Source organism: Acinetobacter sp. 789_lipA (assembly GCF_058242845.1).
This window is the reverse complement of sequence record NZ_JBZAYS010000001.1, coordinates 1210887-1326229: the sequence shown is the minus strand read 5'-3', so window position 1 is coordinate 1326229 and position 115343 is coordinate 1210887. Positions and strand designations below refer to the sequence as shown.

The following is a 115343-nucleotide window of genomic DNA, read 5'->3' as shown; positions in this document are numbered from 1 at the left end:
AAACCCATAGGTATCTACACAATTTCCGAGCTTTGCGTTAAATTGAAGAGCATGCTCTTCAATTTAACATCTCTGGTCTGGATCAGCGTCTTGTCAAACGTTATAACAGCCTTGTAAAACTCAATATGAATCCTCTTGCTTCACTTGCTCCCGCAATCAAAGACCTGGCCTCTACCCAAAAGTCGAGTTTCTCAACTACACAGGCTGTTTGGCGATTCCTGAATAATAATAAAATCTCTTTTAGTCAATTAAACCAGCCGATTAAGCTTCTTGCATGCGAACAGATCAAGACATCACCGCATCAGTATGCATTAATCGTTCATGACTGGTCTCAACTGCAGTATGTGAAGCACAGTCATAAGGTTCGGCGTCTTCAAAGAACAGAGGCGAATTCAGGCTATGAATTGCAAAGCAGTTTACTTGTCGATGCGTCATCAGGGCTCCCAATTGCGCCATTAGCTCAGACGCTAACAGATGCATCCGGCTGTTATTCCACATTCAGTGAACAATACAGCGAGCGCAAGTCCCATTTGGACTCACTCGCAGAACAAATCAAAACGATTGAACAGTATCCGATTGAGAAAACAAAAGTCCATATCATTGACCGTGAAGGAGACTCGATTGCCCACTTGAGGGAAATCAGCAGCCATGGTTTCAAATGGTTGATTCGGGCCAAAGAAAGCCATCGGATTGAGCATCAAGGGGAAACCTACAAAGTTGCAGAAGTCGCAGAAAAAGTAGTAACTCAGCAAGTTAAGCCGATTGCTTATAAAGGAAACAGGCATATGCTGCATGTTGGAGAAACCGATATTCGGATAACGCGTGCAGCAAAACCGAAGAGAAAAGATGATTTAGGCCAACGGGTTGCTCCCCAGCCAGGCAAGGCAGTTACAGCCAGATTAATTGTTGCTGTGGTGAAAGATGCTCAAGGTAAAACAGTCGCGAGATGGTCGCTGATCAGCAATGTTTCTTCAGAGATTGATGCGGTAGAATTAACCACCTGGTATTACTGGCGCTGGACAATTGAGTGCTATTTCAAGCTTCTGAAGCAGGCAGGCCATGACGTTGAATCATGGCTTCAGACCACACCTGCAGCGATTTTAAGACGGCTCCTGATCAGCAGTATGGCGTGTGTACTGACTTGGCGAATACAGCGTTCTGAAGATGAACAAAATCAGAAAATTCGTATATTTCTGGCCCGTCTTTCAGGCCGACAGCAGAAGAGAGGTAAGTTGGAAAGTGCACCTGCAATATTGGCAGGACTTTCGATTTTACTGAACACTCTTCAACTGCTCTCAGAATATTCAATAGATGAACTGAATGAAATCGCAACAATTGCATTAGGTACATCAAGATGTGTAGATACCTATGGGCTAAACCCCGAGGTTTTACGCTCCAATGGATAAAATAAAAAAGCCCAAAAATCACTTTGGGCTTTTCAGCATCAAAAACTTAATGCCAGATTAGCGCTTGAATTTCTTCTCAGCTTTCTTAAACTTCTGAACATAACGACGCTTACGCGCTGCTGTACGTTCATCCACCTGTGACTTACGTCCTTCAAATGGGTTTTCAGAGGTTTTAAACTCAATACGTACTGGCGTACCTTCAAGTTTGTACACTTTACGGAATACGTTTTCTAAATAACGACGATAATCCGCAGGCGTTTTATCAACTTTGTTACCATGCACCACAATCGTAGGTGGATTTTGTCCGCCCATATGGGCATAACGCATTTTAATACGGCGACCACCGACCATTGGTGGTTGGTGCGCATCTGTAGCATCACTTAAAATTTGTGTGATTTTTGCAGGTGAAACTTTCAAATGTGACGAATCATAAGCACGGTGAATCGATGGATATAGATCCCCCACCCCCGTACCATGCAATGCAGAAATTAAATGTACTTTTGCCCAAGGAATAAAGTCAAAGCGACGATCGACATCCAATTTACATTGTTTGCGATCATACTCAGACATGTTGTCCCATTTATTAATCGCAATCACCATCGCTCGGCCCGCTTCAAGCGCATAACCAATCAAATGTAAATCTTGCTCAACCACACCTTCACGTGCATCAAGTACAACCACAATGACATGGGCATCTTTAATGGCCTGTAGCGTTTTCACAATTGAGAACTTCTCAATCATTTCATCGACTTTACCTTTACGACGCACACCTGCAGTATCGATTAAGGTGTACTGACGGCCATCACGTTCATACGGGATATAGATCGAGTCGCGGGTTGTACCCGGTTGGTCAAATGCAACTACACGCTCTTCACCCAATAAACGGTTCACTAGCGTCGATTTACCGACGTTTGGACGACCAATAATCGCTAAACGTAAGCCTGTGTTCTTATCGTGCTCATCTGCATCTTCATCTTCAGGCACACTTGAAAGCACATCTTCAAGCATTTGCTGTACACCGCGACCATGGCTCGCAGCCACTTGCATAGGTTCGCCCATACCCAACTTGTAAAATTCAACAAGTGCAGCTTCGGCATGTACACCATCAACTTTATTCGCCACAAGGTAAACTTTCTTACCGAGTGTACGTAGCTCACGCGCAATTTGCTCATCCGATGCGAGCAGGCCTGCGCGTGCATCAACTACGAATACAATAATATCGGCTTCATTGATGGCAGTTTTAGACTGTTCTGCCATGTAAGAGTCGATACCACCTTCATTTTCGCCAATACCACCAGTATCAACCACAATGAAAGACTTATTTTGAAATACAGCATCACCATATTTACGGTCACGAGTCAGACCGGCAAAGTCAGCAACAAGCGCGTCTCGGCTTTTGGTGATCTGGTTAAATAGCGTTGATTTTCCGACGTTCGGACGACCAATGAGCGCAATTACGGGTTTCATAGATTAACCTTTATTCAAGATCAGCCAGTGAGACTGGTCTGAACATCAGAAACTGGAAGAAAATTAGGTGAAAAACCTGAATAAAAACTCGGGGTTTTGACTAAGCAAACACCCCGAGGAATTTAAAAAAATACGAATTTCGACTAGTTTAACATAAGTCGAACAGAATTAACGATTCTGCCAAATGCTTAATGCACCCTTTCGTGTTGCAACATAGAGTTGATCATCAATCACACGTAAAGTACGCACTTCACCAGACGTCTTCGCACGACCGATCAATTCACCTGTCGCAGGGTTCAGCATGTGCAAAACGCCATCTAGATCACCAACAATTAGGTCTTGGCCCAACATCACAGGATTACTCAATTGGCGGTTCAGCAGGCTGTCATTTTCCCAAAGCTTTTGACCCGTGCTAATTTCATAAGCCACCAACTTGCCGTCAGTTTGCGCTACAAATACACCATTACCCACCACTTCAGGGCGCTGCGTACTGCTTGAGTCTTCACTCCACACCACCTGCTGTGAAGCCAAATCTGTCATAGTCACTTGACCTTGATAGCTGGTCGTAATCAAGTACTGACCTGCCACTACAGGATCACCATCAACATCATTCAAACGTTGAATATCCGAACGACCATCCGACACAGCCACACGGCGCTGCATACGTGGCACACCTGTGAGCACATCTAAAGCATAAACATAGGCATTAGCTGAAGAAATCAGCACTGTACGTGCATCGACAGGAACAGGCGCTGCGTTGCCACGCAAGCTAAGTTGCACATTCGGTAAGTTATAGGTCCACACTTGCTGGCCTGTTGCCAAATCATGCGCAAAAACAGTACCATCATTACTTACAGAAATAACACGACCAGCTTGAATCAACGATGGCGCAAGAAGTGCACCCGTTAATTGTGCTGTCCATTTTTGCTCGCCAGTTGCTTGATCTAAAGCAAACAACTGACCTTTGGCGTTACCTACAATGACATGACCATCTGCAGCTTCGACGCCTGAACTCAAACCGGCTTTAGATACTTCTTTCTGCCATAGTTTTTGTTTGCCTTGATATGCCGTCACTACACCTTTAGGATCAAGTGCAAAAACTACACCGTTGTCTGCATCTAGGCGTAAACGTAAAGGATCAGCAGTCGAAGTTGAAGACACACTTTGAGAAAATACAGGAGTCAGAGTTTTCGCCTGAGTCAATTTTGGAAGTGGGTTCGGCTTAACTTCTTCTACTTTTCCACTACTTGCACAACCCGCAAGCGCTAAAGTTAATACGGTTAATGCGCACGAAATTTTGTATTTTCTATTCATTCAGTTTCTTCCGCTGCTGTTTCTATAAGTGGACGTTCGATTTCAGGATCATCAACTAAAATACCAACACTTTCGAGTTTAATTTGTAAAATTTGGCGTTCTTGTTTACGTTCAACCAACTGATCCCATGCACTTTGGTAGGCTTTTTTCGCATTTTCGATGTCGTTTTTAGCCACATAGACATCACCCAAAGCTTCATCGGCTGTCGCTTTAAAAGCAGGATCTTTTACCAATGCGAGGTTTTTAATCGCATCATCAAACTTCTTTTGAGCCAGTTGTGCATACGCTAAACGCAATTTCACAATTTGCACTAAGCCGTCGTCATCCACTTTAGAGTTTTCAACTTTCTTCAACGCTTTTTCAGCACTAGCATAATCCGCTTTGTCATAGGCCAATTTTGCCATCAACAATTGCGTTTGAATGGCTTGCGCCGAATCTGGTGCTTCTTTCACAATTTTGTCCGCAGTTGCAGACAAGGCTGTAAATGCATCGCCTTGCGTTGCACGTGCTTCATCCATCAATTGCTGAACTTTAGCCGTGTTCATTTGGTTCTCGGCCAAAGTTTTCTTCTGCCAGTATTGCCATCCAAAAAAGGCAATCAGCGCAATTAAAATCCCACTAATAATGGCTGAACCATATTTCTTAGTGAAAGACTTTAAACTATCAAGTTGTTCTTCATCACTTAATGCGCTCATGTGACTACCCTTTCCTTATATTTTGGCTTATTTTGAAGAAAATTTTTCAATCATAAATGGCACGATGTCATCCACCGCAACCAAAGTTTGTTCAGCTGTTGCCAACTCTTTTACGGCAAACTGTGCAGCTTCCACCTCGCGCTCACCCAAAATGAGGGCAAACAGTGCGCCAGACTGATCCGCTTTTTTCATTTGCGACTTCATTGAACCATGTGAACCAACTTTCAAACGAAGCGTGCTTGATGCAGCATCTAACTGGTTACGAATTTGTTCTGCAAGCACCAAAGCTTTGCCTTGAGAAGCGGGATCTGCCAATAAAAACATTTCGCAGTCACGTATAGGTGTAGCGTCTTCGACTTGCTCAAGCAACAACAACAGACGCTCCATGCCCATCGCAAAGCCAACTGCAGGTACAGACTGATCCGCCTTGCCTTTAAGCTGACCCACTAAGCCATCGTAACGACCGCCCGCACAGACTGTGCCTTGTGAACCCAAATGCGTGGTGGTCCATTCAAATACAGTTTTATTGTAATAATCTAAGCCACGCACCAGTTTTTGGTTAATCACGAAGCTCACACCTGCATCGGTTAAATACTCCTGCAAAGTGGCAAAGTGCTGTAGAGTCTCTTCCCCCATAAAGTCATGCAACTTCGGCGCATTTTCTAAAATGGCTTGAGTTTTGGCATCTTTAGAGTCAAGAATACGTAGTGGGTTGGTGGTTAAACGACGCTGTGAATCTTCATCCAAATCATTTTTATGTGATTCTAAGAACTCCACCAATGCCGCACGATAAGCTGCACGCTCATCAGACTCACCTAAAGTATTCAACTCAAGTTGAACTTTATCTGCCACACCCATGCGTTTCCACAGACGTGCCGTCATCAAAATCAGCTCAGCATCCATATCTGGGGTTGCAACACCAAAGGTTTCCACGCCGAACTGGTGGAACTGACGGTAACGACCCTTTTGCGGCTTTTCATAACGGAACATCGGCCCGATATACCAAACACGAGGCGTCGCACCGCGAAGCAAGTTATGCTCCAGCATGGCACGTACACAGCCTGCTGTTCCTTCAGGACGCAAAGTCAAAGACTCAGGCGGATTACCTTTGTCCAAGAAGGTGTACATTTCTTTTTCAACGATATCCGTTGCATCACCAATTGAACGTTTGAACAAATTGGTTTGTTCAACAATAGGCAAACGAATTTGCTGGTAGCCATACGCATCCATCAATGATGCGAGATGCTGTTCAAGACGTCTCCACGCTGGTGTTTGCGTAGGAAGAATGTCATTAAAACCTTTGATTGCGACAATTGAACTCATGATGAACTACGGATGATCTCTTTAGATTTAGCTTCTTCAAGCTCTGAAACACGCTGACGAACCATCGTTTCGATTTCGTCAACCAACTGATTTGTGTCAATTAAATGGCTCTTTTCACCATTACGATACACCAGTGAGCGTGGACTTGCACCAACTACACCAATATCGGCTTCTTTGGCTTCACCCGGACCATTCACTTTACACCCAATCACCGACACATCCATTGGGGTACGAATATCTTCTAAACGCTCTTCTAAGGCTTGCATCACTGAAATCACGTTAAACTCTTGACGTGAACAGCTTGGACAAGCAATGAAGTTAATGCCATTTGAGCGAAGACTTAGTGATTTTAAAATATCAAAACCAATCTTAATCTCTTCTTCAGGTTCCGCTGCCAAGGAAATACGCATGGTGTCACCAATGCCATCCAACAACAAACCGCCCAATGCAATCGCAGACTTCACTGAACCTGTACGGTAAATCCCAGCTTCTGTCACACCCAGATGTAACGGATTATCAATTTGCTGTGAAAGTAGGCGATAAGCATCCATGGTTAAAAACACATTGGATGCTTTCACTGAGACTTTGAATTCGTGGAAATCTAAACGGTCTAGAATATCAATATGGCGCATCGCCGACTCAAGCAATGCCTGACCAGTTGGCTCACCATATTTCTTTTGAATATCTTTTTCCAGTGAACCTGCATTCACCCCAATACGCATAGAAATATCGTTATGACGCGCTGCAGCCACCACTTCACGAATTTTTGCTTCAGAGCCAATATTTCCGGGATTAATCCGTAAACAGTCCGCCCCCAAGTCCGCAACACGCAGTGCAATCTTGTAATCAAAATGAATATCTGCAACCAACGGCACTGATGAACGCTTACGAATTTCACCAAAAGCCTCTGCAGCTTCCATCGTCGGTACAGAAACACGCATGATGTCCGCACCTACATCTGCACAGCGCTGAATTTGCGCTAGCGTTGCTTCCACATCACAAGTTTCAGTATTGGTCATACTTTGAATGCTGATTGGTGCATCACCACCGACATAGACTGAACCTACACGAATCTTGCGAGTAGGCTTGCGTTTAATTGGATTTACAATCATTGCTTTTCCTTGATCCCATTAACGTGACAAGCGGAAATCTGCTTTTCCACCGACGGTATATGGTGACAATGAAATACTTTCATTATTTAAGCTGAGTGACACAGCAGCAGCATCATCGATACGAATTTGAAAAGGAGTCTCACCCGCAAGCTCAAGCGTAGAAGCTTGACGCCCTGTTGCCAGTACTTTCCCCGTTGAATCGACAATATGTACAGACGTAGGACGATTGAACTCAAGTTTCAACTGATCCCCTGTGGTTGCAGCAGCCCCATTCATATTGATGATTTGTACATCAGATTCTGTCTGCGGAGTCGCAGCTTCATCTGTACTACCTGACCAATTCTGAATCATGCCGAACAACGCTGCCAAAATCGCAATTACAACAATCGCAATCAGTCCACGTTTCAACCATTTACGGTTACGGTCACGGTTAGAACCGGGTAATTTACCCATGATTTTAATCGGTGAATTATTCAGTGCGTGATTCGGCAATAGCCCCGTATCATTGGCATAGATATCATCAAAACGCTGAATAATCGTAGTAGCATCCACTTTTAAGAACTTCGCATAAGTACGATAGTAACCTTTAATGAAGGTTGCTTCTGGAAGCGCTGTATATTCGTCCTGCTCAAGTGCAGTTAAAGTCTTGAGTGGAATATTCAACTCTTTGGCAACGTCGCTTAATTCACGTTTTTGTGTAATACGAATTTGACGAAGATAATCACCCGGACGTTGGATATTTCCTAAAGCATTGCTAGAACCATTCGATTGTGGTGAATTAGGATTTACTTCCATACGGCCTCAGTAGTGTACTGTAATTGCAAATAACGTTTGTATTCTTGACTATCTGGATACAATGCACGTAACTGGTTGACCAGTACTTGCGAACCCATCGTGTCATGATTTGCTCGCGCAATTCGGATCCCAATCCAAAGCGCACGCGCATCTAAGTTTTTCTCGCCCACCGCTCGCACAAACTGTTCATAGTACTGCGTAGCTTCAGCATTTTGCTGACGTAAATATGAAATTTCCGCCATTTCGATCATGGCTAGATAGGCACCTGAGTTTACCTGTAGAGCTTGTTTAAAAGCAGCTTCTGCTTCCGCCACTCGACCTACTTGTAGATACGCACGACCTAAATTCTCCAATGCTCGATAACGTTGATCATACCCTAAAGTTGAACCTGCAACTTGAAGTTGATCAATCGCGTCATTATAACGCCCAATTTGATATAAATACGTACCGTAGTTGTTACGAGCCTGTGCATTTTTTGGCTCAGCCGCAATTGCATGCTTAAAATAACGCTCTGCCTTTTCCACATTTTGTGGACTGCCTTCACGCTGTAACAAAACGCCCATCATCATATTTGCAGATGCATCACGAGAGTCGATGTCTAATGCTTGATCCAATGTGCGTTTCGCAGCATCGTAATCATTCGACTTAATATATTCAGCCGCCAATTGCGTTCTAACTTGTACTGCTTTACTTGGGTCACCTTTCGTATTCACGGTTTGGCAACCCACCAAGTACCACACTGACACACCCAGTGTCAGCGCAAGGTAAAGTTTAGAAACGGGTTTTTTCAATTGGCATCCCCTTATATTATCCTTGTGAACGTAGAATCTCGTTTTTCTCTGCTACTTTCTTTTTCCACTGCTCAGCACGACGTGTTCGATCGGCCACTTGACCAACCAATTGTCCGCAGGCAGCATCAATATCATCACCACGCGTTTGACGAATCGTACACACAAATCCGGCGTCAGACAAAGTTTTTTGGAAAGAAATAATGCGGTTGCGACTTGAACGACCATAAGGCGCATGTGGAAATGGATTAAACGGAATTAAATTAATTTTACTTGGTAAATTCTTCAACAGTTTAATCATCTGCTGTGCATGCTCAGGATGATCATTCACCCCATCCAACATCACATATTCAATCGTGACATGCTTACGCGCACTTTCATTACCGTCTTTAGCGATATAACGCTGACATGCTGCAATCAATTGTGCCAATGGATATTTTTTATTGATTGGAACCAATTCATTCCGCAATTCATCATTTGGCGCGTGTAGGGAGATTGCCAATGCAACATCAATATCTTGTGCCAATTGATCAATTTTCGGCACTACACCTGAAGTCGACAAGGTCACACGGCGCTTAGACATACCATAAGCAAAATCGTCTAGCATAATACGCATTGAGCTCAATACGGCATCATAGTTGAGTAATGGCTCGCCCATCCCCATCATTACGACGTTGGTCACCGAGCGCTCACGCTCAGCTACAGGCACATCTTCCATATAAGAATAGTTTGCGACCCATAGCTGACCAATAATTTCATCTGGGTTTAAGTCGCGCTGAAAACCTTGTTTACCGGTTGAACAGAATGAACAATCCAGTGCACAGCCTACTTGAGATGAAATACATAAAGTACGGCGTAAACCACTGCGATGTTCAGCAGGAATCAATACGGTTTCAACCAAAGAACCTTCGCCCTCACCGACACGAAAGACCCACTTACGCGTACCATCTTTAGAATAGTTTTTATGCACCACTTCTGGCGCTTTAATTTCACAGAGCTTTTCAAGTTTTTCACGCAATTTACCTGAGATATTGGTCATCTCAGCAAAATCAGTCACAAAAAACTGGTGAATCCATTTCATCACCTGTCCTGCACGAAACTTTTTTTCTCCCATATCTTCGAAGAATTTTTCAAGCTGCGGACGTGACATGCCAAGTAAGTTCACTTTCGCAACAGAGTTTTGCTGTGCAGGAGCGGATGGAGATTGTTGCTGTTCAGCCGAAACTGTAGAGACAGCGACCACTTCAGTACTCATGTGTATTACCTAAACCATGTCTAACGATGAAAGGAGAAGCTCAATAAACGAGCAGAAATTTATTCAGGGAATAAAAAAACCAGATAAGTATAATAACACTTATCTGGTTTGAATACTTCGAATTAACGAGTACGTGGAGCAATCTCAGTTTGAGCGAAGAAGTAGTTAACTTCACGATCAGCAGATGCTACAGAGTCAGAACCGTGAGCAGCATTTTCGTCGATGCTTACAGCGAAGTCAGCGCGGATAGTGCCTGGAGCAGCTTCTTTAGGGTTAGTTGCGCCAAGAATTTCGCGGTGAGCAAGAACTGCGTTTTCGCCTTCAAGAACTGAAACAACAACTGGACCAGAAGTCATGAACGCAACTAGGTCAGCAAAGAAACCACGTTCTTTGTGCTCTGCGTAGAAACCTTCAGCTTCAGTTTGAGTCAAGTGTTTCATTTTAGTTGCAACGATTTGAAGACCAGCTTTTTCAAAACGAGCAAAAATGTCACCGATGTGGTTTTTAGCAACTGCGTCTGGTTTTACGATAGATAAAGTACGTTCAATAGCCATGATTGGCTCCTTAAGTCAATGTAGACATGAAAATTTTGGCGCATTATACCGACATAATGCACAATTTTCTGCTTTTACTCTGTAAAAAGTTGCTTTTTTCGATACAAGGATTATCGCGCTTCGTCAATCCATGCCATTTGAATTGCTTCAAGCAAACCTTCAGTCGACTTGGTCGGATCATCACTAAAGTCTGGTAAGGCACACACCCAAGCATGTAAGTCTGTAAAGCGAATCCACTGCGGATCGACATCTGGATGAGCTTCATACAACTCAATAGCAATATCAATAGTGTCTGACCAACGTAAGCCCATGGTGGAGTCTCATCACAATGTAGAAGATGCTGTACTGTAGCAAACTCTGAAATTTAAGCGCTAGTTTGTTTGAGATAAAATTGGGCTTTTTTACAACACAATATTTAAAAATGGTGCACTACAAATTAAAGCGACGGCTACGACTGCACCTATAGCCGCTCCGACCAACACATCACTTGGATAATGCAGCCCTAAAATCATGCGTGATGCAGCAACCAGAACAGTAAAAGGCAACATAAGCACCAATAAAATTGGCTGTACGAAGCCCAATAACGTACTGACCATCACCGCATGTAAAGTATGACCTGAAGGAAAACTAAAATGGTCAAGCGGTCGCTCACCCATTCGAATCACCTGATGCACTTGATAGGGTCTTGGGCGAATGGTTTTAATTTTTAGGACTTTATAAATTAAAGTCCCGCACAATGAACCAAGCACCAAATACACGATTTGCAAACTGTAGACCAATCCTTGCAACAACCAAGTTAAAGCCAACATGGTGTACCAAAAGATGCCATCCCCCAATCGACTGATCCGCTTAAAAAAATTGGCTACAGCATGCGAATGGGAAAAATGATTGAGATAGACACAACCTTTTAAATCTAAATCTAATATTCTTATTTTTGCAGTTTTAAGATTCATACCACTTCTCCTTAACAACAATGTTGAAAGTTCAGCTGGAAAATCATTGTTATATGACGATTTAATTCATCAAAATCGCTTCTCGTTAAGCTCATATTAAAGGGTGTTTTTGACAGTTTGATGATTTAAGTTAAAACCCATCAAAATTACCCAACTCGTCTTTATCACTAACGCTTTTAATACAGCTATTGGTTAAGGTGCTGCCTTAATATTGGCCACGTGATATAAGGCTTGCTCAAACTGTTTCACAGGATACTGCCAGCCCACACTTTCAATGTCTTGACGCGCTTGTGTTCCCATACATCTAAGCACCTTTTGTTCTGGCAACTGAATAATAGTTTGCATAAAGTGTGCCACTTGTCCAAAAGGACTCAACCACCCTGTTATACCTTGCTTGATATAACGCTGCGGACTGGCATAGTTATAGGCCACCACAGGTAAGCCACTGGCCATGGCTTCGAGTACCACATTACCAAAAGTCTCTATTTGACTAGCAAAAACAAAAGCATCTGCACTGGCGTAGACTTGAGCGAGTGACTGCCCTGTTAAGCTTCCCGTAAAAATAACATCTGAGCCATTTGCCATCTCCGTTAAACGCTTACGATCTGGCCCATCCCCCACAATCACCATTTTAAATTTGCGTGATGACTGCTTCTTGATATTCAAATAGCTTTGAATGAGCACATCCACCTCTTTTTCAGGAGATAAACGCCCTACATATAAAAGCACAGTGGTATTTGCATCTGCCTCCCAACGCTGACGCAGTTGTTCTGAGCGATGCTCAGGATGGAAGCGAGCTGTATCTACTCCTCGTCCAACCTCAACCAAAGGGCAAGTCACACCAAAGGCCTTAAGCTGATTTAACGTAGTTTGACTCGGCACACAGGTGAGTAGCGTATGGTTATGAAACCAGCGAAGATAACTTTCGATCGGTTTGACCAGTAAAGCCAAATCAAAGAAGCGACTAAAGTCATGAAAAGTTGAATGAAAGCCACTCGACACTGGAATTTGATGTGCTTGAGCAGCATACAGTGCCGTCAACCCCAACGGTCCTTCCGTCACAATATGGACCACATCTGGTGCGAAGCGTTCAATCGCTTTGCTGACTTTAACATACTGTGGCATACCAAATTGCATGTCGGCATATTTAGGAATGCTTTTTGCCCAGACCAAACACTCCTGTTCTGCCTGAAAGTCAGTACACATCGTTTTTTGTATTGGGCGGATGAGCTGAATACGATGCCCCAGTTTTTGTAAACCTTTGCACAGCTGTAATAAAGAGTTCGCAACACCATTGATTTCTGGTGACCATGTTTCCGTCACAATGGTTATTTTTAACTTGGGCTTGAGTGTTTCTTGAAGGAGAGAGAGTTCTTGCTGAAAATTATGCAGATGTTGTTGCTTGAGATAAAACCGCTGTGGTTCTGGGAAATTGTGCTGTTTGAATAATTTTGTTGTCATTGAACCGATCATGTTATTCCAAACTTTTCTTATTTTCCTCCAAGTTTAGTTAAACTATTTGACAGTTTGATGATAATGAATGCAATCAAATAAAAAGATACCTATGATTAGTAGGTATCTTTTTACATATTAATAGTTTAAAGACCTAAAATTTAAAACATCAAATTAATATACAAGCTATCTTTATACACACCTGCTGGGGTTAAGGCAGTTGGGCGCTCCATCAATTGCACCATGACTACAAACTTATTTTGCTCAGTTGCTGGTTGAGCAATAGGGCTATTCCAACGTGATGCACTTGCTCCTGAAATATTCATTTGAGTTCTCAATTTATAGTTTTTCTCATTGACTAAATAACTACTCCCTGTTGCATTAGTTAAATTACGCGAATTGAATTTAATCGCGTAATTACTATCACAAGCCACTGAGAAAGAAGTTGCAGCTTGACTAAGATACGATGAACTTAGATTCAACTGGCTTGAAGTTAAACGCTCAATTTGACACTGTTTTGCATAAGCTATTGGGGTAGCCGCCACACAAAACAGCAGTATAATAATGTTCAGTTTCATGGCTCTACTCCATTTATTTACACTGAAGATCCAGTACTGATGAGTTGTCATCATTCTTAGTATCTGTAATTGTAAGTTCTGCCGAACAACTGCGTGCTTCTTTAGTTTTAATTTGTATCTTATATGTTCCCGGAATCAAACCATAAAGCGTTACGCTACCATCAGTAGAAATCGGATAAACCTCTCCTTCACCATTATTATCAATATAAAGCTCTGAACCAGCAGCAAAAGACCGATTGTTACTGTCTACTGGTTTAACAGTGACTTGTTTCGCATGGAATACTGGGAAATTGATGATATAACCGCGTTGATTTAAAGCTGTTAATTGTTTGCTTGAATACTGTATTTTATCTTCGATAGGTAGTTGATTTTGATCAAATGCAATGTCGTATTTAACATAAGGAATAACATCATGAATAAAGGCATACCCCTTTTTATTGGTTTTATCAACATAGGTCAGCGATCTTAAAATATCAATATCTTGATAATCGCCTACTTTGACTAGAGTAAATGCGTTATCAACCATTTTAGTAAAACTGATTTTATTACCCAACCAAACAACTGCTCCTCGATAATTTAACTGTGATTCACGATCTTCACGACCTTGCACATGATAGAAATCTAAATCTCCTACATCTGTTTTAACAACACCATTAAAGTTAAACATCGTATCTTCACTACGACGGTTTACTCCAAGAGAATAATCGAAACCGACTTGATTGGAATCATATTTCACCAACTGGAGATTTGTATTTTGGTCAGCTGATTGACTAAAGTAAACGGACTTATTATCAAAACTGTAGCTAAGTGAAAGAATGCCGCCTGAGTCTTTCCTGTCACCAAAAGAGTTGAAATAGCTTAAACCAAATGAAATTCGACGACCAAAATTCCGATTAAACCCAACATTTATTACCTTTTGGTTACTATTAGGAATCTCAGGATTTTCATAATATTTTTGTTCTGCATAGTTAATATTTAGATTATGTAAATAGGGCACATTACTCATACCAAAATATGCAAGATTTTCAAATTTCGGATAGTTAGAATTGGCACCTAACTCATCTCCTAAAAATTTAAAATCTTTTTCTGTATATTTTGAACTCGCCCCCATTGAAAATCGACCAAAGTCTTTACTTGCGGATAACCCATAGGAATAATTAAATTGGTTTTCATCATCATGAGAAGCAAGAACAACACTATCGAGAACAAAAATATTACTAATCGCTTGTGTCCACATGAACCCTATATTTTGTATATCTTTACTGTAAGATAAATTGCTTCCTAACGTAGTTGAGTTTGACATACCTCTGCGAAAATAAGTATTCACAAAGAAGTCCCTATAATCACTGCTATCCAAATTATAGTTGTAACGAAGTTTACCTGCTGCAACACTATATTCATTCAAACCAGATCGTAATAGTCTATTGGTCACCATAATAGGAAAGCTTTGTACACTTCGATTCCCGAGTACATCCTCAACTACAATTTGCGCATTACCTGCTTGTTGGATTTGTGCCCCCATCAGTAAGTTATAATCACCAGGGCTCACCTTTTGATTATAAATATTTACGCCATTTATATATAAATCAACAGTAGAAGGAACGCGTGCACTCCCTTGTAAACTTGGCATATTCCAGTACACAAAATTTGGTCTTTCAGTGTAATTCGTCCCCCAATTTAAACCTGCAAAACGTAAAGAATTAATCAAAGGGTTATATGTAGTTGTAGTATCCCCTATCGTTAAGCGGGTCATATGTTTAGGAAATTCAAAATCGACACTACTACTCAGGCGAACCACCCGCTCATCAGTGGGGGTATTCTGATACAACATAGAGTTTTTCATGATCCAATAATCTTTGAAAACCCCTAGCTCCATAAGTCCACTATATGAGTTATTAGAATTACTAGTTGCATAAAGAAAATCATAATTTATGAAACCACCAAAACTGGCTTTTTCTGGAATAACACTTCCATTTAAGTTATTAAAATCAGATTCAAAAGAGTCTGTAGGAATAGTCAATTTAATGGATTGTGATGTGTCATCAAACGCTGACTGAATTACTCCTGATGACACTGAACAAAACTCTGGCCGAGAGGAGAGCGTTTTTAATTGGCTTGTTGTAATTTGACGTTCTGCCAGTATATTACATTCAATATAGTATTGATCGCCTTCTTTTAATAAGGCAACATCCGTATGATGATCTAAATCATTAATCCATAAATTTGCAATATTTTCTTCCAGCACAGCTTCACTGGCATTCACATTTAGTGCAAAAAAAATATGAATAACGATAAGTATTCTTATTTTCGTATTCATCGTAAACTCCCCACCTCAGACTAATCCGAGAATTTGAGTTCCACCATTTTATCGTTCTTATCAGTAAACAATTGAACATAATAATTTTTAGGATTTGATATTCGTGTATTGTTTAAATCATAAGACGTGCTTTTATTTGCAAGCAAATAACTCATAGTCTCCGTTTTAAAAACTTCTTTTTTATTAGCATCGACAATCTTCAAATTTGCAATTTGAATATGGGAATTCGCGTTATTTTTAACAACGAGTTTATTATTTTCTACATTAAATTTGAGCTTAACATCTTCTTGCTTTCCAACAAAGAGTGGTAAGTTAAAACTTACAAGAAAATTCACAGATGACTCTTTCACTGCCTGCGGAATCTCATCAACCATCACACGCCATGTACCTTCTTGCTGTCCACTTAAAATAGACTCAATGGGACGGTTAAAGCCCACACGAATAGTCTGTTTACCATTCGGCTGCAAAATAAAGTTTTTAGGATTAATAATTAAGGAGTTATCAGGCTCCAGTACGTTTTCGCCATTTTCTTTTTGCGTCCACTTAAATGCTTTTACTTCAAAAATTCTCTTCTCAGTTTCATCTTTAGATTCTAAGGTAAGTGTTGTGGTTCTTTGTTTTATTGGATTTTGAATATACATTTGGACTGGATCAACTGAAACACCAGCATTTGATACCGACATATAAAACATCGAAGACACCAAAATCGCTATTATTTTTTTCATGTTACACCGCCTTATTATAATTTATAAAAAAACCTAACCTGATGCTGTGATCAAGTTAGGTTTAGTAAAAAATTAGTAATAGACTTTGATACGATAAGTATCAGTATATGTACCCGCACGTTGGAATGCACCAACTGCTGCATTAGTTACCGAAACAGAATATTGATCGTCAGCTAGACCATTATGATTTGAATTACCGAATGGAATTACACCGCCACCTGTTTTATTTGTAACAATTGTTGTTGGTACACGAACACTGCCATCGTCCTCATGTTTAACATAAGTACTTGCACTTGTACCTGTGTTGGCTGTTTGAATGTTAAGTGTATAGTGCGTATTACTACGTACAGTGTAATTTGAACTTTGTGTTCCACCATTTTTATTCAGCGTAATGGCACTACCGCCAAGCACTTCACATTTTTTAGGGATTTCTAATTTAATAGGAATATCTTTTTCACAACCTAGAGAAGTACAGTTCCCCCAGTTATAACTCATAGGTATCTACACATCTTTAGGTACTTAATGCAATTGTTGCGATTTCATTCAGTTCATCTATTGAATATTCTGAGAGCAGTTGAAGAGTGTTCAGTAAAATCGAAAGTCCTGCTAATATCGCAGGTGCACTTTCCAACCTACCTCTCTTCTGCTGTCGGCCTGAAAGACGGGTCAGAAATATACGAATTTTTTGATTTTGTTCATCTTCAGAACGCTGTATTCGCCAAGTCAGCACACACGCCATACTGCTGATCAGGAGCCGTCTTAAAATCGCTGCAGGTGTGGTTTGAAGCCATGATTCAACGTCATGGCCTGCCTGCTTGATAAGCTTGAAATAGCACTCAATTGTCCAGCGCCAGTAATACCAGGTGGTTAATTCAACCGCATCAATCTCTGAAGAAACATTGCTGATCAGCGACCATCTCGCGACTGTTTTACCTTGAGCATCTTTCACCACAGCAACAATTAATCTGGCTGTAACTGCCTTGCCTGGCTGGGGAGCAACCCGTTGGCCTAAATCATCTTTTCTCTTCGGTTTTGCTGCACGCGTTATCCGAATATCGGTTTCTCCAACATGCAGCATATGCCTGTTTCCTTTATAAGCAATCGGCTTAACTTGCTGAGTTACTACTTTTTCTGCGACTTCTGCAACTTTGTAGGTTTCCCCTTGATGCTCAATCCGATGGCTTTCTTTGGCCCGAATCAACCATTTGAAACCATGGCTGCTGATTTCCCTCAAGTGGGCAATCGAGTCTCCTTCACGGTCAATGATATGGACTTTTGTTTTCTCAATCGGATACTGTTCAATCGTTTTGATTTGTTCTGCGAGTGAGTCCAAATGGGACTTGCGCTCGCTGTATTGTTCACTGAATGTGGAATAACAGCCGGATGCATCTGTTAGCGTCTGAGCTAATGGCGCAATTGGGAGCCCTGATGACGCATCGACAAGTAAACTGCTTTGCAATTCATAGCCTGAATTCGCCTCTGTTCTTTGAAGACGCCGAACCTTATGACTGTGCTTCACATACTGCAGTTGAGACCAGTCATGAACGATTAATGCATACTGATGCGGTGATGTCTTGATCTGTTCGCATGCAAGAAGCTTAATCGGCTGGTTTAATTGACTAAAAGAGATTTTATTATTATTCAGGAATCGCCAAACAGCCTGTGTAGTTGAGAAACTCGACTTTTGGGTAGAGGCCAGGTCTTTGATTGCGGGAGCAAGTGAAGCAAGAGGATTCATATTGAGTTTTACAAGGCTGTTATAACGTTTGACAAGACGCTGATCCAGACCAGAGATGTTAAATTGAAGAGCATGCTCTTCAATTTAACGCAAAGCTCGGAAATTGTGTAGATACCTATGGTTATAACTAGGGCGTGATGCTGTATCATCCTCTGCATAAAGGGCTGTAGAACCTGCACTCATTAGCGTTGCAACTAGCGATGCTTGTAGTAATTTATTCATAGCGACTCTCCGAGATTTTTCTTTTAAAACTGATTAATTGTTATGATCACCCTTAATTAAACTGGACCTTGTTTGGCTACCAAGCTTTTCTTAAGCGTGTTTTTATTCTAGTTGTTCTGTATAAAAAACCATCTATGCAGCCTTTTTCACTCAAATAGAGACCCAACTTTAAAATCTCAACAAAGTAAAATTAATATATTGTTTTTATTGTCATTTTATTTATTAATTAATTTAATAAATCCCTGAAAATAGTTACACCACTTTCAGTGATGCACAATTTTAGTGTTTTTTTATATTTTAAGTAGATCTCTGTTTTATCTTAGAAATTTTTAACATTTCAAATTTACATTTAATTACATATTTGGGTGAATAATTTCTTAACCCGCTAAAAAATCCATTTTTCATCTTTTTTTTACTTTACATTTCTACTAATTATTCAATTTAGGTCGATCATCTCGCTAAAATTCAAAGTTTATTCACATGCTATTTACCCAATTTCAGTTATTGAACAACATGACTAAAATCACATAATCAAACCTTAAATTTACATGACCTACTATTTTAGAAATCTAAATCTCACACTAAAAACCCAAACGTAAGCATAAGTACACTTTTTGAGAGTTGCATTTATTGCAATAAAGCTCATAGATACGTTATTAATCCAATAGTTTTTTGACAATATATGCTGCCCATATATCTAGCACTGAAATGGAATTCTTGTTGATTCCATATAACGATTTTGAACACGGGTAAGATCAACTTATAGCTGTGTACCGATAGCCATATCATGGCCCTATTTATACTCACAACTTTTTAATTAATAACTTTGCCCTACATAAAAAATGATAGTAGATCAATAAAAAAACCCTGCCGAGGCAGGGTTTTAGTACTTAAAATCAGCTAGATTAGAAACTTAGTTCTTTTCTTTATCTACAATCTTGTTTGCTTGAATCCAAGGTACGAAAAAAAGGAAAGCATTGCTTTCCCTTTTTTAAAGGCACGTAACGTAACCTTAGTTCTTCTCTTTATCGACGATCTTGTTTGCTTGAATCCAAGGCATCATCGCGCGTAACTTACCACCTGTTACTTCAATACCATGCGCTGCGTTTTGACGACGACGAGCAGTCATTGATGGGTAGTTCAACGCACCTTCGTTAATGAACATCTTCGCGTATTCACCAGATTGGATACGTTTAAGTGCATTGCGCATCGCTTCACGAGACTGTTCGTTGATTACTTCAACGCCAGTTACATATTCGCCATATTCAGCGTTGTTAGACACTGAATAGTTCATGTCCGCGATACCGCCTTCAAACATCAAGTCAACGATTAACTTAAGTTCGTGTAAGCATTCGAAGTAAGCCATTTCAGGTGCATAACCTGCTTCTACCAAAGTTTCGAAGCCCATTTTCACAAGTTCTACTGCACCACCACAAAGAACTGCTTGCTCACCAAATAAGTCAGTTTCAGTTTCTTCACGGAATGAAGTCTCGATAATACCTGTACGACCACCACCTACACCAGAAGCATAAGAAAGTGCTAGGTTACGTGCATTACCAGACGCATCTTGATGAATCGCGATTAAGTCAGGAACACCCGAACCACGTTGGTATTCAGAACGTACTGTATGACCTGGTGCTTTTGGTGCAACCATGATTACGTCAAGATCAGCACGTGGAACAACTTGGTTATAAAGAACAGAGAAACCATGAGCAAATGCTAATGTTGCACCTTCTTTGATGTTTGGCTCAATCACGTCACGATAAAGTTGTGATTGGAACTCATCTGGAGTCAAGATCATGACAACGTCAGCTTGAGCAACTGCAGCAGGAACTTCAGCAACTTTAAGACCTGAATTTTCAGCTTTTTTCCAAGAAGTAGAACCAGCACGTAGACCTACAGTTACGTCTACACCAGAATCTTTAAGGTTAAGCGCGTGTGCGTGACCTTGTGAACCGTAACCAATGATCGCTACTTTCTTAGATTGGATGATAGATAAGTCGCAGTCTTTATCGTAAAAAATTTGCATTGCTGTCTCCGCTAAAATGCTTGGTATTCTGTAATTCCATCAAGGGGTTTATTGTTTGATGAAATCCTCCTTTTTCTCAAAAGGAGGTTGAATCGTGTTAAATAATTAAATGGTTAAAACTTTTTCGCCGCGCGCGATGCCTGAAACACCAGAGCGTACAACTTCAAGAATGGTGTTCTCTGCTAATGCATCAATAAAACCATCAATTTTTTCAGTCGTACCTGCGATTTGAATGGTATAGGTCGTTGGAGTGACATCAACAATTTGCGCACGGAAAATGTCCGCAGTTCGTTTGATTTCAGCACGTGCCGAACCAAGTGATTTGACTTTAATCAACATCAACTCACGTTCAATGTGCGCACCTTCAGACAAATCAACCACTTTCACCACTTCAACCAATTTGTTGAGCTGTTTGGTGATTTGTTCAATTTTATGGTCATCGCCATAAGTCGTTAATGTCAAACGAGATAAAGTCGGATCTTCGGTTGGCGCAACGTTTAAAGTCTCAATGTTATAACCACGTTGAGAGAATAAACCCACCAAACGAGAAAGCGCACCAGCTTCGTTTTCTACAAGTACAGAGATAATGTGTCTCATGACGTGCGCTCCCCTTTACCTAACCACATATCTTGCATTGACTGACCTGCGATAAGCATTGGATAAACATGCTCTGTACGGTCAACCATCACATTAATAAATACACATTTATCATTGATCGCCATTGCTTCAGCAAGCTTCGACTCTAGCTCATCCGCATGGTCAATTTGGATGCCAACATGACCATATGCTTCCATTAATTTAGGGAAGTCAGGCAATGAATCGATATAAGAACTTGAATGACGTCCTTCATAGTTCATATCTTGCCACTGCTTCACCATCCCTAAAGCTTGGTTATTCAAGCAGAGGATTTTTACGTTTAGACCATATTGCTTACACGTCGAAAGCTCTTGGATACACATCTGAATCGATGCTTCACCTGTGATACACACTACTTGTTGGTCAGGGAAAGCCAATTTCGCCGCCATCGCATAGGGTAAACCAACACCCATGGTACCTAGGCCACCTGAGTTAATCCATTGGCGTGGACGTTTATACTTATAATAGTTCGCACCAAACATTTGATGCTGACCTACGTCAGAAGTAATGATCGCATCACCATTGGTGATTTTATCCAACGCTTCCACCACTTGTTGTGGTTTCATTACCCCATTTGCACCTGACTCATAACGCATGCCATGAACTTTACGCCATTCATTGATTTGCGCCCACCAAGCAGCCATGTCTTCAGGATTTGGTTTAGACACATTCATTTGTTTCAACTGTGTCAACATTTCTTGAAGGACAGGTTCTACCGCACCCACGATCGGGATATGCGCCATGATGGTTTTTGAAATCGTCGCAGGGTCGATATCAATATGAATCACTTTGGCATTTGGACAGAATTTTGCTGGATTATTGGTTACACGGTCATCGAAACGCGCACCGATACACAAAATAACATCAGCATTGTGCATAGTCATATTGGCTTCATAGGTACCATGCATACCCAACATGCCAATAAACTGCGGATCATTGCCAGGAAAGGCACCAAGCCCCATCAAGGTATTGGTGACTGGGAAGCCCAAAATATGTGCCAGTTCAGTTAACTGAGCAGAAGCATTACCTTGAACCACGCCACCGCCAGTATAAATCACAGGACGTTTAGCGTGAATCAGCTCTTCAATCGCTTTACGAATTTGACCTGAGTGACCACGATGCGGCGGTTGATACGAACGCATCTTCACTTTTTCTGGGTATTCGTAAGCAAATTTCTCAGCAGGATTGGTTGCATCTTTTGGAATATCGACCACAACTGGACCTGGACGACCAGAGGCTGCAATATAAAATGCCTTCTTAATAATCGAAGGAATTTCGCTGGCATGGCGCACTTGGAAACTATGTTTTACGATCGGACGAGAAATACCGACCATATCTGTTTCTTGGAATGCATCTTCACCAATTAAATGTGACGCAACCTGACCAGACAAAATCACCATTGGGATTGAGTCCATATAAGCCGTTGCAATTGGAGTCACAGTATTGGTTGCACCCGGACCTGAAGTCACGAGGACCACACCCGTCTTACCTGTTACGCGTGAGTAAGCATCTGCCATATGACCAGCAGCTTGTTCATGGCGCACGAGGTAATGATTGATTTTGTCTTGTTGAAAGAACGCGTCGTAGATATGTAAAACTGCGCCGCCTGGATATCCAAATACATGTTCAACGCCTTCGTCCGCCAATGCGCGAACGAGCATTTCACCACCAGATAAAAGTTCCAACGTGATTCACCCTAATCTTTATCACTGCAATGGTGGAAGGCACCAGCAGTGTTTCATTCATTGATTGTCTGCACTGTTATAGCACACATATTTCTTAGTTTTCATAGCAATAGGAAAAAATTCTGATCTGTATGCTGTTTGAGCAATATGAGATCTAAAACGTGTTGGGATAAACACATTTTTTTACTTTGTTCACGGTCTCGGCTAGAAAGCGTGTCCATTGCATGAAATGACACTTTATCGAAGGGTGATCGAGTAAAGGCATATAAAACTAAAGACAGCATTTTTAGGAGTTTCGTGACTAAAGTCAAGTTTAAAAATTAGCTTTTTTTTGTTTATTTACAGAGCGTTTGTTTTTTATTCATCGCGAACAAAGAAAACTGAGTCGCTTTTTCTCGGTTTTTTAGTGCAAAAACAAATAGATTTCTATTTCACTGAATTTATTAATAAAAAAACATAATAAAACCTATAAATAAGTTTAATAAGATATTCACTTAAATTTAAATCCAACATCTATCTCAGATTTTTTCAGTTTTAAATATAGATCAGCATTTGTTCATCAGGTTTTAGCATAACCTTCTTATTTTCATACTGTGCCATAACGCATATTTCACGCATTAAACTGAGGATTTGACCTGCAAAATATTTCAAAAACACAGATGAAAAAATGCATCAAACACTGCTTATTGCTCTAAAATTGGCATAAAATAACGACAACGATAAACCCGATAAAATCCAATGATTACGGATATAAAAAGGACAATGGTAGATGAGTATTCAGTTTGCAAGAATGACAGCATGTTTGGTGGGGATGGGGCTTGCAATGGGAAGTACACAAAGCTTTGCCAAGACGTATTATAAGTGGGTTGATAGCCAAGGCTCGACACATTACACCACGACACCTCCACCCAAAACAGCAAAGAAAAAAGGCAAAGTCGATACCTATGGTTGGAAAAATTCGCCACAAGCTGCGTCATCGGAAGCACCTCCACCTGCCAATATGCCGAATACCGTACCAGCTCCCCTCAATGCTGTACCGAGTGCTGCGCCAGCAGCACCAGCAGTTGATTTAGAAAATCAACGACGTGAAGCGAATGAAGCACTTGAACAAGGCCAACAAGTCCGCCCTGCGGTTTAATCATTCCGTACGGTTCCAGATTTATTTTCAGCTTGTTTAATTTCCTGCACAAAACATAGCGCAAAATTCACTTTTAGGTGCATTTTGCGCTATGCTGTGCAACAAACTTTTTAACCATTGTTCTACATACGTATATGACTACTCACATTGACCCTGAATATCAAGCGAGCGCGATTGAACCTACCGTCCAACAAGACTGGGAAGCTCGTAAAGCCTTTAAAGTTGCCGACTCTGTAGAAGGTCCACGTCGTTATATCCTCTCGATGTTCCCTTATCCAAGTGGCAAACTGCATATGGGTCATGTGCGTAACTACACCATTGGTGATGTCATCAGCCGTTTCCACCGCCTTAAAGGGGAAACTGTCCTGCAACCTATGGGTTGGGATGCTTTTGGTTTACCTGCTGAAAATGCTGCAATTGCACACCAAGTTGCACCTGCAAAATGGACCTTTGAAAACATCGCATATATGCGTGACCAATTAAAAAAATTAGGTCTATCAGTCGATTGGGATCGTGAATTTGCAACGTGTACCCCTGAATACTACCGCTGGGAACAGTGGTTGTTCGTGCAACTTTATAAAAAAGGCCTTATTTATCGTAAGTTATCTACCGTAAATTGGGATCCTGTGGATCAGACTGTACTTGCCAATGAACAAGTTGAAAATGGTCGTGGCTGGCGTTCAGGTGCGTTGGTTGAAAAACGTGATATTCCAATGTATTACTTCCGCATTACCGACTATGCACAAGAATTATTAGACGATTTAGATACCTTAAAAGACGGTTGGCCACAACAAGTCTTGACCATGCAACGTAACTGGATTGGTCGCTCACAAGGAATGGATATCACCTTCCCTTCAGCGAATCCTGAAATTTACGCAGACGGCCTTACTGTATTCACCACACGTGCTGACACCTTAATGGGTGTGACTTATGTTGCAGTTGCAGCAGAACATCCAATGGCGCTGAAAGCTGCGGAAAATAATGCTGAACTTAAAGCATTTATTGAAGAATGCCGTATGGGTTCTGTGGCTGAAGCTGACCTTGCCACTGCTGAAAAGAAAGGCATGGCAACAGGTCTGTCTGTGAAGCATCCTGTCACTGGTGAAGACATTCCTGTTTGGATTGCCAACTATGTGTTGATGTCTTATGGCTCTGGCGCAGTGATGGCTGTACCTGCACACGACGAACGTGATTTTGAATTTGCCAATAAATATGGCTTAACCATTAAACAAGTGATTGATGCTCAAGGTGCAGACTTTGATGCTGCACAATGGCAAGAATGGTACGGCTCTAAAGAAGGTAAATTGGTCAATTCAGCAGAATTTGACGGTTTAGACTTCCAAGCTGCTTATGATGCGTTCCTTGAAAAATTAGAACCAACAACTCTTGCAAATACGAAAGTTCAGTTCCGTTTACGTGACTGGGGTGTATCGCGTCAACGTTATTGGGGTTGCCCAATTCCAATGATCAACTGTGAAAAATGTGGTCAGGTTCCTGTACCTGAAGAGCAACTTCCAGTGGTCTTACCGACTGATGTCGTACCTGATGGCTCGGGTAACCCATTGAACAAGATGCCTGAATTCTACGAAACCAAATGCCCAAGTTGTGGTGGCGATGCACGTCGTGAAACCGATACCTTGGACACCTTTGTAGAATCATCTTGGTACTATGCACGTTATGCATCTCCTGATTTTACTGATGGTTTAGTTAAGCCTGAAGCTGCTCAAACATGGCTTCCTGTAAACCAATACATCGGTGGTGTTGAACATGCGATTCTGCACTTACTTTATGCACGCTTCTTCCACAAGTTAATGCGTGATGAAGGTGTAGTACAAGGCAATGAACCATTTACCAACCTGTTAACTCAAGGTATGGTTTTGGCAGACACTTATTACCGTGAAGCTGAATCAGGCAAGAAAACTTGGTTTAACCCTGCGGATATCGACCTCGAACGTGATGAAAAAGGTCGTATTCTGTCTGCGAAATACCAAGGTGATGGTCAAGACGTGATTGTTGGCGGACAAGAGAAAATGTCGAAATCGAAAAATAACGGTATCGACCCGCAAGCTATTATTGATCAGTACGGTGCAGATACGGCACGTGTGTTCATGATGTTTGCTGCTCCACCAGATCAATCTCTTGAATGGTCTGATGCGGGTGTGGAAGGCGCAAACCGTTTCTTGAAACGTGTATGGCGTTTGGTTGCCAGCTTCCTTGAAAAAGGTAATGTAGGCTCTGCAATTGATACTGCTCAACTGTCTACAGAAGCACAAGACTTACGTCGTAAAACGCATGAAACCATTCAAAAAGTGGGTGATGACATCGAACGCCGCCATGCCTTTAACACGGCTATTGCAGCGATGATGGAACTATTAAATGCGAACAACAAATTTGAAGCGAAAAATGATAACGATGTTGCGGTTGCTCGTGAATCGATTACAACGCTTTTAACTTTACTTGCGCCATTTGCACCACATTTAAGCCAGACTTTATTGGCTGAATTCGGACTAGACTTAACCAGCGTATTGTTCCCGACTTTAGACGAATCTGCACTCACACGTAATACGCAAACGATTGTGGTTCAAGTGAATGGTAAACTGCGTGGCAAATTAGAAGTGTCTGTCGATACATCGAAAGATGAATTGCTTGCATTGGCTAAAGCCTTGCCAGAAGTTCAACAATTCTTGACAGGTCCAACCAAGAAAGAAATTGTGGTGCCAAATAAATTAGTGAATTTGGTGGTTTAACTTAATCTCCCTGACTCCCTCTTTATTAAAGAGGGGAACTCCTCCCTTTTCAAAGGGAGGTCGGGAGGGATTTCTAAACAAAACCCAAACAAAGCCCGTTGCCAGTCAACGGGCTTTGCACATACAATCACGACATATTATTTTTCTTTTATCAAAAAGAGCAAACAGAGGACAACACATGCATTTAGGCAAACGTTTGGCAGCTATTGTTTTAACTTGTGGCCTAAGTGCTGGCTTGGTCGGGTGTGGCTTTCATTTAAAAGGCACCAATCCAAGCGCAACGCCGATTGCTTATTCAAAAATGAATTTGGTGCTTCCGAAGAACACCGATGAATTACATGAAAAATTGGCCATTTATTTGGTTGCGTCTGGTGTACAGCTGAGCAGTGGTTCAGATGCCTATGTGCTTCGCGTGCTAGACTATAAACCGCAGCGTTTAGAGCTGAACGGTAAACTGATTGAAGTATTACTACGCCTCAATGTCACCTTCCGTATTGAAGATGCACAAGGCCGTCCAATCACTGAACCACGCACCGTAGTCGCATCACGTAGTTATCAATACAACGTTGAAACGGTCAATACCGATGACCAAGAGAAAAACTATCTGAATCAAGTCATCGTGGATGATGTCGCGCAGCAAATTGTGCGTCAAATTTCATCGAACCGTCTACCACCTGCACAGCAGTAAGGTTTATTAACAATGAAACTTGACTATTTGCAAGCCTTAAAACGTGTCGATGAAGCTCGTGGCGCGTGGATTATGCAAGGTCAAGAGCCATTGCTTGAACAAAACTTACTGGATGCATTTCGAGCAAGTTGGCAAAAGCAAGAGATTGAACGACAACGGCATGACATCAGTAATGTCAATGACTGGAAAAATGTCTTTAATGCGCTCAACAGCTTGTCCTTGTTTTCAAGCCAGCTTGCCATTGAAGTTCATGGCAATATTAAACCCGATGCTAACGCTTTAAAGTTGCTAAAAAGCTATATCCAAAGCAATGAACAGAACTTGCTTTTGGTGGTGATGCCAAAACAGGACAGCGCCAGCCTAAAAACGGGCTTTTTCCAAACGGTTGAAGCCAATGGAGTGCATGTTGCCCTGACCGCGAATTATCCGCGTGATCGTCAGCAGATTTTAAGCATTGAAGCAGATAAGCTTGGGGTTAAACTGAGTCAGGATGCATGGCAGTGGCTAGAACAACACCATGAACACAACTTACTTGCAGCTAAAAATAGCTTAATGCGTGTCAGCGACACCTTTGCCGAGGTCGAGCTGATTCAGATTGATCATTTACATGCCTGCTTACAAGATCAGTCCCGCTATAGTACTTTCGATTTGAGTGATGCTCTGCTCGAAGGCAATCTGGCGCAATCGATTAAAATTTACCAATACCTGATTGCCTCAGGTGAACCCCTCAGTCTGATTTTGTGGAGCATAAGCAAAGAAATGCGTTTACTCATGCAACTGTTTGAGCAACCGCAAAATGCACTACAACTAGGGATTTGGAAGAATAAAGTCAGCGTCTATCAACAAGCATTACGTCGACTGAATCCGCAGTGCTTTTTAACGTGGCCCAGTCTCCTGCTTCGCATTGATGCTTCGATCAAAGGTTTGGGGCATGAAAATGCTGAACATGTCGTGATGCAAGCCATTGCAACGCTGTGTGGAAAATCACTCTTTCCCGCTTAAATTACCGCAACGAGTCTTTTAAAAATAATAATCATTTCTATTTGTTCAAAAAATTCACGATTTATCCGTATTTCGCTTTTATACTATCTGCAATTCTGTTTACTCCCTGATTCCAATGCAAAAAATAAAAGCTGTCAAAATGGTTATCGCAGTACTGTGTGTTGCCGTACTTGCTTATGTCGCGTGGACATATTTCAAACCAAAACAAGAACAACCACAATATATTAGCGAATCTGTCACTCGTGGTGATCTTGAAAATACGGTATTGGCGACAGGTACTTTAGATGCAACCAAACTGGTGAGTGTAGGCGCACAGGTCTCAGGTCAAGTACAGAAAATGTATGTGCAACTGGGTGATGAAGTTAAACAAGGTCAATTGATTGCGCAGATTGATTCAACCACTCAAGAAAACAGCTTCAAAACAGCAGAAGCCAATATTAAAAATTTGCAAGCGCAGCGTCTACAACAAGAAGCCAGTCTTAATGAGGCGCAACTGGCATATAAACGTCAACAACAAATGTATGCACAAGATGCTACATCAAAAGCAGAATTAGAATCGGCTGAGGCCAGCTATAAAACAGCACAAGCACAAATTAAAGCCATTGATGCACAGATTGAATCTGCAAAAGTAACCAAGTCGACTGCACAAACCAATATCGGTTATACCCGCATTGTGGCACCGACTGACGGTACCGTGGTGGCGATCGTGACTGAGGAAGGTCAAACTGTAAATGCCAATCAAAGTGCGCCAACTATTGTTAAAATTGCAAAATTGCAAAACATGACCATTAAGGCGCAGGTCAGTGAAGCGGACATCATGAAAGTTGAAAAAGGCCAACAGGTGTATTTCACCACTTTAGGTGATGACAGCAAGCGTTATGCTAGCCTACGTCAAGTTGAGCCCGCGCCAGACTCGATTACCGATGAAAGTACCACCAGCACATCAACCAGCACCGCAATTTACTACAATGCTCTATTTGATGTACCCAACCATGATGGCAAGCTACGTATTGATATGACTGCACAAGTCTACATCGTGCTCGATTCTGCAAAAAATGCGTTATTAGTCCCTTCTTCTGCAATTTCCAATCGTCCTGCAAATGCAAAACGTAACAGTGGTTCAAATACGCAAGCAGCGTCATCTACACAAACCAAATCGGACTCAGACCGTCCACAAGGTCCACGTCTTGAACGTCTAAATTTAAATGCAGCACAACAACAATTGGTTAAAGAAGGTAAAGCTACGCTGAGCGTAGTTCGTGTCTTACAAGCGGACGGCTCAGCTCAACCCAAACAAATTTTGGTGGGGATCAATAACCGTGTCAATGCACAGGTGCTTGCAGGCTTAAAAGAAGGTGATCAAGTGGTGATTGCAGACAGTTCAGAGAACTCTGCGGCTTCTGCCAATAGCAGCAACCGCCGTCGTAACAGTCCACCGATGGGAATGTAAGCATGACCAAAAAAGCCTTGCTTGAAGTCAGCAATTTGGTGCGAGAGTTTCCAGCTGGCGAAAGTACTGTCCAAATTCTCAAAGGCATTGATCTGACCATTTACGAAGGTGAATTGGTTGCCATTGTCGGCCAGTCGGGTTCAGGTAAATCGACCCTGATGAATATTTTGGGCTGTCTCGACCGTCCAACCTCAGGAAGTTATCAGGTCAATGGCCGCGAAACAGGTAAACTCGAACCGGACCAATTGGCTGAATTACGTCGTGAGTATTTTGGTTTTATTTTCCAGCGTTACCATCTTCTTGGCGACTTAACCGCAGAAGGTAATGTTGAAGTACCTGCCGTTTATGCAGGTGCAACACCGTATGCGCGTAAACAACGTGCCACTGCTTTACTGACAGAATTAGGACTGGGTAATAAAACTCAAAACCGTCCGAGTCAACTTTCTGGGGGGCAGCAACAACGTGTCTCGATTGCACGTGCCTTGATGAATGGCGGTGATGTCATTCTCGCCGATGAACCGACAGGTGCCCTAGACTCGCATAGCGGCGTGGAAGTGATGAGGATTTTGCGTGAGTTAAATGCCGCAGGCCATACCATTATTTTGGTCACCCACGATATGCAAGTGGCGAAAAATGCCTCGCGGATTATCGAGATCAGTGATGGGCAAATCATTGCAGACCGTGTCAATCAACCTGAGCACGACACTGAACTGCATAGCGATCCTGATGCAGAAACTGCGATTTCTGCCCAACAAGAAAAAAATAAAAGTGTCTCTGCATGGCGTTCCCTGCTCGACCGTTTAGGTGAAGCCTTCCGTATGGCACTTTTGTCCATGAATGCACACCGCATGCGAACCTTTTTGACCATGCTCGGCATTATTATCGGGATTGCCTCTGTTGTAACGGTGGTGGCTTTAGGAAATGGGTCACAACAGCAGATTTTAAGTAACATCAGTAGTTTAGGAACTAACACCATTACGGTGTTCCAAGGGCGCGGTTTTGGTGACAACTCCAAAACGGCCAACTTTAAAACCCTTGTTCCTGCCGATGCTGAAGCGCTCGCCACCCAACCGTATGTGAGTGCGGTCAGTCCAATGGTGAGTTCATCTAAAACCATTCGCTATCAACAAAGTGAAGCCAATGCCACCATTAATGGTGTCGGTGGCGATTATTTTACAGTGAAAGGCCTAACCTTCAAAAATGGACAAACCTTTGACCAACGAAGTGTCCGTGACCGTACCCAAGACGTAGTCATTGATACTAACACACAAAAACAGTTTTTTAGTGATGGTAGCAATCCGATTGGGCAAGTCGTACTTTTGGGCAGTGTTCCTGCACGAATTATTGGTGTCGTTGAGCCGCAAACCAGTGCTATGGGTTCCGATGATACGTTGAATGTATATATGCCCTACACCACTGTCATGAGTCGTATGCTCGGTCAGAGTAATGTGCGCAATATCGTGGTGCAAATCAATGATAAGTACTCCACCAGCGCGGCTGAAAACGCAATTGTGAACTTACTCACCTTGCGTCATGGTCAACAAGATGTGTTCACCATGAACAGTGACAGTATTCGCCAAACCATTGAAAAGACCACCAGTACCATGACCCTATTGGTCTCTGCAATTGCCGTTATTTCTTTGGTGGTGGGCGGTATAGGGGTAATGAATATTATGTTGGTCTCGGTCACCGAACGCACGCAAGAAATTGGGGTTCGGATGGCAGTTGGTGCGCGTCAAAGTGATATTTTGCAGCAGTTCCTGATTGAAGCCATTTTAGTCTGCCTGATTGGTGGGGTGTTAGGGGTATTGCTCTCGCTGGGTCTAGGACAAATCATTCAAAAATTTGCTGGGGGTAATTTTGGGGTTGCCTACTCAACCACGTCTATTATCGCCGCATTTGTATGCTCGACTTTAATTGGTGTGGTGTTTGGTTTCTTGCCTGCAAAAAATGCAGCCAAACTCGACCCTGTTGCAGCACTTGCCAGAGAATAAGGAAAAAATATGCCTTTTTTATTAACGCGCCTTTGTACCGCGATGCTGCTTGGCAGCACTTTGGTTGGCTGTGCAGCTGTGGTTAAAACACCTTATCAAGCGCCAGCGGTACAGACGCCATCTCAGTTTCAATACGACAAAGTAACATCGCAACAACGCCAACAAGCCCTGTATGCCGATCAATGGTGGACGTTATTTGGTGATGTACAGCTCAATCAACTGGTCGATGCTGTGCTCGCAAAGAATGCCGATTTGGCCGTTGCAGGGATGACCTTAAAACAAGCACGCTTACAAGCAGAACTGGCCGAGAATCAGCAAAAGCCACGAGTGAATTCTACGGTGTCTACAGGTCATCAGTTTGACTTGAACTCAGGCAATGACAGCTCAAGTGGTCTGTCTTTGGGTGCTGGCTTAAGTTATGAAGTCGATTTATTTGGTAAATTAGCCCGTCAAACTGAAGCAAAGAGATGGGAAGCACTGGCGACTGAGCAAGATTTACAAGCCACTGCTCAAAGCTTAATTGGCACCACGGCGAAGCTATATTGGCAGTTGGCCTATTATAATGAAAGCCGTACAACTGCCGAGCAAAGCCTTGCAACCTCACAAAAACTGTATGACTTAGTTAAAGTTCAGTATCAAGCTGGGGCTGTATCAGGACTGGACTTAACTCAAGCTGAACAGTCAGTACAAAGTCAAAAAGCCAGTCTGAGTCAAATTCAACAAAGCTTTGTCGAGACCCGTACCTCAATTGCCGTGTTACTGCATATGCCTGTACAGCAGTTGAGTATTGATGAACCACAGCGTTTACCACGCTTAGCTTTGCCTAGTATTGCTGCGGGTTTACCTGCCGACATCTTGTCGCGCCGTCCAGACTTAAAAGCGGCTGAGCTACGTTTACGTGAGAGTTTAGCGACCAAAGATGCCACCACGGCGAGCTATTATCCTTCGATCAGTTTGACTGGGAATCTTGGTTCAAGCAGTACCTCACTAACGCAATTGCTCAAGAACCCAGCCCTAACCTTAGGCGCAAGTTTAAGTCTGCCGTTCTTGCAATATAACGACATGAAACGCGACCTTGCGATTAGTCAATTGGACTATGAAAAAGCCATCGTGCAATATCGTCAGACTTTGTACCAAGCTTTTGCCGATGTTGAAAATGCCCTGTCTGCGCGAACTGAGTTGAGTCAACAAGTGCAATTGCAACAGCGTAATTTAGAACTTGCTGAGAAAGTGGAACGGTTGACCCAAGTACGTTATCGCTATGGTGCCGTGGCTTTAAAAACCTTGTTGGATCAACAGGAAACCACACGCACTGCGCGCTTAACGTTGGTCAATACCAAACAGAGTCAATACAACGCCTATGTGACGTTGATGCAAGCCTTGGGTGGAAGTCCTGTAAAAGAACTAACAAAACAATAGTCCTAGCGCTATTGTTTTGTTCTTCTAAAGTTTTTGGCTCATTTTTAATGGGCCGATAATTTTTGATTCTATCCTATTAATCCAACACAACGTCTTAAGACAATTATTTGTTATTAAAATAAACTTATGTGGGCGAATTAATGATATGACTAACAACTAAATTAAGTATTACAACGAAAATATCATGAAATCGTATTTCACGCCGTTTGTAGCTTGACGTAAATATAACTTTCTTAAATATTGGTCGATTTTCTAAAAAGGCGGATTCAAGCGGCAAGTGCAACAGTATAAAAACCAGCCATAACTTCACTCGGTGTATACCAACCTAGTGTTTTTCTAGGACGATGGTTGAGTGCAAATTCTATCTGCTCTATTTGTTCGTTTGACACGCCATCAAACGATGATGATTTTGGCAGATATTGACGGATTAAACCATTCGTATTTTCATTTCTAGCTCGCTGAATAGACTTGTAAGGATCAGCAAAATACGTCTCTATGCCAGCATCAGTAATTCTTTTGTGTTCGGAAAATTCTTTGCCATTATCAAATGTCACACTATAAGCATGGCTCATTTGTAAACGATCTAATGCACAAGTAATCGTTTGAGAGGATGCTCTTGTTGGCCCTAAATGAACAATATGTACATACAGGCTCTTTCGATCAACGAGAGTCAATAAAGCACCTTTATGATGTTTACCAATCACCGTGTCACCTTCGAAATCTCCTAAACGTTGTCGTTGATCAATGACCTGGTCTCGGCAATGAATACTTGTTTTATCAATGATTTGACCCCTACGATCCGTGTTTTTGTAACCGCGTTTTCGATATTTCTTCTGATGCCTTAAATGTAGATGAAGTTTACCGCCTTTTGATTTATCTTGATAAATGTACTGGTAAATCCACTCATGTGAAGGTACATCCAGCCAACCGCGTTGTGTTAAAGCACCTGAAATTTGTTCGGGTGACCAGTCCAAACCAATCAAATAATCAATATAAGCGAAGGCAAATGCTGTCATTGATGATGAAGGACGGTACCGTCTTTGACTTGCAAATTTAGCTGCCTGTTGAGCTCTATATCCACGTTGCCCAGTATTTCTTTTTAATTCACGGTAGATGGTTGATCGTGAACGTCCTAATTCCCGAGCAAGGGTAGCGATTGAACTTTTACTTTTCAAAGTAGCATAAATTTCGTATCTTTCATCTTGAGAAAGTTGGGTGTATTTCTTCATTGTGTGCTTTCCAATTGCGAGTTGAAAAAGTCCAATGATTCTACGAATACACCTAACTTTTTCAACTAACTACAAATGTGTCGCACTTGGGATTTGAATCTGCGTATTAAAAGTATTTGATGCTCGTAAAGTTGAGGAAGACTGCTCATTTTATATGATGCAAGCGGCAAATGACGGGGATCTATTCAGCTTCCAAGAACGCTACCATCTCTCACTTGACCTTAACTATAAGTTACTTTGTCAACTGCTTTCTGGCTTGACTGCAATGCACTGCCAAGAAAAAAACTAGTACACAGGGATTTAAAACCTGAGAATCTTTTGGTCCACGATGACAAGCTCGTTATTGCAGATTTTGGTTCTGTTCGCCGTATCGATGATGCCACTGGTAAAGCTCCTGCATCAAAGCATAGTATTCTCTATAGACCACCAGAAGCATTTGGTGATAATGCTTTTTTGACTTCTCTTCGGATGTGTATCAAGCAGGAATTATTGGCTACCTCCTTTTTGGGGGGAAACTAAGTAATAACCTTTTAGAACAGCTAAATAAAATAGAATTAAAGAAGCTTGAAAGAATCAAAGAAACAGGAGGTGATTATGAGATATCCAAATACATCGACTCTTGTATTGAAAAAAGAATAAATATGGGGAAACTACTCGACTGGCGAAGTATTCCGTTTTACGTTCCCAAAAAAGTTGTCAAGGTATTAAAGAAAGCTGTTCAAGATAAACATAATAGGTATTCTAATGTCAGTGAGTTTCTTGCAGAGCTTGCAAAGGTTAGAGCTGGACTCCCTGATTGGATTGCAGATAAGGAAGGATATACTCTTAGTGATTGGAAAGGAAATGACTACTTCCTTATGGAATTTGCTGGGCAGATAATTTTGAAAAAGAGGAAGCATGGTTCGAAAACGTTTCGAGTAGACAACAGCGTAAAAGCTAAAAACTATGCCCTTGCTTACAATCAATTGAAAGATAAAGTTGGACTACCTTAGCAGTTAATAATGCATTATATTCTTTAGAATCTGGCTCTATTATAAAAAAACAAAGCCGCTATAAAAGCGGCTTTATCAAATAATTTGAATCAATCTAATTAGTCATCGAGCATCAAGTCTGGGCTCATCCCCACAGTGTTGAAACCTGCATCGACATACATGATTTCACCCGTAATACCATTTGCCCAAGGTGAGCAAAGGAATAATGCGGCATTACCGACATCTTCAATGGTCACATTACGTTTAAGTGGTGAAATTTTTTCGTTTACATCTAACATTTTGCGGAACGACTTAATACCAGATGCCGCCAAAGTACGGATTGGGCCTGCTGAAATCGCATTCACACGGATCCCTTCTGCACCCAAGCTTGAAGCCAAATAACGTACGCCCGCTTCTAGCGATGCCTTCGCCATACCCATCACGTTATAGTTTGGCATCACACGCTCAGAACCTTGGTAAGTCAAGGTCAATAAGCAACCTTGACGAACTAAAAGTAATGGCTTCGCAGCACGCGCCATAGCAATGAAACTATATGCACTGATGTCATGTGCCACTTTAAAACCATCACGATCCGTTACATCGGTAAAGTCACCATCCAAAGTATGCGCAGGCGCAAAACCAATCGAATGCACCACACCGTCTAAACCATCCCAATGTTTTGCCAATTCAACAAAAGTCTGTTCAATTTCAGCATCGACAGCCACATCACATGGTAGAACAATCGTTGAACCAAATTGTGCTGCAAATTCATCTACACGTTTTTTCAGTTTTTCATTTGGATAGGTAAACGCAAGTTCCGCGCCTTCACGGTGAAGTGCTTGAGCAATACCAAATGCAATTGATAATTTACTTGCAATACCCGCTACTAAAAAACGCTTTCCAGCCAATAGTCCTTGTGCCATGTGACTCTCACTCAAAATAATTTATCTGCATAATGCCAAGTTTAAGTTGAAACCGAAATTGCATAATGCGCCTTTTTTCAATTCATCAACATTCAATAACAAATACGCCCCAATGAAGGGGCGTATTTGTTAAAACTAACGAGATTAGTCGTCGCCACGCAACATGCTGAGTAGGCGTAGAAATGAATAGTACATCCACACCAAAGTTGCTAGTAGCGCAATACCACACAGCCATTCCATCGCTTTCGGAGCGTGTTGAGCCGCAGCACTTTCAATCAAATCAAAATCTAGAATTAAGTTCAGTGATGCAATCACTGCAACAAAAGCGGCAAAACCTAGACCTAATAAGTTGTTTTCAAATAAAAATGGAATACTTGAACCAAAAGCCAAACGCATGACCATTTGCACCACAAACACAATCGCGATGGCAATTGATGCTGACATCACTACAGATTTGAATTTTTCAGTGGCACGAATAATTTGAAAACGATACAAACCAAACATCACTAAAGTGGTGACAAAAGTTGCCAACAGCGCTTGTAAAGGTACACCCGGATATTTCAATTGGAAAATGACCGACACCCCACCTAAAAAAGCACCTTCAAACAAGGCATATGGAATGGCAAGGGTACGTGCGGTATTTGGTTTAAAAGTTGCAATCAGGCCTAAAATTAGACCACCAATCGCACCGACTAAGGTTGCAGCATAGGCTAGCGAAATATTTAAGGTCATGAAACAGTAGAAAAACAGTGCCATACCGACCACAGCTGCAATCACTGTAAGTAATACAGACTTCTGAATAGCACCTTGAACAGTCATTGGTTGACTATAGTCCGCATGTGTTTCCACGCGGTTCAAAATAGGGTTATTACTTTGCATAACTCAACTCTTTGTTATAATTTAATTAATTTACTTTATCATAAAGCTTGTTTTAAACTTGTATAGCAAAAAAGTGTTTCTTTTTTCTACACCAACACCCTCAGCTCTATTCTATTCGATTTCAATAAAAAAGAGGCTAGCGCCTCTTTCTTTACTACTTATTTATTCATAATAAAAAAGTATTCACGATAATACTTCAGTTCCGCAATCGAATCACGAATGTCATCCATCGCTAAGTGTGAAGCATTCTTTTTCAAGCCACTCATAATTTCTGGACGCCAGCGTTTAGCCAACTCTTTTACCGAAGACACATCTAAATTACGATAATGGAAATATTGTTCCATTTCAGGCATTAAACGGTGTAAAAAACGGCGGTCTTGGCAAATTGAATTGCCACACATTGGTGAGCTTTTTGGATTGACCCATTTTTTTAGAAATTCTAAAGTTTGCTGCTCCGCATCTTGCGCAGTCAATTTACTGCGACGTACACGTTCAATTAAGCCTGATTGACCATGTTGGCGAGTGTTCCACTCATCCATTGCATTCAGCACGCGGTCTGGCTGATGTACAGCAAGCACAGGCCCTTCAGCTAAAATATTTAAGTTATCATCCGTCACAATTGTAGCAACTTCAATAATTTGGTCATTATCAGTATCGAGACCTGTCATTTCAAGGTCAATCCAAATCAAACGCGTATCAGCGGTGCTGCTCATAAATGTGCAATCTTATTCGGCTTAAAAACGATGATAGTAGCAAATTAATTGCTTCGATGCTGTAACTGATACCCTGCTTCGTGCTATTTTTGCCATCTTGAATTCATGGTTTTTTAGGATATGAATGGCTTTAATTCGTAAACGTCGTTTAACTGAACAGCAACAACGTCGCATTCAGAAACAACAGCAAACACGTCAAGAAGATATCGACACTTCAAATGATTTAGAAGGCTTGGTGGTACAACACTACGGCCGTCAGCTTGAAGTGCAAGCCCTTACGACTCCAGACCCACATCCCATCAAACCAACGGTACAAGCAGGCGAACCTGAACCGTTTTGGAAACCGATTGAACTCGGCAGTATTTGGCGCTGTCATACACGCACCAACCTCGAACTACTGGTCACAGGTGATCGTGTCAAATGGCAAGCCGACCCAAATACGGGGCTCGGGATCATCAATGCCATACAGCCACGTCAGTCGCTACTGACTCGTCCAGACCGTTACCATAAAGTAAAACCTGTCGCTGCCAATATCAGCCTGATTGTGATTGTGTTTGCGCCACTGCCTGAGCCTGCACCAGGTCTGATTGACCGTTATTTGGTGGCCTGTGCCGATGCCAACATTCCAGCACTTTTGGTACTGAACAAAACCGATTTGCTCAAAGACAATGACCCGATTTTAGCGTTGATTGCGGAATATCAAACCTTAGGCTATGAAGTGATGCAAACCCAAGCCGATGGTGATTTAACCGCACTGACCCAGCGTTTAAAAAATGAAACCGTGGCTTTAGTTGGCCAGTCTGGGGTAGGTAAAAGCACACTGATTAATGCCATCGTGCCAGACGCTGCACAGAAAACCAATGTGATTTCTGAAAACTCAGCCTTAGGGCAGCACACCACGACCTCTACCCGTTTGATTGGTTTTGGCGAAGGCGCCTCGCTGATTGACTCACCGGGAATTCGTGAGTTTGGTTTATGGCATTTAGATACCGACAAAGTGCAACGTGGCTTTCCTGAAATTGAAAACTTATTGGGCTACTGTCAGTTCCGTAACTGTACCCATAAACATGAAAAACAATGCGCTTTACGCTTAGCTGCGGCAAATGGTGAAATTTTAACGCGCCGTTTAGACAGCTATTTACGTCTGATTGATGAAATTGCTGAAGCTCAGCAAAAAAATTAATTTTTATTCAACCTTAGCCCTTGAAGCGGTGATTTTGATCACCATATTTTATGAGCTATACTCTCTAGCAATTTTTGAATTGTAATTTAGGTGACTTGTGGAACGTTGGTTCGAGTTTATGGGGAATCACCCCTTCTTATTTGGAACACTTGCGGTACTGGTTGTTTTGTTTTTCGTACTTGAAGGACAACGCAATGGTCGCAAAATTTCACCACAATCTTTAGGTATTTTAGTGAAAGCTAAAAATGCCATGTTGATTGACTTACGTGATGCCAAAGATTTCCGTGAAGGTCATATTAGTGGAAGTCGCAACATTCCCTACAGCCAAATTACAAAACATGCTGAAGAGTTAAAAGCTGCAGATCGTCCACTCGTGTTCATCTGTAACTTAGGCCAAGTGGCAGGTACTGCTTTACAACAAGTTGCACATACTGACAGCTATCGTTTAGATGGCGGGATTAGCAACTGGAAGGCTCAAGGCTTACCACTGGTTAAAGCTAAATAATTCGCACAAGGAGAAACTCATGGCTCAAGTCACTATTTACTCAACGACTGTATGTCCATATTGCGTTCGCGCAAAGCAGCTCCTTGAGCGTAAAGGCGTTGAATATAAAGAAATTAATTTATCTAAAGAAGCGCCAGAAGTCCGCATTGAATTGATGCAACGCACCAATCACCGTACGGTTCCACAAATTTTTATTGATGACCAATTTATTGGTGGTTTTGATCAGCTTTATGCTTTAGAGCGTGAAGGCAAACTCGACCAACTATTGGCATAATTAGCTCAGCATATTAAGGATTAGAAAATGAGTGAAGCTCAACCACAACTTGCTTTAGAACGTATTTACACAAAAGATATTTCTTTTGAAGTTCCTGGGGCGCAAGTTTTTACCAAAGAATGGCAACCAGAGTTAAACATTAACTTGTCATCTTCTGCTGAAAAAGTTGATCCAACTCACTACGAAGTTTCACTTAAAGTGGTTGTACAAGCAAACAATGCAGGTGACACGGCGTTTATTGTCGATGTTACTCAAGCAGGTATTTTCCTTGTAGATGGTGTTGAAGAAGAACGTCTTCCGTACATCTTAGGTGCATATTGCCCGAACATCTTGTTCCCGTTCCTTCGTGAAGCGGTGAATGATATGGTGACTAAAGGCAGTTTCCCACAATTGTTACTTACACCAATTAACTTTGATGCTGAGTTCGAAGCAAATATGCAGCGTGCTCAAGCAGCAGCTGTTGAAGGTCAAGCTTAAAACTTTAAGCCCTTCAAACATAAAAAAGACCGCTTTTGCGGTCTTTTTTATCCATTGGAGCGTAAAACCTCGGGGGTTTAGCCCGAGGATATAAGCGAGTGGCGTAAGCCATTAATGCGGTGTTTGCTGTTGTTGAATATATTGTTTAACAATTCCAATTGGCGCACCGCCACATGAAGCAGCGAAGTAACTATAGTCAAACTACTTTATTATTCATACAAGATTCGAAAAAAACTCGAAATAACTCATCGACTGAGTCGATCAACCATTCTTTACGCTTACGTTTAACCCATGCCCACATCTGTTCTATAGGATTTAAATCAGGGCTGTATGCAGGAAGCCAAAGAATTTTATGCCCTTGTTGTTCCAATAACTCCTGAATATCTGCTCTTTTATGAAATGCTGCATTATCCATAACCACTACACTATTTTCTGGTAATGCTGGTATGAGGAATTGCTCAATCCAAAAATGAAAAACATCTGAATTGATTTTGCAGTCAAATAAACCGACTGAAAATAACTTACCCTCATGGATTGCTCCAATGGCATTGGTCTGATTCTTTAATTGCCAATTATATTGCCCTAAACAGGGTACTCCTTTTCGTGAGTAGCCATGAGGTCTATAATCATGTGACTTAAAACCACTTTCATCCAGATAAATAATCGGATGGTTTTTTTCTAATTCATTCACTTGCAGAATAAATTTATCCCTAAGCTTTGTATCTGCTTTAGGATGGCTTAACGTCTTTTTTTAACTGTAATATTTAAGCGCTTTAATGCAGCACCAATAGATGAAACACCACAATTAAAACGTGCAGCACGTTCATATTGATAAGCATCAGGATACTTTTCAACATCTTCACGTAAAGCATCATCGTTAATTTTAGAAGGTTTACGTACACGAGTTTTTTTAATCTCTATACGTTTCTTCCATTCAACAATGGTATTTTTATTAATTTCAAATTGTGCAGCTACCGCTCGAATAGAATAACCTTCCTCAAGCTTAGCTAAAATTTTACGTCTAAAATGTTCTGAATAACTCATTGCACCATTGTATTGGTTTTATAATGATTTGACTATAGGCGACCACAAAGCACTGCCCCATAGCTTGTTTTTAATTTCAGGGTGTTTGGTTCTTACAATGCGACTTGAAGCACCCTTTAAACTATTCACTAAGCTAGAAATTGCTATTTTAGGTGGATAATTCACAAGCAAATGAACATGATCGTGTTCACCATCAAACTCTACCAACTCGGCTTCAAAGTCTAAGCAGATACGCTCAAACACTTCACGCATTGTTTCAAGCATTGCTTTGGTAAAAACATCTCTACGGTATTTAGCCACAAAGACTAAATGTACATGCATATTAAAAACACAGTGGCGACCTGTTCTAATCTCTTGACTATTGCTCATAGACCAAATATATTTTAATCATGAAAACACTTAAATTACGCATAAAAGACAAACATTACAAGGTACTAGACCAACTCGCATTGGAAGTAAATTTTGTTTGGAATTATGTGAATGATTTAGGATTTAAACATCTAAAAAGAAAAGGTGAATTTCTTTCAGCTTACGATATTGCTAAATACACGAAAGGCACATCTAAAGAATGCAATCTGCATAGTCAAACTGTTCAAGCGATAACAGAAGAATTGGTTACTCGAAGAAAGCAGTTTAAAAAAGCAAAGCTAAAATGGCGGGTGAGTAATAAGAAGTCTGCAAGACGTTCTTTGGGTTGGATACCCTTCAAAAAGGTTGCAATCAAATATGCTGATGGCTACGTGCAGTATGGCAAGCATCAATTCAAGCTATGGGATAGCTATGGACTATCAAAATACAACGTCAAAACAGGCTCATTTGTAGAAGACAGTCGTGGACGTTGGTATGTTTGTTTAGTTGTTGATAAGACAAAACAAGTTAAATCAAAGGGTAATACCTCAATCGGTATAGATTTGGGCTTAAAAGACCTTGCAACCTGTTCAGATGGCGTAAAGCTCAAAGCCCCTCAAATCTATCGGCAATACGAACAAAAACTTGGCATTGCTCAACGTGCTAGAAATAAAAAGCGTGTTAAAGCGATTCATGCCAAGATTAGAAACATACGTCAAAATACGCTACATCAATTCAGTCATAAATTGGTGAATAAACATGCAGCCATCTTCGTTGGTAATGTGAATGCAAAGGCATTAGCACGGACTAAACTAGCGAAGTCTGTATTAGATGCAAGTTGGACAACACTTAGAACCATGCTCAAGTATAAATGCGAGAACGCAAGTGTATGGTATAAAGAAGTCAATGAAGCCTATACCACCCAAACTTGTTCGAGCTGTGGCTCACGCTGTAGTAGTCCGAAAGGTAGAACGGGACTTGGAATAAGAGAATGGCAGTGTATGGAATGCGGTACATTCCATGATAGGGATATAAATTCCGCACTGAATATTCTTGCGCTCGGACATGAGCGTCTAGCAGTAGGAATCCCCGTCCTTTAGGTCGCGGAGGATGTCAATGTACTGAATTATTTAAATGCTTTATGGCCTTGCTGCTTAATGGCCTCAAACTTGGCTGAACTTTGTTTAGCTTCCGCAAGTTTCCCAGCATGTACCAAATGCTGAGCATGTTCAATTTCTTGGGTTAATGCATCAAACTTTTGTTCATATTGTTTCAATTTAACACTGTCTTTTGGTTGTTTCACCAAAGTGTCAGGTTTGTTTTGCTTAGCAGTTTCCGCAGCTTTTTGCATTTCAGTTAATGCGGTATTCGCCTCTGCGGCAGTCTTGGCTTGAGCAAAAGCTTTTGAGTTTTTCGCCAAAGATTTCATCGCACTTTCTAGCACTTCCGACGCTTGTGCAAGTCCTGCCAAACATAAACCACTGCTCAACAGCACAACCTTTAATAATGTTTTCATTCTTATTCCTGTGAGTTTGCAAAAAAATGCAGCCTAAGGCTGCATTGAATATCGCAAAATTGAAGACCGATGTAAATTAAAAATCATCATCACTTTCAGGGTCTCGATGTAAAGCATCGTGAATCGCTTCAACCAACTGTAAAGCAATTTCTTGTTTCGACGCTTTTTCCAAATCGCGCTTTTCCATTTTATAGCTTTCTGCAAAAAAGACCGTCATCGCATTTTCATCAGAAGCAAAACCAATATCAGGACGTGACACATCATTACAGGCAATCATATCGAGCTTTTTCGCGACCAATTTACCTGCGGCATATTCCTCGACATTACGTGTTTCTGCTGCGAAACCCACCATGAACGGGCGTTTATCTTGCTGTGCAATAGTCGCCACAATATCAGGGTTTTTAATTAAAGAAACATTGAGCTCGTCCCCTGCTTTCTTAATCTTATGCTCTGCGACTTCTGCAACACGATAGTCCGCAACAGCCGCCGTCGCAATAAACACATCACAGCCTTCATCTAACATTTGCATGCTGGTATCCAGCATTTTCATGGCAGATGAAACATTGATTCGGCGTACACCATTCGGTGTGTCTAAGCTGACAGGACCTGCAATTAAAGTCACTTTGGCTCCTGCCGCATAACATGCAGCTGCAATGGCAAAGCCCATTTTCCCTGTACTGTGATTGGAAATATAACGCACAGGATCAATCGCTTCACGCGTTGGCCCAGCAGTAATGGTGACTTTTTTACCCGCCAGCATCCCAAATTTTTCAGCCATGGCACGCTGCGCTTTATGGAAGTATTCTGTCACTTGATGTGCCAAATCCTCAGGCTCAGGCATACGGCCTAACCCGACATCACCACAAGCTTGCGCACCTGCATCTGGCATGATTACATGCATGCCATCTTCTACCAAAGTCGCTAAATTACGCTGCGTCGCTTTTGCTGCCCACATTTGTTGGTTCATGGCTGGTGCGACCCATACAGGGGCTTTGGTGGCTAAATATAAAGTAGAAAGCAAGTCATCGGCTAAACCCGCAGCAAACTTTGCAATGGTGTTGCAACTGGCAGGCGCAACCAAAAGCAGGTCTGCCCAACGTGCCAGCTCAATATGCCCCATGCCCGCTTCGGCTTCAGGGTCGAGAAGTTCTGTATGGACGGGGTTGCCCGACAAAGCTTGAAAAGTTAGCGGCGTAATAAAAGCCTGTGCACCTTCGGTCATCACCACACGGACTTGAAAACCCGCATCTTTTAAACGGCGAACCAAAATGGCACTTTTATAGGCAGCAATACCACCCGTAACAGCTAAAAGGATATTTTTATTTGGAATTACACTGAGATCAAAGCTCACGAACAGGCTACCTTTCTGTTGCAGTGGCGCTCACAATAGCATTAAATAGTCCCGTACCCAATCATCGATTGAGCCCTGTTTCTCAAATTAAGAATAAAAAAACCTGAGTTCGATGAAATCCACTTAACCTTTTAGCATATTTTGGAAAGTTGGCTTATTGGGGTTCAAACAATAAGCCACTACAGCAGCCATGATATTCACCATGAAGTTATTTACCGAACGATGACGTGAATGTTCAAGTTGATGTAAATTTTTTAATTGATCATTCACTGTTTCGATCAATCCTCTTCTGCAAAGTAATTGTTTTTCTTCTTCAGTTTGGATGGGTTTATTTTTCATATTCCGACGTGATGGGGTCAATATTTTCAGTCCTCTTGCTGCTAAAGCTTCGGCTTTTGCTTTGCTCAAATAGCCTTTGTCTCCGAGTAGGATCCCTTTTAATTCTTGAGTTAAAGATTCTAATATAGCAACATCATGAACATTTCCCGATGTCAGCTTGAGATTAATAATTTCACCTAAATTATTGATAACGAGATGTAATTTAAAACCATAAAACCAACCCGTACTACTTTTTCCACGACCGGCCAAGCCTTTAAATACACGATGCCTTTTAATCCGAAGATTATGGCAAACTACCAATTTAGTGGAGTCAATGATACTGATTCCCGTATCTTTTCCTTTCACCTGATGGAAGAAACTACTCAGAGCTTGCAAACAACGGGGCATGATTTCAATAAATCGGTTGTAGCTAAGCAGTTTAGGAAAAGCAGATTTCCAGTATGGAACGATCATTTGGCAATAAAAATATTTGAAGAATCTAAAGCCGGATTGATGAAATAAAATGACAATGGTCATTGCTTCAGACAAGCTTAAAGCTGACTTTTTCAACCTGGTTTTTTGATTAGAAATTAAAGCTTTCTCTAAAGATTCATTAAATATTTTCTCTGTACACGACAAATTTCACAGAACCCTTATCCTATCAGGATTCTGCCTTCTTAAAATTGCCAAAATTTCCTTAAACTCTTCTTTTTTCCCAAAACCAATTAAACGCTGAATCGCCATTTGAACATAGTCTAAACCATAGCGAAATAAACTCATTGAGAGTCGTCCATGCTTCTTTATTTTTATCGCTTTTTTTTGATCATGTTGCCATTCACCCGTTAAGTAACACCAACAGAAGCTTATAGCTAACACCGCAATCAATTTTTTCACTCGTCTAGGGTCTGTCAAGCGCGTATTTTCAAGATTAAACCCGCGTCCTTTGAGACAACTGAATAAGGTTTCAATTTCCCAGCGTAATGCATAATCCTGAATAGCATTGGCATTAAACTGAGGAGAAACGACGAGTAAAAGCTCTCCATTTTCTAACTGTAGTGCACTTATATATAGTTTCACCCGACCAACCAAAATCCGTCGTTTACGACATTCAATTTGACCAACTTTAAGATGGCGAAATAAATCACTAATTTTATGATTCTTTCCTAAATGATTGGTGACAATGAAGTTTTTTTAACACGAATGCAGAAGTTGATGTCTTGTTCAATTAACCATGTAAACCACTGCTCACCGATAAACTCTCTGTCTGCGAACACATTCACAATACGGTCTTTACCAAAAATGGATATAAAGCGTTGAATCAAAGCAATACGCTCTCTCGTATCTGAATTTCCACGTTTATTAAGCAATCTGCAAACGATAGGTATCGCTATTCCACGATAAACGATCGCAAGCATCAGGATATTAATATTTCGTTTTCCCCATTTCCAATTGGTTCTATCTAAAGTCAGTTGCACTTTGTCGAATGAAAACATATTGAAAATCAACTGAGAAATTTGACGATAATCAAAATACTGACCTGCAAAGAAGCGCTGCATACGTCGATAAAATGATTGTGGTAAGCACTTGATGGGCAAGGCTTTAGATGCAGAAGAAAGATTGCATGTTTGCTTTAAAATGATCGCAAGCATGATGAGCGCAAAGCACTTTAAATGTGAGTTGTTCCATTTTAAAGATTTGTTTAAAATAAGATATAACTCATTGGGATGCGTCATAGTATTGGTCGTTAGAAAACAATTATTGTGACCATTATTTCAATGAGTTATCTATTTTTGTCGTGTACAAAGAAATATTTTGCAGAAATCATCCAAAATACAAAATAATTCGGTAATATGATCCATTGAGAAGCCTTGTTTTATAACATTTTGTCTTGAGAACCAATATGTTACAAAAACAGGGCTTTTTTTCTACTCTTTTTTTATATCGAACTCAGGTTAAAAAAGTACTCTGTACACGACAAATTTCATAGAGCCCTTGTCCTATCAGGCTTTTTCTTTCTTAAAATTGCTAGCACTTTCTTAAATTCTTCTTTTTTTCCAAAACCAATCAAACGTAGAATAGCCATTTGAACATAGTCCAAACCGTAGCGAAATAAACTTACTGAAAGTCGTCCATGCTTCTTTATTTTTATCGCTTTTTTTCGATCATGTTGCCATTCACCTGTTAAATAGCACCAACAGAAACCGATAGCTAGCACTGCTATCAATTTCTTGACTCGTCTAGGGTCTGTTAAACGAGTATTTTCAAGATTGAATCCACGTCCTTTGAGACAACTAAATAAGGTTTCGATTTCCCAGCGTAATGCATAATCACGAATAGCAGAAGCATTAAACATAGGAGAAACAACAAGTAAAAGTTCTCCATCTTCTAATCGTAGCGCACTAATATACAGTTTTACTCGACCAACCCAAATACGTCGTTTACGACATTCAGTTTGACCAACTTGAAGATGACGAAATAAATCACTAATTTTATGATTCTTGGCTAAGTGATTGGTCACAATAAAGTTTTTTTAACACGTATACAGAAGTTAATGTCATTTTCAATTAACCATGTAAACCATTTCTCACCGATAAATTCTCTGTCTGCGAACACATTCACAATACGGTCTTTACCAAAAATAGAGATAAAGCGTTGAATCAAAGCAATACGCTCTTTTGTATCTGAGTTTCCCCGTTTATTGAGCAATATCCAAACTATAGGTATGGCTATTCCACGATAGACGATGGCTAACATCAAGATATTGATATCTCGTTTCCCCCATTTCCAGTTGGTTCTATCCAAAGTTAATTGGACTTTATCGAATAAAAATATATTGAAAATTAACTGAGAAATTTGACGATAATCGAAATACTGACCTGCAAAGAAGCGTTGTATACGTCGATAAAATGATTGTGGTAAGCACTTGATGGGTAAGGCTTTAGATGCAGAAGAAAGATTACATGTCTGTTTTACAATTAATGCAAGCATAATCAGTGTAAAACATTTTACATGTGACTTGTTCCACTTTAGATATTTGTTTAAGATGAGATATAGCTCATTGAAATGTGCCATCATATTCGTCGTCAGAAAACAAGTATTATGCCATTATTTTAATGAGTTATATTTTTTTTCGTGTACAAAGAAAAAAGTATAAAATAATGCACTTATCCATAAAAAAATGGCCTGAACAAGAACGGCCACGTGAACGCTTATTACAACAAGGGCCAGCCAGCCTCTCCGATGCAGAACTGTTGGCCATTTTCATCCGTTCGGGTTCAACGCAACATTCTGCGGTCGAATTGGCACGTCTTTTGTTGCAACATTTTGGTAGTCTGAATGCGGTTTTCGACGCTGAACTGCCCGAGCTCAGCCAATTTCACGGCATTGGCCCGACCAAGTATTCACAATTAATGGCCGTCAAAGAACTGGGGCGACGCTACAGTAGCCAGCAGCTCAAGCAACACAAGTTGGAGCTCAATCATTCAGCTCAACTGCTCAATTTTTTACAGTATGAGTTTTCAGGCGAAAACCAAGAGGTCTTTGCAGTGCTTTGCTTGGATGCACATTTAAGAAAAATAAACTTTAAAAAATTGTTCTTTGGTGCAGTCAATTCTTGTGAAATATCGATCAATCTATTGCTCCGTTACTGTATTGCTCAACACGCCACTTTCATGGTGATTGCCCATAACCATCCACTTGGGAAAGCTCATCCCTCCGCGGCGGACATCGAACTGACAGAGCGTATTCTTCAAGCCAGTCAGCTCGTGGATATTCAACTGATTGATCATTTCATCTTATCGCCCGAAGGTGCTTTTTCTTTTGCTGAACACGGCCTGATCCAATCCGTTTAAATATGCAGACAAATGATTGACAAATACCGCGACAAATATGAAGATCAAGCAAAATTTTAAAAGAATTCTAATCACATGATTGTGCGTGATCAGCCCAGTATTTTTAAGGTGCTTTTTTCATGGCGTGGCACCATTCTTCCCAAAGTTTTACCCCCTTTGGGTGTGGTCATGTTGGTCTCTGCCATTATTGGCATTTTGTCCTATGTCGGCTATTTCCACTTCCCTGAACTGCCCTTGGTCGGCTTCACCCTCATTGGGGTGGTACTTTCTATTTTCCTCGGCTTTAAAAATAGTGCCTGCTATGACCGTTGGTGGGAAGCGCGGAAGTTATGGGGCATTTTAATTGCCAACTCGCGTCACTTTGACCGTGACTGTCGTATCTTAACCCAAGGTCGTCGTGAACGTGTAATTCAACATGTCATTGTATTTGCCAATGTCTTACGCGACCGTTTACGCCATCAAACGGCCAATCCAACAGAACTGGTAGAAACCAGTGGCTTAAGTCAAAATGCACTGACTCAGCTGTATCAACAAGCCAATGCCCCGCAGTATACGCTCAGTCTGATTCAGTGGGAGTTGATGCAGGCATTAAAAGAAGGTGAAATTAGTGATATTGTCTATGCGCAGCTGAATCAGCACGTTGCTGACTTGAGTGTAGTGCAAACCGGTTGTGACCGTATTGCGACAACACCACTACCTTTTGCCTACTCGGTATTACTCAATCGTACAGTGTATTTTTTCTGTCTCATTTTACCGTTTAGCTTGGGTTCAACCTTGGGTATTTTCACCCCACTATTGGTTGGTGTATTGGCCTATACTTTCTTAGGACTCGATGCTTTGAGTTCGGAAATTGAAGAGCCTTTCGGAACGCAAAGTAATGACTTGCCGCTGGACTCGATGGTGCGTACCATCGAAATTGAACTGCTTGGGACTTTAGGTAAACCGACCCCACCACCCATTCAAGCACAAGACAATAATCTACTCTAATCGAACTCACGCTGACCTTCTCTTAGGCTAGATAGCTCTTGGAGAAGGTGGGAATGGTCAAAAATCTTTAGACAAAACTTTCCCAAATTCCCACTTGCCCGTCTTTAACTCTGGGAATATTGCCCAACTTAATCCACGGCATATTGTCACCATGAAAGTCACTCCCGACCGATACTTTTAAACCATGCTCGGCAATCATCCGGTCCACCATTTGACGGGTAGATGTTGGTTCAACATTGGGCGGCAATTCAACCGCATCCCCACCAAACTGCGCAAATATTTCAATCAGATAACGAATGTTCGTAGCAGATAAGTCATACCGTGTCGGATGCGCCAATACGGCAAAACCACCACTGGCATGAATCACTTGAATGGTTTCTTCTAAGCCCAGCCCATCAAATTTCACGTAGGCTTTCTTACCTTCCTTAATATATTTATCAAACGCTTGTTGCGCACGACTCACATACTTTTTTTCAACCAAAGTCTTGGCAATATGCGTTCGAGTCACACGGTCAGGCATCTGTTCAACTTTCGCTAAAACATCGAGATAAATATCTTCACCAATCAATGGAATCAACAAATCACAGATTTGCTTAGCACGTCGCGCACGGATTTGTTTTTGCTGTTCAAGGCATTTTTGCAGTGGTTCTAAGTCTTGCATATTCAATGCAACCACATGCACACCATAGTTTTTCTGGGTTGAGGGTCTCGACCACTGGCTCGAAATTTCTACACCCGAAATAATACGCATCGCATGCGACTTTGCAGCCAACTCTGCCAGCGCAAGACCATCCATGGTGTCATGGTCTGTCAAAGCCAAGGTGTGGATGCCTTTTTCCGCGGCAGCATCAACCAATTGCTTCGGTGTGAAAGTACCATCAGAAATATTGCTGTGAGTATGTAAATCTACGCCTTCCATCACTTATACTAGCTATTTATTTGAACAGATTTAGATACTCTAACATGAAAGCACTTTTAGACTTTGTGCCGCTGATAATTTTCTTTTATTTATATAAAACTGTAGACCCTAAAAATACTGATCACCCATTGCTCCAATTGATTGGTTCTGCTGGGGGTGTCGATAATAATAATATTCTTGTAGCGACCACAGGTTTGATTATTTCGATGCTGGTGGTTTACGGCGCACTGTTCTTCATGCAAAAGTTCCGTTTAGACAAACAACAATGGATTGTGTTGTTTATGACGGTTATTTTCGGCGGTGTCACCTTAATGCTGTCGGATGACTTTTACATCAAACTCAAAGCAGCCTTACTGAACATTATTTTCTCAGGTGCTTTCTTACTTTCTCCTTATTTTGGCAAAGAACGTAAACCGCTGATCAAACGCTTGTTCGGCCCAATCTTCAATTTAACCGACGCAGGTTGGATAAATTTAAACTTTGCATGGGCTGCTATGTTTGCCCTCATGTCTTTTTTACACGTATTTTTCGCATTTTTATTTATGGACGGAAAATATTGGGGAGAATTCACAGCTTTTGGTGACATGATCGTGATGTTTTCCTTTATCATTATTCAGTTTATTGTATTGCGTAAATACTTTAAATCTTCTGAAGAGTAATTTAGCCAGAACATACATCGAGAACTCTTATGCCGCTATTCGTCGTCACATGTACCGATCAAGAAGGTACAGTCGAAAAACGTCTTGCTACACGTCCAGAACATCTTGCTCGTTTACAAAAGCTCAATGATGAAGGTCGTTTAATTGTTGCAGGAGCGATGCCGAAAGATCCAAGCAATCCGCAAGCAGGTTTTTACGGTAGTACAATCATTGTTGACTTTGAATCACGTGAAGCACTCGATGTCTGGTTACAGGAAGAGCCATTCTTAAAAGCAGGGGTTTATCGTCAGATTGATGTTAAACCATTTAATAAAGCATTCCCTCAAGGATAAGGTCATGCGCGTTGTTGTCACAAGCTTATTGGGCTTATCTCTTCTTTCTTCTATGGCGTGGGCCGTTGAAACTGCTCCTGCCCCGAGTGTAGCCTCTGCTGTACCAGCAACGACTGCCGCACCTGTTCAAGTGCAAGGTAGTACAACTCAACCGAAAATCATTCCTGCGGTGGCCACAGTTAGCCCAACAGGTCAACCGCAAGAAGCCAAACCACTCACCGCTGAACAACTGGCTAAGAACAAAGCATTGCAAGATGCCAAGGTCAAAGCATTAGTCAAAGACCAAGCTTCACGTCTTGCACAATTGGAAAAAGCCAATCTCGATGCTTTGGCGCAAAACCAAGAGCTACAACTTAAAAATGATAGCCTCGGTGTACAAGTTCAAGTCTTACAAAGCGAACGCAGTGCGCAAATGTTCCTCTACGGCGCAGCAACCATCGCTGTTGGTGTATTACTGGGCTTCTTAATTGCCAGTTACGTTTATACCAAACGTCGTCGTCAGTGGTAAGCTAAGCCCTATTGAAAACAATAGGGTGCTGTGGTTGTGTCGCGTGCAATTCAAACTGCCGATTTAGAATGGCAACAGATTGATGGCATAGATGTGCCAGTCTCAAAACAATTTGGCGATGTCTATTTTTCCAAGGACAATGGTCTACTCGAAACTCGCCATGTGTTTTTAAATGGTAATGATTTATCTGAGCGTCTGTCCAATCTTCAGCCCTTTGAATATTTTAGTGTTGGTGAAACAGGTTTTGGCACAGGGCTCAACATCTTGGCGCTTTGGCAACTTTGGCAACAGGTTCGCCCAAATAACCACAGCCACCTTCATGCCATTTCAGTTGAAAAATTTCCGCTGTCTAAAACTGATCTGATACGTGCACTCAATGTCTGGCCTGAACTCAAACCGATCGCCGATCAACTGATCGCACAGTACCCGCACCCGATTGCAGGTTGTCATCGCCTGAGCTTCCCTGAGGAACGTTTCAGCCTTGACCTTTGGTTAGGCGATGCTCACGATGTTTTCCCCAGTATGGCAAAAACCAGTCGCGTTAACGCATGGTTCCTCGATGGTTTCGCGCCTGCCTGTAACCCAGACATATGGGAAGAGCAAGTACTGAATCACATCGTTCGCCTATCTGGTATTGGAACTACATTTTCTTCATTTAGTGTCGCAGGCGTGCTCAAACGTGGTTTAACACAGCATGGTATTTCTATTTCACGTCCGCGTGGCTATAAGCATAAACGCGAAATGCTCAAAGCCATCTGGTTAGCTGCTGAGCCTGAAAACACATCAGACGCTGTAGATACCCAATCAGTATTGAATCAAAATCAACCTGATCAAGTACTACACGCTTTTAAACAACGCCAAATTGCTATCATTGGCGCAGGGATTGCAGGTTTAAGTAGTGCATGGGCCTTTGCTGAGCGCGGGCATGAAGTCACGCTCTACGACCAATCTGAGCCACTTGCAGGAGGTTCAGGCAATCCACTGGCCTTACTCAACCCCAAACTTTGTCCGATTGAACAAAGTCATGAACATTTAATGACCTTGGCTTGGCAACATGCTTTACAGCACTATCCCAAGTTTCAGGCTTTTCGCCCCATTCAAGTACATCAACTGGCGCTGAAAAAAGCCGAAGACTTACTCGATCTCGAACAACAATACCCTACGGGTCTTCTGATAGCCGAAACCGCTACTGATTCTGCGTTAATCACTGAATATCCCAGTCTGAATCTAACTGAAGCTGGCGCTGTCTCACCACATCAACTCAGAGATCAAATCTTAGCGCATCCGCTGATTCAGTTCGTACAAGCCAACATTACTCAAATCCATCCAGAGCACAATGAACTTTTCAATGAACAAGCCCAATCTTTAGGTCAGTTTGATCAGGTGATTGTCTGTTGTGCACGCCACACGGCTGCTTTCTTTGAGCAGTACCCTGTGCTGAAGCCCATTCGCGGACAAGTCAGTTGGGTGGAGAACACCGCACAACCTTTAACCCTCAATCAAGCTTATAGCTATGGCGGCTATTGTATGCAGCTTGATGCTCAACAACTCATCTTAGGTGCATCCTTCTATCCAAATCGAGATGACAGCGATGTTTTGCTTGAAGACCATGTGCATAACTACCAGCTTATCCACAGTGTCTTTCCACATTATGCACAATCGCTTCCAGATGTGACGACTTGGCAAGGCCGTGCATCCGTTCGCGCGCAAAGTTTGGACTATTTTCCAGTCCTTGGAAAAATGTCTGAACAGACTGAAATTTATAGCTTTGCGGGCTTGGGCTCTAAAGGCTTTTTGTTTGCACCTTTATGTAGTGAAATTTTAGCGGCGCAGATACTGAAAGAGGCCTGCCCCGTTCCTGAGTCACTGCTACAAAAGCTCAGTCCGACCCGATTCCATAAAAAGCTCAAAGCCAAAAAGCCTTATTTTAAAGCGCAGTCTTAGTTCTGCTTATGACTCAAGTACAGCATATAGAGCTATAAATAGAGAAATGTAAATTTCTAAGACATTAAAAAAGCGCCTGACGGCGCTTTTTTTGCTTCTGCTTAATTACTTTGTTCTAAGGCTAAACCAGCATCACGAGCAGCACGGGTACCCCCCATTAAAATCACATACTCACGCGCACTGTCAAAACCTTCGAGTAACTCTGCAGCACGTGGCGCTTTACTACCGCCACCACATAAAATGTAAATCGGTTGATCCGTCGACACTTGAGTAAGGCTCTGTGCTGAAAGTTCTGTGATTGGCTGATTAATCGCCCCTTTCACGTGTGCTTCAGCATAAGCACTTGAATCGCGTACATCCCAGATGATCGCATCCTCTGGGAACTCAAATGTTGTAATTTCTTGTTTACGGATCATTGCGCACTCCTTTGATGTAAACAACACTTGGCAAATGAAGAAAACATCCCTAGCATCTCAGATATTCTTTCCATTTGTAAAGGTTTAATCCATGCCATCTTTTGATATTGTTTCAGAATTAGAAATTTTTGAAGTAAATCATGCCGTTCAGAACACCCAAAAGGAAATCGCAACCCGTTTCGACTTCCGTGGTCAGGACGTTTCAATTGAACTCAATGAAAAAAACAAAGAAATCAAAATTTCAACTGAAAGTGATTTCCAGTGTGAACAAGTGTACACCATGTTAGAGAACCATTTCTTTAAACGTAAAGTCGATATTCAAGCGCTTGATCCACAAAAAATGACTGCTTCAGGTAAAAATGTACTTCAAGTGGTGAAATTAAAAGACGGACTTGACTCAGATACCGCAAAAAAAATTAACAAGGCCATTAAAGAAAGCGGCATTAAAGTGCAATCTTCAATTCAAGGCGACAAAATTCGTGTGACTGATAAAAAGCGCGATACATTACAGCAAGTAATGACCTTTTTAAAAGAACAACAATTTGGTCTGCCTTTACAGTTCAATAACTTTAAAGACTAATACTCTTGTTTGATCATTTGAGGTAACTATGCCAAAGGCCAATCGCTTATCAAAACTTGTAAAAACCACGTCACGCTTGCCGAAAGCGTTGCGTACGCGATTATGGAGTCAAGCTTTTGGTCGCATAGTTCCCATGGTCGGCAGTGCCAATATTCGTTATTTGCAAGTCAGTCACAGCGAAGTCGTAGTCAAAATCGAAAATCACCGTGCCATGCAAAACCATATTGGTCAGCTGCATGCCTGTGCCATGGCCTTAATTGCTGAAACGGCAACAGGTTTTGTAACAGGGATGAATGTGCCTGATCATTGCATCGTTCTGATTAAAAGCATGCACGTTGACTTTAAACGTCCAAGTAAAGGTGCCATGACAGCGACAGCCACCTTAACACCAGAACAGCAGCAGTTGATGCAAACCACCGCCAGAGGTGAAACTTTAGTTTCTGTGACAGTGATGGATGAATCGGGTGAAGCACCTGTTCAATGTGAAATGTTATGGGCATGGCTCGACAAAGCATCATTAAAAAAGTAAAAATGTAAATATAACTTACTGTTTAGTAAGTATAAAATTTACAACATTACGCTAAAGCTGCGACTAAAATTTACTATATCTTTACTTCGACTCAGCTCAAAATCATGCTACATAACATGAATATTTGAGCTGACCTGATGAAAAAAGACTAATTTTAGCGACTGCCTTATTTTCTTTGGGGCTGGTGGCCTGCCAACAGCACAATCCCGCCAATACATCGGCTTCAACAACGCCGGGTCACCATTCTGCCTCTGCCCTGACCGAACAAAATAAAAAAATTGTGGTGGACTTTTATGAAGGCGTTTTTAGCAAGCATCAGGTTCAAACCTATTCTGACCGCTATATTGGTACACAATACATTCAACATAATCCCTATGTTGCAGACGGCAAAGCGCCTTTTGTAAACTATTTCACCCAGTATTTTAAAGAACACCCACAAGCAAAAAGTACCATCAAGCGTGTCGTAGCCGAAGGTGATTTGGTGGTGCTCCATGTACATTCCACTCAAAATGCACAAGATCGTGGTGAGGCCGTTGTCGATATTTTCCGCGTCGAACAAGGCAAAATTGTAGAACATTGGGATGTGATACAAAGCATTCCCGCGGAGTCCGCCAACCGCAATACTATGTTTTAATCCATCGGACTGCATGGAATAGCAAAAAAAACCAGTGATTACACTGGCTTTTTTTTGCAGACCAACTCAAGCTTTAGTTGGATTGGCTCGCCAAAAACTTTTCTTTAACATCCGCTGGAATCTGACGCTTATTGCCTTTGACATCAACTGCAACAAAGGTAAATACACCTTCAGTCACACGTACAGGTGGACGTGAACTGTCATGGCTATCCCACACTTCAATTTCCATCTGAATAGACGTATTGCCTACTTTTAAAATTTTAGTATAACAACTAATCACGTCCCCGACTTTGACAGGGACCAAGAACGTCATCTGATTAATTGAAATCGTTGCACAACGCCCTTTACTAAAGCGTTCTGCGTGAATTGCGCCGGCCAAATCCATTTGTGACACAATCCAACCACCAAACACATCTCCACTCCAGTTGGTATCAGCTGGCATTGCAATCGTTTGAAGAGATAGCATCCCTTCTGGTTTCACATGAATCTCTGACACGTTGACTCCAATTTTCGTTATGACTGGGCTTGCAACTGTTGATCTAACCATTGTTGCAATTGTGGCGCACGGAGCGCGCCGCTTATTCTAGCAATTTCAGTAGTTTTATTCATTAAAACTAAGGTTGGAATACTTCGCACATTAAAGGCACTACTTAATCGTGGAGATTCTTCGGTATTAATTTTGGCAAAAATCACTTGTGGATTTTGTTTCGCCACTTCAGCAAAGTGCGGAGCCATCATTTTACATGGACCACACCACTCTGCCCATAAATCAATAAATACAGGCAAATCGCTATGGCTAATGAACTGGCTAAAATTCTGCTCATTCAATTCAATCGGTGCCGCAGGTAAAAGCGCTGCGTGGCATTGACCACAACTCGGATTAGCATTCAGCTTCTCTTCAGGGACACGATTTTTTGCCATACAGGTCGGACAGACGATAATCATTTAGTTGACTCCAATATGTTGATGTAAGAATTCTAATTGGGTCGAAATGGCTTTTTCAAACCAACTGGCATGATAAATATCAAAATGCTGCATCTCCCATTCATGATATTGAACAAAAGGGGCAATATTGGTAGCTGCTTCACGACTGGATTCAATCGGAATTAAACTATCATGCTTGGCGGCAATGAAAAGTACAGGAATATTAATTTGTCTGACATTTTGAATCGGACGATAACGAATTAAATTAAAAAATAATCGGGCAGGTATCTCACCACTCCAATAATAATCAGGATTAATAATCGAACGATAACCCAAATACGCATCTTGCGTCGGTAAAAAACATAACTCTCGTGGATTAACCACAGGTAAAGTGGTCGGGGACATCCCCACTTTCCCCCCCATATAATCTTGGCTGGACAGCTTTAACGCTTTCGGGAGTTGCTGTAACGGGTAAAGCTTGGCACTTTCAGCACCATCGACAAAAGGCACTTGCGCCATCACCGCCTGAACATTTTTGAACTCTGCAGCAATATCGAGTACATATCCACCGCTGAGTGCCGTCCCCCACAGCACGATCCGTCGACTATCGATCGACTTACGTTCTTTGAGGTGGTTAATCATGGTGCGCCAGTCTTCGAGCTGCTTTTTAATCGACACCAGCTCTCTTGGGCGCCCCGTACTCCCGCCCCAATAACGGTAGTCAAATAACACGACTGCATAACCCGCTTGTGCAAAACGCTGCGCAAATTGGATTAGTTTGAATTGGCGCAGCCCAGCCAAGCCATGGGCCATCACAATCACTGCTGGTTTTTCTTCGGTTTTCGGACGATAAAAATCCGCAGCAATGACCTCTTGGCCACTTTTGACATATAGTGGTTCAACGGTATAGGCGTGCATACCTGCTCCATTGCGTTATTTTATGGTTGTAATCGCTTATAAATATTTCAACAGCATAGGCTGAACTTTCAGCTTAATGCTATCATAAAGCATATCTCGATTAGTTTAATTTTGGAGTGACAGCATGAGCGAAAATGTAGGCTTTGCAGGTCAAATTGGCCCAGAACATTTGGTTCAAGTGGTTGAAAAAGGGTTTAAATCTGTGATCAATAACCGCCCAGATATGGAAGGTGGCGCAGAACAACCGACCAGCGCTCAAATTGAAGAAGCAGCACGTGTTGCAGGCCTCGATTATGTCTATCAACCTGTGGTTGCAGGGCAAATCACAGAAATGGATGTACGCACTTTTGCCAATCATTTCAATGAGCTACCAAAACCTATTTTAATGTTCTGCCGTACTGGTAATCGTTCAAACAACTTATACCAACTGGCGAAACAAATGGACCTGTTAGATGACTAAACGGTTGTTTAAAAGTGTCATCTGCACTGCTCTGATTTTAACAAGCAGTGCATTATGGGCGGCAACGAATAACCTGAGTCAAGCACTCAGCCCACAGCTCAGTATTTCAGGGGAAATGACCCAAGATAAGTTTCAACAATTGATGAAACAAGGCTTTAAGTCGGTCATAGTCAATCGACCAGATCAAGAACAAGGTAATACCGTTCGCGTTGATCAACTGCGTAATATTGCGGAACAGTCCAAAGTCAGCGTAATTTACCAACCGGTTACCAGCAGTAAAATTTCTGAAACAGATGTGGTCGAATTTGCTAAATATTATAATGAATTGCCCAAGCCTATTTTAATGGTCTGTAAGAGTGGTGCTCGCTCTAGTCTGCTGTTCAATCAGGCAAAACAACGAGGATTACTCCATGAATAAACTGTTGCTGCTTTTACTCTGCTGTACCTTAATGACAGCATGTAGCTCAATGAATGTCCGTCCTACCGTTGGGGTAAGCGTTGGCACTGGCTTATAAGTCAAATGAAAGTGAATACGGCATCTAGTGCCGTTTTTTTTACAAAATATAATCATCTACAGCCCTGAATATGTTAACTATAGAGTATGTCTCGCTTAGATAAACGTTTGCTTATGTATGATCTGATTATTATTGGGGCTGGAACTGCGGGTATCGCAGCCTACCAACAAGCCGTGAAGTCCACACAAAATCTATTAATCATTAATGATGGGCCATGGGACACCACTTGTGCACGTGTCGGCTGCATGCCGTCAAAAGTGCTAATTTCTACAGCAAATCGCATGCATGATATTCAACATGCGGATCGTGTGGGATTGCAAGTAGAGTCAAAAATAGACCGCAGTCAGGTCATGCAACACGTACAAAAACTCCGTGATCGCTTTACTCATAGTACCCTTAAAACCGTAGAGAGCTGGCCTGAGTCCCATAAAATTCAGGGCCGTGCTCGCTTTCTCGATTCAAAAACAGTCGAAGTTAATGGGCAACACTACCAAGCCAAAAGCTTTATTTTAGCTGTAGGCTCCACCCCTAGCTTTGACCCAGCATGGAAGGATGAACTCGGTGATCGGCTCATCACCTCCGATCAAATCTTTGAATTAAATGCTTTACCCAATTCTTTAGCGGTCGTTGGTAGTGGTGTCATCGCGATTGAACTTGCCCAAGCCATGCAACGACTTGGGGTCAAGACCACCGTGTTTGCACGCAGCCGTAAAGTCGGTGTTCTCACCAGTCCGAAATTACAGCTGTTGGCACAAACAGAAATTAGCACCGAACTTGAGATCAACTTCGAAGTTTTACCCACAGAGGTTAAGTATATAAATAATCAAGTTGAACTTAGGTTTACTGAAAATGGTCAGTCTAAAACACTCAACGTTGATTACTTACTGGTTGCCACAGGACGAAGTAGTCTTTTAAATACCCTTAAACTCGAAAATATCGATACCTCATTCACGGACTTAAAACATTTACCTGTTGATTCTGAGACCAAACAACTTGCAGACTACCCGATTTTTATCATTGGCGATGCATATACTGATACTCCACTACAACATGAAGCCGCACACGAAGGTAAAGTTTCGGTAAAAAATGCATTGAACTTTCCCACTATAGAATCATGCAAAACTCTAACGCCTTTAGGCATCGTGTTTAGTAGTCCGGAAATGGCAATGGTTGGACAAAACTTTAAGCAACTACAAAGTGCACCTATCAATTTTGTCATCGGCGAAGTCTCTTATGTCAAACAAGGACGTGCATTAGTTTTAGGTAAAAACCATGGGGCCATCGAGGTTTATGTGGATAAAAGCAGCCGTAAGCTACTAGGTGCTGAATTACTCACAGACTCTACTGAACATTTGGCCCATTTACTGGCGTGGATGATTTCAGAAAAACTGACCGTCGATGAAATTTTGGAAAAACCATTTTATCACCCAACTATTGAAGAAGGTTTAAGAACAGCATTAAAGCATGCACGCCGACAGCTAGATACGATACCTAAACTGCGAAATTCATGATGCATGTTCTTTTAATAAGATTTTCTGTGTGCAATTAAATGATTTCATCAAATAAGATATAAAAGCCAGCAAATGCTGGCTTTTTACTATTTAGGCCCTTATAGATAGCTTATTTCCAGCTCTTTTCATCTAATTCTCTTCTTTCCCACTTAATAATTCTTTATTTATATTATTTAGGGTCTGTTGACATTTACTGTTCATAATTAACCCTATAAAGGTAGCCATAAAAATATACAGGCTAAAGCAACAGAACTTTGATAATTTCTTTTGAGCTTGTCATATCGAGTAGCTATTTCTCTAAATAGCTTTAATCTACAAAACATATTTTCAACTAAATGCCTGATTTTATATAAATACCAGTCCATATGGTCATTGTTGATTGGCTATTTGTTTTCTTTGGTATATTCGCTTTAGTCCCTGTTTTCCTGATCTGTTCACGCAGTGGTTCTGAATCATAGCCTTTATCTGCACATACCACTTTTGTCTCTTTTAAATCTAATGTTGATATTAAATCAGGTGCAACTTTAACATCATGTGTGGTTCCATCGGTAATCATGAAATCAATAGGATTGCCATGTGCATCAACAATCAAATGTATTTTTGAGGAGTTTCCTCCTACACTTTTAGAAATAGATTGATTCGCTATGCCGGCAGAATGTTGATGAGCACGTACATGAGAGCCATCAATAAAAATCCACTCCATATCGGGGCATGAGGCTAGTAATTTGAATAATCTAAGTAACTTACCGCTGCTTGACCAACGATTAAAACGTTTGAAAATAGAGTTTGAATGACCAAAACAACAAGGAATATCTCGCCACGGACAGCCTGTTCTAATTCTATAGAGAATAGCTTCAATAAAATTGCGTAAATTTGAGTTGTGGTGAATGGATAAATTACGCAGAATAACTTTCAACTTTTGCCAGTGTTGATCTGTCAGCATGGTACGAGGCATAGCGAATAGTAAAATTGGGTTTGGCGATTTGATTTTACTACTTCGCTATTTTTTTAAGCTAAAAGTGTCAACACACCCTAATATATTCAGCATAAAAAAATCCCCCTCTGCTTTAAGCGGAGGGGGATTTAGAATTAATGAGCTGGCGATGACTTACTCTCACATGGATAACTCCACACTACCATCAGCGCTAAGAGGTTTCACTTCTGAGTTCGGGAAGGGATCAGGTGGTTCACTCTTGCTATTGTCGCCAGCACAACTGTTTATGACTATTCGTTGGGTCTAACCTCAGAGCAGTGCTCTTCGTGCCTAACTTTCATCAAATGAGTTATTAACAGGTATATTTGAGTTGATTTTAACATAAAGCATAGCTTTATGTCTTGCGCTCGGACAAACATAATTAATGTTTGTTTATTTCTCGCTCATGTATCTAGCTTTATAACTAAATCAAGTTGTTTGCAGTGATTTGAACCACAACACCAACTGTTTGGGTGTTGTATAGTCAAGCCTCACGAGCAATTAGTATTGGTCAGCTTCACATATCACTATGCTTCCACATCCAACCTATCAACGTCGTAGTCTTCAACGGCTCTTTAGAGGACATAAAGTCCTAGGGAAATCTTATCTTGAGGTAGGCTTCCCGCTTAGATGCTTTCAGCGGTTATCCCTTCCGAACATAGCTACCCGGCGATGCGACTGGCGTCACAACCGGTACACCAGAGGTTCGTCCACTCTGGTCCTCTCGTACTAGGAGCAGATCCTCTCAAATTTCCAACGCCCACGGTAGATAGGGACCGAACTGTCTCACGACGTTCTAAACCCAGCTCGCGTACCTCTTTAAATGGCGAACAGCCATACCCTTGGGACCTGCTTCAGCCCCAGGATGAGATGAGCCGACATCGAGGTGCCAAACACCGCCGTCGATATGAACTCTTGGGCGGTATCAGCCTGTTATCCCCAGAGTACCTTTTATCCGTTGAGCGATGGCCCTTCCATACAGAACCACCGGATCACTAAGACCTACTTTCGTACCTGCTCGACTTGTGGGTCTCGCAGTTAAGCGCGCTTTTGCCTTTATACTCTACGCGTGATTTCCGACCACGCTGAGCGCACCTTCGTACTCCTCCGTTACTCTTTAGGAGGAGACCGCCCCAGTCAAACTACCCACCAGACATGGTCCTCGTCCCGGATAACGGGACAGAGTTAGAACCTCAATATTACCAGGGTGGTATTTCAAGATTGGCTCCACCGAAACTAGCGTCTCGGTTTCAAAGCCTCCCACCTATCCTACACAAGTAAGATCAAAGTTCAATGTCAAGCTGCAGTAAAGGTTCACGGGGTCTTTCCGTCTAGCCGCGGGTACACCGCATCTTCACGGCGAATTCGATTTCACTGAGTCTCTGCTGGAGACAGCGCCCCCATCATTATGCCATTCGTGCAGGTCGGAACTTACCCGACAAGGAATTTCGCTACCTTAGGACCGTTATAGTTACGGCCGCCGTTTACTGGGGCTTCGATCAAGAGCTTCGCTTACGCTAACCCCATCAATTAACCTTCCAGCACCGGGCAGGCATCACACCCTATACGTCCACTTTCGTGTTTGCAGAGTGCTATGTTTTTAATAAACAGTTGCAGGGGCCTGGTTTCTGTGGCTGCCAATAGCTCAAGGAGTAAATCCTATCACCGTCGGCAGCGTACCTTCTCCCGAAGTTACGGTACCATTTTGCCTAGTTCCTTCAGCAGAGTTCTCTCAAGCGCTTTGGTCTACTCGACCTGACCACCTGTGTCGGTTTCGGGTACGATTCCTATGTAACTGAAGCTTAGAGACTTTTCCTGGAAGCATGGTATCAGCCACTTCACTGTACAAGTACAGCTTGCTATCAGTTCTCAGCATACAGTACCCCGGATTTGCCTAAGATACATGCCTACAACCTTCCACCTGGACAACCAACGCCAGGCTGACTTAACCTTCTCCGTCCTCTCATCGCATTACATAGAAGTATTGGAATATTAACCAATTTCCCATCGACTACGCCTCTCGGCCTCGCCTTAGGGGTCGACTCACCCAGCCCCGATTAACGTTGGACTGGAACCCTTGGTCTTTCAGCGTGCGAGTTTTTCACTCGCATTGTCGTTACTCACGTCAGCATTCGCACTTCTGATACCTCCAGCATACTTCTCAATACACCTTCATCGGCTTACAGAACGCTCCCCTACCACTTGCAATAAATTGCAAATCCGCAGCTTCGGCATATAGTTTTAGCCCCGTTACATCTTCCGCGCAGGCCGACTCGACTAGTGAGCTATTACGCTTTCTTTAAAGGGTGGCTGCTTCTAAGCCAACCTCCTAGCTGTCTATGCCTTCCCACATCGTTTCCCACTTAACTATAATTTTGGGGCCTTAGCTGGCGGTCTGGATTGTTTTCCTCTTGACTACGGACGTTAGCACCCGCAGTCTGTCTCCCGGATAGTACTCATTGGTATTCGGAGTTTGCATCGGTTTGGTAAGTCGGGATGACCCCCTAGCCGAAACAGTGCTCTACCCCCAATGGTATTCGTCCGAGGCGCTACCTAAATAGCTTTCGGGGAGAACCAGCTATCACCGAGTTTGATTAGCCTTTCACCCCTATCCACAAGTCATCCCCTGGCTTTTCAACGACAGTGGGTTCGGTCCTCCAGTTAGTGTTACCCAACCTTCAACCTGCTCATGGATAGATCACCCGGTTTCGGGTCTACACCCAGCAACTAAACGCCCTATTAAGACTCGATTTCTCTACGGCTCCCCTATGCGGTTAACCTTGCTACTGAATGTAAGTCGCTGACCCATTATACAAAAGGTACGCAGTCACCGAACATGTCGGCTCCCACTGCTTGTATGCATGCGGTTTCAGGATCTATTTCACTCCCCTCACAGGGGTTCTTTTCGCCTTTCCCTCACGGTACTGGTTCACTATCGGTCAGTCAGGAGTATTTAGCCTTGGAGGATGGTCCCCCCATATTCAGACAAGGTTTCACGTGCCCCGCCCTACTCGACATCATCATATCAGCCCTTTCGTGTACAGGACTATCACCCACTATGGTTGCACTTCCCAGAGCATTCCACTAAAACTGATATGACTTAATGGGCTTTTCCCCGTTCGCTCGCCGCTACTGAGGGAATCTCAATTGATTTCTTTTCCTAAGGGTACTGAGATGTTTCACTTCCCCTCGTTCGCCTCGTATGACTATGTATTCATCATACGATACCTGCCTTATGACAGGTGGGTTTCCCCATTCAGAAATCTCCGGATCACAGGATATTTGCCGCCTCCCCGGAGCTTATCGCAGGCTATTACGTCTTTCATCGCCTCTGACTGCCAAGGCATCCACCACATGCACTTAATTACTTGACTATACAACCCCAAACAGTCGTAGCACCTACAAGTAGTACTAGGACAGATCGATTGCTCGATCATACAGTTTGTTGCTCTGTGTACTTAAACACTGTACAGCTTCAATTCAATTCACATACCAAAACGCTTGATTCAGTTAATTTCGCTAGTAACTCATTTCATTCAACGTTAACAATTGCTTGTTAAGTTAACTAAAACGAGTATGAACAAATTATTTCAACTCAAATATATTCTGTTAATGATTTTTCCAGCCTTCGTCAGGTCAGGAAACTGTGATAAATCACAGAAGTTAATAAGTTATCTACTTACTAATTTCTGTAATCCAACCTATCTGCGCGAAGCATAGCTTCTTGCTTAAATTTCAAGGAAAAGCCTTAAAGCAGTGCTTTAAGTTTTCTTGTCTTGAAATTTGGTGGAGACTAGGAGAGTCGAACTCCTGACCTCCTGCGTGCAAAGCAGGCGCTCTACCAACTAAGCTAAGTCCCCAGCTTATCAATAAGTCAATGTCTCTGTTTTTCTGTATTCAGCATTTAACAATGCTTGTTAGTCAGATTTGGTGGGTCTGACAAGACTTGAACTTGTGACCCCACGCTTATCAAGCGTGTGCTCTAACCAACTGAGCTACAGACCCTCAGATACATCGTCATGAAGAACAACTTGTTGTGGATTCTTACCAATCGTCAATCTTTCGTTAAGGAGGTGATCCAGCCGCAGGTTCCCCTACGGCTACCTTGTTACGACTTCACCCCAGTCATCGGCCACACCGTGGTAAGCGTCCTCCTTGCGGTTAGACTACCTACTTCTGGTGCAACAAATTCCCATGGTGTGACGGGCGGTGTGTACAAGGCCCGGGAACGTATTCACCGCGGCATTCTGATCCGCGATTACTAGCGATTCCGACTTCATGGAGTCGAGTTGCAGACTCCAATCCGGACTACGATCGGCTTTTTGAGATTAGCATCCTATCGCTAGGTAGCAACCCTTTGTACCGACCATTGTAGCACGTGTGTAGCCCTGGTCGTAAGGGCCATGATGACTTGACGTCGTCCCCGCCTTCCTCCAGTTTGTCACTGGCAGTATCCTTAAAGTTCCCGGCTTAACCCGCTGGCAAATAAGGAAAAGGGTTGCGCTCGTTGCGGGACTTAACCCAACATCTCACGACACGAGCTGACGACAGCCATGCAGCACCTGTATGTAAGTTCCCGAAGGCACCAATCCATCTCTGGAAAGTTCTTACTATGTCAAGACCAGGTAAGGTTCTTCGCGTTGCATCGAATTAAACCACATGCTCCACCGCTTGTGCGGGCCCCCGTCAATTCATTTGAGTTTTAGTCTTGCGACCGTACTCCCCAGGCGGTCTACTTATCGCGTTAGCTGCGCCACTAAAGCCTCAAAGGCCCCAACGGCTAGTAGACATCGTTTACGGCATGGACTACCAGGGTATCTAATCCTGTTTGCTCCCCATGCTTTCGTACCTCAGCGTCAGTATTAGGCCAGATGGCTGCCTTCGCCATCGGTATTCCTCCAGATCTCTACGCATTTCACCGCTACACCTGGAATTCTACCATCCTCTCCCATACTCTAGCTTCCCAGTATCGAATGCAATTCCTAAGTTAAGCTCAGGGATTTCACATCCGACTTAAGAAGCCGCCTACGCACGCTTTACGCCCAGTAAATCCGATTAACGCTCGCACCCTCTGTATTACCGCGGCTGCTGGCACAGAGTTAGCCGGTGCTTATTCTGCGAGTAACGTCCACTATCCTAGAGTATTAATCCAAGTAGCCTCCTCCTCGCTTAAAGTGCTTTACAACCAAAAGGCCTTCTTCACACACGCGGCATGGCTGGATCAGGCTTTCGCCCATTGTCCAATATTCCCCACTGCTGCCTCCCGTAGGAGTCTGGGCCGTGTCTCAGTCCCAGTGTGGCGGATCATCCTCTCAGACCCGCTACAGATCGTCGCCTTGGTAGGCCTTTACCCCACCAACTAGCTAATCTGACTTAGGCTCATCTATTAGCGCAAGGTCCGAAGATCCCCTGCTTTCCCCCGTAGGGCGTATGCGGTATTAGCATTCCTTTCGGAATGTTGTCCCCCACTAATAGGCAGATTCCTAAGCATTACTCACCCGTCCGCCGCTAGGTCGTATAGCAAGCTATACTTCCCCGCTCGACTTGCATGTGTTAAGCCTGCCGCCAGCGTTCAATCTGAGCCATGATCAAACTCTTCAGTTAAAAATCATTAGTAGCTTATGGCTACAAATCTTGGCTCATCAATTTTCTGACAAATATTTCTCAAATAAACTTCGAGTAATTTTTACCATTCAATCAATGAAATATTTTCGATCGATCAATCAGTAAAAATCCACACAAGTTGTTCTTCATAATCTCTTAATGATCTTCTTGCTGATTCGTCATCAGCAAGCTAGGTCGGCTATACTACTCTCTTTCAAGAAGAAGTCAACTGGTTTTGTTAATTATTTTTAAACTTATTCAAGACTTCCAGATTCTACCGCTTGGGCTAAATCCTTGTTTCTCAACAAGTTTTAATCAACATCACCGCCGATGGATGTGCATTCTACAGCATTTCCAACCCAACACAACCCCCTTTACTCAATTTTCTATAAAAAAACTCCCGCTTGTTTATTTATTAAGCAAAATGGTGCTTTTTTCTTATTTCTTGAGTGAAAAGGGAACAATTTCTCCAATTTCATTTCGATTTTTTTCTTGTGATTTTTTTTCTTGCCACTTTAATGCACGACAATCCACATATTCACAATAACCACTTTCGCCCTGTTCCTCATAATTATCCATTTTGAGTTGATATTTAAAGCTACCTACATAACCCGCAGCCAAACCAAATTTAAAATCACCACGACTTTGAGCGTAAAGATGAATGTGATGTCCCTGCTCATCTTGATAATGCCATTCAAACTCTCGCGGTAAATACATTTTTTGCCCATTGGGAGTTTTCACAGCAGGATAAACACGATGAACTTGAAAGCAAACCATCCGATCAAACATATGGGTTTGTTGTTTTTGCAAATCACGTATATAGATACGTGACTGCACAATTCGATTAAACGAATCTCGAATTTGTTCTAACAATAGTTGACGCTGATCCACCAGATTAATGACTTGATATGTGAAAAAAGCTAGGGGTAAATAACTAAAGTCGATACTGCGCGCGTATTCAAAAGCCCCTAACTGGTCAATATCATAGCGCTGTTCTTTATATTTAACTTCTCCCTGACATCGACACAATACAGACCAATGCTCGGCAAGACCAAAACGCAATTTGGTGAAATGTGAAATCAGCGGCGTTGTTGTAATTTCAATTTCAAAACTCAATTCTGTGTCTTTTCTTTGAATTTGAAATTTTGGGAACGCTCCCATGAGCTGTTCTTTATTGGCAAATTTAAATGTTTTTTCTTGAAATGAACATTCCGCAGAAATTGAATAACGGTTCAGCTGCCCTGCCATATGTGGACTACTGCTGGCCAATACCGTAGCAGTATCTAAAGGTGTAGTTCTGATTGCACTGTTATTCCGAAACATAGGCGTATTGGGCTGACCAATCATGCTCAAAAAATTTAAATAATGTAATGGCGCAGGAAGATTGGGAATGGTTAAAGCTTGATGAATAATTTTATATTTTTTATTGGGTGGATGATAAGCAGGGAGTGACCGTGAAGGAGCCTGATTAAGTTGTTTAGACTGATCGAGAAAATCTTGAAACAACCACATATCATACTCCTTCTACATATCATTAACTCATGATGGGCTGTGCTGACGTCGTGCTAAAAACGTAGTAATAAAGCCAGATAATGCATAAATCAAGGAAATGACTAAAATACCCACAGGAATATTGTAAGTCATTGCAGCAAAAATAAAGACCGCGATAGGAAGGACAAAAAATGGAACGCGCTTACGATCTACCGTTTTAAACGAATAATATTTAATATTCGAAATCATGAGGAGGCCCACAGACACAATCACTGCTGCGCTAATGGCTTGAATCCCCCGCTCACGAATATCAAAAATTTCTGGGAAATCGAGTCCGACCCAAACCAATGAAATAATAATAATCGCAGCAAGTGGACTAGCTACACCAATAAAGTAACGCTTATCGACCACACCGATTTGCACATTAAAACGAGCTAGACGGAACGCAGCACAGGCAGTGTAGACAAAGCAACACGCTAAACCTATGCGACCGAGCGAATCCAAACTCCAGCTATACATCAAAATAGCGGGTGCAACGCCGAACGCCAATAGATCAGATAAAGAATCATACTGTTCACCAAAAGCACTCTGCGCACCAATGGCTCGTGCAACACGGCCATCTAAGCCATCCAACAACGCTGCCAAGAAAATGGCATAAATCGCTTGCTGGAAGTTGCCATTCATACTGGCAATGATGGAATAAAAGCCTGACAACAACGCTGCCGTTGTAATCAGGTTCGGCCACAAATAAATACCTCGACGTTTTACTTTTTGACCTTCCTGTGTGTGCTCTTCTTCTTCCACCTCGAAAGTAATCCCATCAAAAGTAGGCGTACTGCGGGGTGAAGATTCGCTTTCAGGTTTATTTATATTTGTCATTCTCTGTCGATCCTAATGTAGCCTTTTCTCTTATAGTCTATCTTTATTCGCCAACTAACCAACGAACAGCAGCATGACCACCATTTTCACTCATACGCAAGTGTGGGAATAACCATTGTAGCGATTCATCTGCATCTTCAGAAAACTTCCAAGGTGGGTTAATCACCAACAAACCACAACCATTTAAGCCCACTGGGGTATCATCTGGCCAAACACATACTTCACAGATCAACTGACGACGAATACCGGTTTTAATCATTTTCTTTTCAAAACGATCAATCATGGCGCGGTCTTTGATTGGATACCAAATTGCAAACACACCCGTTGGCCATTTTTTATATGCAGTCGCTATGAGATCAACCAATTGAGGGAAATCTTTACGCTCCACTTCGTAAGGTGGATCAATCATCACCAAACCGCGTTTTTCTTTGGGTGGAATAACGCCAAATAACCCTTCATAAGCATCGCGCTCATGTAAGCCCGCGCGTTTGTCACGAACGTTGTAATACAACTGTTGGAATACATCACGTTGCATTTCAAAAATGGTGGCTTTATCGATTTCGCGCATGCCTTCCAATGCAAACCACGGCGAACCTGGATAAGCGCCCTTACCTGAACCTTCACGCATTTTTTCAACAATTTTTAAATACTGCTGAACACCTTCAGGCGCATTACGCTTAATCGAGTCATCAAGTTTTACTAAACGGTGAATACCATTTAAGAACTCGCCCGACTTTTGTGCTTCTGAAGTCGATAAATCATATTTACCAGCACCGCCATGCGTATCAATATAACGATACGGTTTATCTTTTTGATTGAGGCGAGTCAAAATCTGAAGCAAAAGGACATGCTTCATGACATCTGCAAAGTTACCTGCATGGAAGTGGTGACGGTAATTCATGTTTCTATCATTCCTAAAATCAATGAGTATTTTAGCATGAAAAATAGTTTCGTTCAGATTGCTTTCATACACTAGAATAACCGTGGCTTTTCTTTGTCTTTTTTAGGTTAATGTAATGGAAGCAGTTCTTCTCCCAAAGTCTTGGAATGTTGATCAAATCCTAGATGATTTAGATCAACATGGTTTTGCCATCATTGATGACGCCTACTCTAATGACTATGTACATCAACTCATTGAAGAATGTACTTCGAACTTAAACCGCTTTCGTGAAGCCGCTATTCAAAACGGTGTCATCAGCAAGATCCGTAGTGATCACATTTTATGGCTCAATCCCGAACTCGTTATTTCCAATCAACATGTTCAAGCCCTTTATAGTTTGGGTCAGGAACTAAATCGTGCCTTTTATCTTGGTATTCGAGACGTAGAAGCACATTTTGCTTGCTATAACGCTGGCGAGTTTTATGCCCTACACCGTGATAATCCTCAAGGCAAAAATGGCCGCATGATTTCTACGGTTTATTATTTACACGAAGACTGGCAAGACGGTTGGGGCGGTGAACTTCATCTGCAAGATAAAAATGACATTTGGCATGTGCTACATCCCAAACCGAATCGTATTGCATTGTTTCAAAGTGACTTACTGCATGAGGTTTTAGAAGCCAAACATCAACGTTTATCGATTACTGGATGGTTACGGAGTGACAGTACAATCCTATGATTCAAGCAAAAAGACTTTAAATTGTAAGAAGTATCCTCATATACTGAACATCAATTGATGAGGATGTAACCGATGCGTGCCAGCAGTCAACAAATTATTCAGCGTATTGGTGAAACAGATCAACTCTACCTACAAGGCAATAGCCCTGAATTAGCCCTTGAGCGTGCTGACTTACGCTTACAGTTGGTCACACTGAGCCAACTGCGCCAAGAGCAAGTCCACTTTTTACAAGAAGCAGTGGTGTTACTTGAGCAAGGTCGAATTGAGTTTGAGGAAATGCCTCTGTCTTTGTACCTCAATTTGTCTTTGCACCTTGCAAAGGCTTATATGCTGTACTTTGAAATCACCAAAGAAGATCGCTTTGCTTTGATTACACAGCAAATTTTAAAACCGCTGACCAGCTATGGTCAGGGCGATATTTACCTGTTTTTGGCCTATGCCTCGGTCAGTCGAAAAGAGTCAGCATTGGCACGACACTGGCTTGGTAAATATGCGAAAAGCACCGAGTTTGATTTCGTTTTACTGCGTGAACATGCCGCTTTTGTTGACCTTCATCAAGAAGATTGGTTTATCAAGCTGATGCAAAGTAAATTGCACTAAAATCTACAAATAAAAAAACGCCTGAAATCAGGCGTTTTTTTATGGGTCAATTCTACTATGTAAGTCGCGACGGCATAGGATCAATTTAAGCAGTTTGAAGTTTATAAGCATCAAGATGTAGCTGTTGATTGAGTTCATCAACCATAATCGCCCAATCATCATCTTGAACCAAATGACTGATTAATAGCGCACGTTGAGCGGAATTCCAAAACGGTGCGTCGTGTAAAGATTGATGAGCAGGAAGTTGATGCGTACGAATATATAACTCGATGGCAGCCGCACTATTGGCGAGTCCCAGTTGCGAAAATAAAAGCTCTAAGGATGGTTTATGTTGACTGAGCATCTCGGCCTCCTTATCAATACTATTGTCAATTATTATTGAATTAACTTATATGTATTTTCTAAAAAAACCTAGTCATAAAACTAGGTTTGTTGTTTCAATTTGTGATTATAAATGACACGAACCTGAAAGCGTATGTTCTGTATGCAATTGTTCATTTAACAGGTCGACCACCATTGCCCATTCATCATCTTTTTTCCAATTACTGATAATGAAGTCATGCTGTGCTTTTGACCAAAAGGGTGCTTTATGCAATGGAACGTCTGAAGTAAGTTGGTGTGTTTCAATAAACTGATCGATTGCTTCCGCACTCGCATCAAGCCCCAATTGTTCAAATAAAAGTTCTAAAGTCGGTTGTTGGTCAAACATCATTGTTCTCCTCAAGCTCTGATCATGCCCTTTTAGAATAAACCTTTGGCCATCTATGCTCAGTTGTATCTACATCACAGCATGTTATTTTTTGTTCAACACACCCCCATATAAAAAAGCACTCCAAATGGAGTGCTTTTTCAAAACAGATCTTGAACAGATTAGTTTTTAATTATTTAAGCATGTCAGCAATTGCTGCGCGCTCTTCTTCAAGTTCTTGAAGAGTTTTGTCCATACGTTCACGGCTGAACGCATCGATTTCTAGGCCTTCAACACGTGTGTATTCGCCATTTTCGCAAGTTACAGGAACACCGTACATTACGCCTTCAGGAATACCATAAGAACCGTCAGAAGGAATACCCATCGTTACCCATTCGCCATTTGTGCCAAGAGCCCAATCGCGCATATGGTCGATCGCAGCGTTCGCAGCTGAAGCAGCTGAAGACAAACCACGCGCTTCGATAATCGCAGCACCACGTTTACCAACAGTTGGAAGGAATACATTCGCGTTCCAGTCAGCATCGTTGATTTTGTCTTTTAAGCTTTCGCCGTTTACAGTTGCAAAACGGTAGTCAGCATACATCGTTGGAGAGTGGTTACCCCAAACAGTCATGTTTTTGATGTCTGCTACAGCAACACCCGCTTTTTGAGCAATTTGAGTCAACGCACGGTTGTGGTCAAGACGTAACATTGCTGTGAAGTTTTTCGCTGGAAGATCTGGAGCAGATTTCATTGCGATGTAAGCATTTGTATTTGCAGGGTTACCTACAACAAGTACTTTAACGTCACGGCTAGCAACTTCGTTTAGTGCTTGACCTTGACCGATGAAGATTTCACCGTTCACTTTCAATAAGTCAGCACGTTCCATACCAGGACCACGTGGACGTGAACCAACCAATAACGCGTAGTCAGCATCTTTAAATGCAACTTTTGGATCATCAGTACCGATCATGCCAGCCAATAATGGGAAAGCACAGTCGTCTAATTCCATCATTACGCCTTTAAGCGCAGCTTGAGCTTTCTCAAAAGGAACTTCTAACAATTGCAGAATAACTGGTTGGTCTTTACCTAACATTTCGCCACTAGCGATACGGAATAATAGGCTATAACCGATTTGACCAGCAGCGCCAGTAACGGCAACGCGAACAGGTTGCTTCATGTACTTATCTCCATTTGAGGAACGTTATATGATTAAATAGCTGTTCTATCTAATCTTAATAATCATAAACGGCAAAGATTGTACTCCAATACTTTGGCAGATGCATGTAAAAGAGAATGAATTCCAACAAAAGTATGATAGGAAATATAAATTAATTTAAGGAAAGAGATTAGTAAGAACCCTTGATCGCAAAAGAATTTGGGCAGTTTTCTTGTATATTCTCTGCACAGCCTTTGTACTGACCATTGGGTTTATAACAAACTTTGACTTCGGTCAAAATATTGGTTTGACGGTGAGTACGACAGCTAAAACGTAACCCGCTTGCAGGCAGTCCAGGATTCAAACGTTGGAACTGTCCACGTAAGCTATGCAGTTGCGCGGTTTTATTTTCAGATGAAGTCAAATCTGCGGGGATTTTTAAACGTTCTGCATAATTAATCACGTTACGGAAATATTGACTGGCACTCATCGGCACACACCCCCCAATCTCTGCCCACAACTGACGACGTGCATGCTCATCGGGCATCACCCTAGCCACCACTTTAGTTTGAAGCGGAGACAATACAGCTGAAGACTTGGTCTGACACTCTCGTGTCGTAGTTTCAGGATACAAACCTGTGATATTGAGTGAATAACCTTCCAAACATTTCCGTTTCTTTGAGCCTTGGCTATCAAACAAACACACGGCAGGTGTCATTTGAACTTCCATCACATAGCCAAACACGGTCGGTGTCGCATGGGCTGATGTCGCAAAAAATCCCATAGCAATGCAGCTGCTGATCAATAGCAAAAGCTTTTGCGTTAAGACTGATTGGGATGACATCAAAACCATAAAATGCCTAGGCCTTTATCATTGACTTCTAAAAGGAATATTTTGCATGCGCTGGGTGATCGACTGCGGTCCTTGGCCAAGCAGCACACCATAATGGGTCGCATTACTCATGACATGCTTGACGTAATCGCGTGTTTCAGTCAGAGGAATACTTTCTGTGTATTGATCCGCCGCAATCGGCTGACTTTCAGGCTGCCAACGGCGCGCACGATTTGGCCCTGCATTATAACCTGCTGTGGCAAGTACAGGACTGTTGCTTAATTGGCTTTGAATCATGGACAAGTAGAATGTGCCATAACGTACATTGGTATTCATATCACTCAGTGCAGCAGGATTATAGGTTTCACCCATTTGTCTAGCGACCAGTTTTGCCGTATCTGGCATGATTTGCATCAAACCACCTGCCCCGACATGCGAACGTGCATGGGTAACAAATCGGCTTTCTTGGCGCATTAACCCATACGCCCATGCAGGATCTATGCCTGCATTGCGACTATGGCTGACCACATAGCTTTGATGCGGCATGGCATAACGATAACTGTAGTTATGCTGCTTGACGGTTCGATCGGCTGCATAGATCGCGCGGTCATACCATCCCATTTCTGTGGCACGTTTGGCAGCAGCCAAAATTAAGCCATCATCTTGTTTTAAATAAGCTTGTCGAACAGCCCAATTCCATTCACGGTTGACATAATTGTCTGGCGCATTGACGTTGCGCAGTGCAAAAGCACGGCTAAAGTGAATATCTTGACTCAAACGCTGCGCATCCGCATTGCTCGGTTGGGTATTGGCTGGAATCGTTTGATAACGCTGACCAATACGATCTTTTGCCAATAAGTTATGATAATCGTCACCTACTGACAATTTTTTGAAGATCTCGCGCGCCAGTGCTTTTGACTTTGCATCACCACGTTGTTCTGAAGCACGGGCTAACCAATATTGCCAGCGGTCTTCTTGTTTCTGCGTCACACTCATGCCATCAATGGCACGAATGACACTCTCCCATGCGCCGAAACGAATGGCTTGGCGTGCATAGATTTCAGCTTCTTCTTCACTCAGTGCTAAACCGTAGCTCCGATCGAAGGCTTGCAACACTTCCACATTAAAATTGTTTTTCATAACGGTTGTGCCACCGATATACCCCACGGCGCGGTACAACGCTTTTTGTACCGACTCAGGTGTACCCTCGGCAGCACGCTTTACCGACGCCAGTGCAGTATTTAGATCACTGTCGGCTAAACGGCCAATGGCATAAATTAAATATGCTTGATCTGCCGCCGACGCTTTCGGTGCGGACCATAGATAGTTCAGTGGATCGGCTTGAATGCTATTCAGCTGCGCCAAAGACAGATTCATGCCAATAGTTTGTGCAGTTGCAACTGCTTGACCTGACTGCCCTGCACGTAGCTGCGCCCATAAACGTTGTTGTTTGTCTTGTTCCGTCATCAGTGGACTAGACAACATCATGCGGCCTAGCCCTGTACAAGATTCAGGTTGTGAATTAGTGGTGAGCCAAACATCTTTATATTCGGCAAAAACCAAAGGGTCGCCTGACTTGGCACGGACTTGCGCCATGGCACAGCTTTCTGCGCGATCTGCATTGGACACATAGGCCAATACCGGCTGCGCGGAAGCAAAATCGGCCATTTTGACTTTTTCTTCGATGTAATCTGCTGCTAACTTCTCAGCCATGGCAGATTGCGGATAGCGCTGTGCAAATCCGACAATGTTCGCCGCAGGTTGCAATGCCAAATTACTGTTAAGCACCCAGTATTCAGGATAATAGCCCAACACATCACCCTGCATACTGCTTTGATATTGTTGTAATAAACCAACATTGCCTGCATTTGCTGCACGCAAGGCATCATTAAATTGTTCATCTGCGGCATGTGTCGCTGCAGATAGACCCAAGGCAGCCACACCCAACGCAAACACTTGATAATATTTATTCTGTAATCGTTTTAACATGGGTTTGCCTTCAGTCATCTTTGGATTGCCTAGTCTCGTCTCATCATTTTCATTAGTTTAATAACTCATAACAGACTCTATTGTTCTCTTATGTAACCTTATGATTAGACAATATTAATTTTCCTGCATTTTCACTTCACAAATCAATCTTTTTAGCTTCAGATTTAAAGCTATAAGTTTATTCAGATTTCCTGCTAAAATACGCGCCTTTCGTAGATTTCACATGGTGTTTGATCGACCTTTTTTGTCGCCAGCCAAGCTTTGCTTTCGCCGCCACAGATACCGATCAGGCACAAAAACCTAGATTTATCCCCCTTAGGAGCCTACATGACGGTTCAAACCTTCATTCCAAATGGTGCCCAAGCTGCCTCAGAAAACACTGTTACCCAGCCACAGCACACCCCAGCCATCGATGGATCAGTTAAAAAACTGTATATCGAAACGCAAGGGTGTCAGATGAATGAGTATGACAGTCACCGTATGGCAGACTTACTTGGCGACTCGCACGGTTATGTGCTGACCCAAGATCCGAAAGAAGCTGATATTCTACTCATGAATACCTGCTCGATTCGTGAAAAAGCCCAAGAAAAAGTGTTTTCTGAATTGGGTCGCTGGCGCAAGCTGAAAGACAAAAATCCAGACCTGATCATTGGTGTCGGTGGTTGTGTGGCCTCTCAAGAGGGTGACAACATTCAAAAACGTGCCAACTATGTCGACATGATTTTTGGCCCGCAAACCTTGCACCGCTTACCACAAATGCTGGATCAGCACTTTGATCAAATCGAAAAACCCAAGAAAGAAAAAATCAAATTGGTGGATATTTCTTTCCCAGACATTGAAAAATTCGACTTTTTACCTGAACCGCGTGTGGAAGGTTACAAGGCTTTTGTTTCAATTATGGAAGGTTGTTCAAAATATTGTTCATTCTGTGTAGTGCCCTACACCCGTGGTGAAGAAGTTTCTCGCCCGCTGGATGATGTTTTAGCAGAAATTGCCACCTTAGCCGAAAAAGGTGTCCGTGAGATTTCTTTGTTGGGTCAAAACGTCAATGGTTACCGCGGTGAAACGTTCGAAGGCAATATCTGTACTTTTGCAGACTTGTTACGTCTGGTTGCAGAAATTCCGGGGATTGGGCGTTTGCGCTACACCACCTCACATCCACTTGAGTTTAATGATGACTTAATTGAATGTTACCGTGATCTACCACAAATGGTATCGCATCTACATTTGCCCGTACAAAGCGGCTCAAACGATGTATTGCAAGCCATGAAGCGGAACCACACCATTGATGTGTATATCGACAAAATTGCCAAATTACGCAAAGTTCGTCCAGATATGCATTTATCAAGTGACTTCATCATTGGTTTCCCGGGTGAAACCGATGCGCACTTTGAAGAAACCTATCAATTCATCAAAGATATGGACTTCGACCATTCCTACAGTTTTGTCTATTCAAAACGTCCGGGTACACCTGCGTCTGATCTTGAGGACACCACCTCTGAAGACGTGAAAAAAGAACGCCTCAGTAAAGTTCAAAAATGGATCAAACGCTCAAGTATTGACAAGACCGATGCCATGCTCGGCACCATTCAACGCGTTTTGGTCGAGAAAGTTTCAGACAAAGATCCAAACCTACTGATTGGCACGGCGGATAACACTCGTTATGTGAGTTTTATTGGTGATGCAGCATGGGTCGGACGTTTCGCTGAAATCGAAGTGACAGAGATTAAAACTTTGAATTTTGTTTATGGTGAACTCTTGAATCTTGAGCCTGACGTGGCGTAATGTAAGGGAATAGATTCTGACTACTTAAAGGAATTCTCTTGACTGCAGCGATTCGACGTACAGTAACTTTTCCTGGGGTTTCAATAGAACGTTTAAAGAGCATGCTCGGTGCTTATAACGGTCATTTGAAACAAATCGAACAGCGTTTAGATGTCACTATTTCCCATCGAGGTGATGCATTTTATGTCGATGGTGAAATGGATGCAGTTGAGAGAGCCGAAGGTCTGCTCCATCGCCTGCATGAAGAAGCAGAAAATACGGCACAAATCAGTGCCGACACCTTACACCTCATGATTCAAGGCAGTCAGACTGACCGTGAATTGCAAGAAGACCTCGACGGGCAAGAGCACACTGGTTTAGATGAAGTGTGGCTCCAAACCCGTAAAGGTCGTATCAATCCACGTGGTGCCAACCAAAAGCGTTATGTGCAGCGTATTCTACAAAGCGATATTTCTTTTGGTATTGGACCTGCGGGTACAGGTAAAACCTATCTCGCAGTTGCAGCCGCAGTCGACATGCTAGAACGTAATGAAATTCAACGGATCTTATTGGTTCGTCCTGCCGTTGAAGCGGGTGAAAAACTCGGCTTTCTACCCGGTGATTTAAGCCAGAAAATTGATCCGTATTTACGCCCACTCTACGACGCCTTGTATGAAATGCTTGGTTTTGAAAAAGTAGCCAAACTGATTGAACGTCAAGTGATTGAAGTGGCACCACTGGCGTATATGCGTGGTCGAACTTTAAACCACTCTTTCGTGATTTTAGACGAAGCGCAAAACACCACGCCTGAACAAATGAAAATGTTTCTCACACGCTTAGGCTTTGGTTCGCGCGCAGTGATTACTGGCGATATCACACAGGTCGACTTACCGCGTGGTCAGCAATCTGGTCTGGCGCATGCTTTACGAATCATCGACAAAATCAAAGAAATTCACATTACCCGCTTCCACTCTCGTGATGTGGTACGCCACCAATTAGTGCAAAAAATTGTTGAAGCTTATGAGGGATGGGATGCAGAACAACATCGCTTAACGGCTGAAGCTCGTGCTGAACGCAAAGCGCGTCAAGAGGCCTTAGTGGCTGAAAATGATGCCGCTGCCGATGCTCAGCATTAAGTTAAAGTCTGCGGGCATTTTAAAATGCCCGCAGATATCATTATTTAAGGATCTATTTTGAAACTGAGTCTTTCTCTACAACAGGACTTTCAAGCACCTGAGTTGGTCTTGAAACGTGGCTATATCAAAAAAGTTGTAGAAACTGTTTTACGTCATATTGGTACACAAAGTAACTGTGAAGTTGGTATTGCTTGTGTCGACCATGACGAAAGTCATAAATTGAATTTGGAATATCGCGGCAAAGATAAATCAACCAATGTGTTATCTTTCCCGAGTGACTTGCCCGATGAAATGGCGCAAATTCTTGACTCATTTCCTATTGGCGATTTAGTCATTTGCATTCCTGTGGTGCTGTTGGAAGCGAAAGAACAAAACAAAGCGCCACTGACGCATTTCACCCATATGTTGATACATGGCACTTTGCACCTCATGGGCTATGACCATGAAACGTCAGAAGCAGATGCTGAAGAAATGGAAGGTATCGAAATTGAAATTTTGGCTAAACTCGGTTTTGAAAACCCTTATTTAGAACAATAGCTATTAGATCTGAAACAACTCACCCGATTCATCTCGATGTGTCGGGTTTATTTATGCTAACAATAATGCAAGATGAAAAAATAGATGAAGAGATTATAAAAATGCATACATCGATTTCAAAACTACTCTGCATTATCGCCCTATCCTGCACCATGCCACTTTATGCCAAGAGCAATGATGAAAATCAAACATCTTGTCAAGAAGTGAAGTTTCAAGACGCAGATCAGGTCTGGGCTGGACATTATTATTTGCAGGGTGTTATGGAGGTCGGTTCCGAACTTTTACTAGAGAACAACGGTAAATTTAAATGGTACTTAGCTGTCGGCTCTTTAGACCAATATGCTGAAGGGACATGGTGGAAAAATGGCAACTGCATTGGTTTAAAAGCATTACCGAAATATAGCAAGCACTTAGAAATTTTTCCTACCCGCCTAGATGTGGAAGAGTCTCATTTAACTGTGACTTGGATCGGTGGACGTCAAGACGGTGCCTATGTACGCGCAACCCAATAATCCGAAGTAAGCAAAATCATCAAAGTACACTTAAAAGTGCACAGCTCAGTGCACTTCAAACTCTGCCTCTGCTGGGTCAAAACGCCATGTACGCACAATGCGTAACTCAGAAATATCCTTCATTTTGGCATCAAATCCACCAAATGGTGCAGCCTTACGTACCGATGCTTTTGCCGCCTCATCGAGCATCTCATGACCTGAACTATCAATCAGGCGAATAGCACGGATGCCTCCTGATGCATTTAGAATCACCATTAAACGCACTTCACCCGCCAGCCGCTGCTGTTTAGCTGCTTCTGGATAGTAACGGTTGCCATAAAACTCCACTTTCTGACGGAACTTTTCAAGATAGGCGGCCGAAATATCTTGCTTGGCTTGAATACCATCGACTGTTTTAATTTTTTGCTGACGACTAAAGTTTTGTTGGCGTTGTAAATATTGCGCTTCAAGGCTGGCCACCATTGCTGCTTTGGCTTGAAACTGACTGTTCATTTCTTCCATGGCTTTTTTGCGCTGATTATCCTCAGCTTGTTTTTGCCAACTTAAAGTCGTCATCAACAGTTTTTCTTCAAAATTCAGTTCACGTTTTTGTTGGATCTGCTCTAAAGTTTCACGCTGCTGTTCGCCTGTACTTTGCTCAAGCATCGGTGCGGGCATGTCACTCGACATACGATGTGATTCACGAAAGGTCCCTGAACCTTGTTGATCGGCTTGCGCTAAAAAATCTGCATTTTCAATTTTTTTATCAGAAGGGCGTAAAGTGACAGCAATTTCTTTCACTGCCGCATCATTTTCTTGAGGCATAGCAAATTGCAAAGTCAAAATCACGAGATGCAAAAATACCGCCAGTACGACGGTCGCTGTGAAAATTGGGTCTTTCCACCAATCATGAGCCAAAGGCATTACATTTATTTTTCTAAGCATCACACCAAACCGACAATTTGTCTTGTTCCCCAAAGCGCATGCGCGCAGTATAAAATAGACACAGTCTTCATTTTATTGCGTAGAATGAGACCTTGTGCCCTTTAGATTCACTGTTTCGTAAAATCATGAAAATGGTGCAATTAATTTTGCTAAACTGCAAGGTTCATGAGCAGTATTTTTCAAACATTTCGACCAGAGATCTGATCGCTCAAACACGTTGATTAGCTAGGACACCTCTTATGCAAACGCTTATTTCCAACATTTCAAATCGTTTACGCCAAGTTTATCAAAAGGCGGAAGGATTTATTGAGGATGAGCGCGAGTTTCCAATGTCTCAAGTCTTTTTAAATGCCACTTTTCAACGTTTTGTGACCGACAACGTGAGAATGTTGAAAGACCTGCATGCCGACTTACATGATGACTGGTTACGTTTATATGCCACGCTCGACTATAACGGGCTCAAACTCACGCTTTCGGTAGATTTGAAACTGGCACAAATGGAGTTAAATAAAAAAACGCAGTTGATCGTATTTGAGCAAATCAGTGACACCAGTGTGCTGGATGCTGAATACCCAACGGTATTTCATAAAATGGGTGTGCGCTGTGCCCTATTCTTTTATCAAAAAGTCCTGAACCAAGACCCCTTAGGCATGATTTTAGAAAAACTGAATGTGATTAAAGTCAAAGATGATCTGCTGCATTTGGATCTGAATCGCTGGTTAGGAAAAAATCGTTCTATTATCGATACCTTAGGTAAAGTCCATGTCAATCATGCCGTGTTACGTGAAGCAGAATTAGTAGTAATCGGTAATGTCAACTTAACGGCATTGTTCAATAAGTTTTCGCAAACCTCGATCGATGACTTGATTGAACCTAATCTAGACGAAAGCACGGTCTCGCCAATTCGACAAAAATAATTCAGGATGCTGCGACTAAAATGTGACTTAAGGTGGGTAAAAGAAACATAAAACTACAGTTTGCCCTATGTTTCGAATTTTTTCTTCATAATCAACGTGCATAATATTTCTATGCAAAAAATTTGTGCCTACAACTGAATAGGAAACTTTTTCTTATGGCTAAATCAATGTTGAAAACAGTCGCAATGGCAACAGGTGTCAGCACCTTGCTCTTTGTCGGTTTCTCAAGTCAAACCTTTGCCATGAGTCCATTCCAAGCCAGTTATCAATTTAACTATAATGGCAAAAACATGGGCTCAGCGACACGTACGTTATCGAAATCGGGCAACAACTGGAACTATGTCTTTGCAGCGAAAGCTGGTGGTATCGCCTCTGCAACCGAAAGTAGTCGCTTTAGTTTTAATGGTAAGCAAATTCAGTCCAGCAGTTTTAGTCGTAGTAGTAAAATTTTGGTGCATAACAACACCATGAGTATTAACTTCAATCCAGCGGCAAAAACCATCAATACCAAGAAAGACAAAGAAGCGCGTTCTTTCGCTTGGAAAGCCGGCGTACTGGATGAACTGAATGCTGAATTACAGCTTCGGGAAGACATCAAAAATGGCGGTTTAAAATCGACTTATTATTTGGCCGATGCCAAAGAAGTGGAAGCACGTAAATTTGTGAAGCAAGGTTCTGAGTCAATCAAAACCGATTATGGGACCTTTGACACCATTAAAGTGGTCATGAAACATGACAAACCTGGCCGCGAAACTATTTTCTGGTTAGCACCCAAATTGGACTACCTTCCAGTCAAAGTCAGCCATGTGGATAAGAAAACATCCTATGGATTGCTATTAACGGGTTATAAAGGTGCAAGCAATTAGTCATTTTGACGAATTTTACTTGCATTTTTTCAGGTGCTTCCTAAAATACGCTTTTGCTTGAAAAAGCACCTGCCCCTAGAGGATTCTCCCGTGTACGCACTAGAACAGAAAATCTTAAGCGAAGGTATCGTTCTATCTGATGAAGTTCTGAAAGTTGATGCTTTCTTAAACCACCAAATCGATCCGGTTATGATGCAATTAATCGGTAAAGAATTTGCTGCTCGTTTTAAAGATGCAGGCATCACTAAAATCATCACGATTGAAGCATCAGGTATCGCACCTGCAATCATGGCAGGTTTAGAACTGGGCGTGCCCGTTATTTTTGCGCGTAAATACCAATCTTTAACCTTAAAAGATGATCTTTACCGCTCAAAAGTCTTTTCGTTTACCAAACAAACCGAAAGCACGATTGCAATTTCAAATAAGCACATCAGCTCAGCAGACAAAGCCCTCGTGATCGATGACTTCTTGGCCAATGGTCAAGCGGCATTGGGTCTGATTGACTTAATTCACCAAGCGAAAGCAGAAGTTGTAGGTGTCGGTATTGTGATTGAAAAATCATTCCAACCTGGTCGTGACATTTTGCTTGAAAAAGGCTACCGCGTTGAATCTTTGGCACGCGTAAAGTCATTGGCAAATGGCACTGTTGAATTTATTCGTGACTAATCACGGCGTTTAACTTCAAAAAAAGAGCACTTCAGGTGCTCTTTTTTGTCACTCAGATGACCCGCGGGTCATCCACATGTAAATGCCACATTTGCGCTGTAGTTTATTTTTAATTTAAAGTAAAAATATATCGTTTTTTTCAATTTAATTACACATTGAAGTTGGAGAAATGCGATTTATATAGCATGATCAAATCTAAAAGGTAATGTCCACTTTCTAAGAGCAAAACAAACAAAGACTAAATTGGATACTATTTTATAGATATACCGAATTGAATGATAAACAAGAATCAATTAACTGAACAATCATTTACCCCAAGCCAATTATCTGGCTTTGATGGCACGCATTCCATTCAACTCCCCGTAGACTTCATTCATGACTTGAGTAAAGCAGACTCCTTGCAAGCTGTTTTAGACACCATTGCTTACTGGATTTCTCACGTGTTTGATGCGGATCGGGCCAGTATTACCCTGCAAGATACTGAAGAATATCTCAAACTGTATTCGATCTCAGGCAATCATGCGATTCCCATGGATTTTAAGATTCCGATTGGGCAGACTTTTGTCGGACGCGTCTTTGCCCAATCTCAACTGATCATTTGCGATGACCTCGCTCAGTCGGATGAGCTAGATTGTAAAATACTTTCCGAGCATGGCATGGGCACCTGTATGGATGCGCCCATGATTCACAATGGCGTGTGTATTGGCACCTTAAATGTGGCAGATCAACGTAAACATCACTACACTTTGCAGCGCGATTCTTTTACAGAGTCTCGCCACTTGGTTAGCTTTGAACATTAAATTGCATTTACAAGTGCAAGAAATGGCGGTCTTAGCGTCCGCAGATGAGCTTACAGGAACCTTTAACCGTCGTGAATTTGTGCAAGAAAGCAATCAAACCATGCAACATTTCAGCCATGCTCGCGTGCCATTTACGATAGGCATCTTAGATATTGATCACTTTAAACAGCTGAATGGCTGTTATGGGCATACCGCAGGTGACCATGTGCCGAAAAAGATGACCAAAAAAATAAAAGATATCCTACGTGAGGGCGATTTTTTAGCTCGTATTGGCGGTGAGGAATTTGCGATTATTTTACCTGCCTGCTTGGGTGATGAAGCCATGCGTGTCTTTAAACGTGCAGATAAAGCCTTGTACTGTGCCAAGCAAGCAGGACGAAACCGAATTCACTTTGCCAACTAAACCATATTTAAAAATTCAGCATAAAGTACTTAAGAAAATTACAAGTTTAATAAATATTATTGCTGCAAGTTCAACTAAGATTTACTCTAGATTTAGTTGTTTAGATCTTTCAAATTCAAGCGCAAAACACGGTTGTTCTGCGCAACGTGTCATCCACACCGTAAAACGGCTGCCAGCTTCAATCACTGGTCACCCGAATAGGCCAAATAGACTATGGAAAATACAATTCTCTGCCCAAAATGTGGCTCTAGTGATGTTGAAAAACGCAATCACGAGCAACAACTGACTAAAATTGGGGGCGTATTGCTCAGTTCGGCAGGTGCAACAGCTGGTACCGTCGGTGGTGCAGCATCTGGGGCCTCTATTGGCGCTGCGATCGGTGCAGCGGCTGGACCTCTTGGGGTGATTATGGGTGGCACCATTGGCACTTTTGTCGGCGCGGTCAGTATTGGTGTAACAGGCGGATTTTTAGGACATCGTTTTGGTAAAAAAGCGGGTGTGATTGTCGATAAAAATATCTTCCTTGACTATAAATGTCTCAAGTGCGGGACAAAATTTAAAGAACAGCATCTGATCTGACGCCAACTCAATAATGAAAAGCCCATCAATGATGGGCTTTTCATGTCTCAATACCTAGGCTTGTAGTTTCTTCACCACTTCCCCAAGACGCTTACCTTGAGCTTCGCACAGCACTTTCTCATCTTGGCTTAAGCTCTGATCATGTCGAGGCCCGCTGACATGACTTGCGCCATAAGGTGTTCCACCTGTTTTAGTATGTGACAATGCGGGGATGGCATTGTTCAACCCTAAAATCATCATGCCATGATGAAACAACGGTGGCAGCATGGTCAACAAAGTACTTTCTTGCCCACCATGCATTGAACCTGACGAGGTAAACACACAAGCCGGCTTACCATGCAAAGCACCATTGAGCCAAAGACTGGTGGTCTGGTCGAGGAAATATTTCATTTCAGAGGCCATGTTACCAAAGCGGGTTGGTGAGCCTAGCGCCAAACCTGCACAGTTTGCCAAGTCCTCTAAACTACAATAAATATCGCCTTCTGCAGGAATACTCGGCTCTGCTTCCTTCACCACAGCCGCAATATTCGGCACCGTTCGAATTTTAACTACAACACCACTGGCTTCAATTCCATTTGCAATCAGATGCGCCATTTCACGGGTACTGCCATATTTGCTGTAATATAAAACTAAAACATAGGTTTGCATGAATAGAGTTCGGTGACAGAAAAAATAAAACTATACGGTATTTTTCCTATTTTTTGGTTAAGCTTAGGGTGAAAAATGTAGAAAAGATGAAGAAAACAAAAGAGATACTTTGCCTATGTTAGAACAGTACTTAAGAAGACTTCCTTTCTATGAGAAAACTTGGTTTCAGTTCGTTTTATTTGTACTGCGCCGCTTTGAGGCCGATCGATGTCGTGAACAAGCCGGTTCACTGACCTATACCACCCTGTTTGCCGTTGTTCCAATGCTGACGGTTTTTTTGGTGATCATTTCCTCAATTAAAGCGCTTGAACCTGCACGGCAGCAATTACAACAACTGATCTATAGTAATTTTTTACCGAAAACCACGATTGCTTTTGATAAGGCATTAAATGCGTTTACCGATAAATCCAGTAATTTAACCATTATCGGGATCTTATTTTTATTCGTCACCACCGTCATGATGCTAACCAGTATTGAAACGGTCTTTAACCGAATTTGGCGTGTTCGTGAGACTCGCGGCGGCATTATTGGCTTTATGCGCTATTGGACCATTATTTCTTTGGGGCCTATTCTACTCGGTAGTGCCTTTGTTATTTCATCGACAATGGCTTCCCTCAATGTTCTGAGCAATAATTTTGCAGGCTATGAGCTCAATGGCGCATTTGTCCTGTGGCTGATTTCATTCTGCTTAACCGTCGTCGGCTTTTTTATTCTGAATTGGACCATTCCAAACCGAAGTGTCCCGATTAAATCCGCTTTGATTGCAGGCTTATTTAGTGCCGTCGTGTTTGAACTCCTGAAAAACTTGTTCGGCTTTATCATGTCGAACTTCACCAGCTATGAAGTCGTTTATGGTGCCTTTGCTGCGATTCCTATTTTCTTATTATGGATTTTTCTATCGTGGAATATTGTCCTGATTGGCGTTGAAATCAGCTACGCGCTCACCGCATTTACTTCCCAGAAAGAGCAAAAACGGCACCCTGTCATTATGCTACTAGATTTGCTGGAGCTGTTTTATAAAAAGCAACAGCAAGGACTCAGTGTCTCTGATGATGAAGCTTTGGATGTTTTAGGAAGAGATGAATTGGGCCGTTGGCCGAGTTACGTGTTTATGCTTGAACAGCAAAACTTAGTCAAACGTACCGATGACAACCAATTTGTACTAGTACGTAATTTATCTCAAGTCGATTTTTGGAGTTTTTACAGCAGACTTCCTTACCCTTTACCAAAGCGTAAAGATTTGGGTAATGTCCATCCTGATGATGTCTGGATACAGAAAATTGGCCCAGCGTTAGTTGAGTCGGATGATTACTTGGCGGCCAAACTCGCCATTCCGCTGTCTACAATTTTTGATGATAAATCTTAAGACTTCATATAAAAAACGTGTCCAAGACACGTTTTTTATATGTTGAATCAAAACAATCTAAGTTCAACCTTCACCTTGAATTTAAGACAGATTCAAGCCGACTCAGTATTTACTGCAAAGCCATTTTAAAGGCCTGTATATACTGCTTAATTTTGTGATGCAAACTCACCACCATCACACCCATCAACACAAAGCATGTTCCCACCAAAAAGTTGAGTTCCAGCCGTTCATTGAGTAACACCACACCAAAACACATGCCGAAGATAGGAGTTAAAAAAGAAAAGACACCCAACTGGGATGCCAAATATTTTTTCAACAGCCAAAACCAAATCAGATAACTAGCAAATGACACGACAACGGTATGGAAAAGTAAACTTGTAACGGATAATACAGACCAGTGAATCGTCGCTTGTCCCATGAAAAAAGCCACAGGCAATAACACTAAAAATGCGATAAAGAGCTGATAAAACAAAGTTTGGGTCGCAGGTGCTTCTGCTAGTTTCGTCAACCGAACTGCAATAGTTGTGGCTGCCCACAATACCCCTGCCAAAAGTGCTAAAGCATCACCCCAAAGTGCCGAACTCGCAGCTGCTTGTGAAGCTGTAGGGCGAAATAAAAATGCAATCACAATCCCGAAAAATGCACATGCAATGCCCAACCACTGAATGAGCGATAAACGTTCAGAGGGTAATTTCCAGTGCAAACCCAATGCGACAAAAATAGGCGCGGTATACAGCAAAACCACGGTATGCGCCGCGGAGGTAAAACGTAAAGCTTGCGCGACCAGAAAAAATTCTGCTGCAAATAAAAGCCCGACTAAAATTCCTGCGGGTAAGTAGTCTCGCCCCCATAAAGATGTGCCCTTTGCCAACTTGATCATGGGGTAAACCATCAACGCAGAGAGACCTGAGCGAAGTGCAATTTGCATCACTGCAGAAATATCGGGGGCAGCAAGCTTTAACACCACTTGTTGTAATCCCCACAAAATACACAGCCCAAACATAATCCCTGAAGCTTTACTGTCCAGCGCTTGACGACTACTCACGACCTGCTCCACTGAAAAAGATCAAAGCTCACTATAGATTTGTCTGAAATAAAACATATAATTTAAAACAGACAAGAGATCTTCTTATTCAGGCAATTTCAGCCATGCCCCAACGACAACAAAAAAAGAGCGCGCAACTCAAACAATTACCGACCAATGATCATATTGATAAATTATTATGGATCAGCTTTCGCGAAGATCCCGCGCAGTCGGTTTATCCCGTGCATGGACATGCATGGGGCGAATTTGTATACGCCTTTAATGGTGTGATGGAAGTGAATATCAACCAGATTGACTACCTTACCCCGCCACCTTATGGCATTTGGCTTCCACCCAATGTAGCCCATAGCAGCTTAAATCGTACCGATGTTTCGCATGGCACCTTGTATATCCATGAAAGCTTATGCACTCATCTGCCTCAACAAGCCGGTATTATGCTCAGCTCACCTTTGGTCTCGGCACTATTTAAGCATTTGAGACAACACAGCCTGCCAGATGATGCACCTGAACATATGCGCTTACTCTATGTCTTGCTTGACCAATTACACCATGCAGAATTGGTCAGTAGCTATTTACCGCACTCTGAACACCCGACCCTAAAAAGCATTTTAGATTTTTTACATATGCACCCTGCGGACAACAGTTCTTTGCAACAACTGACAGTACAGCACAATATGACTGAACGCACACTCGCACGTTATAGTCAAAAAGAACTTGGCATGTCCTTGAATGAATGGCGACAGCGCTTAAAAGTCATGAAAGCCATGAGCATGCTGACAGAGGGAAAAAAGGTCGAAAGTATCGCACTGGATTTGGGCTATGCCAATGCATCGGCCTTTATTAATATGTTTAAACGCTGGATGGTATATACCCCCGATCAGTTCCGTAAACTGTACCATAGCCACCAATAACGCAAAAAAAAAGATCACCGAAGTGATCTTTTTGAATGATGGGGTTTGAAAGCCTGTAAATTAAGCTTTAACAAAGGTATTCCAAGAATAGTCTTGGTTTTTGCCTTTTAGAGTCATTTTCAACTGCTCACCCGCCTGTAGTGCAGCCACCCCAGCAGGTGTACCTGTCATGACTACATCGCCCGCTTCCAAAGTGAAGACTTGGCTAATGTCGGCCAGCAAGGTGCCTATGTCAAAAATTAAGTGTGCTGTGTTGCCCGCTTGGCGCAGCTCATCATTGACATGAAAACTGTAATGCACATCATCCCAGTCCTGTACCACATCGGAAACAGCAACCCAGTCTGCCAGTACACACGAACCATCAAAGGCTTTGGCACGCTCCCAAGGCTGGCCTTTGGTTTTTAAGTCATCTTGTAAGTCACGCAAGGTTAAGTCCAAACCTAAAGTCACAGCCCCCACTGCTTGCAGGGCTTGAGCTGGATCGGCTGCTTTGCTTAGTCGATGGTCAATGCGTAAAACCAGTTCACACTCATAATGGCAGCTGCCCCATGCGGGATTCCAAGAGATGCCCGCATCTAAACTGAGCAAACTGCTCGGTGGCTTGATAAACAAAACGGGACGATCAGGAATCGCATTGCCTAATTCTTTGGCATGGTCTGCATAACTACGACCGACACAGACAATTTTAGATGGACGTGTACTCATGATCTTCCTCTGATTTTTTGATGGTGTTATGGAGCAAAATGCTTATTTTTTGAAAGTATTTTCAAATTTTGCTTGATCCGCACTATCGGCCAACGCACGCTTAGGCACAATCACCACAGTACGGTTTTTCAACTCAAGCATATAGGTCAACTTGCCACTGGCAAACTTTTGCACTTCATTATAATGGACCACTTGCTTGCGACCATTGGCATAAATTTCCGCATAATCTTGGTATAAGTCGATGCCTTGCTCACTTTTACCAAACTGATATTTCACAAATTGGCGCTTAAACATCATCGGCAGGAACCAATAGCGCATGAGAATTTGTAAAACTAAGAAAAATATACCCAACGCCACATAGTAGCGACCGACGCCTGAAAAACCGAGCATAAAGCCCCACACAATAATCCCGACACTAATCAACGGCGTGATAAAACGCGTCATTTGCTTTTTACCAAAAGTTGCTAAGGCAAAACCATCTTGGGATTCTTCTAAAGTGAGGAAATAACGTGTCGATAATGCAGGCTTGTTCTCTGACATAGGGTCATATCAAATAGCTAAAAATATTGTGCTCAATACTACAACACAATCGGTCATTATTTTAGGACTTTAGCAGATCGATGTTGATTAGCTGGTAATCCACTCAAGCCGAGGCCATACCGATATAAGAGCCACATCATAAAACGGAGATGTAAGAAACAACTGAATAACTACGGAAAAAGATCCATCCATGCTATGGATTTCTACTGAACAGAAAGTGCAGGCACAAAAAAACCGCAACATGTGCGGTTTTTTCAATATTGATCAAGTTGGTGCGCTCAGAGAGATTCGAACTCCCGACCCCTTAGTTCGTAGCCAAGTGCTCTATCCAGCTGAGCTATGAGCGCGACGTCTTGATGGGGTGCATTGTATATGGTTTATTTCATTTTGATAAGTCATTTTGTAGTAACAAACCATCAAATGTTTATTAATCGTACATAAATCAGATTAAGTCGCTAAAAAATATATAAATAATTACAACATTCACTCAATACATTAAAAATTAGTGCAAATTCACAAACAGCAACCACAACTAGTATGAGATTCTTTATAATCAAATAGAAGAATTACATAAAATTAATTTAAGATACAAATGCCAAATCAAACAGATCAATCAACTTTAAACATGAGTAAAATTGGACCAGCAATAGCATCTGTACTTATCCTGCTCATCGTCATTGTCTATTCTATAGGACTTACGCAGTATTATTTATAGATTCTCTGTGGTAGCAGATGATTTTTATCGAGAATAAAGTCATCAATGAAGTTTTTGATCATTGGTCTAAATAATTTCTTCTGCCAACGATATACATTTTCAAAGATCCGCTCAAACTGGTTCTTTTGTATCTCGACGTAGGCCATCAAGGCTGAAAAAATATGATTCAAAATCAGTTTAGATCGTCTTACTTGAAACTTTTCAATATGACAAACCTGTTTAATCACTCGGTGATATTGTTCTATTTTCCAATGACTTGAATGTAATTCATGAAAACCCTCAAAGGACAATAAATCATCTTCATCTTGATGCACAATATAAAACCTCTGCTGTTCTTTTAACTGAGTCTTAAATAATTGTACAAAGCCAAAATCTTTGAGCCAGACCACTTGACCCTGATGGAAATTCGGCAATAAACGCAGTTGAAACCATTGTCCTTTTTCTGGGGAAACCTTACGGTTACAGTCGATACCAAACATAAATCGAATACCATATTTTCTTATGGTTTTTAGATTTGCAGTCGATGAATACCAACTATCACCTGTAATAAATTGAATCTTTGCACCCCAACTGAGTACTTCACTTAACATATCCATAAAGTAATCATTCTTGGTTTTACTTTCAGATTTGTCATAAATTCGGAAATTAATTGGAATATTTTGACCATTCTGATCTGTCGCATACAAGGTAATGAGATTAATACCCTTGACGGATCGGTGGTGTTTGCCTGACCAAAAATAGCTAACCAAGTCCATATGCTGACTATACGGTTTATCTAAAACAGTATCATCAATACTGACTATAAGTTTATTATTATCAATATGTTGAATTGCTTCTTGATATAGGTCGTGAGGTGTGTAGTCTTCACGCTCTAGAAAGCGATTTACACTATCATGCGAGATGTTATAAGTCTCGGCAAGTTGTGTGCAGCTAATAGAGTTCGGTTCTGTCATGAGAAAGCCCATATAAATGGGTAGAGTACAAGTTGCTGTAGAAGCATGTTTAATTCGTCTGATCACAGATACTTTATAAAGTATTTTAATACTTTTTTGAATCCGTCAATGCGTAAGTCCTATTCTATTAAAACAATAAAAAATCAAGTTCGACATATTGAAAGCTTACACTCAAACGAATGGCACGTATTTGAAAGGCATATGAATTCAAACTATTTTTTTACCGTGTCAAAATTTCGAGATAATCGTAAAAGCCTATATATAAGCCAGAATGGTGACGTATTTTATTCTCAACTTTGCACTAACAAACTAAAAAATCTGTAAATTAGCTTATTCATCTGAAATAAAAGTTGAAAGTGTACTTTTTTATGCTCAAATACATAAACGGACAGGGCGATATACTTCACTACATTTAAAAGACATCGTTTTCATAGATCAAAATAATCGCCAACAAATATTTAATTATTTAACTACACCTCCAGATGATCAAAACTCTATTTCTAATAAAAAAAATAGTTTATGGATTTCACTCATACTCATATTTATAAGTTATTTATTCTTCGGATCTTTGGCATCTTTTCAGATTTCCGATAGCATTCCTCAAAATATTAAAATGCAAAAAAAGATCAATAAAACTATTATTCTCGCAATCTGTATGTGTTACTGCTATTTAATTGCAATCACATTAATTACATTCTTGAGAAATTAATATTTTTCAAATATAAAATGATCAGACACAAAAAAACCGCAACATGTGCGGTTGATTGTTCAAGTTGGTGCGCTCAGAGAGATTCGAACTCCCGACCCCTTAGTTCGTAGCCAAGTGCTCTATCCAGCTGAGCTATGAGCGCATTACTTGTGTGCCAATTCAGGCGATACGTTACATACAGTTTACTTATTGGTGCGCTCAGAGAGATTCGAACTCCCGACCCCTTAGTTCGTAGCCAAGTGCTCTATCCAGCTGAGCTATGAGCGCGACATAAGTAAAGTTGGCGGTGAGAGAGGGATTCGAACCCTCGGTACAGTTACCCGTACGCATCCTTAGCAGGGATGTGGTTTCAGCCACTCACCCATCTCACCGTAACGTGCCGCCATAATACAAACTTCATGCTAGCACTGCAAGCACAGACGCTGCCTTTTTTGCATATTTTCGTTCAATTAAATACTTTTTAAACAATTTAGAGCGGATTCATCCGAATTTACTCTTTTCTCTACATCTGCATGTTGAATAAAACAGCAGATATTCTAAATTGCCGACATAAAACACAATATTGCAATCATTTGCGTGCAGTCTGTCTTCGCATGACTTATGCTAATCCTATCTACTGACATACAGCCAAAGACATTATGAAAAATTGGGTCGATCCTGAAGCAAAAGCTGAAGCTGAACGTTATGACAACCCTATTCCGAGCCGCACGCTCATTTTAGAAACCATCGAAGAAAAAAAGACGGCTTTATCGCATGCGGACTTGGTCGAAATTTTTGAAATTGCAGATCAAAAAAGCATTGAAGCGCTCAGCCATCGGTTAATTGCGATGGTTCGTGATGGTCAACTGATGAAAGATGGCTTCAAGTTTCAAATTGCCGAAGAGCAACCTGAACATGAAGCAACGGTTTACATCAACAGTAAAGGCTTTGGCACGGCGAATATTGCAGGTCATGAAGACTTACTTTTACCTGAACGTGAACTACGCCAAGTGTTTAATGGTGACCGTGTTAAAGTGCGTCAAACCTCAGTGGACCGCAAAGGTAAAGCTTGGGGCTTTATTACCGAAGTGGTGCAACACCGTGTGAAGCAAATCATTGGTAAAGTATCGATACATGATGGTGAATACTTTATTCAGCCAGCAAATCCGAATGCGCACCAACCGATTACTTTAGAAAAAGAATTAATCGAACACGCACAAGTCAAAGTGGGCGATTCGGTTCGTGTCGCAATTGATGACTACCCAACCAAAGATGAGTTGGCGACAGGTCATATTGTGCAATCGATGGCAGACAAGGCCGACACTGAAATTATTATTCCGCAAACCATTTTAGAGTTTGGTTTGCCATATGAGTTCCCAGAAGAAGTTATTAAAGAAGCAGAAAGCTTTAAAGAGCCTTCAGCGCAAGACCGTGAAGGTCGTATTGACCTACGTGATTTAGCCTTAGTCACTATTGATGGTGAAGATGCACGCGACTTCGATGACGCGGTCTATGCAGAAAAACGTCCAGGCGGCGGTTACCGTGTGGTGGTGGCGATTGCAGATGTCAGTCACTATGTCCGTTCAGGCAAACCACTGGATGATGAAGCTCAAGAACGGGGTACATCGGTGTATTTCCCGCACTTTGTTTTACCAATGTTGCCTGAAGCTCTTTCGAATGGCTTATGTTCACTCAATCCGCATGTGGACCGTCTGTGTATGGTCTGTGATTTAAACCTGTCACGTGCCGGTCGGGTCACCAAGTTTGAGTTCTACCCGTCTGTGATGCACTCAAAGGCACGTTTAACCTATACCAATGTTGCCCAGTACTTTGAAGGCGACAGCAGTGCCATTCCTGAAGACCGTGATGTGCGCAAATCCTTGAACACCCTGTTCCAACTCTATCAAGTCCTCAAAGGTTTACGTGCTGAACGCCATGCCATGGAATTTGAAACTGTTGAAACTTACATGACCTTTGATGAGCTGGGCGGCATTAAGGAAATTTTACCGCGTACGCGTAATGATGCTCACAAACTGATTGAAGAATGTATGTTGTTGGCAAACGTGGCAGCGGCTGAATATGCGCTACAACATGATGTGCCAATGTTATACCGTATTCATGAACCACCTGAGTTTTCACGTATTCAAAAAGTACGCGACTTTGTCAAACTGTTAGGTCTACCGTTCCCAGAGCAGCCGACTCAGAAAGACTACCAAGCCGTGATTGATGCAACCAAAGACCGTATTGATGCTCCAAGTATCCATGCCGTGCTGTTACGTTCAATGATGCAAGCCTACTATGGTGCGAATAACGCAGGTCACTTTGGTTTGGCATATGAAGCCTATACGCACTTCACTTCCCCAATTCGTCGCTACCCAGACTTGTTGTTACACCGTGCCATTAAAGCCAAGTTAAAACATAAACCTGCACCTCTTTCAGGGGCCGCTTTGGATGATGCTGGTCAACATTTCTCAGCGACTGAGCGTCGTGCAGATGAAGCGTCTCGCTCTGTCACCACATGGTTGAAATGTCATTATATGCAGCAACATTTAGGTGAAGAGTTTGTCGGTACCATTTCTGCCGTAGCGGAATTTGGTCTGTTTGTGACACTCAAAGACTTATATGTTGACGGCATGATCCATGTCAGCCAACTAGGCGATGACTACTTTGTCTATGACCAACCAAGTCAGAGCTTGATTGGGCAGGCACGCGGTCAAAGCTTTAGCTTGGGCGATGAAGTGAAAATCAAAGTTGCAGCAGTGAATTTAGAAGACCGCAAAATTGATTTTGAATTATTGCAGCAACTCTCACATGGTGGTCGGCCCATACGTAGTCGAGCGCCCCGTGTTGGCAAAGCCAAAACAACACGAAGCGAAAGTAAAGAAGAAGTCTTTAGCGAGTCGACAAACGCCTCTCCCAGTAACAACGGAGACCAGCCCATACGACGCAAAAAAGATAAATCCCAACCTAGCTCCTACAGCAAAAAGCCTGGTAAAAAATCTTCATCAAAGTCTGAAACAAAGGTTAAAGATAAAGTGAAGAAAAAGTCGAAACCTAAAAAGAAAAAATCAAATGCAAAAGCAAAAACTGAGTAAATGATGTAAAAGGTGCTAGGGCTTAATGTCCTAGCACCTTTTTCATAGGGCCAACATGAACTTTTTGCGTTTATTTTTAAACAAACCTATCAGCCAATATCATCCCTTGCTTTATTTCATGGCCACGCGTAGCCGACGTATGATGCGCTATTGGCAGTGGAAAACAGATGGGAAAGACTATGCACATTCATTTTCTAACGCCCCTTTGGCTTTTCGCGTCAAAAAGCATCAGTCCGTTCTGATTCGTAAATTAGGCGACAGCGATCAACACTGGCAACACAATAAACTCATCAATCTCAAAATTGCCAGTCCGTGTATTTCCGGGATTTTAATCCATCCACAACAGACTTTTTCTTTTTGTCAGTTGGTAGGACAACCAACAACTCAAAAAGGCTATGTTGAGGGAATGGAACTCAGCTTTGGTCAAGCACGCGGTGGTATTGGTGGCGGTATTTGCCAAATTGCTAATCTTATTCACTGGCTTGTCTTGCATAGCCCGTTGCAAGTCGTACAACGTTCACAGCACTCCTTTGACCCTTTCCCAGATCATGGTCGTGTACTTCCATTTGGTAGTGGCGCTGCAATTTTTTATAACTATATTGATTATCAATTTTACAACCCCACCCCGCATAGCTTTCAAATTCGGCTGTGGTTTAGTGAGAAATGCCTAGAAGGTGAACTGCGTTGCTCAGTCGATTTAGGCTATGTCTATCACGTGTTTGAACAACAGCATGCCTTCCTAAAAATCGAGACGGACTACTACCGACAAAACGAAATTTGGCGACACCGCAAAGAAAAATATAAAAGCGGTGAAATCTTAGCAACTGAATGTATGACCCGTAACTTTGCCAAAGTGCTTTATCAGCCCTCACGCATTGATCAGCACTACCCTTCATGGGCTGAATTTCAAGCGGCGCAAAACATCAAAACCAATTAAAACTTGATTTCCCAGTACATCACCCTTACATCTAGTGATAACTGAACTTTTAATTTGGCTTAAACGCATGACATTAGAAAAAGCAACCTTGCCTGTTCCACAGTTTGATCAAATCACCTTAGTACAACTCCAACAACAGATCGAACAAGCCATTCAACAGGGTCAAAGTTTTTTAAAAGACCTGAGCGAAGTCCCTGAATCGATTCAGGCACAGCTTGCGGTCTTAGAACAAGTCGATCATTTAGAAAATAATATGAGTGAAGCATGGGGCGTGCTGTCCCACCTCAATGCAGTCATGAACAATGCTGAAACTCGTGAGGTGTACCAGTCACTATTACCAAGCTTAAGTGAATACTATACCGAGTTAGGTCAACACACAGCGCTGTATCAAACCTATCAACACATTCATGATGCTGCGCAATTTGATCACCTCCCTGAAGCCCAACAAAGTGCGATTAAACTTGCACTGCGCGACTTCAAACTGTCAGGGGTGGCTTTAGAAGGTGAAGCAAAAAAACGATATGCAGAAATCTCCGCACGCTTATCACAACTATCGTCCGACTTTTCCAACCATGTTCTGGATGCCACCCAAGCCTATTTCAAACCTTTAGCGGAACATGAACTGGCAGGCTTACCCCAAAGCAGTATTGAGCTGTTAAAACAATATGGTCAGCAGCGTGAACTTGATCAACCCGTTGCCACTTTAGACTTTCCATCGTATCTGGCAATTATGACCTACGCGGAAAACCGTCCTTTACGCGAAGAACTGTATCGTGCCTATACCACACGTGCATCTGATCAGTCTGAACATGCTGAGTTTGATAACACCGCGGCGATGGAAGAAATCTTAAGCCTGCGTCAGGAAATGGCTGCATTGTTGGGTTTCAACAACTACGCCGAGCTTTCATTGGCCAGCAAAATGGCCCCAAATGTAGCAACGGTGGATCAATTCTTACGTGATTTAGCTGAACATTCACGCGCCCCTGCGCTCAAAGAAGTGGCGGAGCTGAAAGCTATTGCTGCTGAAGATGGCATTGAGGATTTAAAACCGTGGGATAGCACATATTATTCGGAAAAATTGAAAGTCCAACAGTTCAATTTATCTCAAGAAGCACTCAAGCCCTACTTCCCTGCACCCAAGATTTTGCAGGGCTTGTTTAGCATTGTGAATCGTCTTTATGGGATTCAAATTGTGGAGCGTGAAGCCCCCGTTTGGCACGCAGATGCACGTTATTTTGAACTCGAAGATCAAGGAGCAGTGGTCGGTGGATTCTACTTTGACCTCTATGCGCGTCAGGGCAAACGTGGTGGCGCATGGATGAGTGGTTTCCGCTCTCGCACCCAAACAACGCACGGCCTACAAAAACCGATTTGCTATATGGTGTGTAACTTTACGCCACCTGTGGGAGATCAAGCAGCACTACTGACCCATGATGAAGTGATTACCTTGTTCCATGAATTTGGACATGGTTTACATCATATGTTGACAGAAGTTGACAATATTGCGGTTGCGGGGACACACGGCGTGGCATGGGATGCTGTAGAGTTACCAAGCCAATTCATGGAGTTTTGGGCATGGGATACTGAAAGCTTAGACTTGCTCAGTGCACATATTGAGACCCAAGAAACCTTACCAGAAAGTCTACTCAAAGCCTTGCTGGACGCGCGTTTCTTCCAATCTGGCATGCAAAGTTTACGTCAAATCGAGTTTGCTCTGTTCGACCTTAGCATTCATAAAGCAGCCCCTGCTTTGAAAGCGGATCAAATCCAAGCCACTTTAAATGAGATCCGTGCACAATACGCTGTTTTAGAGACCACGCCTTATAACCGATTCCAACATAGCTTCAGCCATATTTTCGCAGGCGGCTATGCAGCAGGTTATTATTCTTATAAATGGGCGGAAGTTTTGGCCAGTGATGCCTTCGATCGCTTCGAAAATGAAGGGATTTTTAATACTACCACTGGAAAAGAATTTCGCCAGTTTATTCTAGCAGTTGGCGGAAAAGATACAGCGCTTGATGCATTTATCAATTTCCGTGGACGCGAGCCAAAAATAGATGCTTTACTTCGTCATCAAGGTTGGACGAACCGCTAAAAAAGTGAGTAAACTAGGCGCCTAAATTGTTCAGAAGGTAAGTCTAATGACTATTAAACGTCGTTTCATTGCAGGTGCAAAATGTCCTAAATGTCAGGCGATGGATCGAGTTGTTATGCTTACCTCGAATGACGATGAATGGATTGAATGTATCGACTGTGGTTATTCTGAGAATCGTCCAACTCATGTAGACGAGCCTCAGATCCCTGCTATCCCTGACGAGGTTGGGGTCATTCAATTTAAACCACGTCAATCCAAAGAATAAAGGTTGAATCGAATGTCGTCCGTACAACACAACAACCCTAAATTACTCTGGGGTATTACAGCAGGTTTGGTCGCAATCATTGCGATTTTCGCACTTTATCAGTGGTTGTTTGCTGCACAAGAGTCTGCAACACCAGTGCACCAAGCGGAGTTGATTCAGCCGACCGTGAAGGCCCTTCCAGAAGCTGAAAAAGCAGCTTCGACCGCCATGGCTGACAACACCATTAAATTGGTCGAAGAAGATATTTTAAAAGCACCTGTCCCTGAAAATGCCTCACTTGCCAAAGAAGAAGTGGCGAAACTGGACGATATTCAAAGCCAGTTGAAGGAACAGGAAAAGAGCTTGCAAACACAGCACAAAGATGCCGATGAACTGGTAAAGCTCAAAGAAGAACAAATTAAACTGTTAGAAGCCCAATTGGCTGCTCAGTAAAATACGGTTGTTATTTTTAAAGACGTTAGCCTATCGACTGATACGCTAACGTATTTTTTTGCCCTGCTGCTTCACCCACCTTTTCAATCAGCGCAAAGCAATGACACAACTCATCGTCTCATTTGAACTCCGCCACTAACAAAGTCTCTAGTCGCTATACATCACAGCACCTAGCTCATGCCAAGGATATCTTTTAGATGGACTTTATTTGTCGATTGGCTCTTATCATTGAGCCTAAGTGAGGGCTGATTTTTAAGATAGGCCGCTTAGCAATATCCTTGTACTTTGTTTTGATTTGAGTGGTAGTCGCTGCAAAGAAACCATTTTCCTGACCAGCATCGTCAATAAAGCTAAAGCATTAAAAAAGCATCCGAAGATGCTTTTTAATGGTCTAACTCAAGTTCACAACTTAGTGATACCAGCCAAATAACTTAAAGAAGTATGGAACATAAGCAATGATCAGCATCGCTGGGAACAACACGATCAAAGGTAAAATCCAACGTTCATAACGATAATAGAAAGATAAATGACGCACTTCCTCATCGGCCTCATTTACCTCGGCATCACCAATGGATTGTCTTGCTAAAAGGTGATTAAGGGCCACAGGTGGTGTCACATAGCCCAACTCAAAGCCAATCAAGGTGATCATCCAAAAATGGACAGGATGAATACCATATTGATAGGCCACAGGTGCAACCGTCGCAGAAATCAAGATCACGGCGCCAAACGGATCCATAATCATCCCAACAAAGACCATCAACCCCAAAATCAGAGTAATGACCAAAAACGTACTGCTAATATCGGTCGGGAAGAAACTCATTACCTCCGTACGTTCAAGCAATCCGCCCACGCTCACCGACAGTGCCATTAAAATGACCAAAGCACCAATGTGTCCAACGGTTTCACTGGTCGAGATATGCATCGACTTCCAAAAACCGACTTGGCGTAACACGTCCATGGAACTAGATTGAACCACCCCATGATTCACCACTTGTCCATCATCTGCGGCATTACCATGTAGCCCTTCACGGTATTCTGCATGGGCAACTTGAGCCCCAGCCAATGCAGGTTCACCACCCGAGTTATAATTTGCGCTGAGTGTCTCATCCCAATGCCCCACAGCAGGCAAAGGCGCAGGCTGATGACGTAATTTATCAAACAACACGATCATCAATAAAATCACAGGCATCATCACCGGTGCAGTAAATTCATTTAGGTTAGTGTCTAATAAGAATTTATAGAACATCCACGTGAGGACAAAAATCACGATATAAGGCACAACTGCCAGGAATGCGCGCCCTGATTTCGGTGCGGCCAAACTCGGTGCCGCGATGCGGAATTTACTCTCTGCAAAGAAGAGTGAAACTACTAAAAACAGTGTTGAGGTCAGTAAGAACGTGTAAACACCATATTGATAAAGTAAGTCCGTCGTGACTTCTTTGTTTAAGGATGCCACCACCACAATCAATAAGCATGGACGCAAAACTACACCCAGCGAACCCGACATTGCCGTTGCAGCCAAAGCAAACTGACGACGTCCACCTGCATTCCAGACTTCTTTATAAATAATCGCCCCTGCTGCAATCACAAAGATCCCCGATGCACCGGTATATGCGGTCGGTAAAGCCGCAGCGATTAAAATCAACCAAGTTAAAGTTTCAGGCGCCAAATTCCATGGACGCAAAATATTTAAGAACAGATCCACGACACGAGTTTGTTTCAACAACATACCCGCCCAAATAAATAGGGCTAAATTCAGGAAAATACTGGAGAATTCAACCAGCTGTCCCAAGTAAATCCCTTGCCCCATTGGGTAGTCCATGAAGAAGATAAATGCCACACCCGTAATCACCGCCATGTAGGCATACAGAGGCACACTCAGGAAAGCAAAGCCTAGACGCCCGCCGACTTTGGCCTCTTTCGGCGGGCTAAACAGCTGCCACACACTTATCAAGGTGAGTACCGAAAACAGAATCATCCACAGCCAATAAATCAGCTGGGTTTCGCCATTCATCGGTACACCCGAGTCTTTGACTGAGTTAAATTGGCTAATGCTCGAGTAAGTTAATAAACCATTACCCAGTGTCATCAGTAGGCTATAAACTCGATAATCCAGCTTGGTTGCAGGGCCACGCAAACCAATATGATGGATTTTTAAGGTGGCACTAATCGCAGCTAAAACCACCATAAAAATCAATAAAATGGCGCGATTTTCTGTTCCAAACTTAAAAATACCAAAAAAAGTGGTTTCAAAATTACGATAGGCACGGATACTTGGATGTGCCTCCATATGTTGCATCGCTTGATCATAAAACTGATACTTTTCTTCACACTGCTGTACACCTGCCAAAATGGACGCACGCACATCCGCTTCCGAAGCCGTACCAAAGAAGTCAGCGAACTCATCTGCGGCGTTGGCTTGCATTTGGGTTTTGACCAAAGCATCCACATTCGGCTGACGATTACACTCTGGTTTGGCAGGCTCTGCCCTTAAAAAAGAGTACTGCATACCCGTGGCTGGATCGCCATATAAGCGCTCACCCATACGCAGTAATTGGCCATGAATCATTTCACCTGTACCAATTAACAGCGTAAGTAACAGTAAAATCAGAATGACAAAAGTAGAAATCCACTCGGTCCATATATACTTCAGCAGATCGAGTCCTGATCTGCGCTGTCCATGATTCTGCATGTTGTTTCCTATTTTTATTACCGTTCTGTCCAGCGTTATGCACCGCAGAACCTGTCGTTTTAGTCGGCTCGAGCTTGTCCTTTCTCTCTGCCTTTAGATTTTTGTTTTGTTTATCTTTGCATCAAATTTATATTTTTGAATATGACAATCTGGATTTTCTTTTTAGAATTTAGGTCAATCCTCTATTCATCAAATAGATTCACCCCGATTAAATACAAAGCTGCAATCACAATTCCCCAGATCACGCCCAACAAATGTGCTTCAACCAAAACTGGACTCCCGATCAGTTCAGCCGTAGCACTCTCGCCAAAGGTGTTTTCCCAAATCAATTTGCCTAAAATAAGAAACAACACCAAACTCGCAAACATCCGTTCTTTACGGTATAGCAAATGGACAATGGCTATGGCAGTGAACATTCCATGCAGCACACCTGACAGCCCAGCATAGGCTTCAATGTCCGCCAGAAAATAATAAAAACTCAGACTAATCAGCGGCGGTAACATCAGCAATAACGCCACAAAATGCCAGACGCGCGTACGTGGAAAAATAAAAGGCAAACACATAAAAGCCAGCATATTGAGTGCAAAATGAATCCATCCCACATGCACCCAGTGCGCTGTCCACAAGCGCCAAATTTCAGGAAAAATATCAACTCGCCAATAAATAAATTGATCTTTAAAAATCTGTAAACATGCCGAGATCGACACGACAAACGCAATCAAAATGATTTTTCGATTCAGAAATTGATCATGCATCACATGTCCTTATCGTGTTGCTCATTTATTTATTGTTATTTTTTCTGCGCTTCGGCTCAGTTTAAAATTGGTTAACTTTCACTAAACAACTCATCTAGCTCAGAACGGTCTTCTTTTTCATCCCAGAAATGCGCCATACCACCATCCCCAGTTCGTGTCCCCGTGTGTTCAGTCCAATAACGATCCGAAATCCCCTGAACCATACTCGAGGCCATACTATCAATCAGTTTAAATTGTGGATTGCTCTGTTTTTCATCACTATAAGAAGCCGCATAACTTTTCAATGCATCACGAATCTTGGCATCGTCACCACTGGCTTGAGCCGCTATAGCATACATTGCATGAGATAAACGAACCCCTTTTTGCTCCCCAATTTGCATCGATTGTTTCAAGGTCTGATATGGATCAGGTTTGCCTTCACCCGCACCTGGCAATAAGGTCCAAATCACCGCACGTGTTGCATTCGGCGCACCCCAAAACTTTTCATTGTCTAGACATACCATCCCACGTTCAACAATAGCCGCAATGTCTTTAGGAACATTGACTGCACCACCAGAGTTAATATCATTGGTCATGGCTTGTAACCCACTCAACATCCCCAGCATATATACAGTTTGATCCAAATCACTGTTCATTTTTGGGCAGCCTTCACCCAATGGTTTCTTATATTTCTTTTCCCATCGGTTTTGAAAAAGTTGATAGCCAGTATATTGACGTTGTGCTGCAGTCGCCGCCCAACGCTTTTGTTCAATTCGAGCATCCTGTGCTTCAGAGACATTGCCTGCTTTCGAGGCACGCAAATAACGTAACTCTGCCTCAAGCGCCTGATTCTCCGCACAAATACCTGATGCTGAATACAGTAAAACTGCCACACGCGTTGGATCTGCTCCCATATCTTTGGTCGACATAATCGCTGGAGTCAAAGCATTGCCTGAGTTACACACCATCTCAGCATCTTCCATGGCTAAAATAGGCGGTACTATATGTTTTTCACTAAACCCGAGCGCAACATTGGCACCTGTTTTAACCACTTGTGAACAACCCGAAAATAATAAACTTGTAAGCGCTACAACAGCCACACCTTGGCCTATTTTTTGGACTTGCGACATTTTCCTGTCCTCTATTTGTATAATTGTATGTGTCCATGCTGACAAACATAGCAGAAGCATTTTCCGAAGAAAAGAGTATTTACTCTAAATCAGACCACTACTCTGCCATGAAATAAAAAGCGGAAAATTGACTAAAATGACGCCTCAACTTTTTTTTAGGCAAAAAAAAGTAGCATAGCGACGGTTCGGCACATGCTACTTATCAACTGGGAAGCCTAGCTAGGCTTTATTTGGTGCAAATCGTTCCTTCAGCACAGTTCCTAATCGTCCTATAACAATCGCTAACACAATTGCTACCACTAGAAACATCCAAGTTGGGATCATCATACGATTTTCCTTGTTTGCTGTTGGTGATTTGAATGTACATTTTAAGCTCAAAAAACTGTAGGAAAGTTGTCTGACAATCCTAAAAAGCATATCAGTTTCTTCAGATATGTCAGACAAAGTAAGATGATATATATTTATAATTGTTATTTTTCAATAAATTAAATAAATCGTGAAAGTTAAAATTGTCCAACAATTATTGCATTTTAGTGAGTATTTTCAGGGCTTTCCACTGCGTGATGGGTAACTGATCACACCAAACCAACATCGGTTTTGCTCTAAAGTGTTGAAAATAAATCACAATATAAGCACGATGATCCACAATATGGCTGATTTGTACTCGTTGCACATTGGTTTGTTTCTGAAGTGACAAAGACCAATCACGGCCGTCTAAATGCTGAAGCTGCAAATGTTGCGGCCCACGTAGAAAAAACAAATACAGCACAAAGCCTGCTACCAAAGCGATCAGCCACAGTCCTAAAGGAAGTAGCTGATACAAGACCAGCATCAGAACGGCATAAATCGACAACTGAAACACATAAGCCAAACGACTGGGTTTAAGTTGAAAATGACGATGTTCCATTGCACTTATCCGTGTACATAATGCTTTAATTTTTGAATCAAGGTTTTCATTTCAGGGCGTGGCGGCTCAGAGACTTCCATAAACCAATCCAGCAAATCTGGATCTTCCTGTTCAACCAAGGCCGCAAACATGGCCTTTTCCGCAGGATCCGCCTGAAGATAATAATTTTTCACATAAGGGTCAAAGTACACATCAATTTCTTTTAAACCACGACGTGCACGGTAGATTACTTTACGTTCCTCTAGGCTCATTTCTTCAGTCATTACATTCCCCAAATTAATTGAAACGGCTTAGTTTAACCGATCACACCGCCCTCGCCACTAGTTAAATGTCGTAATTTTAACAACTGGCAAAACTCATCAAAAAATCAAATAGATTTGAGCATTCAGTCCATTGTCGCATGTCCTGCTTTTCACTAATCTCTTAGCAAAATAACAACATCAGGATGAGCTTCCATGCAATCAGGCGCAATTCGCCCGTTACACAATATGCTGCCGCGTAACTTATTTAATGCTGAACATGAGGCATTTCGAGAAACTGTTCGAAAGTTTTACGCCAAAGAAGTCGTTCCGAATATTGAAAAATATGAACAACAACAACATGTCGATCGTGAACTATGGAATAAAGCAGGTGCCATGGGACTACTGTGTGCCACTATGCCTGAGGCTTATGGTGGCTCGGGTGTAGACCGCTTGTACAGTATGATTTTGATTGAGGAACAAGCCTATGCCATGGATTCCTCGACAGGGTTTTCACTACACTCTGACATTGTCGCGAACTATATCAATAACTTTGGTAGTGAAGCACAAAAACACTATTGGTTAACGCGGATGGCTTCGGGTGAAACCGTAACAGCAATTGCTATGACTGAACCTGGCACAGGCTCAGACTTGCAAGCGGTACGAACAACAGCTGTTTTAGACGGGGATGACTATATTATCAATGGCTCTAAAATCTTCATTACCAACGGCTATCTCTGCGATATGGCGATTGTGGTCTGCAAGACAGGCGACAGTGAAAAAGGTTCAGCCAATCTCTCATTAATCATCGTTGAAGCTAATCGTGCAGGATTCAGTAAAGGTAAACCCCTCAATAAAATTGGAATGAAAGGACAAGACACCTGCGAATTGTTTTTTGATCATGTGCGCGTGCCTAAAGAAAACTTGCTCGGGATGGAGGGCATGGGCTTTATGATGCTGATGAAAGAACTGGCTTGGGAGCGCATGTTGGTGGCCATTATCTGCCAAGCGGGGGCAGAAGCAGCACTGGCGCATACCGTTCAGTACACCAAAGAGCGTAAAGCTTTTGGAAAAGCGATTTCAAGCTTTCAAAATACCCGCTTTAAACTGGCGGAGTTACGTACAGAAATCGATTTTTGCCGCGCTTACCTCGACCGTTGTATGCAATTGCAACTGGAAGAGAGTCTCGGCATTGATGCCGCAGCGGCTGCCAAATATAAAATTTCCGAGATGTTTTCTAAAGTTGTCGATGAATGTCTACAACTGCATGGCGGCTATGGCTATATGCTGGAATACCCGATTGCACGGGCTTATCTAGATAATCGTGCCAATCGCATTTATGCAGGAACCAATGAAATTATGAAAGAGTTAATTTCCCGTTCACTCTAAGATCAAAAAGCCCATCTTTCGATGGGCTTTTACTTTTAACAATGTACTTGATGAAACTCCGCAATCAAGGCAACCACCAACTCTGGTTGCTCTTTATGTGGCATATGATGTAAACCTTCTAATATGTGCAGTTCAGCCTGCCCAGATACCCCTTCAAAAATCTGCTGGGGTTGTGCCGTACTGCCGTATTCATCCAGTTCACCATGAATAACCATGGTTGGACAACGCACATCTTTAATCACACTGGCCAAATTCCAATCTTGGAAAATGGGCGACAGCCATGTTTCAGTCCATGCATCAAGCACCCACTGCGCCTTTTCAGGGTGATATTTCTCTAAACGTTCCATTTGTCCCGCTTGTTGAAAGCCAATTTTTGCTTCACTTATACCCGCCAGTGTCAGCGCTTCAACCGCATACTGTGCAGAGATTGAAATTAATCCTTGGCAACACTCTGAATAAGCCGCAGCAATCGCAACAGACATCCCTCCACCCACGCTATGCCCTAGAATGACAAAGTTCTGGATGAAAAATAATCCAATACAGCTTTAAAGGTCTGTTCTGCTTCAGTGATGACAAAACTATGTGCTAAGGGCTGTGTACTCGCATCAGATAAACCAAAACCCAATCGATCATAGGCATAGACCACTCGCGCAGTCGCTTGTGCCAGTTGGGCAGGAAAATCTCGCCACAAAGCCACACAACCTAATGAATCGTGCATTAAAATAATCGGAGCTACAGCGTGATCTGCTGCATCAGTGTGCCATTTTTTAGCATGAATCATGTTTGACGCAGATGGGACTTGGTAACTTTGTTCTAAGATATTCAAAATATTCCCTATTCTTTATCTTTTAAGTTTTTAAAATCATCCACCAGTCCTACAGTTTAAGAAAGTAAAAACAGAACACCCTAAAGTCATTTCCATAAAAAAGGAGCGTTACGCTCCTTTTAAAATCAGCTACTCAGCCTAAGACACCAATTTAGGTTTCTGATTCAATGCTGCATCACGTTTAGCAAATTTCAGTACTCCATCCTCAAAAGAAGCACTTTTCAATGTCTTACGATCCGCAAGATAATTATTGCTGACTTTCCATGGCGCATGTTTACCCTGTTTTGGCATCACATTGGCAGCACGTGCAATATAACCCGAGCTTAAACTGCCCATGACCGTATCATCCATCAGCTCTGTCGCGTCCCCTTTCGGGATCACTTCAGCCCACTGCTTTTGATCCATATAGTTGAGTAAGCGGCAAATATATTCAGCTGCAATATCCACTTTCAAGGTCCATGACGCATTAATATAACCAATAATCATCGCCATATTCGGTACATCACTGACCATCACGCCCTGATATAACATATGTTTAGAGGTATCTAACGATTTACCGTCAATGGTCGCTTGTATACCACCCAAGATTTGAATTTCTAGACCAGTGGCTGAGACGACAATATCGGCCTCTAAATGCTTACCAGACTTTAATTGGAGACCCGTTTCAGTAAAGCGCTCAATCTGATCTGTCTCAACACTGGCTTGGCCTGAACGAAGAATTTTAAATAAATCACCGTCTGGCACCACACATAAACGTTGGTCCCAAGGATTATATTCAGGGGTGAAGTGTTTCATGTCCACTTTACCTTTGAGCTGCATTTTAATCGACTGGAGCAGCAGTCGGCGTAATAATTTCGGTTGTTTCTGCGCGAGTGCGTAAATCCCGCGTTGCATTCCAATATTACGTGCACGAGTCAATTTATACGCCACATCTTCCGGCAACACTTTACGCATTTTGTCATATACAAAATCGATCGATGGCACTGAAGCAATATAGGTTGGAGAGCGTTGTAGCATAGTGACATGCAACGCCCCACCTTTGGCCATCGCAGGCACCAGTGTAATCGCTGTCGCTCCACTCCCAATAATGACGACTTTTTTACCTGTATAATCTAATTTTTCAGGCCAAAACTGTGGATTTACAAACTTGCCTTTAAATACTTCCTTATTTGGAAAATCAGGTTGGTAGCCTTGGTCGTAGTTATAATAGCCGGTACAGCCAAACACAAAATTTGCAATCCAGTTTTCTTTTTTGCCTTTTGCATTCTCAATCACTACCTGCCACTTTTTCTGAGCAGAATCATAATTGGCGCTAAGTACTCGATGTTTAAAATGAATTTTTTCTTTGAGTTTCTGTTCATCAATGACTTCCGCCAAATAGCCCTTAATCGAAGAACCATCTGCCAAAACGCTGGCTTGTTGCCACGGTTTAAAATTAAAACCAAAGGTCGACATATCTGAATCAGAACGAATACCTGGGTATTTAAACAAATCCCATGTTCCACCAAAGCTGTCACGACGTTCAATAATTTCAAACGAACGTTGTGGACAATGCTTGGTTAAATGTGCCGCAAGGCCAATGCCTGAAATACCTGCACCTACAATGAGCAGATCGACGTGCTTATCCATGTTGTTTTTATCCTGTCTTATATTCTGTTCTTATTAAACCATAAAACTGACAATACACAATGTCAAGTTTAAGCAGATCTTTCGTAAAATATGTCACTACAGGCCAAAATACAAAGATTGTCGAACAAAAACCCATAAAAAAAGACCAGTGAAACACTGGTCTTTTTCTAAGAACAACTGAATAGTTCTACGAAATTATTTAACTTCGCGATCTACTAGTTCAACGTAAGCCATCGGCGCAGCATCACCTGCACGGAAGCCCGCTTTAAGAACACGTAGATAACCGCCGTTACGTTCTTTGTAACGAGGGCCAAGAACGGTAAATAATTTACCAACAGTTGCTGCTGAACGAGTACGAGCAAACGCTAAGCGACGGTTTGCAACAGTATCGTTTTTAGCTAAAGTGATTAAAGGCTCAGCTACACGACGTAACTCTTTTGCTTTAGGCACAGTTGTTTTGATCAACTCGTGCTCAAACAAAGAGTTAGCCATGTTTTGAAACATCGCTTTACGATGGCTGCTTGTACGGCCTAATTTCACACCACTATTACGATGACGCATGGTGATAGTCCTACTTAATTAACGGCTACGATAGGCGAAACGATCGTCCATACGGAGACTAGCTGGTGGCCAGTTCTCTAAACGCATGCCGAGTTGTAAGCCTTTTGAAGCCAGAACATCTTTGATCTCAGTAAGCGATTTTTTACCAAGGTTAGGAGTTTTGAGTAACTCAACCTCAGTGCGCTGTACAAGATCACCAATGTAGTAAATGTTTTCTGCTTTCAAACAGTTAGCAGAACGAACAGTAAGCTCTAGATCATCTACTGGACGAAGCAAAATCGGATCAACTTCTTCACGAGGTTCTTGAGCAACAGGAGCTTGATCTTTCTGAAGGTCAACAAAAATTGCAATTTGTTGTTGCAAGATTGTTGCCGCTTTGCGGATCGCTTCTTCAGGATCAACTGTACCGTTGGTCTCAAGATCAATGACCAATTTATCAAGGTCTGTACGTTGTTCTACACGAGCGTTTTCCACTGTGTAAGACACACGTTTGATTGGGCTATAAGAAGCATCTAACTGTAAGCGACCTACAGGGCGAGTTTCGCCTTCTGGGAAACGCGAGTCAGAAGTTTCATAACCACGACCTTGAGAAACTTTCAAGCGCATTTTTAATGAGCCTGAAGCACTTAAAGTACCGATCAAATGTTCAGGGTTAACCACTTCAACATTATGAGGCAAACGAAGGTCAGCGGCAGTTACGTCGCCAGGACCTTGTTTCTCTAATGTCAAATAAGCTTCATTTTGATCGAACAGCTTAATAGACAATCCTTTTAGGTTCAGCAAGAGCTCGACGATGTCCTGCTGCAAGCCTTCCAAAGTACTGTACTCGTGCTCGACACCTTCAATCTCAACTTCAACCACAGCAGCGCCAGGTAAAGAAGAAAGAAGGATGCGACGTAAAGCATTGCCCAGAGTATGACCAAAGCCACGCTCTAAGGGTTCTAGAATAACTTTTGCCGAGGTCCCGCTAACCGCTTCGACCTTGATCGCTTGCGGAGTTAGAAACTCATTTGCAGTACGCGTCATATTGCTACCTCAAGGATTATTTAGAATACAATTCTACAATCAAGCTTTCGTTGATTTCAGCAGGTAAATCTGAACGATCTGGTGCAGCTTTAAACGTACCTTCCAACTTAGAATGGTCAATTTCCATCCAAGAAGGAATACCACGTTGTGCAGCTAATTCAACTGCGTTTTTGATACGCAATTGTTGTTTAGCACCTTCATGCACAGCAATTACATCACCAGCTTTAACTTGGATAGACGCGATGTTAACACGACGGCCATTCAAAGTGATCGAGCGGTGAGATACAAGCTGACGAGCTTCTGCACGTGTAGAACCAAAACCCATGCGATAAACGACGTTATCAAGACGGCTTTCAAGCAGTTTCAACAAGTTTTCACCAGTTGCGCCTTTCACACGAGCAGCTTCTTTATAGTAATTACTAAATTGACGCTCTAAAACACCGTACATACGACGTACTTTTTGTTTTTCACGTAATTGTAGTGAGTACTCAGATTGTTTACCACCACGCGCTCCGCCATGTTGGCCAGGAGCTTTAGCAGCTTTTTTAGTTTTGACGTCAAATGGTTTAACGCCAGATTTTAATTGCAGGTCTGTCCCTTCGCGGCGAGAGAGTTTGCATTTTGGACCAATATAACGAGCCATGAATGTTTCTCCTTACACGCGACGTTTTTTAGGTGGACGGCAACCGTTGTGCGGGATTGGCGTCACATCGGTAATGCTGTTAATTTTATAACCCACTGCACCTAAAGCACGAACCGCAGATTCACGACCAGGACCAGGACCTTTTACAAGGACGTCCAAGTTTTTCAAACCGTAGTCTAAAGCAGCTTTACCAGCAACTTCAGCAGCTACCTGAGCAGCAAACGGAGTTGATTTACGTGATCCACGGAAGCCTTGTCCACCAGAGGTAGCCCAAGCCAGTGCATTACCTTGACGATCGGTAATAGTCACAATGGTGTTATTAAAAGAAGCGTGAATGTGTGCAACACCTTCAGAGACGGTACGAGTGACCTTCTTGCGTGTGCGAGTATCTTTAGCCATCTTTTAGCTTCCAGAAATCTTATTTCTTAATAGGTTTGCGCGGACCTTTACGGGTACGTGCGTTAGTTTTGGTGCGTTGTCCACGGACAGGCAAGCTGCGACGATGACGAAGACCGCGGTAGCAGCCTAAATCCATTAAACGTTTAATGTTCATGGAAATTTCGCGACGTAAATCACCTTCGGTCGGAACCTTAGCAACTTCTGCACGAATCGCATCAAGCTGAGCGTCATCTAATTCACGGATCTTTGTAGTCGGCGCGATACCAACAGCAGCCAAGATATTCTTAGCAGTGTGGCGACCTACACCAAAGATGTACGTTAGAGAGATAACAGCATGCTTGTTATCCGGAATGTTTACACCGGCAATACGAGCCATTCAATTTTCTCCAAAAAGGCAGTTAAGACAATCAACCGCCCCACAAAAATCTTGAGGGGCGGATAATAACCTAATTAGCCTACTGAAATCAACAGGTCTTGATCAGATTAACCTTGACGCTGCTTATGACGAGGTTCTGCGCTACAAATTACGCGAATAACCCCATTACGACGGATAACTTTACAGCTACCACAAATTTTCTTTACAGAAGCTTGTACTTTCATGATGAAACCTCAAGTGCGCTTATCCCTTAGGATGAGCAGTCGTTTTTCTCATTAACGTTTGATTATCGTACTGATGCGAGGTGAGATGTGCTTGCAGCTGAGCCATAAAGTCCATCACTACCACCACAACAATAAGCAAAGAGGTACCACCTAAAGAGAATGGAATACCAAATGAGCTTTGTAAAATCATCGGCATTAAGCAAATGATGGTGATATAAATCGCGCCAATAAATGTCAAACGGTTAAGAATATGATCTAAGTAACGAGCAGTTTGCTCACCTGGACGAATACCAGGTACATAAGCCCCGCTGCGTTTCAAGTTTTCCGATACTTCTTTCGGGCTAAATACAAGCGCTGTATAAAAGTAACAGAAAAAGATAATTAACGCACCAAAGAGCACCAAATACAACGGCTGACCAGGCGAAAGCACCAATGCCAAATCTTGCAAACTACGTTTGATAATACCCGCATTCGGATCTGCACTACCCACCCATTGCCCTAAGCTCGCAGGGAACAAAAGCAATGAACTTGCGAAAATCGCAGGGATCACACCGGCCATATTAATTTTCAATGGCAAATGTGACTGTTGTGCAGTAAATACACGACGTCCTTGTTGTTTTTGAGCATAGTTTACTGGAATACGACGTTGCGCCTTCTCAATAAACACAATTGCAGCTAATACAGCCAGAGACAACACGCCAAAAATAACCAAGCCGATTAGACTGGTTTGACCATTATCTACTGATGATATTGATTGCAGAATTAAATTCGGCAAACCTGCAACAATACCGGCGAAGATGATCATGGAAATACCATTGCCCACCCCACGTTCGGTAATTTGCTCACCTAACCACATTAAGAACATTGTACCTGCAACCAAAGAGGTTACAGCTGGTACGTAGAAAGCCAGACCTGCAGTTAAGGTAATACCTTGACTGATCAGACCAGCACACATCCCAATTGCCTGCACGAGTGCAAGGAACAATGTACCCTGTCGCGTATATTGATTAATCTTACGCTTGCCTTGTTCGCCTTCTTTCTTTAAAGCTTCCAGCGAAGGAATAACTGTAGACATTAACTGCACGATAATCGATGCAGAAATGTACGGCATAATCCCAAGAGCAAGAATGGACATACGCTCTAATGCACCACCTGAAAACATGTTAAACAAACCAAGGATCGTGCCTTGGTTTGCATTAAAAAGATTTTCAAGTGCGGCATTATTAATGCCTGGTACTGGAATATGTGCTCCTAGTCGAAAAACCAATAATGCACCGATGAGAAACATCATGCGGCGAATAATTTCACGGTATTTCACATGAAATGGCTGGCCTTTCATCATATTGACATGACCTGAAGAACTAGGAGACATAGACACTAGCGATTACTCCTCGACTTTACCGCCAGCAGCTTCAACAGCAGCTTTAGCGCCTTTAGTCACAGCAACACCTTGAACAGTGAATGCACGAGTAATTTCACCAGAAAGTACGATACGAGCACGTAACATATCTTTACGTACAACGTTTGCAGCTTTTAAAGTTTCTAGGCTAACGATGTCGCCTTCCACTTTAGTAAGCTCAGATAAACGTACTTCAGCAGTTTTCAAAGCGATTTGGCTAGTGAAACCGAATTTAGGTAAACGACGATATAACGCAGTTTGACCACCTTCAAAGCCTGGACGAGTACCACCGCTCTTACGTGAATTCTGACCTTTGACACCACGGCCACCAGTCTTACCAACGCCAGAACCGATACCACGGCCTAGACGACGATTTTCACGTTTTGCACCTTCAGCAGGTGCAAGCTCATTTAAACGCAGAGTCATGGCTTATTCCTCTACACTAACCATATAGTAGACTTGGTTGATCATACCACGGTTAGAAGGCGTATCTTGCACTTCTACAGTATGACCAATACGACGCAGACCTAAACCTTGTAGGCTAAGCTTGTGATTTTTCAAGCGATGCGCAGAAGATTTAGTCTGGGTAACTTTAATCGTTTTCATGATTGATTACCCTTGAATTTGTTCTACTGTAAGACCACGTTTCGCAGCAACCTTCTCAGGAGAAGTCATATCACGCAGACCGTTAAAAGTCGCGTTTACTACGTTTGCAGCGTTAGTAGAACCATAACATTTTGTTAATACGTTACGTACGCCCACAGCTTCTAGAACTGCACGCATAGCACCACCAGCGATTACACCAGTACCTTCAGAAGCAGGCTGCATGTAAACACGGCTTGCACCGTGACGCGCGTTAATAGGGTGCTGTACAGTACCGTTAACAAGGTCAACAGTAATCATGTTGCGACGAGCAGCTTCAAGTGCTTTAGAAAT

The 115343-nt window shown here is 42.2% G+C and carries 114 protein-coding genes, 6 tRNA genes, 3 rRNA genes and 5 pseudogenes (1 of these 128 only partly in view); 47 read left to right on the top strand and 81 right to left on the bottom strand.

What is annotated here, in order from left to right:
* Nucleotides 1-125 precede the first annotated feature (125 nt).
* Entirely contained in the window at nucleotides 126-1406 is a 1281-nt protein-coding gene (locus tag AC4CUZ_RS06370; protein ID WP_490747393.1) for a transposase, read from the top strand.
* Between the two features lie 57 nt (nucleotides 1407-1463).
* On the opposite strand, the gene der is transcribed toward AC4CUZ_RS06370, so the two are convergent.
* The 20 genes from der to AC4CUZ_RS06270 all read right to left on the bottom strand — a co-directional run bounded on the left by der (nucleotide 1464) and on the right by AC4CUZ_RS06270 (nucleotide 23044).
* A complete protein-coding gene (gene der, locus AC4CUZ_RS06365; protein ID WP_004697684.1) occupies nucleotides 1464-2873 on the bottom strand; it encodes a ribosome biogenesis GTPase Der in 1410 nt (469 codons plus the stop codon).
* Nucleotides 2874-3041: 168 nt separating this feature from the next.
* The gene (gene bamB, locus AC4CUZ_RS06360; RefSeq protein ID WP_058870298.1) at nucleotides 3042-4187 is read right to left on the bottom strand and encodes an outer membrane protein assembly factor BamB; all 1146 of its coding nucleotides are present in this window, start codon (nucleotides 4185-4187) and stop codon (nucleotides 3042-3044) included.
* On the bottom strand, nucleotides 4184-4882 hold the full coding sequence (locus AC4CUZ_RS06355; RefSeq protein WP_005401704.1) for a YfgM family protein: 699 nt from the start codon (nucleotides 4880-4882) through the stop codon (nucleotides 4184-4186). Before AC4CUZ_RS06355 ends, bamB begins: the two co-directional genes overlap by 4 nt.
* Nucleotides 4883-4909: 27 nt before the next feature.
* Nucleotides 4910-6205 (bottom strand): histidine--tRNA ligase, encoded by a 1296-nt coding sequence (gene hisS, locus AC4CUZ_RS06350; RefSeq protein WP_005401705.1) that lies wholly within the window; start codon nucleotides 6203-6205, stop codon nucleotides 4910-4912.
* A complete protein-coding gene (ispG, locus tag AC4CUZ_RS06345) occupies nucleotides 6202-7317 on the bottom strand; it encodes a flavodoxin-dependent (E)-4-hydroxy-3-methylbut-2-enyl-diphosphate synthase (protein ID WP_004697677.1) in 1116 nt (371 codons plus the stop codon). The genes hisS and ispG overlap by 4 nt, the downstream gene beginning before the upstream one ends.
* 18 nt (nucleotides 7318-7335) lie before the next feature.
* Complete coding sequence (locus AC4CUZ_RS06340) at nucleotides 7336-8112, bottom strand: helix-turn-helix domain-containing protein (RefSeq protein WP_004697676.1); 777 nt, start codon at nucleotides 8110-8112, stop codon at nucleotides 7336-7338.
* On the bottom strand, nucleotides 8103-8903 hold the full coding sequence (gene pilW / locus AC4CUZ_RS06335) for a type IV pilus biogenesis/stability protein PilW (RefSeq protein WP_004697674.1): 801 nt from the start codon (nucleotides 8901-8903) through the stop codon (nucleotides 8103-8105). The genes AC4CUZ_RS06340 and pilW overlap by 10 nt, the downstream gene beginning before the upstream one ends.
* A gap of 16 nt (nucleotides 8904-8919) precedes the next feature.
* Nucleotides 8920-10155, bottom strand: coding sequence for a dual-specificity RNA methyltransferase RlmN (gene rlmN / locus AC4CUZ_RS06330; RefSeq protein ID WP_004697671.1), 1236 nt, complete (start codon nucleotides 10153-10155; stop codon nucleotides 8920-8922).
* A gap of 122 nt (nucleotides 10156-10277) precedes the next feature.
* Nucleotides 10278-10709, bottom strand: coding sequence for a nucleoside-diphosphate kinase (gene ndk, locus AC4CUZ_RS06325; RefSeq protein WP_004983508.1), 432 nt, complete (start codon nucleotides 10707-10709; stop codon nucleotides 10278-10280).
* 110 nt (nucleotides 10710-10819) lie between these two features.
* Nucleotides 10820-11020 (bottom strand): Fe-S cluster assembly protein IscX, encoded by a 201-nt coding sequence (gene iscX / locus AC4CUZ_RS06320; protein ID WP_004697668.1) that lies wholly within the window; start codon nucleotides 11018-11020, stop codon nucleotides 10820-10822.
* Between the two features lie 90 nt (nucleotides 11021-11110).
* Nucleotides 11111-11662: a phosphatase PAP2 family protein gene (locus AC4CUZ_RS06315; protein ID WP_004697666.1), complete on the bottom strand. Its 552-nt coding sequence runs from the start codon at nucleotides 11660-11662 to the stop codon at nucleotides 11111-11113.
* Nucleotides 11663-11854: 192 nt separating this feature from the next.
* Nucleotides 11855-13135 carry a glycosyltransferase family 4 protein gene (locus AC4CUZ_RS06310; RefSeq protein ID WP_010327534.1) on the bottom strand — a complete coding sequence of 427 codons (1281 nt, stop codon included), beginning with the start codon at nucleotides 13133-13135 and terminating at the stop codon, nucleotides 11855-11857.
* Nucleotides 13136-13275: 140 nt separating this feature from the next.
* Complete coding sequence (locus AC4CUZ_RS06305; protein ID WP_490747392.1) at nucleotides 13276-13692, bottom strand: hypothetical protein; 417 nt, start codon at nucleotides 13690-13692, stop codon at nucleotides 13276-13278.
* A gap of 13 nt (nucleotides 13693-13705) precedes the next feature.
* Nucleotides 13706-16009, bottom strand: coding sequence for a fimbria/pilus outer membrane usher protein (locus AC4CUZ_RS06300; RefSeq protein ID WP_490747391.1), 2304 nt, complete (start codon nucleotides 16007-16009; stop codon nucleotides 13706-13708).
* A 20-nt stretch (nucleotides 16010-16029) separates the two neighbouring features.
* Entirely contained in the window at nucleotides 16030-16734 is a 705-nt protein-coding gene (locus AC4CUZ_RS06295; protein WP_078388506.1) for a fimbrial biogenesis chaperone, read from the bottom strand.
* 72 nt (nucleotides 16735-16806) lie between these two features.
* Complete coding sequence (locus tag AC4CUZ_RS06290) at nucleotides 16807-17229, bottom strand: hypothetical protein (protein WP_490747390.1); 423 nt, start codon at nucleotides 17227-17229, stop codon at nucleotides 16807-16809.
* A 16-nt stretch (nucleotides 17230-17245) separates the two neighbouring features.
* Entirely contained in the window at nucleotides 17246-18472 is a 1227-nt protein-coding gene (locus AC4CUZ_RS06285; protein WP_490747273.1) for a transposase, read from the bottom strand.
* A gap of 1234 nt (nucleotides 18473-19706) precedes the next feature.
* Complete coding sequence (gene ilvC, locus AC4CUZ_RS06280; RefSeq protein ID WP_004983494.1) at nucleotides 19707-20723, bottom strand: ketol-acid reductoisomerase; 1017 nt, start codon at nucleotides 20721-20723, stop codon at nucleotides 19707-19709.
* A gap of 105 nt (nucleotides 20724-20828) precedes the next feature.
* The gene (gene ilvN, locus AC4CUZ_RS06275; RefSeq protein WP_004697653.1) at nucleotides 20829-21320 is read right to left on the bottom strand and encodes an acetolactate synthase small subunit; all 492 of its coding nucleotides are present in this window, start codon (nucleotides 21318-21320) and stop codon (nucleotides 20829-20831) included.
* Nucleotides 21317-23044, bottom strand: a complete 1728-nt coding sequence (locus tag AC4CUZ_RS06270; RefSeq protein WP_010327538.1) for an acetolactate synthase 3 large subunit — start codon at nucleotides 23042-23044, stop codon at nucleotides 21317-21319. The genes ilvN and AC4CUZ_RS06270 overlap by 4 nt, the downstream gene beginning before the upstream one ends.
* 769 nt (nucleotides 23045-23813) lie before the next feature.
* On the opposite strand from AC4CUZ_RS06270, the gene AC4CUZ_RS06265 reads away from it, so the two are divergent.
* The 7 genes from AC4CUZ_RS06265 to AC4CUZ_RS06235 all read left to right on the top strand — a co-directional run bounded on the left by AC4CUZ_RS06265 (nucleotide 23814) and on the right by AC4CUZ_RS06235 (nucleotide 33482).
* Nucleotides 23814-24182 (top strand): DUF4124 domain-containing protein, encoded by a 369-nt coding sequence (locus AC4CUZ_RS06265; RefSeq protein ID WP_078388509.1) that lies wholly within the window; start codon nucleotides 23814-23816, stop codon nucleotides 24180-24182.
* A 134-nt stretch (nucleotides 24183-24316) separates the two neighbouring features.
* Nucleotides 24317-26929, top strand: a complete 2613-nt coding sequence (gene leuS, locus AC4CUZ_RS06260; RefSeq protein ID WP_490747389.1) for a leucine--tRNA ligase — start codon at nucleotides 24317-24319, stop codon at nucleotides 26927-26929.
* 178 nt (nucleotides 26930-27107) lie between these two features.
* Nucleotides 27108-27617: an LPS-assembly lipoprotein LptE gene (locus AC4CUZ_RS06255; protein ID WP_490747388.1), complete on the top strand. Its 510-nt coding sequence runs from the start codon at nucleotides 27108-27110 to the stop codon at nucleotides 27615-27617.
* Nucleotides 27618-27629: 12 nt separating this feature from the next.
* On the top strand, nucleotides 27630-28619 hold the full coding sequence (gene holA / locus AC4CUZ_RS06250) for a DNA polymerase III subunit delta (RefSeq protein ID WP_078388511.1): 990 nt from the start codon (nucleotides 27630-27632) through the stop codon (nucleotides 28617-28619).
* 115 nt (nucleotides 28620-28734) lie between these two features.
* On the top strand, nucleotides 28735-30069 hold the full coding sequence (locus tag AC4CUZ_RS06245; RefSeq protein ID WP_114837681.1) for a MacA family efflux pump subunit: 1335 nt from the start codon (nucleotides 28735-28737) through the stop codon (nucleotides 30067-30069).
* Nucleotides 30070-30071: 2 nt separating this feature from the next.
* A complete protein-coding gene (locus AC4CUZ_RS06240) occupies nucleotides 30072-32063 on the top strand; it encodes a MacB family efflux pump subunit (protein ID WP_078388513.1) in 1992 nt (663 codons plus the stop codon).
* Nucleotides 32064-32072: 9 nt separating this feature from the next.
* Nucleotides 32073-33482 carry an efflux transporter outer membrane subunit gene (locus AC4CUZ_RS06235; RefSeq protein WP_490747387.1) on the top strand — a complete coding sequence of 470 codons (1410 nt, stop codon included), beginning with the start codon at nucleotides 32073-32075 and terminating at the stop codon, nucleotides 33480-33482.
* Nucleotides 33483-33748: 266 nt separating this feature from the next.
* Here AC4CUZ_RS06235 and AC4CUZ_RS06230 read toward each other — a convergent pair whose 3' ends face one another.
* Nucleotides 33749-34711, bottom strand: coding sequence for an IS30-like element IS18 family transposase (locus tag AC4CUZ_RS06230; RefSeq protein ID WP_125279924.1), 963 nt, complete (start codon nucleotides 34709-34711; stop codon nucleotides 33749-33751).
* A gap of 237 nt (nucleotides 34712-34948) precedes the next feature.
* Here AC4CUZ_RS06230 and AC4CUZ_RS06225 point away from each other — a divergent pair, with 237 nt between their 5' ends.
* Both AC4CUZ_RS06225 and AC4CUZ_RS06220 read left to right on the top strand, forming a co-directional pair.
* Nucleotides 34949-35230 carry a protein kinase domain-containing protein gene (locus tag AC4CUZ_RS06225; protein ID WP_490747386.1) on the top strand — a complete coding sequence of 94 codons (282 nt, stop codon included), beginning with the start codon at nucleotides 34949-34951 and terminating at the stop codon, nucleotides 35228-35230.
* Nucleotides 35182-35703, top strand: a complete 522-nt coding sequence (locus AC4CUZ_RS06220) for a hypothetical protein (RefSeq protein ID WP_490747385.1) — start codon at nucleotides 35182-35184, stop codon at nucleotides 35701-35703. The genes AC4CUZ_RS06225 and AC4CUZ_RS06220 overlap by 49 nt, the downstream gene beginning before the upstream one ends.
* A 98-nt stretch (nucleotides 35704-35801) precedes the next feature.
* Here the strand turns inward: AC4CUZ_RS06220 and AC4CUZ_RS06215 are convergent, their stop codons facing one another.
* The 3 genes from AC4CUZ_RS06215 to orn all read right to left on the bottom strand — a co-directional run bounded on the left by AC4CUZ_RS06215 (nucleotide 35802) and on the right by orn (nucleotide 38197).
* Nucleotides 35802-36605: an enoyl-ACP reductase FabI gene (locus AC4CUZ_RS06215; RefSeq protein ID WP_004697637.1), complete on the bottom strand. Its 804-nt coding sequence runs from the start codon at nucleotides 36603-36605 to the stop codon at nucleotides 35802-35804.
* 144 nt (nucleotides 36606-36749) lie between these two features.
* Nucleotides 36750-37484 (bottom strand): Bax inhibitor-1/YccA family protein, encoded by a 735-nt coding sequence (locus AC4CUZ_RS06210; protein ID WP_010327547.1) that lies wholly within the window; start codon nucleotides 37482-37484, stop codon nucleotides 36750-36752.
* 158 nt (nucleotides 37485-37642) lie between these two features.
* On the bottom strand, nucleotides 37643-38197 hold the full coding sequence (gene orn, locus AC4CUZ_RS06205; protein WP_004697635.1) for an oligoribonuclease: 555 nt from the start codon (nucleotides 38195-38197) through the stop codon (nucleotides 37643-37645).
* 124 nt (nucleotides 38198-38321) lie between these two features.
* On the opposite strand from orn, the gene rsgA reads away from it, so the two are divergent.
* From rsgA to secB, 4 genes are all read left to right on the top strand, one after another.
* Complete coding sequence (gene rsgA / locus AC4CUZ_RS06200; RefSeq protein ID WP_178928290.1) at nucleotides 38322-39380, top strand: ribosome small subunit-dependent GTPase A; 1059 nt, start codon at nucleotides 38322-38324, stop codon at nucleotides 39378-39380.
* 97 nt (nucleotides 39381-39477) lie between these two features.
* Nucleotides 39478-39885 carry a rhodanese-like domain-containing protein gene (locus AC4CUZ_RS06195; RefSeq protein WP_004697633.1) on the top strand — a complete coding sequence of 136 codons (408 nt, stop codon included), beginning with the start codon at nucleotides 39478-39480 and terminating at the stop codon, nucleotides 39883-39885.
* Nucleotides 39886-39904: 19 nt separating this feature from the next.
* The gene (gene grxC / locus AC4CUZ_RS06190) at nucleotides 39905-40159 is read left to right on the top strand and encodes a glutaredoxin 3 (protein ID WP_004697632.1); all 255 of its coding nucleotides are present in this window, start codon (nucleotides 39905-39907) and stop codon (nucleotides 40157-40159) included.
* A gap of 27 nt (nucleotides 40160-40186) precedes the next feature.
* On the top strand, nucleotides 40187-40636 hold the full coding sequence (secB, locus tag AC4CUZ_RS06185; protein WP_004697631.1) for a protein-export chaperone SecB: 450 nt from the start codon (nucleotides 40187-40189) through the stop codon (nucleotides 40634-40636).
* A 111-nt stretch (nucleotides 40637-40747) separates the two neighbouring features.
* Here the strand turns inward: secB and AC4CUZ_RS06180 are convergent.
* From AC4CUZ_RS06180 to tnpA, 4 genes and pseudogenes are all read right to left on the bottom strand, one after another.
* Nucleotides 40748-40828, bottom strand: a pseudogene (locus AC4CUZ_RS06180) (IS200/IS605 family transposase); the annotation flags it as partial.
* A 4-nt stretch (nucleotides 40829-40832) separates the two neighbouring features.
* The gene (locus AC4CUZ_RS06175; RefSeq protein WP_490747384.1) at nucleotides 40833-41327 is read right to left on the bottom strand and encodes an IS630 family transposase; all 495 of its coding nucleotides are present in this window, start codon (nucleotides 41325-41327) and stop codon (nucleotides 40833-40835) included.
* A 47-nt stretch (nucleotides 41328-41374) separates the two neighbouring features.
* Complete coding sequence (locus AC4CUZ_RS06170) at nucleotides 41375-41680, bottom strand: IS630 transposase-related protein (RefSeq protein ID WP_000122230.1); 306 nt, start codon at nucleotides 41678-41680, stop codon at nucleotides 41375-41377.
* A gap of 36 nt (nucleotides 41681-41716) precedes the next feature.
* Nucleotides 41717-42049 (bottom strand): annotated as a pseudogene (tnpA, locus tag AC4CUZ_RS06165) (IS200/IS605 family transposase); the annotation flags it as partial.
* 20 nt (nucleotides 42050-42069) lie between these two features.
* Here tnpA and AC4CUZ_RS06160 point away from each other — a divergent pair.
* A complete protein-coding gene (locus AC4CUZ_RS06160; RefSeq protein WP_058951462.1) occupies nucleotides 42070-43128 on the top strand; it encodes an RNA-guided endonuclease InsQ/TnpB family protein in 1059 nt (352 codons plus the stop codon).
* 26 nt (nucleotides 43129-43154) lie between these two features.
* On the opposite strand, the gene AC4CUZ_RS06155 is transcribed toward AC4CUZ_RS06160, so the two are convergent.
* The 5 genes from AC4CUZ_RS06155 to AC4CUZ_RS06135 all read right to left on the bottom strand — a co-directional run bounded on the left by AC4CUZ_RS06155 (nucleotide 43155) and on the right by AC4CUZ_RS06135 (nucleotide 48285).
* Nucleotides 43155-43544 carry a cytochrome b562 gene (locus AC4CUZ_RS06155; protein WP_490747383.1) on the bottom strand — a complete coding sequence of 130 codons (390 nt, stop codon included), beginning with the start codon at nucleotides 43542-43544 and terminating at the stop codon, nucleotides 43155-43157.
* 76 nt (nucleotides 43545-43620) lie between these two features.
* Complete coding sequence (gene coaBC / locus AC4CUZ_RS06150) at nucleotides 43621-44895, bottom strand: bifunctional phosphopantothenoylcysteine decarboxylase/phosphopantothenate--cysteine ligase CoaBC (protein WP_317113136.1); 1275 nt, start codon at nucleotides 44893-44895, stop codon at nucleotides 43621-43623.
* A gap of 123 nt (nucleotides 44896-45018) precedes the next feature.
* A complete protein-coding gene (locus tag AC4CUZ_RS06145; RefSeq protein ID WP_490747382.1) occupies nucleotides 45019-45852 on the bottom strand; it encodes an IS982 family transposase in 834 nt (277 codons plus the stop codon).
* 3 nt (nucleotides 45853-45855) lie between these two features.
* A protein-coding gene (locus tag AC4CUZ_RS06140; RefSeq protein ID WP_490747381.1) for an IS4 family transposase occupies nucleotides 45856-46946 on the bottom strand; the annotation gives its coding sequence in 2 pieces (ribosomal slippage) (nucleotides 45856-46406 and nucleotides 46406-46946; 1092 coding nt in all).
* A 248-nt stretch (nucleotides 46947-47194) separates the two neighbouring features.
* Nucleotides 47195-48285, bottom strand: a protein-coding gene (locus tag AC4CUZ_RS06135) for an IS4-like element ISAba33 family transposase (protein ID WP_490748051.1) whose coding sequence is annotated in 2 segments (ribosomal slippage) — nucleotides 47195-47745 and nucleotides 47745-48285 — 1092 coding nt in all. Because the reading frame shifts where the segments join, the coding sequence is not laid out codon by codon here.
* Nucleotides 48286-48371: 86 nt separating this feature from the next.
* Between AC4CUZ_RS06135 and radC the strand changes: the two genes are divergently transcribed.
* Entirely contained in the window at nucleotides 48372-49064 is a 693-nt protein-coding gene (gene radC, locus AC4CUZ_RS06130; RefSeq protein WP_279045057.1) for a RadC family protein, read from the top strand.
* Between the two features lie 75 nt (nucleotides 49065-49139).
* Nucleotides 49140-50051: a bestrophin family protein gene (locus AC4CUZ_RS06125; protein WP_004983451.1), complete on the top strand. Its 912-nt coding sequence runs from the start codon at nucleotides 49140-49142 to the stop codon at nucleotides 50049-50051.
* A 67-nt stretch (nucleotides 50052-50118) separates the two neighbouring features.
* Here the strand turns inward: AC4CUZ_RS06125 and AC4CUZ_RS06120 are convergent, their stop codons facing one another.
* On the bottom strand, nucleotides 50119-50970 hold the full coding sequence (locus AC4CUZ_RS06120) for a PHP domain-containing protein (RefSeq protein WP_114837575.1): 852 nt from the start codon (nucleotides 50968-50970) through the stop codon (nucleotides 50119-50121).
* A 44-nt stretch (nucleotides 50971-51014) separates the two neighbouring features.
* Between AC4CUZ_RS06120 and AC4CUZ_RS06115 the strand changes: the two genes are divergently transcribed.
* The 4 genes from AC4CUZ_RS06115 to mnmC are packed head-to-tail and all read left to right on the top strand — an operon-like array spanning nucleotide 51015 to nucleotide 54413.
* Nucleotides 51015-51629, top strand: coding sequence for a septation protein IspZ (locus AC4CUZ_RS06115; protein ID WP_058870322.1), 615 nt, complete (start codon nucleotides 51015-51017; stop codon nucleotides 51627-51629).
* Nucleotides 51630-51658: 29 nt separating this feature from the next.
* Entirely contained in the window at nucleotides 51659-51961 is a 303-nt protein-coding gene (locus AC4CUZ_RS06110; protein WP_094148281.1) for a YciI family protein, read from the top strand.
* A 4-nt stretch (nucleotides 51962-51965) separates the two neighbouring features.
* Entirely contained in the window at nucleotides 51966-52469 is a 504-nt protein-coding gene (locus AC4CUZ_RS06105; RefSeq protein WP_148825464.1) for an SH3 domain-containing protein, read from the top strand.
* 30 nt (nucleotides 52470-52499) lie between these two features.
* Nucleotides 52500-54413 (top strand): bifunctional tRNA (5-methylaminomethyl-2-thiouridine)(34)-methyltransferase MnmC2/FAD-dependent 5-carboxymethylaminomethyl-2-thiouridine(34) oxidoreductase MnmC1, encoded by a 1914-nt coding sequence (gene mnmC, locus AC4CUZ_RS06100; protein ID WP_490747380.1) that lies wholly within the window; start codon nucleotides 52500-52502, stop codon nucleotides 54411-54413.
* A 101-nt stretch (nucleotides 54414-54514) separates the two neighbouring features.
* On the opposite strand, the gene AC4CUZ_RS06095 is transcribed toward mnmC, so the two are convergent.
* On the bottom strand, nucleotides 54515-54829 hold the full coding sequence (locus tag AC4CUZ_RS06095) for a rhodanese-like domain-containing protein (RefSeq protein WP_004983438.1): 315 nt from the start codon (nucleotides 54827-54829) through the stop codon (nucleotides 54515-54517).
* Nucleotides 54830-54920: 91 nt separating this feature from the next.
* Between AC4CUZ_RS06095 and AC4CUZ_RS06090 the strand changes: the two genes are divergently transcribed.
* The 3 genes from AC4CUZ_RS06090 (at nucleotide 54921) to AC4CUZ_RS06080 (ending at nucleotide 56572) form a co-directional block, all read left to right on the top strand.
* Nucleotides 54921-55409: a YajQ family cyclic di-GMP-binding protein gene (locus tag AC4CUZ_RS06090; RefSeq protein ID WP_004697619.1), complete on the top strand. Its 489-nt coding sequence runs from the start codon at nucleotides 54921-54923 to the stop codon at nucleotides 55407-55409.
* Between the two features lie 28 nt (nucleotides 55410-55437).
* Nucleotides 55438-55938, top strand: a complete 501-nt coding sequence (locus AC4CUZ_RS06085; protein ID WP_078425653.1) for a DUF4442 domain-containing protein — start codon at nucleotides 55438-55440, stop codon at nucleotides 55936-55938.
* A 184-nt stretch (nucleotides 55939-56122) separates the two neighbouring features.
* Nucleotides 56123-56572, top strand: coding sequence for a nuclear transport factor 2 family protein (locus tag AC4CUZ_RS06080; protein ID WP_490747379.1), 450 nt, complete (start codon nucleotides 56123-56125; stop codon nucleotides 56570-56572).
* Between the two features lie 73 nt (nucleotides 56573-56645).
* Here AC4CUZ_RS06080 and AC4CUZ_RS06075 read toward each other — a convergent pair whose 3' ends face one another.
* From AC4CUZ_RS06075 to AC4CUZ_RS06065, 3 genes are read right to left on the bottom strand one after another with little or no spacing between them, the layout of a single operon-like run.
* Nucleotides 56646-57068, bottom strand: coding sequence for an acyl-CoA thioesterase (locus tag AC4CUZ_RS06075; protein ID WP_010327557.1), 423 nt, complete (start codon nucleotides 57066-57068; stop codon nucleotides 56646-56648).
* Between the two features lie 17 nt (nucleotides 57069-57085).
* Nucleotides 57086-57517: a thioredoxin TrxC gene (trxC, locus tag AC4CUZ_RS06070; protein ID WP_201952554.1), complete on the bottom strand. Its 432-nt coding sequence runs from the start codon at nucleotides 57515-57517 to the stop codon at nucleotides 57086-57088.
* Nucleotides 57518-58414 (bottom strand): alpha/beta hydrolase, encoded by an 897-nt coding sequence (locus tag AC4CUZ_RS06065; protein WP_010327559.1) that lies wholly within the window; start codon nucleotides 58412-58414, stop codon nucleotides 57518-57520. It lies immediately after the preceding gene.
* A 124-nt stretch (nucleotides 58415-58538) separates the two neighbouring features.
* Here AC4CUZ_RS06065 and AC4CUZ_RS06060 point away from each other — a divergent pair, with 124 nt between their 5' ends.
* From AC4CUZ_RS06060 to AC4CUZ_RS06050, 3 genes are all read left to right on the top strand, one after another.
* Nucleotides 58539-58874 carry a protein tyrosine phosphatase family protein gene (locus tag AC4CUZ_RS06060; protein WP_010327560.1) on the top strand — a complete coding sequence of 112 codons (336 nt, stop codon included), beginning with the start codon at nucleotides 58539-58541 and terminating at the stop codon, nucleotides 58872-58874.
* A complete protein-coding gene (locus AC4CUZ_RS06055) occupies nucleotides 58867-59292 on the top strand; it encodes a protein tyrosine phosphatase family protein (RefSeq protein ID WP_201952559.1) in 426 nt (141 codons plus the stop codon). Before AC4CUZ_RS06060 ends, AC4CUZ_RS06055 begins: the two co-directional genes overlap by 8 nt.
* Nucleotides 59293-59502: 210 nt before the next feature.
* Nucleotides 59503-60900, top strand: coding sequence for a dihydrolipoyl dehydrogenase (locus tag AC4CUZ_RS06050; protein WP_279690409.1), 1398 nt, complete (start codon nucleotides 59503-59505; stop codon nucleotides 60898-60900).
* Between the two features lie 190 nt (nucleotides 60901-61090).
* Here AC4CUZ_RS06050 and AC4CUZ_RS06045 read toward each other — a convergent pair.
* The 9 genes and pseudogenes from AC4CUZ_RS06045 to AC4CUZ_RS06005 form a co-directional block, all read right to left on the bottom strand.
* Nucleotides 61091-61855: pseudogene (locus tag AC4CUZ_RS06045) on the bottom strand (IS5-like element ISAba31 family transposase).
* 140 nt (nucleotides 61856-61995) lie between these two features.
* A 5S ribosomal RNA gene (gene rrf / locus AC4CUZ_RS06040) occupies nucleotides 61996-62110 on the bottom strand.
* A 243-nt stretch (nucleotides 62111-62353) separates the two neighbouring features.
* A 23S ribosomal RNA gene (locus AC4CUZ_RS06035) occupies nucleotides 62354-65247 on the bottom strand.
* A 410-nt stretch (nucleotides 65248-65657) separates the two neighbouring features.
* A tRNA-Ala gene (locus AC4CUZ_RS06030) sits at nucleotides 65658-65733 on the bottom strand.
* A gap of 68 nt (nucleotides 65734-65801) precedes the next feature.
* A tRNA-Ile gene (locus AC4CUZ_RS06025) sits at nucleotides 65802-65878 on the bottom strand.
* A gap of 61 nt (nucleotides 65879-65939) precedes the next feature.
* Nucleotides 65940-67477, bottom strand: a 16S ribosomal RNA gene (locus AC4CUZ_RS06020).
* Together the 16S, 23S and 5S rRNA genes with 2 tRNA genes alongside form the textbook arrangement of a ribosomal RNA operon.
* A gap of 438 nt (nucleotides 67478-67915) precedes the next feature.
* Nucleotides 67916-68989: a DUF6670 family protein gene (locus AC4CUZ_RS06015; protein ID WP_490747378.1), complete on the bottom strand. Its 1074-nt coding sequence runs from the start codon at nucleotides 68987-68989 to the stop codon at nucleotides 67916-67918.
* 27 nt (nucleotides 68990-69016) lie between these two features.
* Nucleotides 69017-69847, bottom strand: a complete 831-nt coding sequence (gene pssA, locus AC4CUZ_RS06010; protein ID WP_087011599.1) for a CDP-diacylglycerol--serine O-phosphatidyltransferase — start codon at nucleotides 69845-69847, stop codon at nucleotides 69017-69019.
* Between the two features lie 43 nt (nucleotides 69848-69890).
* A complete protein-coding gene (locus AC4CUZ_RS06005; protein WP_078426193.1) occupies nucleotides 69891-70748 on the bottom strand; it encodes a 23S rRNA (adenine(2030)-N(6))-methyltransferase RlmJ in 858 nt (285 codons plus the stop codon).
* A 115-nt stretch (nucleotides 70749-70863) separates the two neighbouring features.
* Between AC4CUZ_RS06005 and AC4CUZ_RS06000 the strand changes: the two genes are divergently transcribed.
* Together AC4CUZ_RS06000 and AC4CUZ_RS05995 are read left to right on the top strand one after the other, a co-directional pair.
* On the top strand, nucleotides 70864-71466 hold the full coding sequence (locus AC4CUZ_RS06000; protein WP_078426192.1) for a 2OG-Fe(II) oxygenase: 603 nt from the start codon (nucleotides 70864-70866) through the stop codon (nucleotides 71464-71466).
* A gap of 72 nt (nucleotides 71467-71538) precedes the next feature.
* The gene (locus AC4CUZ_RS05995) at nucleotides 71539-72066 is read left to right on the top strand and encodes a hypothetical protein (protein ID WP_004691217.1); all 528 of its coding nucleotides are present in this window, start codon (nucleotides 71539-71541) and stop codon (nucleotides 72064-72066) included.
* A gap of 85 nt (nucleotides 72067-72151) precedes the next feature.
* On the opposite strand, the gene AC4CUZ_RS05990 is transcribed toward AC4CUZ_RS05995, so the two are convergent.
* The 5 genes from AC4CUZ_RS05990 to AC4CUZ_RS05970 all read right to left on the bottom strand — a co-directional run bounded on the left by AC4CUZ_RS05990 (nucleotide 72152) and on the right by AC4CUZ_RS05970 (nucleotide 76752).
* Complete coding sequence (locus AC4CUZ_RS05990) at nucleotides 72152-72409, bottom strand: DUF2789 family protein (protein ID WP_004691219.1); 258 nt, start codon at nucleotides 72407-72409, stop codon at nucleotides 72152-72154.
* 105 nt (nucleotides 72410-72514) lie between these two features.
* Complete coding sequence (locus tag AC4CUZ_RS05985; RefSeq protein ID WP_004691222.1) at nucleotides 72515-72775, bottom strand: DUF2789 family protein; 261 nt, start codon at nucleotides 72773-72775, stop codon at nucleotides 72515-72517.
* 172 nt (nucleotides 72776-72947) lie between these two features.
* Nucleotides 72948-73934 (bottom strand): malate dehydrogenase, encoded by a 987-nt coding sequence (locus AC4CUZ_RS05980; RefSeq protein ID WP_004691225.1) that lies wholly within the window; start codon nucleotides 73932-73934, stop codon nucleotides 72948-72950.
* Between the two features lie 169 nt (nucleotides 73935-74103).
* Nucleotides 74104-74766: a ribonuclease T2 family protein gene (locus AC4CUZ_RS05975; RefSeq protein WP_078426190.1), complete on the bottom strand. Its 663-nt coding sequence runs from the start codon at nucleotides 74764-74766 to the stop codon at nucleotides 74104-74106.
* A gap of 18 nt (nucleotides 74767-74784) precedes the next feature.
* Nucleotides 74785-76752 carry a lytic transglycosylase domain-containing protein gene (locus tag AC4CUZ_RS05970; protein WP_227557049.1) on the bottom strand — a complete coding sequence of 656 codons (1968 nt, stop codon included), beginning with the start codon at nucleotides 76750-76752 and terminating at the stop codon, nucleotides 74785-74787.
* A gap of 309 nt (nucleotides 76753-77061) precedes the next feature.
* Between AC4CUZ_RS05970 and miaB the strand changes: the two genes are divergently transcribed.
* The 4 genes from miaB to AC4CUZ_RS05950 all read left to right on the top strand — a co-directional run bounded on the left by miaB (nucleotide 77062) and on the right by AC4CUZ_RS05950 (nucleotide 80683).
* Complete coding sequence (gene miaB / locus AC4CUZ_RS05965; protein ID WP_078426188.1) at nucleotides 77062-78519, top strand: tRNA (N6-isopentenyl adenosine(37)-C2)-methylthiotransferase MiaB; 1458 nt, start codon at nucleotides 77062-77064, stop codon at nucleotides 78517-78519.
* 38 nt (nucleotides 78520-78557) lie between these two features.
* A complete protein-coding gene (locus tag AC4CUZ_RS05960) occupies nucleotides 78558-79634 on the top strand; it encodes a PhoH family protein (RefSeq protein WP_004977846.1) in 1077 nt (358 codons plus the stop codon).
* A gap of 57 nt (nucleotides 79635-79691) precedes the next feature.
* Nucleotides 79692-80171 carry an rRNA maturation RNase YbeY gene (gene ybeY, locus AC4CUZ_RS05955; RefSeq protein ID WP_490747377.1) on the top strand — a complete coding sequence of 160 codons (480 nt, stop codon included), beginning with the start codon at nucleotides 79692-79694 and terminating at the stop codon, nucleotides 80169-80171.
* Nucleotides 80172-80272: 101 nt separating this feature from the next.
* Complete coding sequence (locus AC4CUZ_RS05950; protein ID WP_005401251.1) at nucleotides 80273-80683, top strand: hypothetical protein; 411 nt, start codon at nucleotides 80273-80275, stop codon at nucleotides 80681-80683.
* 45 nt (nucleotides 80684-80728) lie between these two features.
* Here the strand turns inward: AC4CUZ_RS05950 and AC4CUZ_RS05945 are convergent, their stop codons facing one another.
* Nucleotides 80729-81586 carry an energy transducer TonB gene (locus tag AC4CUZ_RS05945; RefSeq protein ID WP_004691238.1) on the bottom strand — a complete coding sequence of 286 codons (858 nt, stop codon included), beginning with the start codon at nucleotides 81584-81586 and terminating at the stop codon, nucleotides 80729-80731.
* 260 nt (nucleotides 81587-81846) lie between these two features.
* Between AC4CUZ_RS05945 and AC4CUZ_RS05940 the strand changes: the two genes are divergently transcribed.
* From AC4CUZ_RS05940 to AC4CUZ_RS05915, 6 genes are all read left to right on the top strand, one after another.
* Nucleotides 81847-82524, top strand: a complete 678-nt coding sequence (locus tag AC4CUZ_RS05940) for a hypothetical protein (RefSeq protein WP_004977854.1) — start codon at nucleotides 81847-81849, stop codon at nucleotides 82522-82524.
* 155 nt (nucleotides 82525-82679) lie between these two features.
* Nucleotides 82680-83390 carry a DUF3108 domain-containing protein gene (locus tag AC4CUZ_RS05935; protein WP_078426185.1) on the top strand — a complete coding sequence of 237 codons (711 nt, stop codon included), beginning with the start codon at nucleotides 82680-82682 and terminating at the stop codon, nucleotides 83388-83390.
* A 90-nt stretch (nucleotides 83391-83480) separates the two neighbouring features.
* On the top strand, nucleotides 83481-84056 hold the full coding sequence (locus AC4CUZ_RS05930; RefSeq protein ID WP_279698460.1) for a xanthine phosphoribosyltransferase: 576 nt from the start codon (nucleotides 83481-83483) through the stop codon (nucleotides 84054-84056).
* A gap of 275 nt (nucleotides 84057-84331) precedes the next feature.
* On the top strand, nucleotides 84332-84856 hold the full coding sequence (locus AC4CUZ_RS05925) for a GAF domain-containing protein (protein WP_490747376.1): 525 nt from the start codon (nucleotides 84332-84334) through the stop codon (nucleotides 84854-84856).
* Nucleotides 84846-85259 (top strand): GGDEF domain-containing protein, encoded by a 414-nt coding sequence (locus AC4CUZ_RS05920; protein WP_490747375.1) that lies wholly within the window; start codon nucleotides 84846-84848, stop codon nucleotides 85257-85259. Before AC4CUZ_RS05925 ends, AC4CUZ_RS05920 begins: the two co-directional genes overlap by 11 nt.
* A 213-nt stretch (nucleotides 85260-85472) precedes the next feature.
* On the top strand, nucleotides 85473-85838 hold the full coding sequence (locus AC4CUZ_RS05915; RefSeq protein ID WP_201701651.1) for a hypothetical protein: 366 nt from the start codon (nucleotides 85473-85475) through the stop codon (nucleotides 85836-85838).
* Between the two features lie 54 nt (nucleotides 85839-85892).
* On the opposite strand, the gene wrbA is transcribed toward AC4CUZ_RS05915, so the two are convergent.
* Nucleotides 85893-86486 carry an NAD(P)H:quinone oxidoreductase gene (gene wrbA, locus AC4CUZ_RS05910; protein ID WP_490747374.1) on the bottom strand — a complete coding sequence of 198 codons (594 nt, stop codon included), beginning with the start codon at nucleotides 86484-86486 and terminating at the stop codon, nucleotides 85893-85895.
* A gap of 115 nt (nucleotides 86487-86601) precedes the next feature.
* Here wrbA and AC4CUZ_RS05905 point away from each other — a divergent pair, with 115 nt between their 5' ends.
* A complete protein-coding gene (locus tag AC4CUZ_RS05905) occupies nucleotides 86602-87852 on the top strand; it encodes a YihY family inner membrane protein (protein WP_490747373.1) in 1251 nt (416 codons plus the stop codon).
* A 109-nt stretch (nucleotides 87853-87961) separates the two neighbouring features.
* On the opposite strand, the gene AC4CUZ_RS05900 is transcribed toward AC4CUZ_RS05905, so the two are convergent.
* On the bottom strand, nucleotides 87962-88897 hold the full coding sequence (locus AC4CUZ_RS05900; RefSeq protein WP_490747372.1) for a DMT family transporter: 936 nt from the start codon (nucleotides 88895-88897) through the stop codon (nucleotides 87962-87964).
* A gap of 104 nt (nucleotides 88898-89001) precedes the next feature.
* Here AC4CUZ_RS05900 and AC4CUZ_RS05895 point away from each other — a divergent pair, with 104 nt between their 5' ends.
* The gene (locus AC4CUZ_RS05895; protein WP_490747371.1) at nucleotides 89002-89808 is read left to right on the top strand and encodes an AraC family transcriptional regulator; all 807 of its coding nucleotides are present in this window, start codon (nucleotides 89002-89004) and stop codon (nucleotides 89806-89808) included.
* Nucleotides 89809-89868: 60 nt separating this feature from the next.
* Here the strand turns inward: AC4CUZ_RS05895 and AC4CUZ_RS05890 are convergent, their stop codons facing one another.
* The 7 genes from AC4CUZ_RS05890 to AC4CUZ_RS05860 all read right to left on the bottom strand — a co-directional run bounded on the left by AC4CUZ_RS05890 (nucleotide 89869) and on the right by AC4CUZ_RS05860 (nucleotide 93801).
* Nucleotides 89869-90513, bottom strand: a complete 645-nt coding sequence (locus AC4CUZ_RS05890) for a fumarylacetoacetate hydrolase family protein (protein WP_159152621.1) — start codon at nucleotides 90511-90513, stop codon at nucleotides 89869-89871.
* Between the two features lie 42 nt (nucleotides 90514-90555).
* Nucleotides 90556-91053, bottom strand: coding sequence for a YcxB family protein (locus AC4CUZ_RS05885; protein WP_004691260.1), 498 nt, complete (start codon nucleotides 91051-91053; stop codon nucleotides 90556-90558).
* 270 nt (nucleotides 91054-91323) lie between these two features.
* Nucleotides 91324-91400, bottom strand: a tRNA-Arg gene (locus tag AC4CUZ_RS05880).
* A gap of 358 nt (nucleotides 91401-91758) precedes the next feature.
* Nucleotides 91759-92787 carry an IS701 family transposase gene (locus tag AC4CUZ_RS05875; protein ID WP_490747370.1) on the bottom strand — a complete coding sequence of 343 codons (1029 nt, stop codon included), beginning with the start codon at nucleotides 92785-92787 and terminating at the stop codon, nucleotides 91759-91761.
* 708 nt (nucleotides 92788-93495) lie between these two features.
* Nucleotides 93496-93572: transfer RNA gene (locus AC4CUZ_RS05870), tRNA-Arg, on the bottom strand.
* 48 nt (nucleotides 93573-93620) lie between these two features.
* A tRNA-Arg gene (locus AC4CUZ_RS05865) sits at nucleotides 93621-93697 on the bottom strand.
* Between the two features lie 14 nt (nucleotides 93698-93711).
* Nucleotides 93712-93801 (bottom strand) — tRNA-Ser (locus AC4CUZ_RS05860).
* A 264-nt stretch (nucleotides 93802-94065) separates the two neighbouring features.
* Here AC4CUZ_RS05860 and rnr point away from each other — a divergent pair.
* The 5 genes from rnr to AC4CUZ_RS05835 are packed head-to-tail and all read left to right on the top strand — an operon-like array spanning nucleotide 94066 to nucleotide 100233.
* Nucleotides 94066-96504, top strand: a complete 2439-nt coding sequence (gene rnr, locus AC4CUZ_RS05855; protein ID WP_395442674.1) for a ribonuclease R — start codon at nucleotides 94066-94068, stop codon at nucleotides 96502-96504.
* A gap of 55 nt (nucleotides 96505-96559) precedes the next feature.
* On the top strand, nucleotides 96560-97441 hold the full coding sequence (locus AC4CUZ_RS05850; protein ID WP_490747369.1) for a VanW family protein: 882 nt from the start codon (nucleotides 96560-96562) through the stop codon (nucleotides 97439-97441).
* A 52-nt stretch (nucleotides 97442-97493) separates the two neighbouring features.
* A complete protein-coding gene (locus AC4CUZ_RS05845; RefSeq protein WP_490748050.1) occupies nucleotides 97494-99536 on the top strand; it encodes a M3 family metallopeptidase in 2043 nt (680 codons plus the stop codon).
* A gap of 52 nt (nucleotides 99537-99588) precedes the next feature.
* The gene (locus AC4CUZ_RS05840) at nucleotides 99589-99801 is read left to right on the top strand and encodes a YheV family putative zinc ribbon protein (protein ID WP_171054267.1); all 213 of its coding nucleotides are present in this window, start codon (nucleotides 99589-99591) and stop codon (nucleotides 99799-99801) included.
* Between the two features lie 12 nt (nucleotides 99802-99813).
* A complete protein-coding gene (locus AC4CUZ_RS05835; RefSeq protein WP_490747368.1) occupies nucleotides 99814-100233 on the top strand; it encodes a hypothetical protein in 420 nt (139 codons plus the stop codon).
* A 409-nt stretch (nucleotides 100234-100642) separates the two neighbouring features.
* On the opposite strand, the pseudogene AC4CUZ_RS05830 reads toward AC4CUZ_RS05835, so the two are convergent.
* The 6 genes and pseudogenes from AC4CUZ_RS05830 to AC4CUZ_RS05805 form a co-directional block, all read right to left on the bottom strand.
* Nucleotides 100643-101182, bottom strand: a pseudogene (locus AC4CUZ_RS05830) (TRAP transporter large permease subunit); the annotation flags it as partial.
* A 140-nt stretch (nucleotides 101183-101322) separates the two neighbouring features.
* Nucleotides 101323-102925 (bottom strand): annotated as a pseudogene (locus AC4CUZ_RS05825) (TRAP transporter large permease subunit); the annotation flags it as partial.
* A 182-nt stretch (nucleotides 102926-103107) separates the two neighbouring features.
* Nucleotides 103108-103680, bottom strand: a complete 573-nt coding sequence (rrtA, locus tag AC4CUZ_RS05820) for a rhombosortase (protein ID WP_490747367.1) — start codon at nucleotides 103678-103680, stop codon at nucleotides 103108-103110.
* A 71-nt stretch (nucleotides 103681-103751) separates the two neighbouring features.
* On the bottom strand, nucleotides 103752-104789 hold the full coding sequence (locus tag AC4CUZ_RS05815) for a hypothetical protein (RefSeq protein ID WP_004977889.1): 1038 nt from the start codon (nucleotides 104787-104789) through the stop codon (nucleotides 103752-103754).
* Nucleotides 104790-105309: 520 nt separating this feature from the next.
* Nucleotides 105310-105696 carry a protein YgfX gene (locus AC4CUZ_RS05810; protein ID WP_114836536.1) on the bottom strand — a complete coding sequence of 129 codons (387 nt, stop codon included), beginning with the start codon at nucleotides 105694-105696 and terminating at the stop codon, nucleotides 105310-105312.
* 5 nt (nucleotides 105697-105701) lie between these two features.
* Nucleotides 105702-105959: an FAD assembly factor SdhE gene (locus tag AC4CUZ_RS05805; RefSeq protein WP_004977895.1), complete on the bottom strand. Its 258-nt coding sequence runs from the start codon at nucleotides 105957-105959 to the stop codon at nucleotides 105702-105704.
* A 192-nt stretch (nucleotides 105960-106151) separates the two neighbouring features.
* Here AC4CUZ_RS05805 and AC4CUZ_RS05800 point away from each other — a divergent pair, with 192 nt between their 5' ends.
* Nucleotides 106152-107324, top strand: a complete 1173-nt coding sequence (locus tag AC4CUZ_RS05800) for an acyl-CoA dehydrogenase family protein (RefSeq protein ID WP_348923347.1) — start codon at nucleotides 106152-106154, stop codon at nucleotides 107322-107324.
* 35 nt (nucleotides 107325-107359) lie between these two features.
* Here the strand turns inward: AC4CUZ_RS05800 and AC4CUZ_RS05795 are convergent, their stop codons facing one another.
* From AC4CUZ_RS05795 to rpsE, 13 genes are all read right to left on the bottom strand, one after another.
* Nucleotides 107360-107806: an alpha/beta fold hydrolase gene (locus AC4CUZ_RS05795; protein WP_490747366.1), complete on the bottom strand. Its 447-nt coding sequence runs from the start codon at nucleotides 107804-107806 to the stop codon at nucleotides 107360-107362.
* Nucleotides 107807-107826: 20 nt separating this feature from the next.
* A complete protein-coding gene (locus AC4CUZ_RS05790; RefSeq protein ID WP_490747365.1) occupies nucleotides 107827-108150 on the bottom strand; it encodes an alpha/beta fold hydrolase in 324 nt (107 codons plus the stop codon).
* Between the two features lie 138 nt (nucleotides 108151-108288).
* On the bottom strand, nucleotides 108289-109779 hold the full coding sequence (locus AC4CUZ_RS05785) for a flavin-containing monooxygenase (RefSeq protein ID WP_490747364.1): 1491 nt from the start codon (nucleotides 109777-109779) through the stop codon (nucleotides 108289-108291).
* A 195-nt stretch (nucleotides 109780-109974) separates the two neighbouring features.
* The gene (gene rplQ / locus AC4CUZ_RS05780) at nucleotides 109975-110340 is read right to left on the bottom strand and encodes a 50S ribosomal protein L17 (protein WP_004691290.1); all 366 of its coding nucleotides are present in this window, start codon (nucleotides 110338-110340) and stop codon (nucleotides 109975-109977) included.
* 18 nt (nucleotides 110341-110358) lie between these two features.
* Entirely contained in the window at nucleotides 110359-111366 is a 1008-nt protein-coding gene (locus AC4CUZ_RS05775) for a DNA-directed RNA polymerase subunit alpha (protein ID WP_004691292.1), read from the bottom strand.
* 16 nt (nucleotides 111367-111382) lie between these two features.
* The gene (gene rpsD / locus AC4CUZ_RS05770; RefSeq protein ID WP_004691294.1) at nucleotides 111383-112009 is read right to left on the bottom strand and encodes a 30S ribosomal protein S4; all 627 of its coding nucleotides are present in this window, start codon (nucleotides 112007-112009) and stop codon (nucleotides 111383-111385) included.
* Between the two features lie 12 nt (nucleotides 112010-112021).
* Entirely contained in the window at nucleotides 112022-112408 is a 387-nt protein-coding gene (rpsK, locus tag AC4CUZ_RS05765) for a 30S ribosomal protein S11 (protein ID WP_001040166.1), read from the bottom strand.
* 19 nt (nucleotides 112409-112427) lie between these two features.
* Nucleotides 112428-112784: a 30S ribosomal protein S13 gene (gene rpsM / locus AC4CUZ_RS05760; RefSeq protein ID WP_004691296.1), complete on the bottom strand. Its 357-nt coding sequence runs from the start codon at nucleotides 112782-112784 to the stop codon at nucleotides 112428-112430.
* 107 nt (nucleotides 112785-112891) lie between these two features.
* Nucleotides 112892-113008, bottom strand: coding sequence for a 50S ribosomal protein L36 (rpmJ, locus tag AC4CUZ_RS05755; protein WP_000867907.1), 117 nt, complete (start codon nucleotides 113006-113008; stop codon nucleotides 112892-112894).
* Between the two features lie 19 nt (nucleotides 113009-113027).
* Nucleotides 113028-114347, bottom strand: coding sequence for a preprotein translocase subunit SecY (gene secY / locus AC4CUZ_RS05750; RefSeq protein ID WP_171054269.1), 1320 nt, complete (start codon nucleotides 114345-114347; stop codon nucleotides 113028-113030).
* 45 nt (nucleotides 114348-114392) lie between these two features.
* Nucleotides 114393-114833 (bottom strand): 50S ribosomal protein L15, encoded by a 441-nt coding sequence (gene rplO, locus AC4CUZ_RS05745; RefSeq protein WP_004691300.1) that lies wholly within the window; start codon nucleotides 114831-114833, stop codon nucleotides 114393-114395.
* A 3-nt stretch (nucleotides 114834-114836) separates the two neighbouring features.
* On the bottom strand, nucleotides 114837-115013 hold the full coding sequence (gene rpmD, locus AC4CUZ_RS05740; protein ID WP_004691302.1) for a 50S ribosomal protein L30: 177 nt from the start codon (nucleotides 115011-115013) through the stop codon (nucleotides 114837-114839).
* A gap of 6 nt (nucleotides 115014-115019) precedes the next feature.
* Nucleotides 115020-115343: the 3' portion of a 30S ribosomal protein S5 gene (rpsE, locus tag AC4CUZ_RS05735; RefSeq protein ID WP_004691304.1), read on the bottom strand. The gene runs 174 nt beyond the window's last position; the window shows 324 of its 498 coding nt (coding positions 175-498); its start codon lies beyond the right edge, outside the window; its stop codon occupies nucleotides 115020-115022.

Coding starts and splice junctions, on each gene's coding strand:
- AC4CUZ_RS06300 (WP_490747391.1), bottom strand. CDS start 16,009: ATGAATACGAAAATAAGAATACTTATCGTTATTCATATTTTTTTTGCA.
- AC4CUZ_RS05970 (WP_227557049.1), bottom strand. CDS start 76,752: ATGACTGAAGGCAAACCCATGTTAAAACGATTACAGAATAAATATTAT.
- AC4CUZ_RS06230 (WP_125279924.1), bottom strand. CDS start 34,711: ATGAAGAAATACACCCAACTTTCTCAAGATGAAAGATACGAAATTTAT.
- AC4CUZ_RS06125 (WP_004983451.1), top strand. CDS start 49,140: ATGATTGTGCGTGATCAGCCCAGTATTTTTAAGGTGCTTTTTTCATGG.
- wrbA (WP_490747374.1), bottom strand. CDS start 86,486: ATGCAAACCTATGTTTTAGTTTTATATTACAGCAAATATGGCAGTACC.
- pssA (WP_087011599.1), bottom strand. CDS start 69,847: ATGACAAATATAAATAAACCTGAAAGCGAATCTTCACCCCGCAGTACG.
- AC4CUZ_RS06370 (WP_490747393.1), top strand. CDS start 126: ATGAATCCTCTTGCTTCACTTGCTCCCGCAATCAAAGACCTGGCCTCT.
- AC4CUZ_RS06245 (WP_114837681.1), top strand. CDS start 28,735: ATGCAAAAAATAAAAGCTGTCAAAATGGTTATCGCAGTACTGTGTGTT.
- AC4CUZ_RS05985 (WP_004691222.1), bottom strand. CDS start 72,775: ATGTTTGACCAACAACCGACTTTAGAACTTTTATTTGAACAATTGGGG.
- hisS (WP_005401705.1), bottom strand. CDS start 6,205: ATGAGTTCAATTGTCGCAATCAAAGGTTTTAATGACATTCTTCCTACG.
- AC4CUZ_RS06355 (WP_005401704.1), bottom strand. CDS start 4,882: ATGAGCGCATTAAGTGATGAAGAACAACTTGATAGTTTAAAGTCTTTC.
- orn (WP_004697635.1), bottom strand. CDS start 38,197: ATGAGCAGCACCGCTGATACGCGTTTGATTTGGATTGACCTTGAAATG.
- AC4CUZ_RS06215 (WP_004697637.1), bottom strand. CDS start 36,605: ATGGCACAAGGACTATTGGCTGGAAAGCGTTTTTTAGTAGCGGGTATT.
- rpsK (WP_001040166.1), bottom strand. CDS start 112,408: ATGGCTAAAGATACTCGCACACGCAAGAAGGTCACTCGTACCGTCTCT.
- rpsD (WP_004691294.1), bottom strand. CDS start 112,009: ATGGCTCGTTATATTGGTCCAAAATGCAAACTCTCTCGCCGCGAAGGG.
- iscX (WP_004697668.1), bottom strand. CDS start 11,020: ATGGGCTTACGTTGGTCAGACACTATTGATATTGCTATTGAGTTGTAT.
- AC4CUZ_RS06310 (WP_010327534.1), bottom strand. CDS start 13,135: ATGATCGGTTCAATGACAACAAAATTATTCAAACAGCACAATTTCCCA.
- rpmJ (WP_000867907.1), bottom strand. CDS start 113,008: ATGAAAGTACAAGCTTCTGTAAAGAAAATTTGTGGTAGCTGTAAAGTT.
- AC4CUZ_RS06015 (WP_490747378.1), bottom strand. CDS start 68,989: ATGTGGTTGTTTCAAGATTTTCTCGATCAGTCTAAACAACTTAATCAG.
- der (WP_004697684.1), bottom strand. CDS start 2,873: ATGAAACCCGTAATTGCGCTCATTGGTCGTCCGAACGTCGGAAAATCA.
- ndk (WP_004983508.1), bottom strand. CDS start 10,709: ATGGCTATTGAACGTACTTTATCTATCGTAAAACCAGACGCAGTTGCT.
- AC4CUZ_RS05800 (WP_348923347.1), top strand. CDS start 106,152: ATGCAATCAGGCGCAATTCGCCCGTTACACAATATGCTGCCGCGTAAC.
- AC4CUZ_RS05940 (WP_004977854.1), top strand. CDS start 81,847: ATGCAAACGCTTATTTCCAACATTTCAAATCGTTTACGCCAAGTTTAT.
- AC4CUZ_RS06115 (WP_058870322.1), top strand. CDS start 51,015: ATGAAAGCACTTTTAGACTTTGTGCCGCTGATAATTTTCTTTTATTTA.
- radC (WP_279045057.1), top strand. CDS start 48,372: ATGCACTTATCCATAAAAAAATGGCCTGAACAAGAACGGCCACGTGAA.
- AC4CUZ_RS05975 (WP_078426190.1), bottom strand. CDS start 74,766: ATGGTTTTGATGTCATCCCAATCAGTCTTAACGCAAAAGCTTTTGCTA.
- ilvN (WP_004697653.1), bottom strand. CDS start 21,320: ATGAGACACATTATCTCTGTACTTGTAGAAAACGAAGCTGGTGCGCTT.
- trxC (WP_201952554.1), bottom strand. CDS start 57,517: ATGATTATCGTCTGTCCGACCTGTATGGCAAAAAATCGTGTCCCTGAA.
- AC4CUZ_RS05950 (WP_005401251.1), top strand. CDS start 80,273: ATGCATACATCGATTTCAAAACTACTCTGCATTATCGCCCTATCCTGC.
- rlmN (WP_004697671.1), bottom strand. CDS start 10,155: ATGAGTACTGAAGTGGTCGCTGTCTCTACAGTTTCGGCTGAACAGCAA.
- AC4CUZ_RS06160 (WP_058951462.1), top strand. CDS start 42,070: ATGAAAACACTTAAATTACGCATAAAAGACAAACATTACAAGGTACTA.
- AC4CUZ_RS06240 (WP_078388513.1), top strand. CDS start 30,072: ATGACCAAAAAAGCCTTGCTTGAAGTCAGCAATTTGGTGCGAGAGTTT.
- holA (WP_078388511.1), top strand. CDS start 27,630: ATGAAACTTGACTATTTGCAAGCCTTAAAACGTGTCGATGAAGCTCGT.
- AC4CUZ_RS05915 (WP_201701651.1), top strand. CDS start 85,473: ATGGAAAATACAATTCTCTGCCCAAAATGTGGCTCTAGTGATGTTGAA.
- AC4CUZ_RS06110 (WP_094148281.1), top strand. CDS start 51,659: ATGCCGCTATTCGTCGTCACATGTACCGATCAAGAAGGTACAGTCGAA.
- AC4CUZ_RS05925 (WP_490747376.1), top strand. CDS start 84,332: ATGATAAACAAGAATCAATTAACTGAACAATCATTTACCCCAAGCCAA.
- AC4CUZ_RS05850 (WP_490747369.1), top strand. CDS start 96,560: ATGAACTTTTTGCGTTTATTTTTAAACAAACCTATCAGCCAATATCAT.
- AC4CUZ_RS06340 (WP_004697676.1), bottom strand. CDS start 8,112: ATGGAAGTAAATCCTAATTCACCACAATCGAATGGTTCTAGCAATGCT.
- grxC (WP_004697632.1), top strand. CDS start 39,905: ATGGCTCAAGTCACTATTTACTCAACGACTGTATGTCCATATTGCGTT.
- AC4CUZ_RS06050 (WP_279690409.1), top strand. CDS start 59,503: ATGTATGATCTGATTATTATTGGGGCTGGAACTGCGGGTATCGCAGCC.
- ilvC (WP_004983494.1), bottom strand. CDS start 20,723: ATGCAAATTTTTTACGATAAAGACTGCGACTTATCTATCATCCAATCT.
- AC4CUZ_RS05795 (WP_490747366.1), bottom strand. CDS start 107,806: ATGTCTGTTGCGATTGCTGCGGCTTATTCAGAGTGTTGCCAAGGATTA.
- AC4CUZ_RS06285 (WP_490747273.1), bottom strand. CDS start 18,472: ATGAATCCTCTTGCTTCACTTGCTCCCGCAATCAAAGACCTGGCCTCT.
- AC4CUZ_RS06085 (WP_078425653.1), top strand. CDS start 55,438: ATGCCAAAGGCCAATCGCTTATCAAAACTTGTAAAAACCACGTCACGC.
- AC4CUZ_RS06255 (WP_490747388.1), top strand. CDS start 27,108: ATGCATTTAGGCAAACGTTTGGCAGCTATTGTTTTAACTTGTGGCCTA.
- AC4CUZ_RS05980 (WP_004691225.1), bottom strand. CDS start 73,934: ATGAAGCAACCTGTTCGCGTTGCCGTTACTGGCGCTGCTGGTCAAATC.
- bamB (WP_058870298.1), bottom strand. CDS start 4,187: ATGAATAGAAAATACAAAATTTCGTGCGCATTAACCGTATTAACTTTA.
- AC4CUZ_RS06155 (WP_490747383.1), bottom strand. CDS start 43,544: ATGAAAACATTATTAAAGGTTGTGCTGTTGAGCAGTGGTTTATGTTTG.
- AC4CUZ_RS06295 (WP_078388506.1), bottom strand. CDS start 16,734: ATGAAAAAAATAATAGCGATTTTGGTGTCTTCGATGTTTTATATGTCG.
- AC4CUZ_RS05995 (WP_004691217.1), top strand. CDS start 71,539: ATGCGTGCCAGCAGTCAACAAATTATTCAGCGTATTGGTGAAACAGAT.
- AC4CUZ_RS06265 (WP_078388509.1), top strand. CDS start 23,814: ATGAGTATTCAGTTTGCAAGAATGACAGCATGTTTGGTGGGGATGGGG.
- secY (WP_171054269.1), bottom strand. CDS start 114,347: ATGAAAGGCCAGCCATTTCATGTGAAATACCGTGAAATTATTCGCCGC.
- AC4CUZ_RS06055 (WP_201952559.1), top strand. CDS start 58,867: ATGACTAAACGGTTGTTTAAAAGTGTCATCTGCACTGCTCTGATTTTA.
- AC4CUZ_RS05785 (WP_490747364.1), bottom strand. CDS start 109,779: ATGGATAAGCACGTCGATCTGCTCATTGTAGGTGCAGGTATTTCAGGC.
- miaB (WP_078426188.1), top strand. CDS start 77,062: ATGACGGTTCAAACCTTCATTCCAAATGGTGCCCAAGCTGCCTCAGAA.
- AC4CUZ_RS05895 (WP_490747371.1), top strand. CDS start 89,002: ATGCCCCAACGACAACAAAAAAAGAGCGCGCAACTCAAACAATTACCG.
- rpsM (WP_004691296.1), bottom strand. CDS start 112,784: ATGGCTCGTATTGCCGGTGTAAACATTCCGGATAACAAGCATGCTGTT.
- rpmD (WP_004691302.1), bottom strand. CDS start 115,013: ATGAAAACGATTAAAGTTACCCAGACTAAATCTTCTGCGCATCGCTTG.
- rsgA (WP_178928290.1), top strand. CDS start 38,322: ATGGCTTTAATTCGTAAACGTCGTTTAACTGAACAGCAACAACGTCGC.
- AC4CUZ_RS06120 (WP_114837575.1), bottom strand. CDS start 50,970: ATGGAAGGCGTAGATTTACATACTCACAGCAATATTTCTGATGGTACT.
- AC4CUZ_RS06000 (WP_078426192.1), top strand. CDS start 70,864: ATGGAAGCAGTTCTTCTCCCAAAGTCTTGGAATGTTGATCAAATCCTA.
- AC4CUZ_RS06105 (WP_148825464.1), top strand. CDS start 51,966: ATGCGCGTTGTTGTCACAAGCTTATTGGGCTTATCTCTTCTTTCTTCT.
- AC4CUZ_RS05775 (WP_004691292.1), bottom strand. CDS start 111,366: ATGACGCGTACTGCAAATGAGTTTCTAACTCCGCAAGCGATCAAGGTC.
- AC4CUZ_RS06235 (WP_490747387.1), top strand. CDS start 32,073: ATGCCTTTTTTATTAACGCGCCTTTGTACCGCGATGCTGCTTGGCAGC.
- AC4CUZ_RS05890 (WP_159152621.1), bottom strand. CDS start 90,513: ATGAGTACACGTCCATCTAAAATTGTCTGTGTCGGTCGTAGTTATGCA.
- AC4CUZ_RS05945 (WP_004691238.1), bottom strand. CDS start 81,586: ATGCCTTTGGCTCATGATTGGTGGAAAGACCCAATTTTCACAGCGACC.
- ispG (WP_004697677.1), bottom strand. CDS start 7,317: ATGATTGTAAATCCAATTAAACGCAAGCCTACTCGCAAGATTCGTGTA.
- AC4CUZ_RS05990 (WP_004691219.1), bottom strand. CDS start 72,409: ATGCTCAGTCAACATAAACCATCCTTAGAGCTTTTATTTTCGCAACTG.
- AC4CUZ_RS05905 (WP_490747373.1), top strand. CDS start 86,602: ATGTTAGAACAGTACTTAAGAAGACTTCCTTTCTATGAGAAAACTTGG.
- AC4CUZ_RS06005 (WP_078426193.1), bottom strand. CDS start 70,748: ATGAATTACCGTCACCACTTCCATGCAGGTAACTTTGCAGATGTCATG.
- rplO (WP_004691300.1), bottom strand. CDS start 114,833: ATGACTCTGCGTTTAAATGAGCTTGCACCTGCTGAAGGTGCAAAACGT.
- rrtA (WP_490747367.1), bottom strand. CDS start 103,680: ATGCATGATCAATTTCTGAATCGAAAAATCATTTTGATTGCGTTTGTC.
- AC4CUZ_RS05885 (WP_004691260.1), bottom strand. CDS start 91,053: ATGTCAGAGAACAAGCCTGCATTATCGACACGTTATTTCCTCACTTTA.
- AC4CUZ_RS05935 (WP_078426185.1), top strand. CDS start 82,680: ATGGCTAAATCAATGTTGAAAACAGTCGCAATGGCAACAGGTGTCAGC.
- AC4CUZ_RS05835 (WP_490747368.1), top strand. CDS start 99,814: ATGTCGTCCGTACAACACAACAACCCTAAATTACTCTGGGGTATTACA.
- AC4CUZ_RS06315 (WP_004697666.1), bottom strand. CDS start 11,662: ATGAATCTTAAAACTGCAAAAATAAGAATATTAGATTTAGATTTAAAA.
- rplQ (WP_004691290.1), bottom strand. CDS start 110,340: ATGCGTCATCGTAATAGTGGTGTGAAATTAGGCCGTACAAGCAGCCAT.
- AC4CUZ_RS06065 (WP_010327559.1), bottom strand. CDS start 58,414: ATGCACGCCTATACCGTTGAACCACTATATGTCAAAAGTGGCCAAGAG.
- AC4CUZ_RS06060 (WP_010327560.1), top strand. CDS start 58,539: ATGAGCGAAAATGTAGGCTTTGCAGGTCAAATTGGCCCAGAACATTTG.
- AC4CUZ_RS06290 (WP_490747390.1), bottom strand. CDS start 17,229: ATGAGTTATAACTGGGGGAACTGTACTTCTCTAGGTTGTGAAAAAGAT.
- AC4CUZ_RS05815 (WP_004977889.1), bottom strand. CDS start 104,789: ATGTCGCAAGTCCAAAAAATAGGCCAAGGTGTGGCTGTTGTAGCGCTT.
- AC4CUZ_RS06095 (WP_004983438.1), bottom strand. CDS start 54,829: ATGATCCGTAAACAAGAAATTACAACATTTGAGTTCCCAGAGGATGCG.
- AC4CUZ_RS06210 (WP_010327547.1), bottom strand. CDS start 37,484: ATGCAAAGTAATAACCCTATTTTGAACCGCGTGGAAACACATGCGGAC.
- leuS (WP_490747389.1), top strand. CDS start 24,317: ATGACTACTCACATTGACCCTGAATATCAAGCGAGCGCGATTGAACCT.
- AC4CUZ_RS06305 (WP_490747392.1), bottom strand. CDS start 13,692: ATGAAACTGAACATTATTATACTGCTGTTTTGTGTGGCGGCTACCCCA.
- secB (WP_004697631.1), top strand. CDS start 40,187: ATGAGTGAAGCTCAACCACAACTTGCTTTAGAACGTATTTACACAAAA.
- AC4CUZ_RS05810 (WP_114836536.1), bottom strand. CDS start 105,696: ATGGAACATCGTCATTTTCAACTTAAACCCAGTCGTTTGGCTTATGTG.
- AC4CUZ_RS05805 (WP_004977895.1), bottom strand. CDS start 105,959: ATGACTGAAGAAATGAGCCTAGAGGAACGTAAAGTAATCTACCGTGCA.
- AC4CUZ_RS06090 (WP_004697619.1), top strand. CDS start 54,921: ATGCCATCTTTTGATATTGTTTCAGAATTAGAAATTTTTGAAGTAAAT.
- AC4CUZ_RS06170 (WP_000122230.1), bottom strand. CDS start 41,680: ATGAGTTATTCAGAACATTTTAGACGTAAAATTTTAGCTAAGCTTGAG.